An 84,292-nucleotide genomic window follows, 5' to 3' on the forward strand; every position below is an offset into this window, starting at 1 on the left:
CTTCCTTTCTGCGAAATCCAAAAGTGCTGGGATGCGTTTATCTTTTTGATTATTTCTTCTATACGTAGGCTGAAAGAATACCGGATATTGCATGATTTTCATTCAGTTTATCCATGACTTTATCAATCATTTCCTTCGTGCCGATGCATTTTCCGCTGATGCCTACATCAGGCGTGCAATAGCCTTGATTTAAAACTTCAGTGACTGCCGATTCAACAGCATGCGCCTCTTTCTCTAAATGAAAGGAGTATTTAAGCATCATAGCAGCTGACAAAATCATAGCTAACGGATTGGCCTTGTTTTCACCGGCAATATCCGGGGCCGAGCCGTGCACAGGTTCATACAAGCCTGCACTGTCGCTGCGAAGACTGGCAGATGGCAGCATCCCAAGCGATCCTGCAATCATAGACGCTTCATCACTCAAAATATCACCAAACATATTTTCTGTTACAACAACATCAAATGTCTCTGGATGATGAATCAGTTTCATAGCGGTTGAGTCAACAAGCATATGCTCAACTTCAACGTCTGGATATTTTACTGATATCTGATCTACAATCTCGCGCCACATCCGGCTTGATTCAAGTACATTGGCTTTATCAACAGAAGTTAATTTTTTTCTTCTCACTCTAGCAAGCTGAAAGGCCTTTTCTACAATTCTTTCAATCTCTTTAACATCATATTGCAGCGTATCAACGGCGATATCTTGATTTTCGCCGCGTCTTTCGCTTTTTCCAAAATATATTCCCCCGGTAAGCTCTCTGACTATCATAAGATCAACATTTTCAATGACTTCGCGTTTTAATGGCGAGGCATTCACCAGCTGTCGATAGGCGGTTACTGGACGAAGGTTGGCAAACAGCCCCATCTCTTTGCGAAGTCCAAGCAATCCCTTTTCCGGACGAATATCTGATGGAACATCTGACCACTTCGGCCCGCCGACAGCTCCTAAAAGAATCGCATCGCTTTCCTTACAGATATCTAATGTTTCAGGGGGAAGCGGATTCCCCACAGCGTCAATAGCCGCGCCGCCAATCAAACCTTCTGTGAATTCGAACTTATGATCAAAGCAGTCAGCAACAGCTTTTAGTACACGGACCGCTTCTTCCATAACTTCTTGACCGATACCGTCTCCAGGCAAAACTGCGATTCTTTTTTTCATTCGAATAGCCTCCCCATTTAATATTTAAAGGTTTACTTTTTGCTTAACCATTGATTCATTAACTATTGAACGATTAACAGCATTAAGATAAGCTTTGGCAGAAGCCTCTAAAACATCCTGAGCCGAGCCTCTTCCGCCTGATTCAACACCATCATATATGGCTTTAACATGAACTTCCGCTAAGGCGTCTCTTCCGCCGCCGATTGATTTGATTTGATAATCTACCAATTCTAACGGCTCCGCTACTATTCTCTCGATGGTGTTATAAATCGCTTCTACACTGCCGGCGCCGGTTGCAGCTTCTTCTATATAAGTCCCGTCAGGCGCAGTAACCGCAACCGTTGCTGTTTGTATGTTATTTGTTCCATACTGAAGCTGAAGGCTTTCCAATTCGTATTTTTTCATATCTTTTGTTTCTGTTTGTTTTTCAGTTAAAATATCAAAGAGATCATCTTCAGTAATTTCTTTTTTCTTGTCGGTGAGTGCTTTGAAAGCATCAAATACTTCATTTAATTTATCTTCACTGAGTTCAAATCCAAGGGCTTTTATTTTATTCTTAACAGCGTGGCGTCCGGAATGTTTTCCTAATACTAGCCTGTTAGAAGAAACACCGATCAGCTCCGGCGTTATAATTTCATAGGTTGATGCTTCCTTTAAAACACCGTCTTGGTGAATGCCGGATTCATGGGCAAACGCATTTTCACCGACTACCGCTTTATTTCCCGGAACGACCATGCCCGTTAATTTGCTGATTAATTGACTCGTTTTCTTAATCTCATTTAATTTCAATCTTGTTTCTGCCTGATAATGGTCATTTCTGATATGCAATGCTACTGCGATTTCTTCGATTGCCGAATTTCCCGCGCGTTCGCCGATACCATTAATCGTTCCTTCAACTTGTGCGGCACCATTTTCAATGGCAGCGAGGGAATTAGCAACGGCCATTCCAAGATCATCATGACAATGAGCTGATAATTTAACATTTCCAATATTCGGAACATTATTCCTTAAGAAAGCAAACAACCCGCCGTATTCTTGTGGGCTTCGGTATCCAACCGTATCAGGGACATTAATTACAGAAGCGCCTGCTTTAATGACTTCAGTGATGATTTTAACAAGGAACCATTTATCGGAACGGCAGGCATCTTCAGCCGACCATTGAACAACCGAGAATTTTTGTTTAGCATATTTCACTGCACTAACCGCAGATTCGAGCACTTCATCCGGTGTCATTTTAAGCTTATAGGTCATATGGATTGGCGAAGTAGCAAGGAAAATGTGGATACGCGGCTCCTCGGAATTCTTTAAAGCTTCCCAAGCCGCATCGATATCGCGTTTATTTGCTCTGGCTAATCCTGTCACTGAACTGTTCTTAATCGTTTCCGCAATCGTCTTTACCGCTTGGAAATCACCTTTTGAGGAAGCGGGAAATCCCGCTTCCATGATATCTACTCCCAGACGTTCCAGCTGCTTGGCAATCTCCAGCTTTTCTAATACATTCAAATTCACGCCTGCGGTCTGCTCGCCATCCCGGAGTGTTGTGTCGAAAATATCAATTTTTTGCATTTGCAACCACTTCCTCTTGTTTAGCTTTTTTTCTAATGAATGGCATTAATTTTCGCAACTCTCTGCCGACAACCGCAATTTGGTGATTATTTTCTTGTTCGTTGATCGCGTTGAATTGCGGACGATTGACCTGGTTTTCCAAGATCCAGCCTTTGGCAAATTTGCCGTCTTGAATATCTTTTAAGACACCTTTCATGTTTTCTTTAACGTGTTCATCGATTACTCGAGGACCTGACACAAAATCGCCCCATTGAGCGGTGTCAGAACAAGAATAGCGCATATTTTCAAAACCGCCTTCATAGATCAAATCAACGATAAGCTTCATTTCATGCAGACATTCAAAGTAAGCAATTTCCGGCTGATAGCCTGCTTCAACTAATGTTTCAAACCCGGCCTTAATTAATGAAGTTAAACCGCCGCATAGCACAGCTTGCTCGCCGAAAAGGTCGGTTTCAGTTTCTTCTTTGAAAGTCGTTTCCAAAACGCCTGCCCGCGTTGCACCGATACCTTTTGCATAAGCAAGCGCTGTTTCCTTCGCTTCGCCTGAAGCATCTTGATAAACTGCTATCAATGCTGGAACGCCTGCGCCTTCAGTAAATGTTCTGCGAACAAGGTGTCCAGGGCCTTTTGGCGCAACCATGAAAACATCAACATCTTTTGGAGGCGTGATTTGGCTGAAATGAATGTTAAAGCCGTGAGCAAAGGCGATTGCGTTTCCAGCTTGTAAAGCAGGTTCAATTTCTTCTTTGTAAACGTTTGTTTGATGCTCATCCGGAAGAAGAATCATGATAACATCCGCGTCTTCTGCAGCTTCTCTTACTGTTTTTACTGTAAAGCCGTCTTTTTCCGCTTGATCAGCGGACTTTCCTGGTCTAGCGCCAATCACAACATCAAAACCATTTTCCTTTAAATTCAGCGCATGAGCATGGCCTTGTGAACCATAGCCCACAACCGCAATTTTTTTCCCTCTTAATACTGCCTCTTGAACGTTATTGTCATAATACACTTTTGTCATTTTTCCATCTTTCCTTTCTGTATTTGTCTCATTGATTTGATTTATTTTAAAAGAGAGTACGAATTTAAATCAGTAATTTGTTTTTGTGACCCTCTTAAAAAAGCGGTTAAACCCGTTCTTGATAATTCTTTAATCCCATAAGGCCTGAGCAAATCGATTATTGCCTCAATTTTGTCTGTGTCCCCCGTCACTTGAATAGTGATGCTTTCACGGCTGACATCAATAATTGACGCTCTGAAAGGTTCAACAATACCGGAAATTTCACTTCTGGTTTGTGCGCTGCTCAACACTTTAATGAGAGCAAGTTCCCTCGCGACAATCGCTTGATCTGTAATGTCGGAAACTTTAATCACATCGATTTGCTTATTTAATTGTTTTGTCAGTTGTTCAATTTGCTGTTCACTGTCAACATTGACAACAAAGGTCATTTTCGAAATGCCGTCATTTTCTGTTCGGCCGACAGTGATGCTGTCTATATTAAATTGTCTTTTAGTCATAAGCCCGGTGACGCGGTTCAGAACACCGCTCCGGTTTAAGACCGTTGCTGTCACTATTCGTTTCATGGTTTCACCCCAATCATCTCGTGATGTCCTTTCCCAGGCGCAATCATTGGATAGACATTTTCACCGGCCTTTATCCTGCAGTCAATTAACACTGGTTCTTTGGCCGTTATGGTTTCATGAAAAACAGATTCAGCTTCTTGTTCATTTATCACGCGAATCCCTCTAATGCCATAACTTTCTGCCAATTTAACAAAATCCGGTTGAACAGGAATGATTGAATGGGAATATCTTTCCTCATAAAAGGTTTCCTGCCATTGCCTTACCATACCAAGCGCCTCATTATTCAAAATGACAATTTTAATAGGGAGATTTAATTCTTTAACGACTGATAGTTCTTGAAGCGTCATTTGAAATCCGCCATCTCCTATTAAAGCCACGACGTTTTCTTCAGGGAAAGCTAATTGAGCGCCAATGGCAGCCGGAAATCCAAATCCCATCGTTCCTAACCCGCCGGAAGTTACCCAGCGATGCGGCTGTTTAAATGGATAATATTGCGCTGCCCACATCTGATGCTGGCCAACGTCCGTCGTTACGATTGCATTGCCGTTTGTATATTGATGCACCATTTCTATTAATCTTTGTGGCAGAAGCCCTTGTTCACCTTTGTTATACCAAAGCGGAAAATCGTTTCTGTATTGATTTAAACACCGGCGCCAATTATCGGTATCTGTCTTCATGTCCTCTTCGAGAAGCTTAACTAATGCCTCTTTGGCATCGGCGACAACCGGAATATGTGTATTCACATTTTTGCCGATTTCGGCGGGATCAACATCAATATGAGCAACCTTTGCACGCGGTGCAAAATGTTTGAGATTTCCTGTTAATCTATCATCAAAACGCGCTCCTATATTAATTAGTAGATCTGTTTCATGCAGCGCCATGTTGGCAGCATATACACCATGCATTCCCGCCATACCGAGGAATAATGGGTGATCTGCCGGGAAACTTCCTAAGCCGAGAAGTGTACTCGTCACAGGGATCTGGTAACGTTCTGCAAATTCAGTCAAATCATACGAAGCCTTAGCATGCAGGACGCCCGCCCCTGCTAAAATGACCGGTCTATCAGCCTGAGACAGCGCTTCTGATAATTTCTTAATTTGCAAATAATTCGGGGTTAAATTCGGCTGATAACCCGGTAAATGAATATCAGGTTCAAAATGTGCAACTGCCTTTCCCTGCGAAATATTTTTGGGAATGTCGATCAGCACCGGCCCCGGCCGGCCTGTTGTTGCAATATGGAAAGCTTCTTTCACAAGCCTTGGCAATTCTTTCATATCACTGACTTGGACATTATATTTTGTTATTGGCATTGTAATGCCCATAACATCTGCTTCTTGAAATGCATCAGTTCCAATGACGTCTTGGGCAACTTGACCTGTAAAGATGACAAGCGGCAAAGAATCCATCATAGCATCGGCAATGCCCGTTACCAAATTAGTCACGCCCGGTCCGGATGTTGCAATGACTACACCAGGCTTGCCAGAGACTCGCGCGTAGCCTTCTGCGGCGTGGATGGCCCCTTGTTCGTGGCGGGTCAATACATGTTTGATCGGATTTTTATAAAGTGCATCATAGATAGGCAAAACCGCACCGCCGGGATATCCAAAAATAATCTCTGCTCCTTCGTTTATAAGAGATTGGATTAAGATATCTGCTCCGTTCATTTCGGCCGATGCCGTTTTATCAACACTTGTTTTAACAGCCACCAATTGTCCCTCCCATTATTTTTTTAGTCAATAAATTGTTTTAGTTATTAAACAAATAAAAAAGCCTTTTCTCCCCTTGCACACAACATACACTCGTATATGGTGTGTCGCATTGGGGTGAAAAGACTCTTTTCCACGGTACCACCCAATTTCACGGCGCCCTCGCGAACGCCGCCTCAGCAACAATCAAATCATTTGATTGTTGAGTGATATTAACGAATATCATAAAGATACCCGGTTCAACCTACTAGATTGCCGTTCAGCTGAACACTCTGAGGCGATGTCGTATATAAGAGACATTGCCGGTTTCCACCTGCCCGGCTCTCTGTGAATGTCTGACCTTATAACTTTTACCTCTTCATCGTTTTTAGCGGATATGTTGTTTTTAAGTTTTATATTTTCATAATGCCGCCTGTATTGGCTGATGTGACAAGCTTTGCATATCTGGCAAGATACCCCTTTTTAATTTTGGGTTCCGGCGCTTGCCAATTCTTTCGTCTTCTTTCCATTTCTTCTTCTGTCTCAAGAATATTAATCGTCCGCTTTGTCAAATCAATAAAAATCTGGTCACCATTTTCTATTAATGCAATCGGACCGCCTTCAGCCGCCTCAGGTGAGATGTGGCCTACCGCTATTCCCCTTGTAGCACCTGAAAAACGCCCGTCTGTAATCAAAGCCACTTTCGTACCGAGCCCTCTGCCCATAATGGAGGATGTCGGAGCAAGCATCTCCGGCATTCCCGGACCGCCTTTCGGACCTTCATAGCGAATGACGACGACATGCCCTGCATGTACGGTACCGTTATCAATGCCTTTTTGCGCTTCCTCTTGGGAATTGAAGACGATAGCCTCTCCCAAGAAGGTTTTTATTGATGGATCAACTGCGCCAACTTTAATCACCGCGCCGGCCGGGGCAATGTTTCCATATAAAATGGAAAGGCCGCCGACAGGGCTGTACGGATTATCTTTTTCCCTGATAACCTCTTTGTTAACAATTTCCGCATCCTTCACATTTTCATAAATTGTTTTTCCGGTTATCGTTATTCTGTCACGGTGAATCGCGCCGTCAACTTTGCAAAGTTCTTTAATAATGGCGCTGATGCCGCCCGCTTCATGAACATCCTGCATAGAATAATCCGAAGCCGGCATAATTTTCGCTAAGTATGGCACCCGCTCAGCGACTTCGTTAATGCGGTTGAGATCATAATCAATTTCTGCTTCATTAGCCAATGCCAATGTGTGCAGTACCGTATTTGTCGAACCGCCCATAGCCATATCTAAAGCAAAAGCGTCATCAATGGCTTCTTCAGTAATAATATCGCGCGGCCGGATGTCTTTTTTAATTAAATCCATTAAATAGTTAGCAGCGTCGTATATAAGTCGATGCCGCTCTTCAGAAGTTGCGACAATTGTCGCATTTCCCGGCGGTGTTACGCCAAGGATTTCCATCAATGAATTCATCGAATTGGCTGTAAACATTCCCGAACAAGAACCGCAAGTTGGACAAGCGCTGGTTTCAAGTTCTAAAAGCTCTTCAGTCGATATTCTGCCTGACTTGTGTGCGCCAACCCCTTCAAATACTGAAGTTAACGATAAATTTCGGCCTGTTTTTGAACGGCCGGCTTCCATCGGCCCTCCCGATACAAACACAGCAGGGACATTCGTTCTCGCAGATGCCAACAGCATGCCAGGCGTAATTTTATCACAATTCGGAATATAAAAAACACCGTCGAACCAGTGAGCGTTGATAACCGTTTCAGCCGCATCAGCGATAATTTCCCGGCTTGGAAGCGAATATCTCATGCCAATGTGCCCCATTGCTATTCCATCATCAACGCCGATGGTATTAAATTCAAAAGGGATTCCGCCTGCTTCCCTGATTGCATCCTTAACCACTTCAGCAAACTTATTTAAATGCTTGTGTCCTGGAATGATATCAACATATGAATTGCAAACACCGATAAACGGCTTTGACAAATCTTCTGTTTTTACACCCGCTGCATGCAATAAACTTCGATGCGGAGCGCGATCAATGCCTTTTTTTATCATGTCGCTGCGCATACAATCCACCCTCTTCTGCAATATCAATGATCTGATTTGAATTTTATTTTGAACGCAGACTTTCGATCCTTTAGTGACCCTATCACGAAAATCTATGACAATGAAATGCTTTTTAGACGCCTATGTAACTTGGGGTTTTGACGATAAAAACGGTGTCGCCCATCCTTCAGCGATACAGCCGTCATCATTCATTGTTTGCGCCTCTAACATCCGCTGTATACGGTTTAAGATTCTCTAAATCATTATTTAGATTATTTAGAGATTTCGCTTTGCAGCTCAAAACATTTGAGCGATTTCAGCGAGTCGTTGACTTGTTTTGTTTGATTAATTGTGAATCATATTACGCTTTTTTGCGGAGGCGGTCAACACCTATTTTTAATTTTTTTGACTCTTTTGATTAATGAGTATATATTGAAATCGCTTACAACCTTGTCATTGCTTTACTTATATAAAAATTGTGACTTGATTGTAAATTTTTTTGAAACGGTTTCAATCGGTTTCCACACCTTTCCAAACAAGGCATCTCAAGCTTTCTCTACTAGCTAAAATATCATTTAGCGTGGGAAAATAAATTTTAAATTTTTTATAAAATGATCTTGTATAACTGAAGGATCACCGATATAATGTCCACTAACAGAAAACATTTGTCTCTTTTACAAATACAGGAGTGATAAATAATGGATCATGTATCGGTAGGTTTATTAGGATTTGGAACTGTCGGCACCGGCGTCGTTCATTTGCTTACAGATGATCAAGAAAAGCTGAAGGAGCGCACTGGGTGTTCAATCCATATTGAAAAAATACTTGTCCGGGATAAAGACAAAATAAGAAAAATCAAACTTGATAACCGCTGTCTGACTCAAGATGCCAGAGATATTATAGATAATCCGAATATCGATATTGTCATCGAAGTCATGGGGGGCATTAACAAAGCGCGTGAATATATTTTACAGGCCTTAAGAAACAAAAAGCATGTCATTACAGCAAATAAGGATCTTATGGCTCTCCATGGGAGCGAACTGCTTCAAACTGCTGCAGATAACCATTGTGATTTATATTATGAGGCAAGCGTCGGCGGCGGCATTCCGATTATCCGCAGCTTAACAGAGGGGCTTGCAGCAGACCGTATTCAAAAGATCATCGGCATCGTTAACGGCACGACAAACTATATATTAAGCAAAATGAGCCAACAGCCAGTTTCGTATGAAGAAGTGCTCAGGGAAGCACAAGCACTAGGCTTTGCAGAAGCGGACCCGACATCTGATGTTGAAGGACTGGACGCCGCGAGAAAAATGGTGATTTTAAGCCATCTTGCCTATTCAATACCGGTAAATCTGGAAGATGTAACGATTGAAGGGATTACCCAAGTAGAGCAAGAAGATATTACTTACAGCAAAAAGCTTGGCTATACGATCAAATTAATCGGTATTGCAGAATATGAAAATCATTTGATTGATATCAGCGTTCAGCCGACATTATTGCCGATTCAGCATCCATTGGCCTCTGTTGAAAATGAATATAATGCCGTTTATGTATATGGCGAATCGTGCGGCGAAACAATGTTTTACGGACCGGGAGCAGGTGAATTGCCAACCGCTACCGCTGTCGTTTCCGATCTGATCACTGTCGTCAAAAACCTTAGCCTTGGCATTACAGGCCATCATATTTTTCTTCCAAATTTAAAAAAGCAATGTAAACCAGCGGAAGCCATTGCCAGCCGATATTTTTTAAGAATGCATGTCTTTGACAAGCCGGGAGCATTTTCTAAAGTCAGCCATTTATTCAAGGAACAGGGCATTAGTTTGGAAAAGTTAATCCAAGAGCCATTAATTAGAGGCGAAAAAGCTGAAGTGGCCATTATTACCCATGAAACGAACAAGCAGGCATTCGAAAATACTTGCCAGCTTTTGAAAGATCTTGATGTTGTTAGTGATGTCAAAAGCTATTATCGTGTTGAGGGGATGAATTAAATGTTATGGCAGGGACTTATTTCTACTTATCAAAATTTTTTACCAGTTAATGAAAAAACCCCAAGACTCACTTTAATGGAGGGAAATACGCCATTAATTCCTTTGGAGAAATTATCTCAACAATGGGGTGCGGAGATTTATGCCAAATATGAGGGCCTGAATCCAACCGGCAGCTTTAAAGACCGCGGAATGGTTCTAGCTGTTGCTAAAGCAAAAGAAGCAGGAGGACAAGGCGTGATTTGCGCTTCCACAGGAAATACGGCCGCGTCAGCCGCCGCGTACAGTGCCCGGGCTAATATGGAATGCTTAATTGTTATTCCTAAAGGTAAAATCGCCCTGGGCAAGCTTGCTCAAGCCGTTATGTACGGTGCAAAAATCTACGAAGTGGACGGCAATTTTGATGATGCTTTAGAAATCGTCAGATACACCGCTCAGCATTCTTCTTATCATTTGGTCAACTCTGTTAATCCCTACCGCCTTGAAGGCCAAAAAACAGCCGCTTTTGAAGTTTGTGAACAACTAGGCGGCGCGCCGGATATTCTTGCGATCCCTGTCGGCAATGCCGGGAATATATCTGCTTACTGGAAGGGCTTTAAAGAACTTCATGAACGAAATCAAATGTCTTTGCCGCAAATGCGCGGATTCGAAGCAGAAGGTTCAGCGGCAATTGTTAAGAATAAAGTCATTGAACAGCCTGAAACGATCGCTACAGCAATAAGAATCGGGAACCCTGCCAGCTGGCATCTGGCTGTCGAAGCTGCGAAAGACTCAAAAGGAAAAATTGACAGCGTTACGGATGAGGAAATTTTGGCTGCCTATAAAACACTGGCAAAAGAAGAAGGCCTATTTGCGGAGCCGGCATCTTGCGCATCTCTTGCCGGCATTAAGAAACAGATTGAAACAGGAGAAATCAAACAAGGCGCGAAAATCGTTGCCGTATTAACAGGAAATGGCCTTAAAGACCCTGAAACAGCCATGGATACTTTAACCGTTCAGCCCACCCTGTTAAAAGCTGAAAAAAACCAATTGCTTGATGTTATAGGAGAAGGTGTTGCAAAGTGAATCAGCTTCCATTTCAAATAAGAGTACCCGGCAGCACTTCAAACCTTGGGCCGGGGTTTGATTCAATTGGCCTTGCCGTCAACCGCTATCTTTACCTTAATGTTGAAGCTGCAGACAGCTGGCATATTGCCTTTGATCAAAATCCGGTTAACTTGCCTGAAGCAGAAGAAAATATTATATATCAAGCTGCCCAAATGGTCAGCGAAAAATATAATAAAAAACTATTGCCTTTATCCGTAACCATGCAAAGTGACATTCCTCTCGCCAGAGGACTTGGCAGCAGTGCTGCAGCCATTGTCGCTGGGGTGGAAATCGCTAATATCATACATGAACTTCAATTATCAAAACAGGAAAAGGCGCATTTAGCCAGCTGCTTTGAAGGGCATCCTGATAATGCAACGGCTTCTGTTTACGGCGGACTAACCGTGTCGCTTCATACTGAGCAAAAAACTGAAACTGTCGCATTGCCTGCGCCTGATATTGATTTAATAGCCATGATTCCATCGGCAGAACTTAAAACTAAGGATTCCCGCAATGTGCTGCCGGAATCTTTATCGTACAGCGAAGCCATTAAAGGAAGTGCAGTCGGAAACGTCCTAGTTGCGGCGATTTTGCAAAATAATTGGGAACTAGCCGGTAAAATGATGGATCAAGATGTATTTCATCAGCCTTATCGGGAGTCTCTTGTACCCGATCTCCCAACAATAGCCGCTTTAGCCCGGGATTTCGGGGTCCTTGGCACAGCTTTAAGCGGTGCAGGTCCTACAATTAATTGCTTTATCCCCAAAGGTAAAGGTGAATATATCGCATCGATATTGAAAACGGCATTTCCAGAGTACCATTGCGAAATACTTTCTCCTGTAAATCATGGGGTTTGGAGATTAGCTGAAGAAGAAAAAACTTTTTAAGTAAAATATACCTTATCAGCTCAAAAATGTTGTTAAAAAATATCATTGCATGGACCTCTTTTTTCGGGAAAAGATAAAAGAAAAAGGGGGTCCTTAATTTGAAGCAGAATGTTGAAGGAAGATATACCAAATATGTCTGGATAGTTATCGTTATTGCCGCTCTTATTTATGGGGTCGGTTATGTATGGATAAGGATGCGGTAATTAATGACATCAAATGTTCCCTGAAACCGGGAACATTTTTTATACGCAAGGTATTGAGTTGAGATTTGAAACAGTTGTACCGCGCTGACATATTTTTTATTAAAACTTAATTAATGTCTTTGATCAATCCTTCTGTAGATTTGCCTTCCGCCTATATTCCATTCCTTTGCCCTTATCTTTCAAAGCACAATACTTATAGTCCCGGTAATCATATTTAAATGCAAACGGTTTTGTTTAAAAAATATTTTGTTATAAAATATTTAACGTTGAAAGCATTTTCAAAAGGTTTAATGCCATAAAATTTTACCTTAATAATGAAGGGACTGATGATTTAACCTGCAATCATTTATTCATTAAATATATTAAGGGTAAGGGAGTTACTTTCAAATGTATAGTGTATTTGGACTAAGTCATCACACCAGCTTACTTTTATATGCACTTGTTGCCATCATTCTCCTCATTGTCCTCATTGCAAAAGTAAAATGGAACCCTTTTGTTGTTCTTATTCTTGTTTCCATTTTATTAGGTCTTGTTGCGGGAATGAAATTTCCTGATATTGTTAAATCTGTTCAAGACGGCGTCGGGAGCCAACTGGGGTCTATTGCTGTAATTATCGGACTCGGTACGATGCTTGGCAAAATGATGTCGGAATCCGGAGGGGCTGATATTATTGCCAGTACACTGATTAAGCGGTTTGGTGAAAAAAATGTTCACTGGGCAATGATGTTCGTCGCATTAATTGTCGGCATTCCGGTCTTTTTTGAAGTCGGGTTAATTCTTTTAATACCGCTTGTTTTTACAATTGCACGGAAAGCCAATATGTCCTTATTGCAAATTGGGATCCCGCTGGCAGCCGGTCTCTCTTCAGTTCATGGCCTTCTCCCGCCGCATCCTGCACCAATGATCGCCATAGATGCTTTTCATGCAAGCATTGGAAAAACTATTGGCTATGCGTTCATAGTCGCTATTCCAACAGCGATCATTGCTGGCCCGGTTTTCGGGACATTCATTGGCAAAAGAATCAAATTATCGCCGTCAACAGAACTCGCCAAGCAATTTTCTAGAAAAGACAACCATTTTAAAACGACTGGTTTCGGGATCACATTATTCACTATATTGATTCCAGTTATTTTAATGCTTTTAAGCGCGGTCGTTGATGTTGCTGCCAAAGGAAATAATACAGTTAAAACGATTTTTGACTTTATCGGAAATCCAATTGTGGCATTAATTGTTGCTGTCATTTTTTCTTTTTTTTCACTGGGTTATTCGAAAAAAATGTCCAGAGAAGATGTTTCTAAATTTACTTCGCAATGCTTGGCGCCTACGGCATCAATTATTTTAATTATTGGAGGCGGCGGCGCATTTAAGACTGTGCTTATTAACAGCGGTGTCGGCAATGCTATTGCTGATATTGCATCGCATACCAACATTTCACCGCTTTTATTTGCATGGCTGGTTGCTGCGCTCATCCGTATTGCAACAGGTTCTGCAACAGTAGCTATGACTACTGCCGCCGGAATTGTTACACCGATCATTGCTCAAGCTCCGGACGTAAATTTACCATTGCTCGTACTCGCTACCGGCTCTGGTTCACTGATTTTATCGCATGTAAACGATGCTGGTTTCTGGATGGTCAAGGAGTTCTTTAATATGTCTGTTTCGCAAACATTCAAATCATGGACCGTTATGGAAACGCTTATTTCTGTCGTTTCGATCATTATTATATTAATACTGAATGTTATTTTATAGTGCATTTTGATGAAATGAGGGGTTTTTTGTGAAAGAATCTACATATATGATAGGTGTAGACATTGGAACAACAAGTACAAAAGCCGTTCTCTTTGCAAAGGATGGCAAAATCGCTGCCCAACACGCCGTTGGTTATCCATTATACAGCCCAACGCCGTCGGTGGCTGAACAAGATCCTGATGACATTTATCAAGCCGTCATTGAGTCGATTAAACAAATCATGTTAAAAAGTGCAATAGATCCAATTAACTTAGCGCTTGTTTCCTTTAGTTCAGCGATGCATAGTGTGATAGCTGTTGATAAAAACAGCCGGCCATTGACTAAAAGCATTACATGGGCAGATAACAGAAGTTTTTCTTATGCTGAGAAACTCAAAAATGAATTTAATGGACATGACATTTACTTGCGCACCGGTACACCAATTCATCCGATGTCGCCATTATCTAAACTTTTCTGGCTGAGAAATGAGCACCGCGAAACTTTTAAGAAAACCTATAAATTCATTGGCATTAAAGAATATGTCTTTTTTAAACTGTTTGGACAATATATCGTCGATTATTCTATTGCTTCAGCTATGGGCATGTTTAATTTAAAAGCACTTGATTGGGATCAGGAAGCGTTAGATATTGCCGGCCTTTCCCCTGATCAGCTATCAAAGCTTGTCCCGACAACACATGTTATGAAACATTTAGATCCAAAAGCGGCTCATGCTATGGGAATTAGAACTGATACACCTTTTGTCGTTGGAGCAAGTGATGGCGTCTTATCAAATCTTGGACTAGATGCAATTAAACCGGGGGTTGTCGCTGTAACAATCGGAACAAGCGGTGCTGTCCGCGCTATAAGCGGCCGGCCAGTTACAGATCCAAAAGGAAGAACCTTCTGCTATGCTTTAACAGAAAATCATTGGATTGTCGGCGGCCCGGTTAACAACGGCGGATTGACGTTCCGATGGGTTCGCGACCAGCTTGGCGACGCTGAAATAGAAAAAGCTAAGCAGCAAGGGCTTGATCCTTACGATATATTAACTAAGCGAGCGGCAAAAATAGCCCCTGGTTCCGATGGCCTTTTATTCCACCCTTATATGGCTGGCGAACGCGCCCCATTATGGAACGCTGATGCACGCGGATCATTCTTCGGCCTCGCCCTTCATCATACCCGCGACCATCTCATACGCGCCGTTCTTGAAGGAGTTATATTTAATATTTATGGTGTCCTTCTCGCCCTTCAGGAACTTATTGGCATGCCGGAAAGCGTTCAGGCAGCGGGGGGATTTGCCCGCTCCGAACTGTGGCGCCAAATCATGGCCGATATTTTTGGACAAAATGTAACCATACCGGAAAGCTTTGAAAGTTCATGTCTAGGAGCGGCTGTTCTAGGTCTGTATGCAATAGGAGAGATTGATTCTCTTGATGTGGTCAGTGATATGATCGGCATCACCCACAAACACCAGCCTATTCCGGAAAACGTCGAAGTCTATAATGAACTCAAACCTATTTTTTTATCGTTTTCACGAAGAATGGCCGAAGAATATCATCGCATTGCCGATTTTCAAAGAAATCATTTAGAAAAATAACGCTCAACGTAAAATAATGATATAGAAAAGGCCGGCTCTAGCAGTCCTTTACGACTTTTTGAGCCGGCCTCTAATATTATTGAATGAACTTATAAACCATATATAAAGAAAAGAAAAAGAAATATCAAAAATAATATTAGCCCTGAAATGACTGCAAATCTGTCAAATTTAGTTTTTCTTTTAACTAGGCCAATAAATCCAAATAATAAACTTGCAAGCGAAAGAGTCAGGAGCCAATATGAGGGTTTAACGATAACTATTAAAAGGGCGGTAATTAACCATATTGGTACAACTATTTTAAGCTTTTTCATCCAATTAGGACAATCCTTTCATGATGTCATGATTGACTTAAGCAACTAGTGTGAATTGTTATACAGAATAAATTACTATTTTAGTCAACTGTTGTAATTAAAAAAAAAGTCAATTCCTTTGCGGCTTCTCCAAATTTTGTTCGGTGATCTCCGCATTTTGCTCGCTTTTCTTTTCTCCGTTCCAGCTTCTGATTGAGTGAGTTCATGTATGTGCTCTAGTGTTTCTTGGATTTTTTCCTTTAATTTTGCTTCGAATTTCTCTGCCGATTTTTTCCATAAAAAAGAATACTTATTGGCATTGGCTTCAATCTTAGTGCCATCAAAAAGTAGTTTCCATCGTAATGTATCCGTCTTTAATTAATTGCAGAATCATGGTCTCAAATAAATCATCCATTAAGACTTTCATCCGTTCGCCGCGGAATTCATTGATCGTGCGAAAGTCTGGTTGCTGCATCGCCGCCAACCACATGGCAGGGATATTTTCTCTTGTCAATTTTTCGATGCCGCGACAAGAGTAAACCTTTTGGGAATAAGCATAGAGAATGATTTTAAGCATCATTTTCGGATGATAGGAACTTCTGCCGCCGCCTTTATAATGAGAAAACAATTGGTCATCTGGCACAGCTTCAACCATTTCATCCACCACACGTGCGGCATGATGCTCTGGTATGAGTGCTTCAATATCAAAAATAGCTTGAACTTGACGGTTATTATATGGTTTGAAAGTAGGGGCTAATTGTCTTTTGGGGTTCTTTTTATCCTCTGCCTCTTGAAGAAATGTTATTTGTGTGTTATAATTTTCGATAGTAGTCGTTTGATTACTCATAAAAAAACCGTCCTTTCTTTAAATGTTGTGTGGTAACTTCATTTTACAATATTGGACGGTTTTTTTGTGTACTTTTTTAAATAAAAAACGAAAACTCGCCGAAACGGCGAGTTTTTGATGTTTTAGTAAACGTAAGCAGCACCAACGATGATCAATAAGATAAATAGGACGACGATAAGCGCGAAACCTGCGCCCATTCCATAGCCGCCATATCCGCAGCCGCAGCCACCTGCGTAACCCATAAGACTACACCCCCTTTTTTAGGTGTATACTATAAGTTATGCACTTTCGGCTTTTTGGTTATGGACAAAAGTAAAATCAAACAATAAATTTTTTGCTTTTCCGGCAGGCGCATCTATACCCCGAGCTGAAACAGCGATGTCTTAAAGCTGTAACTTTACATGAATGGGATTAAGCATAAATTGCAGCCTGTGATTTAAGAGTATTCATAAATTCATGGAATTGCGGAATGTCCATTTGTTGAGCGGCATCTGACAAGGCTGTTGCCGGATCAGGGTGCACCTCGGCCATTACAGCATCAGCGCCAATCGCTATCGCCGCCTTAGCTGCAGGCAAAAGCAAATCTCTTCTGCCGGTAGAATGGGTCACATCAACCGCAACAGGTAAATGTGTCTCTTGCTTTAGAATTGGGACTGCAGAAATATCTAAAGTGTTTCTTGTCGCTTTTTCATAAGTGCGAATGCCTCTCTCGCATAAAATAATCCGACTGTTGCCCCGAGAGATGATATATTCCGCTGCAAACATAAATTCTTCAATAGTAGCCGATAAACCGCGTTTCAATAGAACAGGTTTGTTAACTGAACCCGCTGCTTTCAATAAGTCAAAGTTCTGCATATTTCTAGCGCCTATTTGAATAATATCCAAGTACTCGACAGCAGCTTCAATATCATTTGGATGCGTAATTTCGCTGATGACCGCCAAATCTAATTCGTCTGCCACCTGCTTTAAAATTTTTAAGCCTTCGATCCCAAGTCCCTGAAAATCATATGGGGATGTTCTTGGCTTAAAGGCGCCGCCGCGCATCAGCTTTAACCCTTGTTCTTTAAGCGCCAGAGCGACTTCTTTTACTTGTTCATAGCTTTCCACCGCACAAGGCCCCATTACGAAGTGCGGACGGCCGTCTCCAATATTTTCACCTTTAACATTAACGATCGTGTCTTCAGGCTTTTTCTTTCTAGAAACTAACAATGCTTTACGATTATCAGCTTCCTGAAGTTCAAGACTTGCTTTATAAATTTGTTTAAATAAGTGCTGGACTGTTGACGTTGTAAACGGCCCATTATTTTTCTCGGCAACCGTGTCCAATAATTTGCGTTCGCGAACAGGATCATATCGTTTAATGCCTTGCTCATCTTTTACTTTGCCGATATTTTTTACAATTTCTCCTCTTTTGTTGAGCAGATCTAACAATTGCAGATCAATGTCATCAATTTGTTTGCGAAGACTTTCAAGGTTTTGTCCTGACATAAGTAACCCTCCTTAAACTCAATTGAAAGCACGATATTTTAGTACTTCAACGCTTAAAATCGCTAAAATCATTTTATACACAACGCCAATATTAAGTACCAAAAATAGGCGCTCAATGCTTTAATCGTGCTAAAAAATTGTTGTTATTGCTCCATAAGATAAACAACCTGCACCAAAAAGTCAATACTTATATTTTTCAATATTTTATTTTTAAAAATATAAATTTCTTGGATTATCAATAGTGTAAACCCTTACAAAAATTATAAAAATTTTATTTTTTGAAAAAAGATCTTTAAAAAAGTAAGGATTCCATGATAAAATACTTTTAAATAAATGATGGCAAAAGCTATGACAGGTAAAAGTAATATTCGACTCCCTGCTGCAGAGAACTGGTGGTAGGTGCAAACCAGTACAAAGTTGAACATGAAATTCGTCCTTGAGCTTCTTTTTCGAACGTCTGGTGTGTACCAGATCATTAAAAAAAGACGGATCAGCCGTTATCCTAATGAGTGGTGGAATCTGATTCCGCAAATTGGGTGGTACCGCGAAATAATTTCGTCCCTGCATGCGTAGGGGCGTTTTTTGTTTTCAATAAAAAAGGGGGATGATCCATATGTTAGTCAAAAATCAAATTTTGTCTTTACAAGCTTATCAGCCGGGAAAATCTGTAGAGGAAATCAAAAAAGACTATGGTCTAGCAAAAATAGTTAAGCTTAATTCCAATGAAAATCCATATGGCTGTTCGCCAAAGGCTGCAGAAGCATTGGCGCGCTCATCTTCGCAATGTGCCGTATATCCTGATGGACAGGCGATGAATTTGCGAACGAAAGCGGCAAGCCATTTGGGTGTTAATGAAGACCAGATTATCTTTGGAGCGGGTCTTGATGAAGTTATTCAAATAATCAGCCGCGCCTTGCTTACGCCAGAATCAAACGTTGTAATGGCTTCTCCTACCTTTTCCCAATACAAACTCCATGCGGTGATTGAAGGTGCGGAAATTAGAGAAACTGCCACTGTCAACGGCCATCATGATTTAGAATCAATGCTTTCACAAATTGACAGCCAAACAAGGATAGTCTGGATTTGCAACCCTAATAATCCTACAGGCACTTACATCAATGAAACATCGTTAAAAGATTTTATCTCCCGGGTTCCAAAAGAAACCTTGGTTGTTATTGACGAAGCTTATTATGAATATGTGACTGCCGAAGATTTTCCTCATTCAGTAAAATTATTAGAAAATAACGAGAATGTTATGGTATTACGCACTTTTTCCAAAGCTTACGGCCTTGCTGGGCTTCGTGTTGGTTACGGCATCGGCAGCAGCAGCTTTATACAAAAATTAGAAGTCACTCGCCTGCCTTTTAACACGAGCCGTACAGCGCAAATAGCAGCTGAAGCCGCTTTAGAGGATCAAAACTTTATCAAAGAATGCGTTAAAATCAACGAGAAAGGCTTAAAAGCATTAGAGGCTTTTTGTGAAGAGCATCAAATCAATTATTATCCATCACAAGCTAATTTTATATTTTTAAAGACGGATAACGGCGCTAAACTTTATGAACTATTGCTGCAAAAAGGCTATATTGCCCGCCTATTTCCAGATGGTTTGCGGATCACGATCGGAACAGAAGAAGAAAATGAACAGCTATTATCTGATTTTAAAGATATTGTGGCTCATGCTCATACAGCGAACTGAAATTTTTTCCTGAATATCGGAAACACGCTAAAAACAAGAACTTGTAAAGCTTTAAATTTATTTTGATGTTAAGCTGAATAGATATAAAAACACCTGATTATATCTTATTAAATACGGATTCATTAAAATTTTTCAATTATGAGATTGTCTCACTGCATTATTTTAGGCTTTTGCCCATGCAACAATCGCTCTTTGCAGAATAGGCTATTAACGAGTAATTAAGGGAGTGATTAATGAGCATGATTCATACTGTTCAACAAGGTGAGACCATCTATTCAATTGCATCGAAGTATGGCATTGACCCGCATTATCTCATGAGTTATAACCAACTGCATTCACCATCGCTGCAGGCTGGACAGCAAATAAGAATTCCTGAAGGTATCCACCATCCAGGCGGTGCACATTATCCAGGCATGCCGCATTATCCAGGCGGCGGCACACATCACCCGGGCGGATCGCATCACCCAGGCGAAGCACATCATCCGCATGAATCTGCAGCAATACACCGCTTAGAGCGGCGATTGTCCCAGGCAGAGCGCCGGCTGAATCAATTAGAAAGCCGAGTTAGACATCTTGAAGGGCACCATCATTAGAAGCAAAGATAAGGGCAAGCGCTGGCTTGCGGCGAATCGAATCATAGTCCTAAAAGATGCTTTCTCATCGCATTAAAGAAGCCTACCATCATGGTAAGCTTCTTTTTCATTCATCAATTGTCAATAAAGTTCCTGAAAGCTTTGCGTGACTTTGCTCCTAAATATCCTTCCAGGTTTGCTGCAGCCAGGTTTTATTTTCCGGATAATCCTTGCCCCTTAGCAAGAACAACCCAGTTTTGCCCGGCACTTTCAGTCGTATAAATAGCATTGCTTTGCGTAGAGTAGGTCATTTGCTTTGGATCCTTAGGATTTTGTGCAATGTATTTTATAGGATCCTGTTCAACCGAAGAAATATCAAGGGGAGTCACATTGTCTGATTTCAGATCAACCTTGTCTAATTCAGACTCGTTTGTGTAAGCCCCCGCATAGATATAACCATCAAAACCGAACCATAAGCTTGTTATATTTTTATTCAATGATTTTAATTTAAACGTTTTGCCATAGTCTTTGGATAGAAATAAGCCTTCATTTGTGCCAACTGCAACTATATTTTCTTTTTTAGGATGGACGGCAATGGTTTGCGGCTCCCCTTTTAATCCTTTTGCAGCGCTTTTTACCCATGACTTCCCATCATTTAATGAATAATAAAGTCCTGGACTCGGCATTTTTGAATTTTTATGTGGGTTAAATACATAAATAGCGTGGGAATAGTACCCAACAGCCATATGTTGAAAATAGGTTTCTTTGGAAAACCCTAATGTCTTTATATCTTTGCCTTTGTTTGTAACCTTAATCAATCCAAGGGGATTTGGGTGTTTTGAATCTTTGCCGGGATGGCCGCTGCCGTAAAAACCGTCATTTGACGCGGCAAAACCCAAATAATTATTTTTATCTGCATTAAGCTTTTTCCAATTGCCTTTATTATAGACTTCAACCCCATCTTGTACTGGTATATAAAGGTCTTGTCCATTATTTGTGTATCCTAAGCCATAAATTTTATTAAATGTCATCGTTTTCGTTTGTGAGCCATTATAAAGATAGAGAAACAAGGCAACGATTATAGCTATAAAAACAATAACGATGACGAACAGCCCGCCAAAACCTTTCTTTGAGCCATTCGCTGTTGGATTATTTGTCATTAGACGATGCTCCTTTTAGGTAAACTTGTTGGATTCTCGCTACTCATCATCCAATTCATTTTAATGATAAAGATTATCGCAGCATTAAACAAGTCATAAGCTGGCAAATGATCAGTTTTTTCTAAGAAAAAATGCATTTAGTCACAGTATTGAAAAATTAATGCGTCAATAATAACTGGAAAGAAATAAAGCGAGTTCCGCGCCGCTTGACACTAGGAACTCGCTTTTATTATCAGGAATGATGCGCTGCCTTTTCTTTCATCGTTTGAATCAGCGCTTCACGCTCTTCTTTTGAAACGCTTGAACAGCCTGATTGGCATGATTTTTTCATCGAACAAGAGGCACATTGACCTTGACGGCTCTTTTTAACAAACCGGATTAATGTCAAAGCCGCATACCCAAAGATTAGTACGCCTATGATAATACTTATCATCATCTTCTTTCTACCCCCTCGTTAATGGAAACCCAGCAATTTTCCGCCTTGGTAGATGATTAGAGAAAGAATATAAGCAATGGCTAAGGCATAAAAAATAGAAAATGCCGTCCATTTTTTTGAACCTGCTTCCTTTTGTATCACAGCGACAGTAGACAAACATGGTACATACAATAAAATAAAAACCATGAAACTATAGGCTTGAAGCGGTGTAAAGAAGCCTGTAATGATATGTGTCAGCGATTGGCCATCTGGGACAAAGTAAAGGACATTCATTGTTGAAACAACAACTTCCTTAGCCAGAAAACCAGTAATCAGCGCGCCTGCCGCCTGCCAAGTGCCGAAGCCAAGCGGCGCTAACAACGGTGCAATATAACTGCAAATAATAGCCATAAAACTCTTGTCGATAGGAACGTTAAATCCGCCAGGCCCCGCATAAGACAAGAACCAGATGGCTACCGTTCCGCCAAAGATGAATGTGCCCGCTTTTCTTACAAACCCTTTTCCTTTCTCCCAAGTACTTCTTAATAAGGTTCTAGCTTGAGGGACGCGGTACGGCGGAAGTTCAATAACAAAAACTGAACCTTCCCCCTTAATAAACAGCGAAAAGACTTTTGCTAATATCAATGCAACGATAATGCCGAGAACATACAAAGAAAGAACAATCAGCGCTTGGTGCTTGTGAAAAAAGGCAGCAACAAATAAACTGTATACAGATAACCGCGCCGAACAAGACATTAATGGCGTAAGCAGCGTCGTCAGCAGCCTTTCCTTTGGCTGTTCAATCGTCCTTGTCGCCATAATGCCCGGAACGTTACAGCCGAAACCAATGATTAAAGGAATAAATGCTTTGCCATTTAAACCGACAGATTCCATAATCCGATCCATAACCATGGCAACCCTTGCCATATACCCTGAATCCTCTATTAATGATATAAAGAAGAACAGAATGAAAATTTGCGGAACAAAGACCAATACCCCGCCGACACCTGCTACAATGCCGTTGAGAACGACATCCCTTATGAAATGTGTGGCGCCGATGGCTGTCAGCCCCTTGCCTATCCAATCAGTCAACGGACCGGAAAAGAAAGCATCGAGAGCATCTGACAACGGTGTACCAAGGTAATTAAAGGTCAAATTAAATACGATAAACATTAACATTAGGAATATAGGGATTCCCAAAAACTTATTAGTGACGATGGCGTCAATTTTTTCAGTTAATGTTGTTCCTTTAACACCTGTCTTTGTGACGGTATTTTCAAGAATGGATGAAATAAATTGCTGTCTTACGGCATGCAAATGATGCTTAATAGATTTCTTTTGATGCTGCTTCTTCAATTCATCACTTAATGTTTCATAGAGATGATTTAACTGTTCCGGATGGATGCATGATTCCAGATGTGACCTTACGACTTGATTTCCCTCCAGAAACTGAAGCGCCAGCCATCTTTTATTTAAATCTTTAGCATCAGGCATAATAGAGATAAGCTTCTCTACAGCCGACTCGACCGGTTCGCCATAATCAATATGTAACGGTGTTATACCTGTATCAGCCGTTGTAAGTTCTTGAGCAAGCTGTTTACACCCTTTGCCTGTTCTTGCAATAATTGAAACAACAGGCACACCCAGCTGTTCAGAAAGTGCCTGCTCATCTATTTGTATGCCTCGCGCCCGCGCAACATCTACCATATTCAAACCAATAACAGCTGGTTTCCCAAATTCCAGCAGCTGAATCGTTAAATGCAAGTTTCTCTCTAATTGTGACGCATCAACAATGTTCAATACCGAAGAAAATGATTCATTTAATAAAAATTCACTGGCGATGCCTTCATCTCTTAATAATGGATTTAACGTATATATACCTGGAAGGTCAATGAGAAAAGCTTTTTGGCCTTTGAGTGTACCGACCTTTTTCTCAACGGTTACGCCGTTCCAGTTGCCAACGTATTCATATGAGCCTGTTAAAATATTAAAAAGCGATGTCTTGCCTGTATTCGGGTTCCCAAATAATGCAATCTCCATTAGCATTTCTCCACCCTGATACACTTAGCTTCTTTTCTTCGAATACCAATACATTGTCCACACGCTTCAAGCATGCAGGGGCCGCCAAACGGCAAAGCGTATTTATAGCAAATCCTTTCCCCTTCTTTAATGCCCAGATCAAGCAAACGGTTTTGGATAAGAGGATTGATTTTTGATATATCAGTAATTAACCCTTTTTCACCGGGTTTCATTTGTGTTAATTCCATCCCCATTCCCCCATGATAATAATGAGAATCATTATCATTATCATAAATAAAATCAACGCTTTTGTAAAGTGGTTTTTACTTGAAATTTTCAAAATATAATCAGGCTGTTTCATCATGGCCCCCACTTTATCGCATTGTCATACTAGCTGTTGTCCGGAACCGTTTATGACCATCCAGTTTCAAGGCAAATCATTCAATGTTGAATCGTATTGTCAACAGCAAATCTTCCATTAATTAATAGGGTGCTTTACTCTGTGAAAGCATCTTGCTTTATGATATCATCGAAGTATGCCCTTTCGTAACTCTCCCATTCGTAAAGGAAAAACTTGCATCAGGAGTTGGAGAGCTATGAACAACGATCAACAATTACGGAGAAACATTGGATTAAGCACAGCCCTTTCAATTGTCATTGGAACGGTTATTGGCTCAGGGATTTTCATGAAACCGGGACAAGTCATCGATCTGGCCGGCAGTGCTCAAGGCGCTTTATGGGCTTGGGCTCTAGGCGGCATCATCACCATCTGCGGCGGGTTAACCGTGAGTGAACTCAGCACACAGATCCCAAAAACGGGCGGTCTTTATGTGTATATGGAGGAAATCTACGGCAAGATTATCGGCTATTTAAGCGGATGGGTGCAAACCATTATATACGGCCCGACAATTATCGGGGCTCTTGGGTTATACTTTGGCTCATTGCTTGCTAATTTATTTGGATTAAGCCATATTTGGATAACAATCTTCGGTATCTCAGCTGTACTATTTCTTGCGATTATGAATAGTATCGGCACCAAATTCGGCGGTGTTATTCAAACAGCGGCAACAATTGGAAAGATGGTTCCTGTTATTCTTATTGTCGTGTTTGGGTTATGGAAGGGGCAAAGTTCTATAACTGGAATCGCTGTTTCAAGTTCCCACGGCGGCATCGGCGGCATGGGCGCAGCTATCCTTGCAACATTATTTGCTTATGATGGCTGGATGCTGATCAGCTTGGTAGCCGGCGAAATGAAAAATCCGCAAAAAGTCCTTCCAAAAGCTATTACAATCGGACTTTCTGTCGTGACTTTCGCCTACTTAGCCGTTAACTTCGCACTTCTTCATATATTATCGCCAAATACTATTGTTCATTTAAACGAAAACGCGGCTGGAAAGGCGGCTTCCATAGTTCTTGGCGGAGTTGGAGGCAAAATCATCAACATCGGGATTCTCATATCAATCTTTGGCTGCCTGAACGGAAAGATTTTAACTTTTCCGCGCATCCCGTATGCCATGGCTGTTAGAGGGGAATTGCCTTTTTCCGGATTGATCTCAAGAATTCATAAAAGGTTTGCGACACCTGCCTATGCCATATTTTTAGAAGTTTTGATTTCGCTATTATTTATTTGTTTCAGCGATCCTGATCAATTATCACAAATTGCCGTTTTCGTTATTTATATTTTTTATATCCTATCATTTATTGCTGTCTTTATCCTCAGAAAGAGAAACAAAGGGATAAAAAGGCCCTACAGCGTGCCTTTATACCCGATTATACCTATAATAGCTATTGCCGGCTCTTCTTATATTGTTTTAAGCACAATATTTACGAGCCCTAAGGACAGCCTTTACTCAATCGGTTTAATGCTGACTGGATTGCCCGTCTATTGGCTGTTAAGAAAACAAATGAAAAGATATCAGTCAAAACAAGAATCAGAAGAAGCAGCCGGTTAAAGAAAACTCGCCAATTGGCGAGTTCTTTCTTTCATAAAGTATAACGCAAGTCCAATCAGCTCATTTTATAAAAAAGAGCTTTTTCGGAGGAAATCATGCGTCCCGTTATTGGAATCACATCTGATATAGAACCGCAGAAATTTTACGTTAAACAACCCTATGTCACCTCTATTATAGAATCGGGAGGCCTGCCGTATATCTTACCGCAAACACAAGATCTAACAATCATTCAGGATCTTCTTGGACATATCAATGGCCTGCTTCTGACAGGCGGTTCCGATATTGATCCATCCTTATACGGTGAAGAACCTCAGCCTGGTCTCGGACAAATTAAGCCGGACCGAGATCAATTTGAAAAGCTGCTGATCCAAGAAGCCCTCAAGAGAAACATGCCGATATTCGCCATCTGCCGGGGCTCTCATATGCTGAATGCCGCTTCAGGAGGCAGCCTTCTTCAAGACATCCAAAGCCGCAATAACGCTGCGCTTCAGCATTATCAAATGGCGCCAAGGGACTATTGTTCCCACTTTGTAACTATAAATAAAGGCACTTTATTGCATCAAATTATTCAAGCCAATCAAATCAAAGTAAACACTTTCCATCATCAAGCCATCAACAAACCTGCCCCGGGATTTCAAATATCCGCTGCATCGAGCGACGGTATTATTGAGGGGATCGAGAGCACCTTGTATCGGTTTGTCCTTGGCGTCCAATGGCATCCAGGAGATTTAATTCATAAAGAAAGCCATGCCAAACGGTTATTTCAGTCTTTTATCGATGCTTGTCTAAATAAGTAGCTTATATCCCTTGGCGATCAGATAAAACCGGTGCAAGCTTTTGTTAGGCATCAGCTTGGAAGTTCCGAAGGGTTATGACCTTGAAAAATAGTCACAGGCGTATTTCTCGGCGTCACAAGTACAGGCCACCAGAATGGCGATCCGCGCCATCCATTCTTCTCTTCCCCATTTTGCCGTAATAAAATAAGCGCAGGTACCTCATCCGCAACTTTTCTTGCAAGCTTCAATTCACTGTTTTTCCCGCGCGGCGTATCAGGCGAATCCATATACCGGCCGTCTTCTCTCGTACGGGAACTGTCCCGTCCGGTTTTAACAATAACCCAAACTTGGCCTGCTTCCTTTCCTTCTGCATAAAGCGATAGGTATTCCATACACGATATAAACGCTTTAACATCCCAAGGTTTGCCGGCCTTTTCATCAAAGGCGGAATTGATTTTTTCAATAATCTGTACAGCTTTTTTCACATCAATCAGAAATGGTTTTTGTATATTGCCGCAGCCCATAATTAATTGGTCGAGTTCATCTACCGTTTTTTTAATATAAGACTTATAGCCCGTTTGAAAACCGACGGGCAGAAGCCGTTTAAAAGGTTTTAAAGTAATGGTTGATGAGAGGATCAGCTTGTTTGGATGGCATGGAATAATTTTGTTCCTGCTGTCCTTTTGAATAAAAACAACACCATTGTTATGTCCGCCCTTCTCAAAGGCCTTTCTTAGCGCTGAATCGAACTCGTGGATACTTTTCATCACATCATAGATCTCTGCTGTTGTATAAAATCGGGTGACAGCCAGATCTTCAAGGGGACGGTAGCCGAACATTCTAGAGTGCTGCAGAACCGTATCCTGCTGGAAGCGCCTTGGTCTTCTCCCGTAATAAAAGCCGATGAGATTGCCAATTGTGATGCCGCGGTCCAGAATCTGACCGCCGACAAAAACGTTTAAAGGCGTTCTTAATTTTAATTGCCCAGTGTCATCAAGGAGCTGATGAATGTCATTCTCCGAGTTCACCTTAGTGACCATTAAATACTCCCGCTCAATCGCCAGCAAAACGTGATACTTGACTTCTTCGTATTTTGGAGCGTTGCCGTCTAATAAAGCCATAGATTTAATTAAGTTGTTATAGGCATTTTTTATTAACTGTTCAAGAACAAGCGGATCGTGAGTTAATGCTTCTCTGAGCTGTTCTTTAATAGCGATAACAATCGATTCCTGCCACTCATGCGTTCCTTTCCTTTGCTCAGTATGAATAATGAAGCTATATTTCTTAGGGTAGACTCCCTTTTCTTGGTTTTGCAGACGGCGGATGATCCCGCCAACCATAAATGTGACGATTGCATTTCTCAGTGACTTCACTTTATGGCTCGTTAAGGCTTGCTCAATTTTAAAACGGCGCCGGTCTTCCTTCTTTAAGACGAGCAATTCATCATTGGTGATGGGTTCATATATACAGGAAGCGATAGAAGTGCTTTCTTCACTTTCTTCAAAATAATATTCACCGCCGATATATTCTTTTGGCACCGGAACTAATTCGGTAAAAGCCGGCCTTATCGGCTTAAAGGTTTTCGTTGATTCTTTAACTTTTAACTCGTCCGGCTGTAAATAAAGCGAATAAGGCGTAGCGGTCACTTGCAAAAAATCCGAATGCTTTAATTTCTTTCTAAGTTCATCGATTTGTCCAGCAATTCTATTAATCTCAATGATTTCCTTATCAGTTTTCTTAAAGCCAATGCTCGCAAAATCCGCTTCGTCATCTATAATCAATACTCTTTTTTCTGAAAGACATGGGTAAGTGTCAAAGATCGCTTTAAACAGCTTGTTAAAATTGTGCATTTCTTTCTTCACGACAAGCAGCAGTTTTTGGTCCAATTCATAAGTTATAAGATTTTCAGGCATCGTCATAATGTCAAAAATTTGGACAACATCCTCATCCCTGAAGGAAGCAAACTCTTTTTTCAGCCGTTCAAAAGTTTGCTGGGCAAGCGCCCTTGTGCCTTTAGTCAAAATGACGGCGATGTCATAGTCATTATCAAAAGCTAATGATGTAACACCTATGAACGTTCTTGTCTTGCCGCTTTGGATCTTCCCAAGCAGCATCCCCGGCCGCTGAAAGTTGGTATCATCGGCCATTAATTTTCTTACTGTATTTTCAATACATCGCTTTGTTTCAATAGAATATTGATTTACTTTGCAAAGCCTTTGATAAAAGAGGCCGTTGGTTCTTATGTCTGTCGTAATCATGATGTCTCCTTACTTGCTTAAAAGTCAAGCGCCTGGCTATTTTCTATATCGATTGCCGGTTAAATCTTGGAAAGAACGCTTTCTTCTTTCCGACGAATGATAATATGAAATAAGCCCCTCTATTAAAGGGTCGGTTAATATATGCGAGAATAAGCCTCCGACATTTTGATAGACCGCTTCTTTGGCATGATAGACGCAAAAATGATCAATATGCCACATATCATGATGAAAACTTAACGAAATCCGATAATAAGCGATATATGCCGGCTCATTAATATTTTTATAGTAAAAATCTATTTTTCCGGGACCTTTCTCCATCACCCCTAAATTTTTCAATGTCATTTTACCTTCTTTGCCAATTTGTATTTGCAGCACTTTATCCCTCTCCTTTTAGACATATTTTTTCCAAAAAGAGAGAGCTTAAAAGTGTCATTGATCAAATAAAATCAGAAAATACATAATATAACAAAGAAAAGTGATATAATGATCACAAAACGGCTGTCGATAGTGCGGCTTTTAAATGACAAATCTTAATATGCTTTAACCCGGCAAACCGTTTGTCCGCAAAAGGGGGAAATGAACATGGTAAAGCAAAATTCAATCAAAGCGGCTTCCGTTCAACTTGAAATTCCAGATGAGGAATCTAAGGAACAAAGAATTGAACGCGTGGATAAAATGCTGGATAACTTGAAGGATCAAGACCTTATTCTTCTTCCGGAAATTTGGGCTACCGGCTATTTTTCATTTGAAAATTATCAAAAAGAAGCAGAAACGATTAACGGGCCGTTTGTCCAACGTTTTTCAGCAAAAGCAAAACAACTAAACGCATGGTTATTCGCCGGCAGTTTTGTAGAAAAAGACGGCGATCATTACTATAATACCAGCGTTTTATTTAATCGCGAAGGAAAAATAGCTGGGACGAACAGAAAAATTCACCTGTTTCGCTATGGTTCATTGGAAGGTGAGATTTTGACAGCTGGCGATACTCCGGCTGTTGTTGATACTGAATTCGGGAAGGTCGGATTATCCACTTGCTATGATCTTCGGTTCCCGGAACTTTATCGCGCCCAAGTTGACCAAGGGGCAAAAATTTTACTGATTACATCGGCTTGGCCCCACCAGCGTCTCGAACATTGGAAACTGTTTAATGCTGTACGCGCCCTGGAAAATCAGTGCTATCTCATATCTTGTAATTGCGCCGGAACAACAAAAGGCATTCTTATGTCCGGTCATAGCCAAATTGTCGATCCTTGGGGAGTGGCCATGGCATCGGCGGGAGAATATGAAACGATAATCAAAAGTGAAATTAACCTTGATCAGATTGATCAAATTCGGGAAACTTTCCCGCAGCTGAAACATCGTGTACTGAAATCATAACGTCAAAATTAATACAGCTCATAGAAATAGGAATATAGCATCCTTTTCTATGAGCTCCTACAAGTTAAAAAATAATAGACACTCCTTTCTATCGAAAAGAGCGCCTATTATCAGCTGAATTACTTCACTAAATCGCGGAGCTGTTGGTTTACGTTATTTGTGCATAAGCCGCCATGATAACAAATAACAGATTGAATATCATATGCTGCAAATTTCTTTATGGATTGAAGGGCAAGAGCCATATCAGGCGTGAATTGAGGGTTTGGGCCAATCAGACGGCCATTTTCGCTGACTATAGCATCACCGGTAATCAATGTTTTGCTATTCTCCAAGTACAGACTGATGTGCCCTGGTGTATGTCCGGGGGTATAAATAACTCTAATTCCCCCGCAATAAGGCAATTCTTCTTGATCAGCAACCGTTTTATCAACTTTCGCCTTAGGAGGAGCCATTTTCTCTGCACGGTCACGATCCATTTTCATGAGAAGCTTTTCTCCTTCAATATACGGCTTATCCGCTTCATGAGCGATAACCTCAATGCTATTATTTGATTGCTGAATAATGTCCGGAAGGCCTCCAATATGGTCGAAATCTTGATGCGTCAGAACAACAGTTGTCAGCTTATCAAAGGGCACGCCTGCCTTTTCCATTTCCGTACGTATTTGTTCTGCCATGCCAGGCATCCCTGTATCGACTAATATAACATGATCCTCATCCCAAACAAGAGTCGGATGTATAGTCATTTGATGTCCCGTAAAGTCTGATGTTAATGTCATCATATTTACACCATTTGCAATTTTCATCCCATTCCAAAACTTGAAGTTTTGGGGCACCTCCTTATATAGGGTGATTGATTGTTCTTAAAAATTGCGTTACCAGTATTATTTTATCATGCTCCTGTCTTTAGGAACAATAAATGCATCTGGACACTCATCGCTGCGTAAAAGAAGATATCATATAAAAAAATGAGCGAAAGCATGCCCTATACTTTATTGATATTAATGTGCCGCATCAGAATTATTGGAAATATCTTGCCCTTTTTTTACCTTTAAAATGATATAACAGCAAACAATAATGGCAAAAATGCCCCTACCCCTTCTGAAACACCTTCTGTAAATCAGGTTAAAGAAGAACCACAAGAAGAATCAACACTTGATCTAGATGAAATAGTTCTTCCTATGTTTTAACTAGCGGGGTTCTATCCCCTGCTCTATCCAGTTATAATAAAACTAAATGAGACTTGGAGGTTAAACATGAATTTCGATTATATCGATCAACTCAAACAAAAGTTAGATGATAAACGTCCTCTTCCTCCCAGTATTGTCAATAATCTTAGAGATGTTTATCGTATTGAATGGACATACAATTCAAATGCGATTGAAGGAAATACATTAACACTTCTTGAAACAAAGATTGTTGTTGAAGAAGGTTTGACAATCGGCGGTAAAAAACTCAAAGAGCACTTTGAGGCTATAAACCATGCAGAAGCTATTGGTTATGTAGAAGAAATAGTTACAAATGAAGAAGATCTAACCCAGTTTATCATCAAAAACATACATCGCTTAATTCTTAAAAATATCGATGATGATAATGCAGGCAGATATAGAGAAACTAACGTAGGTATATCTGGTAGTCATCATCGGCCGCCAGAACATCCTTTTATTCAAGAAAAAATGGACGAGTTGATGAGTTGTTATCACACCAATAAGACAATCTTACATCCTGTAGAATTAGCATCCCTGTTTCATTTTAAGTTCGTCTATATTCATCCCTTCTCAGACGGCAACGGTCGCACTGCTCGATTATTAATGAATTTAATCTTAATGCAATACGGTTATCCGCCAGCTATAATAAAGGCCAAAGACGAAAATCGTCTGCGTTATTATGAAGCATTAGAAAAAGCTAGTATTAAAGGTGAAACTGACGACTTTATTCAACTTGTCAGTGATTGTGTAATTGACAGCTTAAATCATTATTTAAGTATGTTTTAGAGTAGGATAATATGGTACCTGTAGTTAGGGCACTTGAAAAAAAGAGTGTTTTATGCTCTTTCCTGCATGCCTTTTCCGATAACGAAAATAAAAAAGAAACTGGGCAATGATAATCAGTTAATAACTAAACCCCCACACTCATCCACTCAGGCCGATCCTCAGATCAATCGCTGAAAAATACATGCCATTTGCCGTACCGCGCCGATTCTAGCGGTATACAAATATAACGTTTTTTACATAACTTACTTGATATGAGGAAAAATACGGATGATAGAAAGGGGAATTTATATGGGAGCTATTGAAAAGAACGGATATACTTTTGACATTGAATACAGCGTCATGCTGCAAAAAGGTGCTGTTCACGTATACAAGGACGGACAATTTATACGAGAAATGCCTTTTCAATTTACCGGACAGGATCCCGACCCTGAAAAAATTGAACAAGTCGTCGATTCATTCTTTAATGATGAACATGAGTAAGATTGTATGTAAAAATCGGCTTTGTTGTTTGGCAAAATTGATTTGAGCCATTTCAAGGTCAATATAGCCTTCCTTATCAAAGCTGCCGGCGGCTATATCTTCCTCTGCCGGTTTTTCATAACATACATAAGATCTGACATTATCACGATTTGCGGCTAACTGTTCAACACGTTCTTTCATAACATGGGTTGAGCTGTTCGCCGTCGCATGAATAAAGGTCACCGAACGCTCAGGCAGTTTCTCCACAAGCATTTCTAACATACTTATGACAGGAGTCAGCCCAATTCCTCCGCTGATCAGTACGATTGGAAGGTCATTATTGACAATCGTAAAGTCGCCGGCAGGAGCGGCAAACTCCAATATATCCCCCTCCTTAACCTTTTTATGAAGATACTGAGAGACAATGCCTGCGGGCGCCTCTCCATGAGCGTCCTCACGCTTGACGGTAATCCGATAATAATCCTTTCCCGGAGCATCTGATAAGCTGTAATGCCGCATGTGCGTATACTTTTCACCCTTAATAGCGGCTTTAAGCGTTAAATATTGCCCGGCTTTAAATGAAGCAATGGGCTTGCCGTCTTTAGGCTTTAAATAAAAAGATGCGACGGCGTCCGTCTCCGGAACTTTTTTATCAACAATAAACTCGCGAAAGCCTAACCAGCCGCCGGGAGCATGCTCAGTTTTATCATAAAGCTCTTTTTCAATATTTATAAAAACATCCGCTATGTACTTGTAAGCGGCTCTCCAAGCATCGGTCACTTCATCATCAGCAGCATCCCCAAGGACATCTTTCACTGCCTGAAGCAGCGTTTCACCTACAACCTGGTATTGATCAGGCTTAACACCTAAGGCTCTATGCTTTTCAGAAATCCGCATCACAAGAGGTCTGATCGCATCTAAATGATTAATGTTTTCGCCGGCAGCATAGACAGCATAAGCTAATGCTTCCTGTTGCCCCCCTCTCTTTTGATTGGTTTGATTAAACATATGATAAAGTTCTGGAGCCTTTGAAAATAACAGCTTATAAAAACGCATGCCAATTTCGTGACTGTGTTCTTTTAAGACAGGTGCCGTTTCTTTAACTATGTCAAGTGCTTTTTCATCAAGCATCGTTTGCTCACCTACTGTTTAAAAAATATTTACATTTCAAGTAAAAAGGTCTATTTGCCATAAAAATTTAACCTTTTCTATTTCCATTTTTGACATATTTTTTATAAATATAAGCATTGTTGTTCTTTCTTATTTTTCAATGCGACTTAATAAATAATTTCATAAAAACTAAGTTGACTTATCGGAATAATTGGGGTTATGATTAAAAATAATAAAAAATGAAAGAAAACTCAGATGGTGCCAATTCTTAAAACGCTGGCGGCTGCCCGGCTGAATTTAGCCTCTATTTATCCAATGCAAATATCCAGAAAATACAAAAATGACTGGTCGGACAACCGAAGGTCCTAACTTTAAAAGCTAACTATTCCTTTGTGAGGTGAATAACTTTGAAGTTCGAGGTAACGAATAGTCCTTTTAGTCAAGAGCAGGCCGAACTCCTTAACCGCCTGCTGCCAACATTAACAGAAAAACAAAAAATTTGGCTGAGCGGATTTTTTGCCCATTTTGAAGACGCTGATGTTTCAACGGGCGATTCCGCCGGTCAAAAACAGCTAGCTGCGGCACCGCCTGTTGACAGTGCCAGACAGGACGCTTCCCGGGAAGTCACGATACTTTTTGGCTCAGAGACAGGCAATGCCCAGTCGCTTGCTGAAGACGTACACCAAAAGTTAAAGGACCGAGGTTTTCAAACAACCCTTTCCTCAATGGATGATTTTAAACCAAAAAATATAAAAAAGGTTCAGGATTTGCTGATCATAACGGCTACACATGGCGAAGGAGACCCTCCGGATAATGCCCGGTCGTTCTATGAATTCCTTAACAGCAGAAAAGCGCCTAAATTAGAAGGTCTGCGCTTCTCAGTACTCTCTCTTGGAGATCAGTCTTATGAATTTTTCTGTCAAACGGGCAAAGATTTTGACAAACGGCTGGAGGAATTAGGCGGTGAAAGGTTCTATGCACGGGTGGATTGTGATGTTGATTTTGACGAACCCGCAGCCGCTTGGATAGACGGGATCTTAAGCAAATTAGAAGAAGACAAAGCGGTTAATCCTGCAAATGAACAAAAAATCTTATCCATACAGCCGCAAACAAAATCACAGCCAAAACTGGCGGACTATTCAAGAACAAATCCATTTAAAGCGGAAGTCATTGAAAATTTGAAACTTAACGGACGAGGATCAAACAAAGAAACCCGCCATCTCGAATTATCTTTGGAAGGCTCTAATCTTGCTTTTGAACCAGGGGACAGTCTAGGCATATTCCCTAAAAATGCCCCCGGTCTTGCCGATTCAATTATCAATCAGATGAACTGGAAACCTGAAGACATCGTTACCATCAATAAACAAGGCGAAACGCTTCCGCTGCGCGAAGCTCTAATCTCCCATTACGAGATTACTAGATTGACGAAGCCAATGCTGACGCAAGCAGCACAGCTTTTTTCTAATGAAAGACTGAATGAACTCCTTAAGCCGGGCCATGAGGAAGAATTAAGAGCTTATCTTGATGGTCGAGACCTGCTTGATTTTGTGCGGGATTTTTCACCTAAAGAAGTACCGTCAAGCGAATTCGTACACATTCTTCGAAAAATGCCTCCCCGGCTTTACTCAATCTCGAGCAGCCTTAAGGCGAATCCTGATGAAGTGCATCTGACTATGGGAACCGTGAGATATAAGGCGTTCGGACGCAATCGGATCGGTGTCTGCTCTGGACAGTGTGCGGAACGGGTAGAACCCGGCGACTTCTTGCCCGTCTATATTCACCGAAACCCGAACTTTAAATTCCCATCGGACCCTGATACACCGATCATTATGGTAGGACCTGGCACCGGTGTTGCTCCTTTTAGATCCTTCCTGCAAGAACGTGAGGAAACAGGTGTGAAAGGAAAAACATGGCTGTTCTTTGGCGATCAGCATTTTAAAACAGATTTTCTTTATCAAGTTGAATGGCAAAAGTGGCTGAAAGATGGTGTGCTGTCAAAAATGGATGTCGCATTCTCCCGGGATAGCGCTAAGAAGGTGTATGTGCAGCACCGCATGCTTGAGAAAAGCCGCGATATTTATCAGTGGTTAGAAGAAGGCGCCAGTTTATATATTTGCGGCGACGAAAAAAATATGGCAAAAGATGTGCACCAAACACTGACAAAAATTCTTGAAAAGGAAGGCGGCCTGAACCGGGAAGAAGCCGAAAATTATCTAACAGACATGCGGCATCAAAAACGATATCAACGTGATGTCTACTAGGATAAATTGAAAGGAGTTTAATGATGGCTAAACATGATATAACGCCAAAAAATAAGCAGCTGAGCGACCTTGAGCGGATAAAACGCGAAAGCAACTACCTTCGGGGCACGATTGCAGAAGGGCTTGAAGAACAGTTAACCGGCGCGTTGTCTGAAGATGATAATAAGCTGTTAAAGTTTCATGGAAGCTACCAGCAAGATAATCGGGATTTGCGCGATGAGCGAAGGCGCCAGAAGCTTGAACCAGACTATCAGTTTATGGTGCGCGTCCGGACGCCAGGCGGTGTCACCACACCTAAGCAATGGTTAATTTTAGATCATCTCTCACAAAAATATGCTAACGGCACTATCAAATTAACCACCAGGCAATGCTTCCAAATGCACGGCATTTTAAAATGGCATCTTAAGAAGACTTTTCAAGAAATTAACGGCGCACTTCTAAGCACCTTGGCCGCTTGCGGAGATGTTAACCGAAATGTCATGTGCAGTCCAAATCCTTACCAATCGGAGGTTCATTCAGAAGTCTATGAATGGGCGGAGAAACTCGATAAATCTCTTGCCCCAAGGACAAGAGCGTATCATGAGATCTGGCTGGATGAAGAGAAGGTGGTAGATACCCGGGAATCGGATGAAGACGTTGAACCTATGTACGGCCCTGTCTATTTGCCAAGGAAATTTAAAATCGGCATTGCGGTTCCTCCTTCCAATGATGTAGATATTTTCTCGCATGATTTAGGTTTTATCGCCATTTTAGAAGACGGGCAATTGCAAGGATTTAATGTTGTTGTTGGCGGCGGCATGGGGATGACCCATGGAAATATCGACACGTATCCTCAAATAGGCCGTGTTGCCGGCTTTATTCCGGCCCACAAAATGGTTGAGGTTGCTGAAAAGGTCATCACCATCCAAAGGGATTACGGCAACCGCTCGGATAGAAAGAATGCGCGTTTTAAATATACGATTGATGCCCGGGGTCTTGATTGGTTTAAAGATGAATTAAATGAACGATTAGGCTGGCAGCTTGAAGAGGCACGTCCGTATCACTTTGACCATAACGGCGATCGCTACGGCTGGTTGGAAGGCAGCAACGGCATGTGGCATTTGAATCTGTTTATTCAAAACGGCCGGGTCAAAGATTTCAAAGACTATCCGCTCATGACCGGTCTCCGGGAAATTGCCAAAGTTCATACGGGCGAATTCCGTCTTACTCCTAACCAAAACATTATTATCGCTAATGTGACTAGCGAGAAAAAACCGGAAATTGAAGCATTGGTTAAAAAGTACGGACTGACGGAAGGGAAGCAATATTCGGCATTGCGGAGAAATTCGATGGCGTGCGTTGCTCTTCCGACTTGCGGTCTTGCTATGGCCGAATCGGAACGGTACCTCCCTTCTTTATTAGATAAAATCGAGGTCATTTTAGATGAAGCCGGCCTGCGGGATGAAGAAATTGTCATTCGCATGTCAGGATGCCCCAACGGCTGTTCCCGGCCGGCACTAGCCGAAATTGCCTTTATCGGCAAAGCCCCCGGCAAATATAATTTGTATCTGGGCGGCGGTTTCAGCGGCGAACGTTTGAATAAACTTTACCGTGAAAATCTTGGAGAAGAAGAAATACTTAATGAGCTCCGTCCAATTCTTCTTCATTATGCGAAAGAACGGCAAGAAGGTGAACACTTTGGAGATTTTGTTATTCGGGCCGGCTATGTTGAAGAAGTTCATTCGGGGCTTGATTTTCATAAAAAAAAATCGGAAGTATTGATCTAGCCTTTGAAAGCACATAGCCAGATGAATAATCATACCGAAGACATGTTTAACTTTATCTGCTATATATGATTTTTTTTAACCCGAAGAATAGTCTGTCAATATATACCTGTTGATTTTTACTGATATATGCACAAAAGAGAGCCCAAAAGGACTCTCTTTTTTTACTGGAATTTATTCACAGGGTCAGGCCACCTTGGACTTGGAACAAATCGAAGTAGCTGCCCCTTTTTTCCATAAGTTCATAGTGATTGCCGATTTCGGTGATTTGGCCGTTTTCTATAACAACGATACGATCGGCGTGAGTTATCGTCGATAATCTATGAGCAACGATGAATGTTGTCCGGTCTTTGGCCAGATCTTCAAGAGCTTCTTGAATAAGATGCTCGCTTTCAAGGTCTAGAGCTGATGTGGCTTCGTCCAAGACTAATAATGGCGGATTTTTCAAGAAAACCCGCGCTATTGAAATGCGTTGTTTTTGACCTCCCGACAGCTTAACGCCGCGTTCGCCGACCTTAGTATCATATCCTTCCGGAAGCCTCATAATGAAATCGTGGGCATTGGCTGCTTTAGCTGCTTGGATAACTTCTTCATCAGTCGCATAGGGATTCCCCATTTTAATATTGCTTTTTACTGATTCACTAAATAAAATGGTATCCTGAAGCACCATGCCAATTTTGTCTCTAAGCGATCTTACTTTAAAATCGCGGATATCGCGTCCATCAAGTTCTATGGCACCGCTTGTGACATCGTAAAACCTCGGTATGAGACTGACGAGCGTTGACTTGCCGCCCCCGCTCATTCCTACAAGCGCAATCGTTTCTCCCGGCTTGACGTCAAGATTAATATGGGATAAGGCTGGGGATTCACCTTTGTTGTAATAAAAAGAGACATCGCGGAAGCTGACATGGCCGTCGACAATATCAAGTGTTTTCGCATCGGGTTTATCTTGAATATCGTATTTTTCGTCTAAAAATTCAAAAACCCTATCCATGGAAGCAATTGACTGAGTTAATGTCGTTGATGAGTTCACGAGTCTTTTCAGCGGATCATATAATTGATTCAAATAAGAAAAGAACGCGACTAAGGTGCCGATCTGCTTAAGGTCTCCGGAAATAACAAGATAGGAACCGACGCCAATGACAAGAAGCGGGGAAATATCCGTAACAGTATTTACTACTGCAAAGGTTTTGGCATTCCAGCTTGTATGATCTAAGGCTTTTTGCCAAAAGTTCTTATTTTTTTCGGCAAACTGTTCCTGTTCGTAATCTTCTAATGCAAAACTCTTAATGACACTAATCCCCTGAACACGTTCATGGAGATGGCCTTGTACTTCAGCAAGCGCTTGAGAGCGGCTCCTTGTCAATTGCCTTAATTTAGAATAGAAAACCTTAACGATAATAGCGTATACCGGGAACATAATAATAGAGATTAAAGCAAGAATCCAGTTTAGCCAGAACATAATGATTAAAGCGATAAGAACAGTTGACATATCCAGCCAAATGTTCATTAAGCCTGTAATGACAAATGTTTTCGTTTGTTCCACATCATTAATGACTCTGGAGATAATTTCACCGATTTTACTATTGGAGTAATAGCGCAGACTTAATTTTTGAATATGGGCAAATAGTGTATCACGAATGTCATACAGCACTTTGTTTCCTGTCCATTGAGCAAAGTATTGACGATAATATTCGATCGGCGGACGTACGACAACAAAAATAAAAAAAGCGCCTCCCAGCAAATAGAGAAGCTTTTTCAGCTTTTCGGCATCTGATAATGATGTAGTATTAAGAATATCATCAATGACATACTTGAAAATTAAAGGAAGCAATAAAGGAATCCCAAACTTTACGAGTCCGACAATAACCGTAACAATGATTTGTTTTGTATACGGTTTGACAAATTTCATATATCGTTTAATGCTGCCCAGAATGCATCACCTAATTCCTTACTAACTTTTTATATAAGCTGTACCACTTGTCCACAAAACTTGGATTAAAAGGTCCTTTCTTGTTTTTTATCCAGTCAATCAATTCTTGCACATGACTTTTTAAGATATTATCGAGTTTCTTTGGATAATTCATTTTCCGCTTATGCAAAGAGTATTCATCTTCGTCAAGCAATTTATATGAACCATTTGGATATACTTTAATATCGAGATCATAATCGATGTACTTAAGAGCTTCCTCGTCCCAAGTAATCGGCGATCCTAAATTACAGTAGTAATAAATACCGTCTTGGCGGATCATGCAAATAATATTGAACCATTCTTTGGTGCTGAAATACGTGATAGCAGGTTCTTTTGTCCGCCAATGTCTTCCGTCGGATTCAATAACCAATGTTTGGTCATTGGCGCCAATGACTGTATCTTGAGTTCCTTTTAAAACCATTGTTTCTTCCCATACACGATGCAGCGTACCGTCGTGCTTATAACTCTGTATTTGAATGATCTGGCCCATACGAGGAAAACGCATCGTTGTTCCCCTTTCATATAAAAAGTGACATTGATATATCAATAATTATAACTTGTCTCCAAAAAATTTTAAAATAATATAACAATATGTTTTACATTTTTTCTAACATTGATACAAACTACTCTGCAACCGCGCGGATTTGAAAATGATTAAATTAATTTGTATAATCAAAAATTACTTAGAAAAAGAAAACAAAAGCAGGTGTATTTTTTGAAAATTAAAAGTGTAAATTCCAGAAGCATATTAACTAAAACGAGTGGTTATTTAGATGGATTTACACATAGCTTAAATCCCTATATAGGATGCGCGTTTGGTTGTAGTTACTGTTATGTCAGAAAAATGCCTGTTTCTATATTTCACAATGGAGAATGGGGGGATTGGGTAGATTACAAAGAAAATGCTATTGAGCTTTTAAAAAAAGAACTAAAAAAGAATATGTTAATTTTTATGTCTTCGAGTACAGACCCATATCAACCTTTAGAAAGCAAGTTAAAATTAACACAAAGGATATTAGAAACAATGGTATTAAATCCTCCAGATTATGTATTTATACAAACACGCAGCCCCATGATTAAAAGGGATGTATCTATTATAAAGCAGTTGCCACCTGAACATTATAGGGTTGGAATAACAATTGAAACGGATAGGAAAGACATACTAAAAGAATTTACACCTAATACGCCATCTTTTTTGAGCAGGTTACGAACTTTAGAGCTTCTTCAAAGAAATAATATTCCTACACAAGCAACAATCTCACCCATTCTTCCTTATAGTAACAACTTTTTTTTACACGCTTAAAAAAGTTACTAAAAAAGTAGTTATAGATGACTTTTACACTGGTGACGGCGCTAATGGAAAAAGATCGTTATCTTTAGGTGTTGAAAATAAGTTAAAGTTGCTTAATGAGAGCCCTTGGCTGTCTCCTCGAAAATTAATTGAAGCAATTGAAAGTGCGAAAAGAATTTTTGGAGAAGAAAACGTCTTTTTTGGTAAAAAAGGTTTTATGAAGTAAGTATTAACATTTTTATTTCTGTTTTTTCATTTTTAAACATTCATTTGGTTTTATGTAACTTTAAGGCAGCTACTAAAAAACAATACTTTAATAAACATTGTTCGAATATTATTATGCCCCTATCATCCTTTAGTCATTTACCCACAGGCACATAGAACACCGCCGATTGTCCAAGATAAAGGACAAGGAGGTGTTAATGAAAATGGTTGATGAAAAGCAAACGCCTGACTTTGATGCATTAAATGACCGATTAATTGCAGAACAGCCAAAAGGGCCGACGTTTGGCATTAAAACAAATTTAGATCCTAAAACACCGTTTGAAGAGAACCCTTATGCGGAAAATGTCAAAAGCAAAAAAGAACGGGAACAGCTGGAAGATTTTTTCGAGTAAAATGGCGTAAAAATAAATGAAGCTATCCAGGTCGGATAGCTTCATTTATATTCAAGCTCCCTGTTAGGAAGCTATTCATGTGTAAGGTGATGTTACTTTTGGTTTTGGCTTTTCTTAGCTTGAGATTGTTGGTTTTTCTGACGTACTGATTGAACGTCAGTTTCGCTAGCAAATTCTGTGCCAAATTGGCCGGCTTGACCAGCTTGACCAGCTTGCATTTTACCTGCAGCTTGACGGTTTTGTTGTTTAACGTGTTCAGCGTTAGTTCCAGCAGGTGTCATATTGCGCTTTGCCATTGGTATCACCTCCACAATAATAATGTAACCATTGTATTTTTCTTTTATGTAAAAGAGGAGCGTTTTTTTATCTCGCTTTCTGCCTTAAAGGGAAAAATCATCCTGTTCAGCAGTCTCAATAACCATCAGTTAATGAGTGCATTCAAAAATGGATATAACTAAACATATATGAAGAAAGGGTGATCATTTTATGTATAACGGAAGGGATTTTACGGCATTATCTATGATTCCAAAAGCCGAATGGAAGGACGATGAACTCGCTTACTTTCACCATTGTTTACAACAATTAACACCTTATTTAAACAGTGAAGGTGTTGAAATAAGAACTGAAGTCGTTAAAGAGATTGAATCAAGAGGCGGTTTATAAGAAATTCGCTGCATTGCTTTTTATAAATAATAAATAAAGTCTGATCCGCTAAGAGATCAGACCTTGCTTGATTTTATCAACTATTTTTTGATGAGAAACAGGGAATGGGAATTTCTCTAATTGCCCCAATGATGCCCATTGTTCATCCTTTTCGGCTGAAATCCTTTGTTCTATGGACCCAGCAAATAAACTTAAATGCCACTTTAAATGAGTAAATGTATGTTGTATATTAATGTTTACATCATTTATTTTAACTGGAGCAGAATAATTTTTTTCTATATAGTCACGAACGCTTTCTTCGATACTTGTCTCAGGTGATTCTAAAGGAATCATCGGAAATTCCCATAATTTAGCGAGCAGTCCTTTTTCGGGCCGTTTTCTAATTAAGTATTCACCTGATTGGTTTTTCAGAACAAGAACGGCAAAATGCAGGGGTTTAGGCGGCGTCTTTTTTTTCTTGACGGGGTATTCTGTTTGAACGCCTTCCTCATATGCCCCGCAATGAGCTGCAAGCGGGCATTGTTCACATTTCGCCTGTTTGGGTTTGCAAATCAAGGCTCCGATTTCCATTAACCCTTGATTAAATGCTGAAGGATCACTTTCAGGAATGATTCGGTAGATAATCTCTTCAAATAACCGCCTTGTTTTCTGTTTGGCTATATCATCGTCGATTAAAAAGACGCGGCTTAACACGCGCATTACATTGCCGTCAACTGCCGGCTCCGGCCGGTCATAAGCGATGCTGAGCACAGCCCCTGCTGTATATGGCCCGATGCCTTTAATAGATAAAATATCATTTTTGTTATCGGGCACACGACCCTGATAATTCTCAACAACTTCACGAACACCTTGTTGTAAATTGCGGGCGCGCGAATAGTACCCTAATCCTTCCCATATTTTAAGAACTGCTTCTTCATCTGCTGAAGCCAGATCTTGGGGTGTAGGGAACTTGGTAATAAAACGTTGGTAATAGGGAATAACTGTATCTACCTGTGTTTGCTGAAGCATCACTTCAGATACCCATATATAATAGGGATTTTTCGTTTGCCTCCATGGCAGATCGCGTTTGTATTTATAAAACCAGCGGATAAGATCTTGGTTAAATTGACTGATGTTAAAGTTTTCCCAGTCTCGTTGCATTGTCATTCTAAGCCTCCGGGGTTAAAAGTTCTGGATAATTAGCCTTTATCATGTAAAAAGGGTTCCCAAGTTGTATACTAATAACATAGGATATATATGTCTACATATCGTATCTATAAAAATATTCATTGACAGTTATTCTGCTGTTGATAGGAGGGCAGAACGCATTATGGATTCGGCTACACATATTGTAATGGGAATAGGGCTGGCGGGGCTCGCAACTATTGATCCTGTCGTTGCGCACAGCACTGCCAACATGCATGCTGTCCTAGCAGGAACCCTTGCTGGATCGATTATTCCTGATGTAGATACTGTACTAAAACTAAGAAATAATGCCGTGTATATTAGAAATCATCGGGGAATGACCCACTCCATTCCTGCGACTTTGCTGTGGCCGATTCTTTTAACTGCCCTGATCGCAATCTTTTTTCCGACAGTTAATAAGATTCATTTATGGTTATGGACGTTTATCAGTGTATTTCTCCATGTTTTCGCAGATATTTTTAACGCTTACGGCACGCAAGCCGTGAGACCTTTATCTTATCGCTGGATCGCCTTGGGCATGATAAACATATTCGATCCGTTTATTTTCGGCATTCATTTAGCCGGCTTTATCCTTTGGTATTTCGTTGGCCAGCCATGGATGATTTTCTTAGCCATTTACGCTGTTTTGATCATTTATTATTTGTGGCGGGCAAGTGTCCACCATAAGATCGTTAACAGGGTAAAAGCCGAGCTGCCTGACGCTGTTGAAGTTTTTTTGTCGCCAACCCTGCGCTGGTCGCAATATCATTTGGCCGTTAAAGGCGAAAAGCATTACTATGTTGGTGAAATAACCGCTGATGGCATTAGCATTATCGATACATTTACAAGAAAGCCGGTACCAAACAACGATGTGATAAAGGCCGCCAAAGAAGATAAAAATCTCCATGCTTTTCTTTCCTTTTCCCCTATCCACAGATGGGAAATCAATTCTTTCGAAAAGGGGTACGAAGTAAAGTTTATTGATTTAAGATATCTTTCAAAAGGCCATTATCCATTTGTCGCGGCAGTCTGGCTTGATAATAACTTAAATATTATCAGCTCATATACCGGCTGGGTATACAGCGACAAAAAGCTTAGAAAAAAACTTTTGCCTGCACGAAGAGAAAGAAGGGCTTAATCCGCCCTTCTTTTCTTATAGGCTGGAGGTGGATGTTTTTTTAATATTGCTGATATTTCAGTGCGTACTGCCGCTTTATTCAGGCTGTTTCTTAACCAGCATTGATATTGGAAAAGCGGCAAGCTCATCAGAATTTCCCCGATATCCCCAGGCAAAGGTCCCATTCATATAAGAAATTTTAAAAGAAGCACCCGGGTCTCCGGCAATTTGATAGATTTCCCCAGGCTTAAATTGCGACGGATCCATTAAGTAAGCTTTTGCCATCTGTGCTTTTCTTTCATAGACAGCAAATTCATTAACAATCCCCATTTGTTCCGCTTTCTTGGCCTTTTCATTCAATCTGGCAATCTCCTGGCGCAATTCATATTCTGTCATTTGACTATATCTTTTTTCCATAACGGCTTTCCCCCTGATAGGAATGAACTAGTACTATTATACATAAATGAATAAAAAAGCAAAAAGCTTCACATCTCATCATCGCATTCAGATTCCTGAATAAACCGTTCAATAAGAGAAGCAGAAAATCCTTTCCGGAACAGGTACTGCTTTATTTTCTGATCCCGCTCCCAGCCGGTATATTTTCTGTATTTCTTGAGAGCTTTCTCTCCTTGATAGCAAATAGCTTTCCATTCTTCTTCATCCGACTTGGAAAAAGCATCTTCTAAAACGGCGCTGATCGTATCTAAATAGAAGCCTCTTTGCAGAAGCAGCCGGGAGAGGCGCTGCTTTTCCTCAACGGCCGAACGCTTTGAACCGGATCCCATTTTCTTTTTTATAAACCTAAGAGCATTCTCATATTGTTCTTGGGGTGCGTATTGATCAAGCGCTGCCTTAGCCGTTTTCTCACTCACTCCAGATTGGATCAGCTCGCGAAAAATATAGTTCGGACCTTTGGTTGTTAAGCGTTTCCTTGATCTTACAAATGCTTCAGCAAACACTTTATCATTTAATAGATTCTCACGAGACAGCCTATGAATGATTTGCTCTATTTTCGGTCTTTCACAGCCTTTTTTTAATAAATAGTCTGCCAATTCCCGCTTTGATCGCATACGATATGATAAGTAGTTTAACGCAAGATGATAGATTTTCACCAAGCTTTCTTCGGATCGTATAGCGTTTAACTTTTCTTGCGAAAGCTCTAACCCTTTTCTTAATTCATTCGCAACAAGAACATCTTCATGAACATTAAGAGTCATCACACTGCCGTTTTCCTGCTTAATATCAACGTAAAAATAACCTTTATTTTTTTCATCTACCCGCAATTTACTTATTTGATACACGATCAATCACCGCCGCATCTATTATAGTTTCCAGTCATTAAATCATTTTAAGGGATTCCCTGTTAAAGGAGTGAGGTTGTTTTGAATCTCTTAATTACGGGAGGGACTGGTTTTATTGGACGAGCGTTGTCCAAGCATTTCAGCAGCTTGGAGCATCATGTATATATTCTTACAAGACGTGCCGTCATTAGTCATCAATCCCAATATATTCATTATGTCCAATGGCTGACTGACAGACGCTCTCCTCTTCATCAACTGCCGCCCATTGATGTTGTTATTAACCTTGCCGGAGCGCCAATTTACGATGAGCGCTGGACTGAATCTAAGAAAAAAGAAATTTTAAAAAGCCGTCTGCATGCAACTAAAGCACTTATTCACTTATTAGAAAACATGCCGAAGAAACCATTCTTATTGATCAGCGCTTCCTCCGTCGGCTACTACGGTGCATCTAGGACGCAAATGTTCACAGAAGAATCCAGCTTCGACGGCAGCGAATTTTTAGCTGATGTCAGTTATCGCTGGGAGAAAGAGGCGATGCGGGCGGAACAGCTTGGCATCAGAACCGTACTGGCAAGGTTCGGACTTGTACTTGACGCAAATGATGGCGTACTGCCTAAGCTGCTCCTGCCTTATAGATACTTTATCGGAGGCACAATCGGTTCTGGAAAGCAATGGGTATCATGGATTCATATCGATGATCTTGTCCGCCTCATAGATTTCATTATTAAGCATCCCTATTTAGAGGGCCCCATAAATGTCACTGCTCCTTCTCCTGTAAAGATGAAAGAATTTGGACAAACAATTGGGAAGGTTATGAAGCGCCCGCATTGGTTAATATTCCCGGCTTTTATCTTAAAACTTATCTTTGGAGAAATAAGTGAACTTTTCATTAAAGGACAAAAAGTCATGCCTAAAAAAGCCCTTACAGCCTCATTTGTTTATCAATATCCGAGCCTTGAAGAAGCATTAAAAAGTCTTTTAAATTGATGATAAATTCTATTCCCATTTTATCAAAAACAGGATATAATAATCTAAATTTCATATACCAATACTTGTTTCAAACAGAATATTTTCTCTCGTTTTTAATAACCTTAACGGGAAGGCAATTGGTGCGCCGCCAAAGTTTCTTTGGTCCTAGTGGGTTCGATTCCCATCCCGGCAGGCATATGGAAACTCCCTCGTCCGCTTAGAGACGAATGTTCCTGTTAATAGTGTTTTATATTATTTTGGGGCGGGTCCCCACTGGGAGGTATGCATTATATTAAAGAAACGTAACCTTTCGGAGTGTGGCGTATTGTTTCAGCTCATGCAGCATCCTGAAGTGTTCCCTTTTGTCCGGCACAAAGCCCAGACATTAGAAGAATATCAGTTAATTGTTCAAGAAATGATTAGAAAAGAAGCAAATAATGAAATCATTTCCCGTACGGTTATAGATGAACATCGACAACCTATCGGCACAATCACTTTATATGACATTGTTGATAATAAAGGGTTTTTGGGAACATGGATTGGCAGGCCTTATTTTGGCAAAGGCTATAACCAAAGCGCCAAAGAAGCCTTTTTTTCTGAACTTTTTCTTGAGAAAGCGATCCAAACAATTTATTTGAAAATTCGAAAATATAATGTCCGTTCTCAAAAAGCCGCTGAAAAAATACCTTATGCCCAGGTTGTCGAACACCCTGTTTTACAATTCGCTGACCACGATCCTAACCTGTTTCATTTATACGAAATTACAAGAGAGCGTTACATCCTTCATAAGCAATATATTCAATCTTTCTCATTAAATATAGATACCTTGAAAGAGGAAGCATAGCGCCGTTTGACTCCCCCTTGGATGAACATCATCCGCTAGGGGGAGTTGCTTTTTGTTTAAACACTCACTTTTTGGAAAAAATAATATTAAAGTTTTGTGGAGGAAAATAAATCCTCCTCACACTTATCCTTAACAAAGGAGTGATCATATGGGATCAAAGCGGGACAAGCATACGATTAATCGGTTCGATCATTTAAACAAAACACAATCCGTGCTTTATCAAAAAGAATTCAAAAGAGCCGACAGTGTCTATCAAAAAGGCAGAAAATCATAGGGAGGTTTTCTAACATGGAACGCAAATTTGATGATCATAAAGAAGGCATCGCTAAAAATGAAGATGTCCAATATACTCAAGCCCTCGATTCCGATGATCAAGAAGCCTTAGAACGTGCAAAGCAAGCCGACAAACGCGCCGAAAATGGTGCAGAAGGCTAAATAAATAAAAGCCCTGTATGGCCGTATGATCCATACAGGGCTTTTGCAATTATTCATCTTGATCGACAGATATCGGCTTCCAAAAAGATACGGCAAGAAACGCTAAGCCAAAGACGAGAATAACAATGCCCCACCAAAGATTCAGATTAATATGTTCGTGCGCTTTGTCCGGTGCGGCAAACAATCCGTATCCGCCTATAAGCAATCCATAAAATGTAAAGAGGACACCAATGATTTTCCGAAGATCAAAATATCCCTGTTTCTGAGACCCCATTATTTTCCCTCCTTACCATAACCAAATATTAAGAATAACCAGGATAACTAGAGAAATGGCTGACAGAATGCCCGGCCGTTTATACCAAGCAAGATGTTTATAATTCGGCTTATCTGAATAGCAGTAAACCAAACCAGATAACTCTTCTTTCTTCTTAGGTTCAGTAAAGCAGCTGACCACGATCGTCACAACCATTGTGATCACCCATGCGATTAACGCGCGCCAGAAGTTACTGGCTTGTGCCGATCCGTAGAACTCGGCTGGAATGGCAAAATAGGCAACAAAGGCGCCGACAACGCCGCAAAGCAATCCCCAAAAGCCGCCCCAAGCTGTCGTTCGCTTCCAAAACATACCGAGTAAAAAAGTGCCGAACAGCGGCGCGTTAAAGAATGAGAATAATGTTTGCATATAGTCCATAACACTTGAATATCTGCCAGCGATGTATGCGGTTCCAATACTAACGATAATGCCGATGACAATGGACCAGCGGCCGACATTGATGTAATGCTTATCCGATGCATTCTTGTTAATATAAGCTTGATAAATATCGTAAGTAAAAATAGATGTAAATGCTGTAATGTTGCCTGCCATACCGCTCATAAAACTCGCCAGCATAGCTGTTAACCCCAAACCGAGAAGCCCCGGAGGATAATACCGCTGAATCAAGAGCGGCAAGGCTAAGTTATAGCTCGGACCGCCCGGCTTTCCAAGATTATGGAATAAAACAGCCGCAATAAGACCGGGAACAATAACCAAAAGCGGAACCACCATTTTAAAGAACGTTGCAAAGATTGGCGTATTTTGTGCCGACCGCAAGTTCTTTGCCGCAAATCCCCGCTGTACAACGAGAAAATCCGTTGTCCAATAACCAAAACCTAGAACAAAACCCAAGCCGAGAATAATCCCTAACCAGCTGATGCCCATGGCATTTTGAGAGGCTTGCATGGTATCTCCCCATAGGTGGCCAAAGCTGTCCGGCAATTGCGCCAACATTTGATGCCAACCGCCCAACTCATGCAAACCCAGGAAAGGAATTGGCAAAAGACCTATCCAGATTAAGAAGAATTGTACGACTTCATTGTAGATTGAAGACGTCAAACCGCCTAATCCAACATATATTAAAACAACAACAGCCGAAAATAAAATGCTTGTTGTCAGTGACCAGCCGATTAATACTTTAAAGATGAGACCCATTGAGTACAGGCTGATGCCTGAAACAAGAATAGTCATCACTGCAAATGTCACCGCATTCAAGGCACGGGTTGCTTCATTATAGCGAAGCTTCAAGTACTCAGGAACAGACCGGATTTTTGTTGCATAGTAGAATGGCATCATATACAACCCTAGGAACAGCATAGCCGGAATAGCGCCAACAAAATAGAAATGGGTTGTCATAATACCGTATTCGGCACCGTTTGCCGCCATACCCAGCAGCTCCAATGCGCCTAAGTTGGCTGACAAAAAAGCAAGACCCGTGATCCAAGTCGGTATGGAGCGGCCGGAAAGGAAGAAATCCTCGCCAGACTTCATATATTTTTTTAATAAAAAACCAATGCCAATGACGAAAATAAAATAAACGATAATGACAATATAATCAACAGCACCGGCATCAAACAACGTTTTGTTCATAGGCTTCACCCTCTCTTCGTTATATAAAAACGCTTACAATAACACCTTTATTATTTAAATTTATTAATTAATTTAAAAATAATGCATATAGAAAGCGCTGTCAATACTTTTGAAACTCAGCCTATAAGACGAAAGATTGAGTGATAGAAAAGTGAGCGTACATGGCTTGCACCTTCCCTCACTCCCCAAATCACCCATACATGAATGTCTGTGAAACATTTACTCTTTATCGTTATAACCATTAGGATGGTTTTGATGCCATTGCCAAGCGTGCTCGACAATTGTATCTAAGGATGTATATTGAGGCTTCCATCCCAGTTCCTCTTCCGCCTTTTGCGATGATGCAATTAATACAGCCGGGTCTCCTGCGCGTCTTGGCGAGGCGATGGCTTTAATGTCTTTGTCTGTTACCCGCCGGCATGCCTCAATGACTTGCTTCACTGAAAATCCTTGACCGTTGCCCAAATTATAAATACCGCTTTCATTTGTTTGATCCAGCTTTTTCAAAGCCAAATAATGTGCTTGAGCGAGATCAATGACGTGAATATAGTCGCGTACACAGCTGCCGTCTTCTGTTGGGTAGTCTTCACCATATATGGCAACATGATCCCTTTGACCAAGTGCGGCTTGTAAAACAATTGGAATTAAGTGGGTCTCAGGTTGATGATCCTCGCCGATCCGGCCTTTGGGATCAGCACCGGCAGCATTAAAATACCTTAAGCAAACGGATTTTAAACCGTACGCTTGATCGGCCCACTTTAACATTTTTTCAATGGCCAGCTTTGTCTCTCCGTAAGGATTTGCAGGAAAAGTTGGATCTGACTCCCGTATTGGAATGGATTTGGGTTCGCCGTAAACAGCAGCGGTCGATGAAAATACAATCTTTTTAACGCTATGTTCTAACATCTTTTTAAATAATTGCAGTGTGCCATTGACGTTGTTTTCATAGTATCTTAATGGATCTTCAACACTTTCTCCAACAAGCGAATCTGCAGCAAAGTGAATCACTGAGTCGATGTCGTGCTTCTGAAAGATTTCATCTAATGTAGAGCCGTCTGCTAAATCGCCGGTATACATCGGCACATCAAGAACGGCAGGACGATGCCCCTTTTTCATATTATCAATAACAACAACATCTATTCCTCTTTCTTTAAGATAAAGCACTGTATGGCTGCCAATATAACCGGCGCCTCCAGTAACTAAAACAGTCATATTACCCCTTCTTTCGTCAATTCTTTGACTCCGTCACCTACTTCGCAAATATAGAAGTCAGGCTCTAAGCCTGTTTTCTTTTCGTAAATATCCTTAACAGTTCTTTTAAATGACAGAATTTCATTTTTATGGACAATACTAATCGTACAGCCGCCAAATCCCGCTCCAGTCATTCTTGTGCCAACACATCCAGGACATGCTTTTTGGGCTGCAAATAATACATCTAGATGTTCGCCCGTCACTTCGTAATCATCCCTTAACGACTCGTGGGAAGCAGCCATTAGCTGGCCAAAACCAATAAGATTGCCTGATTTCAGCTGACGAACAGCATCAATGACACGCTGGTTTTCCGTGACAACATGGCGAATGCGCTTTCTTATTATTGGATCAAATGTGTCTCCCGCATTTTCCAGCATATTGAGTGAAACATCTGTCAGTGTTTGACACATTGGGTATATTTTTTGAATGACAGAAAGGCCTTTTTCACATTCCTTGCGCCGCTCATTATACTTGGAATCAGCTAACCCTCTTCTTTTATTTGAGTTTGTAATAACAAGCTTGTAATCTCCTAATTGGAGCGGTACCAATTCATGGGTCATTGAACCGCAATCTATAAAAATAGCATAGTCTTGTTTCCCGAAACCTACCGCATATTGATCCATAATTCCTGTTTTAACGCCAATGAAATGATTTTCCATGCGCTGACAAAGCAAAGCCATTTCTTTAATGCTTATAGGGAAACGGTGCATTTGACTTAATCCAAATCCTGTTGCCATCCCAATTGAAGCTGATGACGATAACCCAGCCCCATTAGGAATATCTCCATAATAATATATATCAGCTCCCGTAAGAGATACCCCGGCATCCAGCAGCTCACGGATAACTCCTTTAGGATAATTCCCCCAGTCATCGTCTCTTTTGTACATTAATTCGTCAATTGAAAAATTAATGTCTACATGGGGAAAATTAGCGCTCCTTAGACAAAATTGCCGATCAGATCTCAGGCGCACAACCATATACGTCCCTTTTGACAGCGCAGCCGGCAGAACATATCCGCTATTATAATCAGTGTGTTCGCCAATTAAATTAACCCTTCCCGGTGCAAAGAAAATGCGAATATCATCATTTCCCGGAAAATAATGTTGAAATTCGTCAACTAATTTTTTTATTAAATTCATTTTCAGATCAACCCTTTTACTTAAACTTATTGATCGCTTCCCGCAAAATTTTTGCATTATCTTCCACTCTAGTCGGGTTTGCGGCAGCCCAGCCCCCTGTCTCAGAAGATGCATTATATTTAATTTTATGGCGATCACGAAGCGGAGGGTAAAATTCGATGTGAAAACGATAAAATGGGCTGACATCTTCACCGTTGGAAGGGCGCTGATGCATCACCATCATATATGGAAAAAGCCGGTCATAAATCTTATCCATACCGCCGACAATGGTTTGCAGCATGTCGCCTAACTGATGTTTCTCCTGTTCTGTAAAATCAGTAATGGCCGTCTTGTTTTCTTTGCTGACGACAAAAACACCAAATGGATAGTCTGTAAAAAAAGGGATAAAGGCAATAAAAGCTTCATTTTCTAGGATAACCCGCTCTTTGAACCGTTTTTCTTCCGCGATCATATCATCAAACATATTTCTGCTGTTTTTTGCAAAATATTTCTTGCAATTATCCAATTCTGTTCTTACTTTTAGCGGAATAAACGGATAGGCATATATTTGCCCATGAGGATGAGGCATTGTAACGCCTACTTCTTCGCCGCGGTTTTCAAATATCATGACATATTCATGATCCGGATGATGATCTAGTTCAGCAAATGTATCGGTCCAAAGATCAACCAGTTTGTACATATGATCCCGGGTCAGATCTGGAATCGTTGCATGGTGATCTGGAGAATACAAGACCACTTCGCATTTTCCTTTGGCCTGCTTCGTTTGGTAAAGTGATCCGCCAACGTTATCAGGCTCAGGCGGATTTGGCGAAAGTACAGGAAAGTCATTATGATAAATACGAACATCATAATTGTCGGGCACTTTCCCTGAACCCGGACAGAACGGGCAAAAGTCTTTTGGCATTTGCGGCCGGTTTTGCCGTTTGGCGGATACCATTGTCCAGTCATCAAGCAATGGGTTATATCTTAATTCAGCCATGATTAGTCCCCCTTATTTAGATAGCGCTTTCTTTTTCAAGAACTTTATTAATTAATTTTATTTACTTTCATTATAGATTTTCAAAACAGCAGAATCAACAAAGATGTTTCATTTTATCAGTTAATTTCCATTTTACTCAATATACTGCTAGGGTTATAATAAAGAATACTTCCGATATCATTTATTTTTTAATTTATTTTTCGTTTCGTTCATAGGAGTGGTATCAATGACACAAAAACTATTAGCTGGAAGCTTTCAATTAATGAAATCGCTTAACCGCTCATTAATTTTAAATACAATCAGAACAGAAGGACCCATTTCCCGTGCAGAAATTGCAAAATTGACAAAGTTAACGCCGCCTACTGTCAGCAACATCGTCAAAGAACTCATAGATTCTGATATTGTCATTGAAAGCAATCAAGGGGAATCAAGGGGCGGCAGAAAACCGACGATGCTTGTCATTAATGGCAAAAATTTCTTCGTTATTGGTATTGAAGTCAGCCCTGCCTCCATCTATTCGGTTATAACTAATTTAAATGCCAAAATCATTGACTCCGTTTCGATTGATATTCATCATCCGATAACAAATGAGAGTCTATTATCATTTCTGTCAAAATCGGTAAAGCAATTGCTTGATAAAAACAACTGGATTAACCGCGAACATATCCTCGGGATTGGCGTTGCTATGCATGGCATTGTTGATATAGAAAACGGTATATCCATTTACGCTCCCGGGTTGAAACTCCGCAATATTCCAATTAAGGAGCATCTTGAATCTGAATTTAACTTGACTGTTAAAGTAGATAACGATGCAAATTCAATGGCGCTGGGCGAAGCTTGGTTTGGACATGGTTATGACATTGGCGACTTTGTCTGCGTTAATGTCGGGCAAGGAATAGGGGCAGGCATCATTATTAATGGGAAATTACTGCATGGCAATGAATTCTTAAGCGGGGAAATTGGACATATGACGATTGATATTGACGGGCCTAAATGCAGCTGCGGAAATTACGGCTGCCTTGAAGCACTGGCCGCTGGTCCTTATCTGGCAGAACGTGCAAAGAAACAGCTTGCGATGGGCGAGAAAAGCATGCTTATTCATATGACCGGCCATAATCTCGACAAACTCACCGGCGAGCTGATTTACGAAGCGGCCTCGCAAGGCGACCCATTCAGCATCAATGTACTTAAGGAAACCGGCAAATACCTTGGCATCGGATTAAGCAACCTTATCCATACGATTAATCCAAGCTGCATCATTATGGGCGGCGGTGTTACAAAGTCGGGGCATATTCTATTAGACAGCTTAAAGGAAACGATCAAACAAAGGGGACTGACAGAACAAGCCAAATCAACTCAAGTTATGCTTACTAAACTTGGTGATCAAGCCGCCGTTATCGGTGCTGTCTGCCTTGTGTTAGTTGAACTTTTCTTTACTCAATCCCCTCAGACCAGTATCATATAAGGATCTTAATCTAAAACGCCACTCTTGTATATATCCGTGATTATGAATGTTAATTTTTATATCAGCCTATGTATCTCAGTTTATTATTTTTTAAACTTATACTATACTTGGCAGATAAATTCAGGTATCGAAGATTTCCCGTTGAAGCCAAAACGGTGAAATTCCTGATTCATAGATTAAAGCCCTGAACGGCAAATTGCCGTCCAGGGTTTTTTTAGCTTTTTTATTTATAAGGGCCAAGAACTTTAACAGCTTCCTTAGCCAGACTAGTATCCACAGCCTTATTGATATCCACGTTCCCGTCAATGCCTCCCCGCGCTTTATACCATTTATATTGGTCTTTAATATTATTGACAAACATTCTGCCATTTGGATCAAGTCCGATGACTGCGACTTTATCCCAAATTTTCGGATCTTTAAGTGATGTGTTCTTCATCATAATGTTAATGATTTCTTGTTTGTTGCCTTTTCCTTTTACAAAGGCGTCATTATAATCTCGGATGCCTTTTAAGTAAGCAACCATAAACCTTAGTGCAACAGCATGTTCATTATTGACAAAGTTCGGTGAGCCGAGTACCATAGCAATTTGCGCTTTTGGCGCATAATCTGTTGTATCGCCGAAACGATAATGAATGCCTTTCATTTCGCCTTGTGTAATCATTGGTTCAATTTGCAATGCGGCATCTACAGTGCCGTTAGCGACCGCCGACATCATGTTGCCAAAGTCAGGCATTAAAACAAAATGAACATCTTTTCTGGATAGTCCCGCATGCTTCAGCATTTGTGAAAAAATATAATCATCAACACCGTTTTTTGTAGAGACAGCAATTTTTTTGCCTTTAAAATCTTTGTAGGACTTTATTTTATTTTTCATTCTTTTACTGACTACAAATGAAAAATAAGATTGACCTTTAAGATTGTGCCCTTTATCAGCAATCATTTTAACATCAATACCCTGGGCGATCGAATTAAAGAATGACGCGGAAGAAATGCCGCCGGCAACATCAACTTTACCTGAAGCCAATGCAGGCAGCATATCATCGCTATTAGAGAACTTCGCAAATTTAATATTAATATTGTAATCTTTGAAATAGCCTTTTGCATCAGCTATATAAAAACCAGCCGCAGATGCGGAATCATCCTCAGCAATAACGACAGTCGCCGGCTTCTTTAACGGTTTCAGATTGCCGTCAACAGGTTTAGCCTTTGCATCAACAACATCGGATTCCTTTTCTTTTGACGCCCCTCCCCCCTGACAGCCACTAAGCATACATACACACAGCGGAATAGCTAATAAAGCGGCAAGGAATTTCCTCCACACCGTACATGCCTCCTTTTTGTGCCTCGACTGATACAGTTAAGATTGTCGGGCCTTTTCCACAGCCGTCTGCAAATGTTCCCATATATCAACGAATTCTTTCTCCATTTCAGGATTAGAGCGAATCGCTTCCACTTTTCTCGGTCTGGGTACATCAATCATTTTTTCACGGACAATTTGGCCGGGCTGCGTACTCATCAATACAATACGATCGCTTAACAGCAAAGCTTCATCAATGCTATGTGTAATAAACAGCACCGTTTTCTTTGTTTCCGACCAAATAGTCAGCAATTCTTCCTGCAAAATAAATTTGTTTTGTTCATCAAGAGCCGCAAACGGTTCATCCATTAATAAGATTTCCGGGTCATTGGCAAAGGCGCGGGCAATGCTGACTCTTTGTTTCATACCCCCGGATATTTCTGATGGATAGAGCTTTCGAAACTCTTTAAGCCCGACTTTTTCGAGATAGTAATCTGTTTGCTGCTTAATCGTGGTTTTTGGCATATGGCGCATTTTTAATCCAAAAGCAACATTTTCTTCAACTGTCAGCCACGGTATAACACCTTTTTCCTGAAAAATCATTGATTGCAGCGGCCGATCTTTACTTGTGCGCCTAATATGAAATTCACCTGCACTTGGTTTCTCAAGTCCGGCCAGAATTCTTAATAAAGTTGTTTTTCCGCACCCGCTTGGACCAAGCAGACAAACAAATTCCCCATCGTTAATGCTTAAGTTAATGTCTTTTAAAGCAGTCACAGCTTTATGCTTTTTGAAGTATATTTTTGTTAAATGATTGATTTGAATTTTCGGTGCTTCGGACATGCTCTCCCCCTCCTTTACAAAAGCTCACTTTTTCCATGGAATAAGAACCTTTTGCAGCATTCGCAATAAGAGTGAAAAGAAATAGCCAAAGAAGGAAATCAGAATTAACCCGACATACATTTGCTGCAGCAAAAATGCTTTATACGAAGTCCAGATAAGGTAGCCAATCCCTGAATGCGCTCCCATCATTTCTGCGGCTACAATGGTAAGCAAAGCGATCGCCTGCCCCATTTGAATACCTTCTAACATCACAGGAAGGGCGCCGGGCAAGGCAATTTTAAAGAAAAAGTCTTTCGATTTAGCACCATAGTTTTTAGCAACATCTAAGTATATTCCATCAATATTGGCAACGCCTGCAGCCGTGTTAATGACAACGGGAAAAAATACACTTCCTGCAATCGTAATCATTTTTGAAAAATCGCTGATGCCAAAAATAATGAGAATGATTGGCATCAAGGCCAATGTAGGAATAGGCATCAACGCCATAACAAGCGGTTGAAAAAAGTATCTGACTGGCCGGTACATCCCCATAATCAGACCAAGCAATATAGCTGGAATCACGCCTAGCAAAAAACCGCCGATAATCCTATATAAGCTGATGCCTAAGTGATTAAACAAATCACCGCTGGCTGCCATTTTAAAGAAAGTCCCAATGATCTCAGTCGGCGGCGGAAAAAAGCGTGCATCAATGATATTTGTCCGTGATAACACTTCCCACAAAACAAGCAGACACACTGGAGATGCAACCGTGAGCATATGCTTCAGCTGCTGCCTGCGCCGCCCTTTTCTCCACATTTGTTCTTCCACAGCAATTGAATTTTCCATATAAATCTCTTCCACTTTAGTTGCCACTGTCGTTCACCACCTCTAGTAATCACATCATATGCACATATGCCCAGAGCGTGACAAAAGCCTATAAAATTATTTTCACGCCATAACAAAGCCTAGTATAAGATATACAAGACTGCATTTTGTCAAGATTTTTGTGGATAAGTGGATAACCGCTAAAATAACAGACGAATAGCGCCATTAATTTGTGAATAATCATTGGGGATAAAATATCAAAAACTTGTGGATATTGTGGGCAAATATGTGGAATATCCTTGAGAAAGGCGATTTGCTTGTGGATAATCCTGTGGAAACTGTGCATAATCTGAAAATAAAAACTTCAATTCCGAAAAATTTAAGGGAGCGTCACTATACAACTAAAATAAATCTTTTTGGAATTGTATGTGCTGCTGTTATTGTCCGAGTTCATAGGGATGAGTTTTATCTTATACACAAAAACAGATTTTCCTTTCAACAGGAAAATCTGTTTCGCAAATGCAAACTGAGGCTTAAAAAATCGTTAAGATAAACAGATAAGCTTTGAGCATCGGTCTTCTTAAGAAAGTCCTTTCCGCGTTCCCTGCGAAGAACTTTTCACAATGTGATTGCCGAGGAACTCCCATAAATAAATAGCCGCATAACTGTTAAATGGCGACCAGCTTTTAGCCTTGCTTTCGATAAAGTCTAAAGGTGGTTTTTGCTCTAATTGATACAATTTTTTTATCGCGTTTTGTATCCCTATGTCTCCCGCAGGCATGAGGTTTTCCCTTCCTAATCCGAATAATAGGACATTTTGTGCCGTCCAAGGGCCGACTCCTCTTATTTTGACTAATTTCTTAATCACTTCGTCATCGGTCATTCGTTTAAGTTCATCTAAGGACAGCGATTTATCTGCGATGATACGTGACGTATCAACAAGATATTCAGCTTTCCTCCGGCTGAATTGCAGCTGCTGCAGCGATTCGTAAGGAATTTCTGCAACTGTTTCCGGACGCGGGTAAAACCATACATCATCAATGGAAAAACCGAATTGCTTTACGAATCGTTCTGTTAATTGATAAGAAAAAACCAGATTCAGCTGTTGATGAATGATGCATTTAACGAGTGACTGGTAGATACCGAAGTCTTTAACCAGCGGCATGCCTTTAAATGCGTTAAATACAGGCGCTAAGTCTGTTTTTGCAAAATGGCGGCAGACCTCATATAAAGACCTATCCCATTTGAAGATATCGGTGACTTGTTCTGCAACTTCCATTTCGCGATTCTGAGCTGAAATGATAAAAGACGGACGATCTGTTGTTCCTAATGCTTGTACAGATGCGACAATCGGCTCATTGTCAATCCATAACGGCATTTTAATTAAACGTTTGTTTAGATCAATATGAATGAGCGGGTCAAAAGCCAAACGTCTCAGTGCCCTGTCAAAATCATACGGTCCCTCAATATTCATCATCCTTTGCCACATGCAAACGCCTCCTTCCCCATTTCCCTATCCTTTATTTAATCTTGAAAATGCCGCACATGCCTGCACCCAGCGTTTCGCAATATTTGGGTTTGAAGCAAAGTGAAGATGTGTATAACCTGAAACGAGGTTTGGCAAATAATACCCCTCTTTTTTTGCTCCTCCTAACCCCTTAACTTCATAGACATATGGGATGTCGTCATCTGGGAAAAATGCTGAATAGTGAAATTCATGACCGCGCGCCTTCTCTCCTGAATCTAAAAGAATCGTCGGCTTTAATGCCATAACATCCCGGTAGCCTAGGGCCGATAAATGCTTTTGCATCCTTACCTTACCGGGAATAACGCCTGCCATCGGGTAAGTTTCCCCAGACGTTGTTGTTATGGATTTTGATAAAAACATAAAACCGCCGCACTCACAGAGCGCAGGTAAACCGCCTTCAATCTTTTTCCTCAGTTCCGCCCGCAAATGAATATGTTCGGAAAGTTCTGCGGCAAATTCTTCAGGAAAACCGCCGCCAAGATATAGACCATCTGCTGCTTCCGGCAATGTCTCCCCGGAAAGCGGACTGAAAAAGATAATTTCTGCACCTTCCTGTTCAAGCAACTCCAAATTTTCTTGATAATAAAAGTTAAAGGCTGCATCTTTCGCAACGGCGATCCGCACTTTTTTTGGAGGCTTGATTTTTTTATCCGAAAACAGTTTTTCTTCCGACTGAACAGGCGATGTGTTATGGGCGAGTGCAATCAATTTTTCTAAATTTATTTTTTCCTCAATGATTTGGCCTAATTGATCGAAAAAACGGTCCAGTTCGCCTCTTCCAATTGCAGGAATTAACCCTAAATGGCGTTCAGGAATCTCAGGACAGTCATGTTTAAGCAAGTATCCGAAAACCGGTATGCCGCATGCTTGTTCAATGGCTGTCTTTGCTAATTTGGCATGGCCCGGGCTGCCTGCATAATTTAAAATAACGCCGGCAATGTTAACATTCGTGTCCAAGGCCTGAAATCCTTTAACGATGGCGGCAACACTTCTTGCCACGGCTGAAATATCAACAATTAAAATAACAGGCGCTTTTAGCAAAGCGCTGATTTCAGCAGTGCTTCCATCATTGTTCTCCGGACTTCTTCCGTCATATAATCCCATTACACCTTCAATAACGGAAAGATCAGCGCCAATACTTCCATGTACAAAGATTTCTTTAACCAGCTCTTTTTCGACCATCCAGCTGTCAAGGTTACGGGAATCTCTGTCCGTTACAGCCGTATGATAACTGGGATCAATATAATCAGGACCGCATTTGAACCCCTGAATGCGCATCCCTCGTTTTTTTAAGGCTGCCATGATACCGATGGTAATGGTCGTCTTTCCCACGCCGCTTCCGGTTCCCGCAATAACCAGCCTTGGCTGCATAGCACCACTCCTCGCATAATGGTTACAATAATTTCAGTTGAGCCATTTCGGACAGCCCAAATGATGTCATGTTAAATATGTTAGGTCCGAGCGCTTCATGATGTCCCTAGATAATTATCTTAAATCACACCTTTATCATCAAGAATAACAAAAAAGCCTTATCGATCATATGATAAGGCTTACCAAAAAAATGACGGCATTGTTTTATGGGCCATAAGGTCATCAAGGCTTTGAAATTGATAACCTTGTTTCTTTAAATCATCTATTACGCGGCCTAGTGCTTCTGCGTTATCCTTTGATACAGTATGAAGTAATAATATCGCTCCCGGATGCACACGCTTCATGATATTTTTATAAGCGTAATCCGCACCTTTCTGCTCATCTCTTATCCAATCTTTATAAGCAAATGACCAGAAAACACTCGTGTATCCCATTTCATCCGCAAGCTTTAGTGATCGTTCGCTGAAAGTTCCGCGCGGCGGACGCAAATAGGTCATGCCTGTATCACCGGTCAGTTTTACATAAGCTTTCTCTAACTTATCAAGCTCTTTTTTATATTTTTTGTCGCTTATTTTTGATAGGTCCGGATGGCTCCATGAATGGTTGCCGACGATATGTCCCTCTTTATACATTCTTTTGACAATCTCAGGCTGGTCCTCTATATAATGACCGGTGATGAAAAAAGCGGCCGGCACATGTTTTGCTTTCAGCGTATCAAGAATTTTATTTGTATACCCTGCTTCATAACCGTTATCAAATGTTAAATAAATAATCTTTTTGCTTGTGTCGCCAATATATACGCCGTTATATTTCTTTAAAAGGGCTTCGTACTCAGGTTCGGTTGTTGCCGGCTGATTATTTTTGCTCGGCTTAAAATACCAATCTTCAGCCTTAGCAAAAGTTGGATGAACCATTAAAAGGAGCACTAAAGCCGCGGCTAATAATAATCTTTCTTTCATAAGCATCGGCCTCCTTAACTTTTAGGATGGCCGCGCGCCAATTATTTATGTAAAAACTTTCAATTTAACACAAGGACTCATCCCAATCGTCATGAAACCTTTGTACTTTTATTTTGAGGTCGTTAAGCATTTTCAAAACATTTTCGAGATCGCTTTGTCGGGCAGTTTCAGCATCGATGGCTTCAACAACTTGAGCCAATAATTTGGTCCGCTGCCTTAAATAAATGAGTTGCTGCTCTTTCGTTTGAACGGCTTTCCCCAATGTTTTCACCCCTTAACCTTAACTTTATCACAACTGGTTTTCAAAGCCTAAAGGACTGGGCAGAAAGCCGTCAGCTTCTCTGAAAATCATTTTCCGGCTTAAAATGAAAAACCAGCGCAAAAGCACTGGTTACAGCTTTGTACCAAAAAATCTAAGGGAAATATGATCTTGAATTGGAATCCATGCCCCAATGCCTTGTTGGACAATATTTTTAACCTCTATGGTCTTCTTGCCGCCGTCTAACACAAGATAGACTTCGCCATAAGTAATCTTTCCTTTTTCATTAACCGCAGGAACATAGCCGTATACATGGCCGACCGCTTTCGGTTCAACATGATAAATGCGGTCAATTTTTGTCCCCTTGCCGACAACCGTTTTGAAAGAGATAGGCATATTGGTCTTTTCAGCCGCTTTCATAAGCATCATTTTTTTAACTTCTTTTTGGTTTGGGACTTTTGCCGTTAATCCGCCGGTAACTTTCATTTCATTATTCTGACTGTAAAAAAACTTTTTTGTTTCATTTCCGCCAATATTATTCATTTTTTCTTCATTGATTTTTTTATATTCCCAGTTTACTGTTGTTTTATTCGATTCATAGTTTAGCGGCCACTGACCTAAATAAATACGGGCATGATAACCGATAGACAACTTGGAAGGATGGATGTTAGATTCATTTAAAAGTCTGATTAACGTTGGATTTTCAATTTTTAATTTTGCCGTTTTAAGCAATGATTGGGTTAACGGACTTGGTTGAAGCTGCGGTACATCATAAGACGGGTTGGGATACGTATTTTGTTTCGAAATGTCTACCACTGACTTGGGCATTTCAATGAGATTTCCTTGGTTGATATGTCCCTTTGGCGGTTCTTTGCCATAGGCAGGAACACAGATTAATAATCCAAGAATAACAGCAAGTAAGGTCTTTTTCATCATAGTCCTCCTTTCCTCTCTATTTTTTCGCTTAAAACAAAAATTATCCATAAATCAGAAAGGAGAAGCGAAGAAAGTTCTCATCACTCAGGCCGCATATGCCAAGGTTCTACTCGCCCAATAATAGAGGTTCTGTTTCTGCTTTTAATGGCATGAATAATGCCGTCGGAAATCTCATCATGGGTTAACCATCGCGATTCACCGTTGTCCAGGATTTTAAAGCCCAAAATAATCTCATGATAATCAACATTTACAGGACAGACTGGTTTTCGATTAGAAACCCGTCGGCTGGCAGCGCTCCCGAGCACATGAAATAACGACCATTTATTTTTTGTTGTTGAAGACAGAATATCGACAAGCTTTTGCAGTGATTCCTGTGCGGTTGAATGCATCCAAACAACAGCTCTGTCAAAGGGACCGTATTGTTGGATGGTCTTAATTAAATGATCGGTCAATTGATTAGTATCATGATAGTCAACTTCCAGAAAAAGAAGATTATCATCATCAACAGCTAATCTTTGGATGTCTTCAAATTTCCTTTTATCCCTTCCGACGATCACGACCTTTTCACTCTGTGAAGCTATCCAAACAGATGCTTGCTTTAGCATGCCGGTACCGCCGACAATAAGATCATGTCCCATCATATTCCCCCTATATTAATAAAAATTGGCTGATCGCCAAGCTTAACAGCGGAATTTTTTACTGTTTAAAAGAAACACCTTTTACAAAAAAGGTGCTTCTTATCTTTAGATCAATTCATATGTTTCTGTCACTTCAATCTGGTCTGAAACAGATTGAACCATGGAACAATTTTTCTTTGTTAATTCCATAATCTTGTCCATTTTTCCTTCTAGTCCCTTGCCTTTAATTTTAAAATGAAGGTTTACTTTTTCAATTCGGCCAGCCTTATCCGGATTGCGGAAGTCTTCTGCCGTCACTTGGATATCTTCAACCTCCAAGCGTTTTTTCTTTAAAATTTTCCTCATAACTGATACACTGCATCCAGCCAGTGATGCAATCATTAATTGAAAAGGTCGAAAACCATGTTCTTCATCCGCCGAAATATCAAGGACTCCAAAATACGTCTTAGTTTGAATACCGTGCTCAGTTATTTTAAATTCCATAAATGTCATCCTTTCAAATGATTTGATTTTATCATAACGAATTCGCGAAATATTGTCAGTTATCATCATTCACCCGGCTATTCTTCGGACTGGGCGATGACGATTTTAATCATATTTCGGCGTAAAAGCACTGTGCTGACATCATGGTTTCGACAAGCATTTTTTTAACATCCTTTATTTCTATGATGTTTTAAATAAATCTTCTTTAGTATAATGGGCTTATTAAAAATTGTTAGGGGGTGGTTTTCATGAGTTATGTAAGATTTCGTTTTTATCTTTTAGTCGCAACTGTATTTATATCAGGTGTTACACAAGGGATGTTAATGCCTCTTATTTCTATATTATTAGAAGACAGCGGAACTTCATCCACCCTTAACGGATTAAATGCCGCTGCCTTGTATATAGGCGTTTTAGTTGCTTCACCTTTTATGGAAAAACCAACTTTCCGCTTTGGTTTTAAACCGATGCTCATGATTGGATTATTGACAGATATGATCGCCATATTCTTGTTTCCTTTTTGGGAAAACTTCTGGTTCTGGTTTTTATTAAGATTTATTATTGGCATCGGCGACAATATGCTCCACTTTTCTGCGCAAGTGTGGATAATGGAAACAAGCAGCCCTAAGAAAAAAGGCCGTGATATTGCCATTTACGGCTTTTCATTTGGTTTAGGCTTTGCGGTTGGCCCGTTAATGCCCCGCTTATTAACGTACAGCATTTTTTATCCTTTTTTCATTGTCGCTTTAGTCAGCCTTGTCATTCTCATTTTCATGCTGTTTTTGAAAAATGATTTTCCTGACGCCCATTTTCATGATCAACCGCAAGAATTTGGCATTATGAAACGTTATAAAAAGGTTATTCTATTAGGATGGGCCGGATTTATCACAACCTTTGGGTTTGGATTTTTAGAGTCTTCATTACATGGCAACTTTCCGGTCTTTGCACTAAGGCATGGCTTAAATATTGACGATATATCAACATTGCTGCCGGCATTTGTTGTCGGCGGGTTATTGACACAAATGCCGCTGGGAAGTTTGGGTGACAGGATTGGCAGAGCCCGGCTGATCCTTATTACTACTTTTTTCGGAACATTATCTTTTGCGGCAGCTGCATTTATATATCAGTCCTTTATTGGATTAGTGATTATTTTTGTTATTGCAGGGATGTTTATTGGCTCACTGTATTCATTAGGGATGACTTTTATCAGCGATCTGCTGCCAAAGTCTTTGATTCCTTTAGGCAATATTTTAGCCAGCGTGGCCTATGGATTGGGAAGTATGTTTGGACCGTTAATCGGAGGCACTTTAATTAGGACACCGGGCGGCGGTTTCTTTTTCGGAATTACAGGAGTGATATTCATCGTGTTCTTCTCTTGCTTAATTCATTACTTTAAACATTGTCGAAATAGGCAGCATTCCAGTAAATTGTAACTTGTTGACTTCATACGGCCATGCCCATTATAATATTAATTAGATAATAATTATTATAATTTGAGGAGTGACATTCATGCGTTTACGTGATGAAATGCCAGAACTAGAAGGTGCTACTGCTTGGCTTAATGGAGAAGTCGCCAAAAGCGACCTTATTGGAGATAAACCGACACTTATTCATTTTTGGTCTGTCAGCTGCCACCTGTGCAAAGAAGCCATGCCAAAGGTTAATGAATTTCGTGATGAATATAAGGATGAGCTTAACGTCATTGCCGTCCATATGCCAAGATCCGAAAAAGACTTAGATATTGACCAAGTAAAAGAAGTAGCCGCTGAACACGGCATTACCCAGCCGATTTTTGTTGATAACGAACATAAATTGACTGATGCCTTTGAAAATGAATACGTGCCGGCTTATTACGTTTTTGATGAAGAAGGCAAACTCCGCCACTTCCAAGCCGGCGGCGGCGGTATGAAAATGCTGACCAAACGTGTTGACCGTGTCCTTGGAAAAAACAAATAAACCGATATTTTAAAAACTCCGTACCCTACAACCAAAGGATGCGGAGTTTTTTATTTGCAGCCTTTTTTATATACATATATAACGATACCATATAAACACTTAAATAATAGCCAACCGGCCGCAGCTCCAATGATATTCAGCAAAATATCATCAACATCAAAAATCCGTTTTGCAAATAGAAATTGGCATGATTCAATGATCAGACTTATAGAAAACGAAAGAAACAGATTTGTTTTAAAGGCTCTTAACTTCCGGTAATTTAAAGGAACTAAGAAGCCGAATGGCAAAAACAGCCCGACGTTTCCCAATACATTTTTTGCGAACAGCCACGGATTTCCGCTGTTAAACATTAATTTAATGCTGTCGAAGAGCTCCAAATTAAAAGATTTCCCATAAGCATAATGATTAAATGTAAACAGCGTGACGTAAAAAAGAATGGTCAAGTAAGTCATAAAAATAAGTAAGCAAAATCTTTTTACCTGATTTTGAATCATTCCGAACATCATATATAACACCTTCGTTTAATAATGATGAAAAAAGCCGCTTTCATTACTCTCGGTTTTATTTTTATCTTTACAAAACAGCTGCACATGATATAATAAAAACAATATAATAATTATTATAATTCTAATCTGTTTCAAGCTTGCTGTCGCTTATAAAGCGGCAGCATTCGCTGTTTTTAAGGGTAATGATGTTGAATGTCATTCTCATTTAAAAAGGAGTGTCATGATTAATGAGTGAAATGAGCTTATCTTCTCAATCGTCTTCGCCGCTTCGCAAATCACACTTTCAAAAGATAAAAAAACACTGGGAATTGATCGCTGCCCTTTTTTCAGGGCTTCTGATTCTGATTGGCTGGATTGTCAGCGTGTCTTTTCATACAACCCCATGGTATTTATTTCTATCTGCCTATATCATCGGCGGCTATGCCAAAGCAAAGGAAGGCTATGAAGACACAATAAAAAATCGCGAGCTAAATGTTGAACTGCTGATGATTTTGGCTGCCGTCGGCGCTAGCTTCATTGGCCATTGGTTTGAGGGTGCTGTATTAATTTTCATCTTTTCTTTAAGCGGCGCGCTTGAAACTTATGCGACAGACAAAAGCTCTAAAGCCTTATTATCACTGATGGCATTGCAGCCTGAGACGGCAAGATTAATATCCGATGGCAAAGAACAAATTATTCCGGTAGAGCGTCTTAACCCCGGAGATATTATCAGAATTAAACCAGGTGAACGCGTTCCTGCCGACGGATGTATTAAAACCGGCAGCACTTCACTTGACGAATCTGCCATGACCGGTGAATCTGTACCTCTCTACAAGTCCGAGAACGATGAAGTGATGGCCGGAACTGTGAATATCAGCGGCACGATTACTGTCACAGTAACAAAGAAAAACGATGAAACATTATTTCATAAAATTTTATCGCTTGTTCAAAATGCACAAAGTGAAAAAGCTCCTTCTCAAGTATTTATAGAACAATTTGAGCGGCATTATGTCAAAATTGTTCTGGCTTGTGTTGCTTTAATGATTATTCTCCCTCCTTTCCTATTTAACTGGTCTTGGAGCAATACAATATACCGTGCCATGGTGCTGCTTGTTGTCGCTTCACCTTGTGCACTCGTTGCTTCTACAACGCCGGCGGTTCTGTCAGCCATTGCATTTGGAGCCAGAAAAGGGATTTTAATTAAAGGCGGCGTTCATTTGGAACAATTAAGCCATATCAAAGCCATTGCCTTTGATAAAACTGGAACTCTGACAAATGGGCATCCAGAAGTCATTCAATTGGTCCAAAACCGTTCCTTAGAGGACACTGAATGGCTGCTGGCGGTCGCAGCCATCGAAAACGAATCGACACATCCGTTAAGCGAAGCCATTGTTCAATTTGTTAAAGAACAGACTCATTGTCCATTGCCGGAAGCCAGTCATGTAGAAACAAAGCCGGGATTAGGCGTTGAAGGGGTTGTCAACAACAAAAGATATATCATTGGCAAGCCTGGATACGTTAACGAGGAAGCAGTCAAACAATTTATTAAAGAACAGCGGATTGAACAACTGGACGGCAAAACTCATGTATTTGTGGAATGTCATGGGCATATCGCAGGGATGTTTTCCTTAAAAGACAAAATACGCAGCACAAGCCAGTCAGCCATTCATCAGCTTCAACAACTTGGCATTGAAACGATTATGTTAACTGGCGATAATCAAGAAACAGCCAAAGCGATCGCGAAAGAAGCCGGTGTCTCTCAATTTATCGCTGATTGTTTACCCGAAAATAAAGTCAATGAATTAAAAAAATTACAACGCCGTTTTAAAAGCGTTGCAATGGTAGGCGATGGGATTAATGATACACCGGCAATGGCAGCGTCTACAGTCAGCATTGCTATGGGCGGCGGTACTGACGCAGCTCTGGAAACTTCAGATATTGTATTAGTAAAAAATGACTTGCTTCGGATCGCTGAAATCGTTCGCCTCTCTAAAAAGATGGATCGGATTATTAAACAAAATATGATTTTTGCCATTGCCATGATTCTCGTTTTAATTGCCGGCAACTTTTTTCAAATCTTATCATTGCCGATTGGCGTGATCGGGCATGAAGGCAGTACCATTCTCGTTATCTTAAATGGCTTAAGATTATTAAAAGGCTGATGATGAGAAAAAAATCAAGCTTCCGCAAGTCCAAGTGCCTGGTTCCCTTTTCTAATAACTTGTGCTTAAAACAATGCGGAGAAACCTAAGGGTATCTCCGCATTTCTTTCATCAGGTCCGCTGACCTTCAGTTAAGATATTTGTTGGATATGCGCTTTGTTTAATTCTTCTAAACTGTATATTCTTGCTTTATCATCTTTAAATGCAATATGTTTTTCTTCAAATTCAACAGGCGATTTAAGTCCCGCCGCTGCAGCCAAGTTAAAAAGTTCTTCACGCATTGACAGGACAAAATTAACCACTCGGTACTTCTTTTCATTAATGACTAACGCCTTCTGCAATTTCGGGTCAGTTGTCGCCACACCGACAGGGCATGTGTTTGTATGGCACCTTTGCGCCATAATGCAGCCGGCTGTCATCATGAATGCCCTGGCTATATTAACAAGATCGGCCCCCATTCCCAGAAGAACCGCGGCCCTGTCCGGCGTAAACAGTTTGCCTGAAGCGATAACCTTCACTCTGTCACGAACGCCGTAATCCTTTAAAGTTTGATTGACAATCATGATAGCCGGCCGAATCGGCAAGCCCACGCTGTCAGCCAGCGGTTGGAAAGTTGCACCTGTACCGCCTTCGCCGCCGTCAACGGTTAGAAAATCAGGCCCTTTTCCCTTTTCCTTCATATACTCCGCTAAATTTTTAACATCCTCAGTTGAACCAACAACGATTTTAATGCCAACGGGAAGTCCAGTATGTTTTCGGATTTTCTCTATAAAATCCATCAACGAAGGCAAATCATGAAATTCTTTAAAGCGATTCGGACTATCTACGGTTTTGTATGGCTCAATTCTTCTTATTTCGGCGATTTCCGGCGTGACTTTGCTGCCTTCCAAATGCCCTCCTCTGGCTTTCGCACCTTGAGCGAGTTTCAATTCAATAGCCTTCACTTGTTCTATCTCGGATTTCTTTTTCAATTCATCCCAGTCAAAGCTGCCGTCCTTTTTTCTTACGCCAAACAGGCCCGGGCCTATTTGCAGGATAAGATCAGCGCCGCCTTTTAGGTGATACGGCGATAATCCGCCTTCGCCTGTGTTCATCCATGTGCCTTTAGCCATTTTCAATCCGGTCGATAATGTTTCAATCGCATGATTGCCCAGCGCACCGTAACTCATTGCCGACATGCCGACAAGTCCTTTTACTTTGAAAGGATGTCTGCAATTTTCTCCAATGACAACCGCATCCTCATCAGCCAACAACCATGGTTTTGCTTTTTCCTCATGTATTTTTTCTTTTCTTGAGAACAGATTTTCTTCTTTTATCTTATACACTTTGGTTTCAATAAGATCGCTGTTATCAACACGGATATCTTCCCTTTGCATCGGGAACATGGCATTTCTAATGTAGTAGCCTTGCGCATCAAAATCCCTTTTTGACCCAAAGCTCATCGTGCTGCTCTTATATTTCGCGGGTAATATGACATGCTTATAATCTTCCCTTGAAAAGGGTTTCCCGCTGTTATCCTGATCAAACAAGTACTGCCTCATCTCCGGACCAATCATTTCTAAAAAGTAACGGACCTTTCCCAAGATAGGGAAATTTCTCAAGATCGCATGCTGGTCTTGTTTTTCATCGAAAATATAAAGATACAGACAAACAGCAAGCGGTATCACAATCAGCAATACAACAATCACTAACAATGCAACTAACAGCCAAGATGACGTGCTCATGCCGATTTCTCCCCTCATATAGATATGCGTTCTTAAAATGTCTATTCTTTAACGGTCATTTTTCTGCAAAACCCCTGCAAAAACCGCAAAAGATATTTCCCCGTATGATCACTCAAGCTAATCACACTTTAATTGATTTAATCTCTCTGTTAACTTTACATTTTCGCTGTAATCAACCGGACAGTCGATGACGACCGGTACGTTCTGTTTAAAAGCTTCTTTAATTGTATTTTCCAGTTCTTCTGCTTTATTGACGCGCATGCCTTTGGCTCCAAAGGATTCAGCCAGCTGAACAAAGTCCGGGTTGCCGAACTTAATATGCGACGGACGATTAAATTGGTTTCTCTGTTTCCATTCAATCAGTCCATACCCGTTGTCTCTCCAGATCAAGATAACAATCGGCAGCTTTAACCGAACTGCGGTTTCAAGTTCTGCACAGCCTTGCATGAGAAATGCCCCGTCGCCTATTACGGCAACAACATTTCTCTTTGGATAGACAAGCTTGGCTGCAATGGCTCCCGGCACTGAAATCCCCATGGAGGCGAGCCCGTTAGAAATTAAGCATGTATTAGGCTTATAAGTCGGGTACATTCTGGCAATCCACATTTTATGCGCACCGACATCAGAAATGACGATATCTTCTTCACCCATGACTTTGCGAAGATCATAAATAATCTTTTGCGGTTTTAATGGAAAATGATGATCCGATTCAAATTGATTAAATTCATCTAAAATTTTGCTGCGGACATCTTCGGTAAAGTCAACTGGTTCATTTCTTTTATCAACTTTCTCCATCAATGCTTTAAGATTTTCAGCAATATCGCCAACAATATTGCAGACGACCGGATAATGCCCATCCACTTCGGCATTCAACGTGTCTATATGAAGAACCGGAATTTTTCCTTCAGGATTAAATCTGGTCGGCGGTATTTCTGTCATATCATAACCGACTGCAATGATAAGGTCAGTCTTCTCTAAGGCGCAATTAATATAATCTTTTCCGGATATGCCAACAGAATCGATGCTTAGGGGATGAGACGCAGGAAAAGCGCCTTTACCCATAAATGTGGCTGTTGCAGGGGTTTGGATTTTTTCCGCAAATGCTATCAATTCTTCTGAAGCATTCGTCCTGGTGACGCCATTTCCCACTAACAATAATGGACGTTTGGCTTTATTAACGATTCTGGCCCCTTCGCTAATCGCTGTTTCCGATGCTACGCCGTTTTTTAGTTCTGTCACTTCCAGCGGTTTAAGCCCTTCCACTTCTGTTCCGGCAATGTCCTCGGGCAAATCAATGTGCGTCGCGCCCGGTTTTGCGGTTGAGGAAATTTTAAAAGCCTTGCGCACAATTTCCGGAATGGCATTTGGTGTTGATACTGTGGCATTCCATTTTGTTACAGGCCGGTACATGCTGATGAGATCATAAGCCTGATGAGACTCTTTATGTAAGCGATCTAAGCCGGCCTGCCCGGTTATGGCCACAATCGGCGTACGGTCCATATTTCCGTCGGCAACGCCTGTCAGCATATTCGTTGCCCCAGGACCTAAAGTTGACAAACAAACACCGGGTTTCCCGGTTAACCGCCCCATTATCCCGGCCATGAAAGCGGCGCCTGTTTCATGCCTTGTCGTAATAAATTCAATATTTGATGATAACAAGGCGTCCATGACATCAAGATTTTCTTCCCCGGGGACGCCAAACATGTACTGAACCCCTTCATTTTCCAAACATCTAATCAACAAATCAGCGGCTCGCATTGCATCTTGCTCCTTTCTTCTAGAGGCTGATACTGATATAAAAGCATGTTATGTTTTGCTACGATATATCATTAGCTATACCCTGCAAAATATAAAAACAAACAAAAAACTCATTTATTGTCGAAATTTGAAGGGGCATCATTTTGCAACAAAAAAAGTGTGAAAGAAACTTTCTTTCACACCGAATTTTTTCTTATGTATTCATAAGAAGCATTAATTTCTCCGCCTAAAACAATAATGAGTGCTGTAATATAAAACCATAGCATAAGAACAATAATGCCCCCAAGTGTTCCGTAGGTTGCCGAATATTGTCCGAAACGATCGACATAATATGAAAATCCATATGATACAACTTGCCAGCCGACCGCTGCGATAACCGCTCCGAGAATCACATCATTAACCTTTTGACGCTTGTTTGGCCCAAAATAATATAAGCATGCAAAAACCACGATGATAATAAGAAAACTAATGAGATAACTCACAAGGCTCCAAATTCTAAGGAAAGCATCAGATAACCCAAAGTAATGAAAAATATATTTAATAACAGTCGGGCCAAATACATTAACAGCCAAAGCCGTTACAATAACAATAATCATCGCCAATGTTAACATAATCGCTAATCCCCTGATAATGACAAAGGACCTGTTTTCCTCAACCTCATAAGCTTTGTTCATTGCCCGGATAATGGCGTTAACCGCATTGGATGCTGACCACAGCGTTGCAATAATACTAAATGACAACAATCCGCTGTTCTTGTCAAAAACATGAGTGATAGAGGTTTTAATAATTTTCATTGCATCATCCGGCACATAATGCGCCAGAAAAGGCAGCACTTGTTCTTCACTTAACCCCAAATAAGGAATTATTGTAAAGAAAAAGATGAGGAGAGGAAATAGCGACAACAAAAAGAAGTAAGCTAAGGTTGCCGCTATATCTATCGCTCCATCATCATTGAATCGCTTGATCACTTGCTTGGTAAAAATCTTAAAGATTTTCCACCGGCTTCGTTTCCCCATTCTTATCCCCCCGGTTATCTTTATTTGTTCTTATTCATTTTTGATGTCTGAGATGTCTGATTGGCTCCAGATTTGTTCTGATGATTTGCGTCGTTTAGATACATATTTGTTTGTTGTGATCCTGTTGTTTGTGTACTTGCAGGCAAAACAGATGCCGGCGAAGAATCAATCATCATCACATTCTCTCTTGTATTTCGAATTTTATGGGCGATTTGCGAAATTTCATCACCGGCCTCGACAGCATAATGATAAGCTTGGGTAGAGCTGTCTTTGGCATTTTTAACTTTATTGGCAAATTCCTCAATATCTTGCGAGACTTCTTGAGCTGTCATTCTAAGGTTGCTGGCTGTCCGCTCGAAGTAGTCTGTGATTTGCTGAGGATTCTGCCTTGCCGTTTTAAACAACTTAATGCTGTTGTCTCTGGCCGTTCTCATATTGTCTCTCAGGCATTGTCTTGTTCCGCGGTCAAACAGCGAAATTACGGCGCCGAGAATGCTTCCGATTAGAACAAACCTGCCCAGCTTGCTGTTTCGATAAGAACCCATGTGGTTGCCCCTCCTTTAATCAGTCTGTAATCACATGGATTACAATCATAGTTTGTTCAGAAAACACACGAATATGTTAAGACTGACCATACACCCTTTTACTAAATAGTGTTAAAATGCTATTAGAGATTATTCAAGATTTTTGCGAAAAGTTTAAAATGGAAAGGATGTGAGGCAATGGCATACTTGAATGTTAACCAAGTCACTAAGCGTGTCAAAAGTCACTTGATTCTTGATTCTGTTTCATTCTCCATCGACAAGGGAACAATTAATGGATTAACCGGCCCCTCAGGCTCTGGAAAGACAACGTTAATAAAAGCTATTGCCGGCATCGAAACTTATACAAAGGGCACCATAGAAATCGATGACATCACGGCGCCTGACAGAAAACTGCTAAGAAGATTAGGGTATATGCCGCAAACTAACGCTCTTTTTCCAGATCTTAGCGCTGATCAACATCTTAAGTATTATGCCGGTCTATATAAATTACCACGAAATAAATATCTTAAACGTACCAATGAGTTATTGCAAATGGTCAAGTTATCAGACATGGTTCATAAGCCGGTAAATACATACTCGGAAGACATGAAAAGGCGGCTCTCCCTTATTCTTGCTTTATTTCATACTCCATCGTTAGTTATTTTAGACAACCCTACATCAGGACTTGATATGGCATTAAAAGAAGTTATTTGGCAGGAGTTTACGAAATTAGCAAACATAGGAGCCGTATTCATTATTGTAACAAATTTAACTAAAGAGTTGGCTTATTGCGATCAATTATTATATTTAAAAAACGGGAAATTGCTGATTCAGGGTACTGAGTCCGATTTTAATCAAACGACAGGCAAGCCTTCACTTGAAGAATCACTTATTTTTCTGGGGAGCAATGAAGATGGCGCAAACATTAGCAATTGTGAGGAGACAACTCATTCAAATCACTAAAGATATTTGGACTTTGATTTTGCTTATTGCAACACCGCTTTTAGTCTTATTATTTTCGAATTTCCTTTACTTAAATCATGCTGAACCGCATAGTGAACAATGGCTTTATCAAAGCTGCGCGCTTTTATGCATCACAGCGTTCATTTTCCCGTGTTTAACAGGGGCTGTCAGCATCCTTCGAGACAAGAAATTGGGCACTTTGGAACAATCGCTTGCAAGCCCCGTGTCGAGAGGGAAATTTGTTCTTGGCTATTTATTTGGCATCGGCACGATCATAGCTGTTCAAACCATTATACTTTTACTTTTTGCCATTTTTATTTTTCAATGGCCATTGTCTTGGACACTCATATTGCTGTATATTTTGCTCATCATTGAGGCGCTGGCCGCCATTGAAATTGGTTTTTTTATTGCTGTGATTATAAAGAACGCTTTATGTATTTTCCTGTCTATTGCCTTTGCTTCCGTATTGCAAATGATTCACTGGAGCGGGATGCCGGGCTGGCGGCAGGCGGTTTCAATTATTACACCGGTTTATTACAGCGTTGAAGGTGGAGCATACATGATTCTTCACAGATATTTGCTGCTTGGATTTTTCATCAATGCTGCAGCTCTTATCGTATTTATCTTTTTGTTCTTTATCCTTAACATTTGGGCTTTGCAAAAAATACGCCGAGTATAGCATCCGCATATTCGGTAAATGTCTTTTCACTAACACTTTTTTAACCCGTTTCAAATCATGAAGCGGGTTAATGGCTTTATCCTGTAAAAGAACTCGCAATCACCCTTTCCTTGAAACTTGGCGCCAGTTTAACTTTCTTTACTAAAAATATCATTGGTTATACTATGGAATTGAGGTGATGACATTGGCAAAGATATTCGCAGCAGGAAAAGTTCCAGATAAGGCAATCACATTGCTGAACAAATACGATGTTGAGGTCTTTGATGACAGCGAAGCATTAATGACCGAAGAAAAACTGAAAAACAAAGTTCAAGACATAGACGCATTGTTAAGCCCATTATCGACTCCCGTCACCAAAGAGGTTATTAATCACGCAAAGAAACTGAAAATTATTGCAAACTTGGGCGCAGGCTTTGACAACATCGCCATTGATTGCGCAAAAGAAAGAAATATCTATGTGACGAATACACCCGGAGTTTCCACAAGTGCTACAGCCGACTTAACTTTGGGACTTATTCTTTCAGCGGCGCGCCGCATTCCTGAAGGGGACAAATTATGCCGAACGAAAGGGTTCAATGGCTGGGCGCCTCTGTTTTTCTTAGGTACAGACTTAGCCGGCAAAACGTTAGGCATCATTGGTTTGGGAAGCATTGGACAAGCTGTCGCCAAACGAGCCAAAGCCTTTGATATGAATGTTATCTATACAGGTCCCAAACAAAAGCCTAAAGCATTGGAAGAAGCGCTTAATGCTCATTATGTATCACAACATGAACTGCTTGAACAAGCAGATTTTATTTCGATACATGCGCCGTACAGCCCAGCCTTGCATCATTTGTTTGACAAAGAAGCCTTTAAAAGAATGAAGCCAACAGCTTACCTGATTAATGCTGCCCGTGGTCCTATCGTTAATGAAAAAGATCTTGCACACGCTTTAGAAGTTGGTGAAATCAAGGGAGCGGCCTTAGATGTCTTTGAATTTGAACCTGAAATAACCCATGAATTAAAAACACTAAATAATGTTGTCCTAACACCTCATATTGGCAATGCCACGATTGAAACACGCGATGCCATGGCAGAGATTGCCGCAAAGAACATTATAGCCGTTTTAAATGGTGATGAACCGCTTACTCCAGTTTTTAATATATCTGACCAACAGCCTCTCATGATTTAATGAGAGGCTGTTCCCCTTCATTATTTCATTCCCCCATTTATCAGCCTGCTTCAACATTCAATAGAATTCTAAAATATGGAATAAGCGTTTCTTTTTTCCTCATATTAACAATGTTTCAATTGAGTTACCATTTGATAACCCCCTGTTTGACGGGTATTTCGCTTGAAAAAACATCGGACTTTAGAACTAAAATGACGCATTATGTAAACTTTGTAACAAAAGTTTAATGAAAAAAGTCCTAGATTCTATGATATTCTTTTCGCAGTGAAATAAAAGATTAATAACATTCACAGGGAGGTTTTATTATCAAGTATTTCACTTTACTCACTGCATTTATTGTTGGTCTTATTTTTACTTCTCATACAGCATCTGCGAAAAGTGCTTATACTGTAAAAAAAGGGGATTGCCTTTCAACAATTGCCCGTTCTCATAATGTAAGTCTGGATAATCTGCTTAAAGCAAATCCTGATATTAACGATAAAGATTTCATCGCAGCCGGACAAACTATTAATCTTCCTGGAGAAGATCATCAATCAGAAGATCAGTCCGCTAAGCCTGCTGAAAAGCAATCAGAACCAGCTATTAAGAATCTATCAGCAAAACCTGAACCGAAAGGAAAAAGCGAGACATTTACGGTCACCGCATATACTTCCGGGAATGAATCAACCGGCAAAAACCCTGGGGATTCAGGTTATGGCGTAACAGCTTCCGGAGCACATGTACAAGAAGGAACAACCATTGCTTGTCCAAAATCTATACCATTTGGAACAAAAGTATATATTCCTGCTTTAGATCATACGTACATTTGCCAAGATCGAGGAGGCGCAATTAAAGAGGGCAGACTTGATATTTATATGAATGATTTAAAAGCAGCCCAAGCATTCGGCAAGAAGAAACTAGATGTCGTTATTGAAAAATAATAATCAAAGACCCTGAGCACAATGGCTTAGGGTCTTTTGTCATGGTTATTTTTTTGAAAAGGTTTGGGTCATTTGCTGCCATACGGAGCCTTTTGCCTCTTCACCGCCTTCAATTCGGCTGATCGCCATTTTAATTTGCATATCGACTTCAAATTCCGGATCGCCTTCCGCTTCTTTTAGCGCCGGCAGTGCCGATTCATCCCCTACTTCATATAGAAACATCGCCGCTCTCCATCTAACAATCCTGCTGGGGTCTTTAAGAGCTTTGGCCATTTCAGGAATAGCCCTCGGGTCGCCTATATCGGATAAGCAGTCCCCAGCTGTCCGCCGAACAGTTACTGCTTTATCATGAAGAGCTTCATATAGGTAAGGAAGCACTTTAGGATCATCAAGCATGCCAAGATAAACAACCGCTAATCGGCGAATCGAAACTTTTTCGTCATGCAAGGCTTTTTCTAATACAGGCAAGTCTTCAATTGACGGATCCATTCTGTCAAGAGCCGCATAGCGCTTATGCCAATCGGGATTATCAAGCATTTCTAAAGTTACTTTTTTGAACGGTTTGTTCTTTGCATCCTTATGATTTGAATAGGCGCGTTTTACGAGTTCGCTGAGCCGTTCTTCATCATAAGCTGCGGACAACTCTTCGACAATATCTTTCTCAATTTCATCAGGATCTCCGTATCTAGGCGATTGCTCGACCCACTGTCTCTCCATAATCATATTATCCGAAGAGCCTTGCGCTTCCATTATGGCATTCATAAATCGTTTGGGCAGTCCTATCCGCTTTTCTTCTCCGTCAACTTCCAATTTCACTTGCATGGGAATTTGCCTGAACATTTGATAGAAAACACGGATTTCACCAAAACTTTCTTTAGGTTGAGCGGAATCCTTTTCAACCGATTGTTGGGACAAATCTTCATCTTCGCCAAGAACAGCTCTTACCTTCGACAATACTGTTTCCCAGTCAGCTTTTGGAAAACGTTCCAAAGCCATAAAGTCAGCAACGTGATAAACACCCTTAACACCCTCAATATCAAGCAGCTTCTGAATGATCTGGGGCGCGTCCTCTTTGTTGTCCTGCCTGTAATTATGACTTTTTCCGCTTGGCAGTGTTTCATCTAAGATGAGTTTCATTGTATGCGGGCTTGGCGTTGGCTCGATACCTTGAAGTTTCACCCTTATCACTCCCTATCAAAATTCGATATGATTATCCTTGCAAATTTCCTCAAGCAGCTGATCGGTTCCTTTATCAATCATTTCATACACTTCGTCAAAGTTCCCCGTGAAATAAGGATCTGGAACATCTTTCCCCGGATCGTCATTAATATAACTCATCAGCCTTCTTATTTTTGCTTTAGGGGCTTGCTTGGCCAGTTTGTTGATATTTGCTATATTACTTTCGTCCATGCCGATAATATAGTCGAATTGCTCCAAGTCTTCGTGAGTGATCTGACGGCCTTTCATGCCCTGAAATGAAAGACCGAGCTCTTGAAGTTTATTCCTTGTGCCTTCGTGCGGCGGCTCGCCGATATGCCAGGCGCCTGTTCCGGCAGAGTCTACCTCAATTTGATTGGCCAAACCCGCTTTTTCTACTTTATTTCTAAAAACAGCTTCCGCCATCGGAGAACGGCATATATTTCCTAAGCATACAAATAAAACTTTAATCATCTGTTTTAATCCTTCCTTCTTTTTTCTCTATGAAAGTCTCGTTTGCAAGCTGGGACGAATGAATCAACTTTAAAAATATCTCTTTTATTTTTTTGAAAGACCAGCTAAACTTTGACATAAAAATATCCTTAATGAAATCATTCTTTAAATAAATGGTTATTCTATAAATAATTAACCGTTATTTATAATTGCAGCACTATACATGCGGCTTCTTGGTCCGTCAAATTCGCAAAAATAGACACCCTGCCAAGTGCCAAGAACCAGCTCCCCATTATGAATAAGAATAGCTTGCGTTGCACCTACTGTACTTGTTTTTAAATGTGAAGCAGAATTGCCTTCACCGTGGCGGTATTTAGGATGCTCCCAAGGATACACTTCATCCAGCCGCATCAGCATATCGTGTTTGACATCAGGATCGGCATTTTCATTGATCGTTATGCCGGCCGTTGTATGCATAGACTGTACAAACATCACACCTTCTTTAACGCCTTGATCACGTAAATAAGACGCCAGCTGATCGGTAATATCAATCATTTCGTCCCTTTGATGAGTTTCTAAATGAAAAGTTTTAAACATATGGCCACCTCGCTCATTTAACTCAATTTGAAAGGAGTTTGATTATGAAAAAGTTTATCTTTTTATTGTTATTATGTCTCTTATCTATCTTAACAGTCGGATGCCAAAACGCCAAACAACATGAAGAAAGGGAGAAACCGGTAAATGGAAACACTTCTGACGGCCGTATTGAAACACGGCTGGCCTATGAACAAAAAGATCACAAGGTCAGTTTTAAATTCCAAGTGAAAAACCAAACTGGACATGCTGTGACTTATCACTTTCCGACTACACAAAGGTATGATTTCAAAATTAAAGACACAAGCGGCAAAGTCGTCAAACATTTTTCAGAAGGGCGCTTTTTCGGGCAAATGACTGGAACGCTTACCTTAGAACACGGAGAAACAAAGGCTTTTGAGACCGAAGTATCAGACTTGAAGCCTGGTCAATATACAATTACTTTTTGGCTGACAGCCGCCGAAAGCCAGCCTAGTACCACGATCAATTTTAAAGTAAAATAAGGGACCTTTTTCCGTTCTAAAATCCCAAATGAATGATATGATTAAAGAGATTTGATTTTCATATTTTTTTAAAAAAGGGGATTTGTTATGGAAAAAACTTTAAGCCAAACCTGGGACTTGGACACTATTTTTGAAGGCGGCAGCCACTCTGAATATTTAAATCAATTTATGGATGAGCTGGAAAACGATTTAAAAGCATTAAAAACACAGTTAAGCAAAACATCCGCCCCGAAGACAATTGAAGAGCCCAAAAATTGGAAATCCTATCTTCATCTTCTTCAAAGCACTTCGGAACGCATCATTGAAGCGCGCGCCTTCATTGAATGCTTAATTGCACAAAATGTAAAAGATCAGCAAGCCAAAGTCTTAAATAGCGCTGTTACATCTCTTCTTGCTCAATTCGAAACATGCAATACTTTGATTGACAGCCAAATGAACAATATCTCGGATGACATCTGGACAGCCTTATTAGCGGACAGCGATTTAAGAGATATCGCCTTTTCTTTAAATGAACGGCGCAGAAATGCCCAGGATAAACTTTCAACCAGGGAAGAACAGCTTGTAAACGCTTTGTCCATCGACGGCTATCACGGATGGAGCGACATGTATGATACGATTGTCGGAAGCATGACAATTCCTTTCGACCATCCTGAAAAGGGTTCTTTGAAACTTTCTGTTGGTCAAGCCAATAATTTGCTTTCCGATCCAAACAGAGACATTCGCAAAAATGCCTTTAAATCTCTGGAGAAGGCATGGGATGAGCAAGCTGAACTCAGCGCTTCTGTGCTTAATCATTTAGCTGGGTTCAGGCTTAACTTATATGAACAGCGCGGATGGAGCGATGTATTAAAAGAACCTCTTAACGATAATCGTATGTCTAAAGAAACCCTTTCGGTCATGTGGGAAACAATCAACCGCTTCAAACCTGTATTTGTCAAGTTTCTTCAGCGCAAGGCTGAATATCTCGGGCTGGAAAAACTCTCTTGGTTTGATCTAGAGGCGCCGCTTTCAACATCCGATAAAAAAATTCCGTATGAAGAGGCAGCAGCGTTTATTATTCAACATTTTAATAAATTTAACCCTAAAATGGCTGAATTTGCGAAATCTGCAATCGAAAACCGCTGGATCGAAGCCGAAGATCGCCCAGGCAAGGCACCAGGCGGGTTCTGCACAAGCTTTCCTATCACAAAGGAATCCCGTATCTTTCTTACATACAGCGGTTCAGCTGACAATGTATCAACCATTGCTCATGAGCTCGGCCATGCTTATCATCAGCATGTCATGAACGGCCTGCCGCACTTTGCACAGCAATATGCGATGAATGTCGCGGAAACAGCCTCTACTTTTGCGGAAATGATCGTATCAGACGCCGCCAAGCAATCGGCTCAAACTGAAGAAGAACGGCTGTCCTTTTTAGATGAAAAGGCGTCTCGCAGCGTTGCCTTGCTCATGAATATCCATGCCCGCTTTTTATTCGAAACAAAATTTTACGAGGAGAGAAAAAAAGGGCTCGTCAGCGCGGAAAGACTGAACAAACTGATGCTTAATGCGCAAAAAGAAGCCTACTGCGATGCGCTTGATGTCTATCATCCTGCCTTTTGGCAATCCAAACTGCACTTTTATATCACTGATGTCCCATTTTATAACTTTCCTTATACTTTCGGCTATCTCTTCAGCACGGGTATATATGTTAAGGCTCGCGAAGAAGGTTCGGCTTTTGCCCAAAAATACGATGATCTGTTAAGGGATACCGGACGAATGACAGTCGAAGACCTTGCCAAAAAACATTTAAACATTGATTTAACACAGCCGGATTTTTGGCGTTCAGCTCTGGATTATTGCGCAAAAGATGTTGAAGAATTTTTAGCGGCAACTGAAAAATAATCTAAAAGAAACTTGGCTTGCAGAAATCTTAAAGCAATCTAACCGGCACAAGTTTGCCTTGGCTCAAAAGGTTATGAGCCAAGGCTTATTTTTTGAAATAAATGTTAAATTTTCTTTTCCAAACTGATATTTTCATTTTGCTTTGTTTCATTTAATCGGCTGTGTCTATAGCCATACGTAAAGTAAATCACTAGTCCAATGACCAGCCATACAAAAAATCCTTTCCAGGTAAACGCCCTCAATTGCAGCATTAAGTATACGCTGATGATGACTGCTAAAATAGGGATCACCGGTACCAACGGCGTTCTAAACCCGCGCTCTAAATCCGGACGTGTTTTGCGGAGTATGGCTACCCCAAGGGAAACTGCCGAGAAAGCAAATAATGTGCCAATGTTCGTCAATTCGGCTAATTTATCAAGAGGGATGAATCCTGTAAATAGGGAAACCAACAGACCTGTCACCCAAGTACTGGTTACAGGAACTTTTCTTTTCGAATGCACTCTGGACAATGCCTTTGGAAGCAGACCATCTCTGGAAATGGAATAGAATAGACGTGTTTGTCCATACATCATGACGATAAGAACCGTTGTAATCCCTACAATCGCTCCAAGCGAAATGAAGCCGGCCGCCCAGTCTTGATTGATGAACCGCAGGGCAAATGCTACGGGGTCCTTCACCCCTAACTTTTGAAACGGAACAATCCCAGTAAGAATCGAGGAAACAACAATATATAAAATGGTGCAAATTGTTAATGACGAAATAATGCCAATAGGCAAATTGCGCTGAGGATTCTTTACCTCTTCAGCGGCTGTAGAAACAGCGTCAAAACCAAAGTATGCAAAAACAACGACCGCGGCGCCCGTCGTTATTCCGGAAAATCCAAACGGTGTAAATGGTGTCCAGTTCGCAGGCTTAACGTACCACACACCTACAATAATAAAAAGAAAAACCACTGCAATTTTTATAAATACCATGACCGTATTAAATCTTGCCGATTCTTTAACGCCTCTCGAAAGAAGGAATGCAATTAATAAAACAATCATAACGGCAGGCAAATCAATCACTGTGCCTTTTGCAGGATCAAAAGCGCTTGATAGAAAATTCGGCAAATGGATGCCAAACCCCGATAATAATCCTTGAAAATAGCCAGACCATCCGCTTGCTACCGCAGAAGAAGCAAGACCGTACTCCAGCAATAAATCCCAGCCCAAAATCCAGGCAATGAGTTCTCCAAAAGCAATGTAGCTGTAAGTGTAAGCGCTTCCAGATTCAGGCAGCATTGACGCTAATTCAGAATAAGACAGCGCCGCAAACGCACAAGCTATACCAGCAATAATAAATGATAAAATAAGAGCAGGACCGGCATATTTTGCTGCAGCAACCCCCGTCAGAACGAATATTCCAGTTCCGATGATCGCGCCGACGCCCAGCATGGTTAAATCAAAAGCACCTAATACCTTCTTGAGTGAACTTTCCGCATTTCCGTCACTTATGGATTTTTTACGAAATAGATTCATACGCCCTCCTAAATCCACTTTATCAGTCGTTTTTTAATACTTTGCTATTGCTGCAAAACATTCCCTTTCTAACAGCAGATTTAAGCATTGATGTATAAAGCGGGATATCATTTCTGATAAATGATAATCTTCATATGACATATACCGCCTCCCACGTAAGTCTTAGTGCTTTTTAAATAATTCGCATTTTACAGTCTACTTTCCTGCTGTATATGATTAAATATTTTAAATTTTAATTCATTTATATTTGCAATAAGTCAGATATAGAAGCAAAAAAAAACAGCACACAATCCTCTTATGATGTAATATGTATGATTCTGGCCAGACACAAAAAAACCCGGCATGGTGGTGACCCCCAAAAGTTAGAGTTTTAATTATGTAGCTGTTTGGCTGGTTTGAGCTCGGTATTGTACTGGGCTTAAACCAGCCAATTTTACTTTAATTCGTTCGTTATTGTAATAGTAAATATATTTCTCAATCTTACATTTCAGCTCATTATAGGATAGCAGTGATTCACCATAATACATTTCTTGTTTCATAATCCCAAAAAAATTCTCCATTGCGGCATTATCTGCACAAGTAGCCTT

At 40.6% G+C, this 84,292-nt stretch carries 80 protein-coding genes and 1 other annotated feature; of the genes, 32 read left to right on the plus strand and 48 right to left on the minus strand.

The window, feature by feature from the left end; genetic code table 11:
* Window positions 1–58: 58 nt before the first annotated feature.
* The 6 genes from leuB to ilvD form a co-directional block, all read right to left on the minus strand.
* Window positions 59–1,162, minus strand: a complete 1,104-nt coding sequence (gene leuB / locus JOD45_RS06455; RefSeq protein WP_205003055.1) for a 3-isopropylmalate dehydrogenase — start codon at window positions 1,160–1,162, stop codon at window positions 59–61.
* A gap of 24 nt (window positions 1,163–1,186) precedes the next feature.
* A complete protein-coding gene (locus JOD45_RS06460; RefSeq protein WP_205003056.1) occupies window positions 1,187–2,728 on the minus strand; it encodes a 2-isopropylmalate synthase in 1,542 nt (513 codons plus the stop codon).
* Window positions 2,715–3,779 carry a ketol-acid reductoisomerase gene (ilvC, locus tag JOD45_RS06465; protein ID WP_338056035.1) on the minus strand — a complete coding sequence of 355 codons (1,065 nt, stop codon included), beginning with the start codon at window positions 3,777–3,779 and terminating at the stop codon, window positions 2,715–2,717. Before ilvC ends, JOD45_RS06460 begins: the two co-directional genes overlap by 14 nt.
* A 5-nt stretch (window positions 3,780–3,784) precedes the next feature.
* A complete protein-coding gene (gene ilvN, locus JOD45_RS06470) occupies window positions 3,785–4,306 on the minus strand; it encodes an acetolactate synthase small subunit (RefSeq protein ID WP_205003058.1) in 522 nt (173 codons plus the stop codon).
* A complete protein-coding gene (gene ilvB, locus JOD45_RS06475) occupies window positions 4,303–5,970 on the minus strand; it encodes an acetolactate synthase large subunit (RefSeq protein WP_205003134.1) in 1,668 nt (555 codons plus the stop codon). The genes ilvN and ilvB overlap by 4 nt, the downstream gene beginning before the upstream one ends.
* A gap of 434 nt (window positions 5,971–6,404) precedes the next feature.
* Window positions 6,405–8,072, minus strand: a complete 1,668-nt coding sequence (gene ilvD / locus JOD45_RS06480) for a dihydroxy-acid dehydratase (protein WP_205003059.1) — start codon at window positions 8,070–8,072, stop codon at window positions 6,405–6,407.
* Window positions 8,073–8,749: 677 nt separating this feature from the next.
* Between ilvD and JOD45_RS06485 the strand changes: the two genes are divergently transcribed.
* From JOD45_RS06485 to gntK, 5 genes are all read left to right on the plus strand, one after another.
* On the plus strand, window positions 8,750–10,042 hold the full coding sequence (locus JOD45_RS06485; protein ID WP_205003060.1) for a homoserine dehydrogenase: 1,293 nt from the start codon (window positions 8,750–8,752) through the stop codon (window positions 10,040–10,042).
* The gene (gene thrC, locus JOD45_RS06490) at window positions 10,043–11,104 is read left to right on the plus strand and encodes a threonine synthase (protein WP_205003061.1); all 1,062 of its coding nucleotides are present in this window, start codon (window positions 10,043–10,045) and stop codon (window positions 11,102–11,104) included.
* Window positions 11,101–12,012, plus strand: coding sequence for a homoserine kinase (gene thrB, locus JOD45_RS06495; RefSeq protein WP_205003062.1), 912 nt, complete (start codon window positions 11,101–11,103; stop codon window positions 12,010–12,012). The genes thrC and thrB overlap by 4 nt, the downstream gene beginning before the upstream one ends.
* A 590-nt stretch (window positions 12,013–12,602) precedes the next feature.
* The gene (locus JOD45_RS06500) at window positions 12,603–13,964 is read left to right on the plus strand and encodes a GntP family permease (RefSeq protein WP_205003063.1); all 1,362 of its coding nucleotides are present in this window, start codon (window positions 12,603–12,605) and stop codon (window positions 13,962–13,964) included.
* Between the two features lie 28 nt (window positions 13,965–13,992).
* Window positions 13,993–15,540, plus strand: coding sequence for a gluconokinase (gene gntK, locus JOD45_RS06505; protein WP_205003064.1), 1,548 nt, complete (start codon window positions 13,993–13,995; stop codon window positions 15,538–15,540).
* A gap of 630 nt (window positions 15,541–16,170) precedes the next feature.
* Here the strand turns inward: gntK and JOD45_RS06510 are convergent.
* The 3 genes from JOD45_RS06510 to JOD45_RS06520 all read right to left on the minus strand — a co-directional run bounded on the left by JOD45_RS06510 (window position 16,171) and on the right by JOD45_RS06520 (window position 18,165).
* A complete protein-coding gene (locus JOD45_RS06510; RefSeq protein WP_205003065.1) occupies window positions 16,171–16,677 on the minus strand; it encodes a transposase in 507 nt (168 codons plus the stop codon).
* A 122-nt stretch (window positions 16,678–16,799) separates the two neighbouring features.
* Window positions 16,800–16,919 carry a YjcZ family sporulation protein gene (locus tag JOD45_RS06515; RefSeq protein WP_205003066.1) on the minus strand — a complete coding sequence of 40 codons (120 nt, stop codon included), beginning with the start codon at window positions 16,917–16,919 and terminating at the stop codon, window positions 16,800–16,802.
* A 169-nt stretch (window positions 16,920–17,088) separates the two neighbouring features.
* Window positions 17,089–18,165 (minus strand): bifunctional 3-deoxy-7-phosphoheptulonate synthase/chorismate mutase, encoded by a 1,077-nt coding sequence (locus tag JOD45_RS06520; RefSeq protein ID WP_205003067.1) that lies wholly within the window; start codon window positions 18,163–18,165, stop codon window positions 17,089–17,091.
* A gap of 339 nt (window positions 18,166–18,504) precedes the next feature.
* Window positions 18,505–18,731, plus strand: a binding site (T-box leader).
* A gap of 47 nt (window positions 18,732–18,778) precedes the next feature.
* Here JOD45_RS06520 and hisC point away from each other — a divergent pair.
* Both hisC and JOD45_RS06530 read left to right on the plus strand, forming a co-directional pair.
* On the plus strand, window positions 18,779–19,861 hold the full coding sequence (hisC, locus tag JOD45_RS06525; RefSeq protein ID WP_205003068.1) for a histidinol-phosphate transaminase: 1,083 nt from the start codon (window positions 18,779–18,781) through the stop codon (window positions 19,859–19,861).
* 233 nt (window positions 19,862–20,094) lie between these two features.
* A complete protein-coding gene (locus JOD45_RS06530) occupies window positions 20,095–20,454 on the plus strand; it encodes a LysM peptidoglycan-binding domain-containing protein (RefSeq protein ID WP_205003069.1) in 360 nt (119 codons plus the stop codon).
* 191 nt (window positions 20,455–20,645) lie between these two features.
* Here JOD45_RS06530 and JOD45_RS06535 read toward each other — a convergent pair whose 3' ends face one another.
* The 4 genes from JOD45_RS06535 to JOD45_RS06550 all read right to left on the minus strand — a co-directional run bounded on the left by JOD45_RS06535 (window position 20,646) and on the right by JOD45_RS06550 (window position 24,275).
* A complete protein-coding gene (locus JOD45_RS06535) occupies window positions 20,646–21,593 on the minus strand; it encodes a F510_1955 family glycosylhydrolase (protein WP_205003070.1) in 948 nt (315 codons plus the stop codon).
* Between the two features lie 232 nt (window positions 21,594–21,825).
* Window positions 21,826–22,029 carry a FeoB-associated Cys-rich membrane protein gene (locus JOD45_RS06540; RefSeq protein ID WP_205003071.1) on the minus strand — a complete coding sequence of 68 codons (204 nt, stop codon included), beginning with the start codon at window positions 22,027–22,029 and terminating at the stop codon, window positions 21,826–21,828.
* Window positions 22,030–22,047: 18 nt separating this feature from the next.
* The gene (gene feoB, locus JOD45_RS06545) at window positions 22,048–24,048 is read right to left on the minus strand and encodes a ferrous iron transport protein B (protein WP_205003072.1); all 2,001 of its coding nucleotides are present in this window, start codon (window positions 24,046–24,048) and stop codon (window positions 22,048–22,050) included.
* Window positions 24,048–24,275, minus strand: a complete 228-nt coding sequence (locus tag JOD45_RS06550) for a FeoA family protein (RefSeq protein WP_205003073.1) — start codon at window positions 24,273–24,275, stop codon at window positions 24,048–24,050. Before JOD45_RS06550 ends, feoB begins: the two co-directional genes overlap by 1 nt.
* 348 nt (window positions 24,276–24,623) lie before the next feature.
* Here JOD45_RS06550 and JOD45_RS06555 point away from each other — a divergent pair, with 348 nt between their 5' ends.
* The gene (locus JOD45_RS06555; RefSeq protein WP_205003074.1) at window positions 24,624–25,979 is read left to right on the plus strand and encodes an APC family permease; all 1,356 of its coding nucleotides are present in this window, start codon (window positions 24,624–24,626) and stop codon (window positions 25,977–25,979) included.
* A gap of 95 nt (window positions 25,980–26,074) precedes the next feature.
* Window positions 26,075–26,776: a gamma-glutamyl-gamma-aminobutyrate hydrolase family protein gene (locus JOD45_RS06560; protein WP_205003075.1), complete on the plus strand. Its 702-nt coding sequence runs from the start codon at window positions 26,075–26,077 to the stop codon at window positions 26,774–26,776.
* A gap of 50 nt (window positions 26,777–26,826) precedes the next feature.
* On the opposite strand, the gene JOD45_RS06565 is transcribed toward JOD45_RS06560, so the two are convergent.
* Together JOD45_RS06565 and JOD45_RS06570 are read right to left on the minus strand one after the other, a co-directional pair.
* Entirely contained in the window at window positions 26,827–29,013 is a 2,187-nt protein-coding gene (locus JOD45_RS06565; protein ID WP_205003076.1) for a Z1 domain-containing protein, read from the minus strand.
* 36 nt (window positions 29,014–29,049) lie between these two features.
* Window positions 29,050–29,388, minus strand: a complete 339-nt coding sequence (locus JOD45_RS06570) for a hypothetical protein (RefSeq protein WP_205003077.1) — start codon at window positions 29,386–29,388, stop codon at window positions 29,050–29,052.
* 207 nt (window positions 29,389–29,595) lie between these two features.
* Between JOD45_RS06570 and JOD45_RS06575 the strand changes: the two genes are divergently transcribed.
* The gene (locus tag JOD45_RS06575; protein WP_239549119.1) at window positions 29,596–30,390 is read left to right on the plus strand and encodes a carbon-nitrogen family hydrolase; all 795 of its coding nucleotides are present in this window, start codon (window positions 29,596–29,598) and stop codon (window positions 30,388–30,390) included.
* A gap of 119 nt (window positions 30,391–30,509) precedes the next feature.
* Here JOD45_RS06575 and JOD45_RS06580 read toward each other — a convergent pair whose 3' ends face one another.
* Window positions 30,510–31,193 carry an MBL fold metallo-hydrolase gene (locus JOD45_RS06580; protein WP_205003078.1) on the minus strand — a complete coding sequence of 228 codons (684 nt, stop codon included), beginning with the start codon at window positions 31,191–31,193 and terminating at the stop codon, window positions 30,510–30,512.
* A 450-nt stretch (window positions 31,194–31,643) separates the two neighbouring features.
* On the opposite strand from JOD45_RS06580, the gene JOD45_RS06585 reads away from it, so the two are divergent.
* Both JOD45_RS06585 and JOD45_RS06590 read left to right on the plus strand, forming a co-directional pair.
* On the plus strand, window positions 31,644–32,381 hold the full coding sequence (locus JOD45_RS06585; protein WP_205003079.1) for a Fic family protein: 738 nt from the start codon (window positions 31,644–31,646) through the stop codon (window positions 32,379–32,381).
* Between the two features lie 288 nt (window positions 32,382–32,669).
* A complete protein-coding gene (locus JOD45_RS06590) occupies window positions 32,670–32,861 on the plus strand; it encodes a DUF5370 family protein (protein WP_205003080.1) in 192 nt (63 codons plus the stop codon).
* Here JOD45_RS06590 and hmpA read toward each other — a convergent pair.
* On the minus strand, window positions 32,835–33,971 hold the full coding sequence (gene hmpA / locus JOD45_RS06595; RefSeq protein ID WP_205003081.1) for an NO-inducible flavohemoprotein: 1,137 nt from the start codon (window positions 33,969–33,971) through the stop codon (window positions 32,835–32,837). The two genes, JOD45_RS06590 and hmpA, sit on opposite strands and share 27 nt — an antisense overlap.
* 386 nt (window positions 33,972–34,357) lie before the next feature.
* On the opposite strand from hmpA, the gene JOD45_RS06600 reads away from it, so the two are divergent.
* Window positions 34,358–36,211: an assimilatory sulfite reductase (NADPH) flavoprotein subunit gene (locus JOD45_RS06600; protein WP_205003082.1), complete on the plus strand. Its 1,854-nt coding sequence runs from the start codon at window positions 34,358–34,360 to the stop codon at window positions 36,209–36,211.
* Window positions 36,212–36,234: 23 nt separating this feature from the next.
* Complete coding sequence (cysI, locus tag JOD45_RS06605) at window positions 36,235–37,977, plus strand: assimilatory sulfite reductase (NADPH) hemoprotein subunit (protein WP_205003083.1); 1,743 nt, start codon at window positions 36,235–36,237, stop codon at window positions 37,975–37,977.
* Between the two features lie 175 nt (window positions 37,978–38,152).
* Here the strand turns inward: cysI and JOD45_RS06610 are convergent, their stop codons facing one another.
* Both JOD45_RS06610 and ntdP read right to left on the minus strand, forming a co-directional pair.
* Entirely contained in the window at window positions 38,153–39,886 is a 1,734-nt protein-coding gene (locus JOD45_RS06610; RefSeq protein WP_205003084.1) for an ABC transporter ATP-binding protein, read from the minus strand.
* Between the two features lie 31 nt (window positions 39,887–39,917).
* The gene (ntdP, locus tag JOD45_RS06615; protein ID WP_205003085.1) at window positions 39,918–40,451 is read right to left on the minus strand and encodes a nucleoside tri-diphosphate phosphatase; all 534 of its coding nucleotides are present in this window, start codon (window positions 40,449–40,451) and stop codon (window positions 39,918–39,920) included.
* Between the two features lie 159 nt (window positions 40,452–40,610).
* Between ntdP and JOD45_RS06620 the strand changes: the two genes are divergently transcribed.
* On the plus strand, window positions 40,611–41,249 hold the full coding sequence (locus JOD45_RS06620) for an SPL family radical SAM protein (RefSeq protein WP_205003086.1): 639 nt from the start codon (window positions 40,611–40,613) through the stop codon (window positions 41,247–41,249).
* Between the two features lie 410 nt (window positions 41,250–41,659).
* On the plus strand, window positions 41,660–41,854 hold the full coding sequence (locus JOD45_RS06625; RefSeq protein ID WP_205003087.1) for a hypothetical protein: 195 nt from the start codon (window positions 41,660–41,662) through the stop codon (window positions 41,852–41,854).
* 92 nt (window positions 41,855–41,946) lie between these two features.
* On the opposite strand, the gene JOD45_RS06630 is transcribed toward JOD45_RS06625, so the two are convergent.
* Window positions 41,947–42,150, minus strand: a complete 204-nt coding sequence (locus tag JOD45_RS06630; protein WP_205003088.1) for a gamma-type small acid-soluble spore protein — start codon at window positions 42,148–42,150, stop codon at window positions 41,947–41,949.
* Window positions 42,151–42,340: 190 nt separating this feature from the next.
* Here JOD45_RS06630 and JOD45_RS06635 point away from each other — a divergent pair, with 190 nt between their 5' ends.
* A complete protein-coding gene (locus JOD45_RS06635; RefSeq protein ID WP_205003089.1) occupies window positions 42,341–42,517 on the plus strand; it encodes a hypothetical protein in 177 nt (58 codons plus the stop codon).
* A gap of 48 nt (window positions 42,518–42,565) precedes the next feature.
* Here JOD45_RS06635 and mutY read toward each other — a convergent pair whose 3' ends face one another.
* Window positions 42,566–43,663: an A/G-specific adenine glycosylase gene (mutY, locus tag JOD45_RS06640; protein ID WP_205003090.1), complete on the minus strand. Its 1,098-nt coding sequence runs from the start codon at window positions 43,661–43,663 to the stop codon at window positions 42,566–42,568.
* 163 nt (window positions 43,664–43,826) lie between these two features.
* Between mutY and JOD45_RS06645 the strand changes: the two genes are divergently transcribed.
* On the plus strand, window positions 43,827–44,819 hold the full coding sequence (locus JOD45_RS06645; protein WP_205003091.1) for a metal-dependent hydrolase: 993 nt from the start codon (window positions 43,827–43,829) through the stop codon (window positions 44,817–44,819).
* A gap of 75 nt (window positions 44,820–44,894) precedes the next feature.
* Here the strand turns inward: JOD45_RS06645 and JOD45_RS06650 are convergent, their stop codons facing one another.
* A complete protein-coding gene (locus JOD45_RS06650) occupies window positions 44,895–45,215 on the minus strand; it encodes a YfhH family protein (protein WP_205003092.1) in 321 nt (106 codons plus the stop codon).
* A gap of 68 nt (window positions 45,216–45,283) precedes the next feature.
* Window positions 45,284–46,099, minus strand: a complete 816-nt coding sequence (locus JOD45_RS06655) for a RecX family transcriptional regulator (RefSeq protein ID WP_205003093.1) — start codon at window positions 46,097–46,099, stop codon at window positions 45,284–45,286.
* 81 nt (window positions 46,100–46,180) lie between these two features.
* On the opposite strand from JOD45_RS06655, the gene JOD45_RS06660 reads away from it, so the two are divergent.
* From JOD45_RS06660 to JOD45_RS06675, 4 genes are all read left to right on the plus strand, one after another.
* Window positions 46,181–47,086: a TIGR01777 family oxidoreductase gene (locus JOD45_RS06660; protein ID WP_205003094.1), complete on the plus strand. Its 906-nt coding sequence runs from the start codon at window positions 46,181–46,183 to the stop codon at window positions 47,084–47,086.
* A gap of 271 nt (window positions 47,087–47,357) precedes the next feature.
* Window positions 47,358–47,912, plus strand: coding sequence for a GNAT family N-acetyltransferase (locus JOD45_RS06665; protein WP_205003136.1), 555 nt, complete (start codon window positions 47,358–47,360; stop codon window positions 47,910–47,912).
* Between the two features lie 148 nt (window positions 47,913–48,060).
* Window positions 48,061–48,186: a YfhE family protein gene (locus JOD45_RS06670; protein WP_205003095.1), complete on the plus strand. Its 126-nt coding sequence runs from the start codon at window positions 48,061–48,063 to the stop codon at window positions 48,184–48,186.
* A 14-nt stretch (window positions 48,187–48,200) separates the two neighbouring features.
* Window positions 48,201–48,347 carry a hypothetical protein gene (locus JOD45_RS06675; protein ID WP_205003096.1) on the plus strand — a complete coding sequence of 49 codons (147 nt, stop codon included), beginning with the start codon at window positions 48,201–48,203 and terminating at the stop codon, window positions 48,345–48,347.
* Window positions 48,348–48,396: 49 nt separating this feature from the next.
* On the opposite strand, the gene JOD45_RS06680 is transcribed toward JOD45_RS06675, so the two are convergent.
* From JOD45_RS06680 to galT, 5 genes are all read right to left on the minus strand, one after another.
* Window positions 48,397–48,621 carry a hypothetical protein gene (locus JOD45_RS06680; RefSeq protein ID WP_205003097.1) on the minus strand — a complete coding sequence of 75 codons (225 nt, stop codon included), beginning with the start codon at window positions 48,619–48,621 and terminating at the stop codon, window positions 48,397–48,399.
* A 12-nt stretch (window positions 48,622–48,633) separates the two neighbouring features.
* Window positions 48,634–50,250 carry a sodium:solute symporter family protein gene (locus tag JOD45_RS06685; RefSeq protein WP_205003098.1) on the minus strand — a complete coding sequence of 539 codons (1,617 nt, stop codon included), beginning with the start codon at window positions 50,248–50,250 and terminating at the stop codon, window positions 48,634–48,636.
* Between the two features lie 219 nt (window positions 50,251–50,469).
* The gene (gene galE / locus JOD45_RS06690; protein ID WP_205003099.1) at window positions 50,470–51,462 is read right to left on the minus strand and encodes a UDP-glucose 4-epimerase GalE; all 993 of its coding nucleotides are present in this window, start codon (window positions 51,460–51,462) and stop codon (window positions 50,470–50,472) included.
* Complete coding sequence (locus JOD45_RS06695; RefSeq protein ID WP_205003100.1) at window positions 51,459–52,640, minus strand: galactokinase; 1,182 nt, start codon at window positions 52,638–52,640, stop codon at window positions 51,459–51,461. The genes galE and JOD45_RS06695 overlap by 4 nt, the downstream gene beginning before the upstream one ends.
* A gap of 16 nt (window positions 52,641–52,656) precedes the next feature.
* The gene (gene galT, locus JOD45_RS06700) at window positions 52,657–53,619 is read right to left on the minus strand and encodes a galactose-1-phosphate uridylyltransferase (protein WP_205003101.1); all 963 of its coding nucleotides are present in this window, start codon (window positions 53,617–53,619) and stop codon (window positions 52,657–52,659) included.
* 226 nt (window positions 53,620–53,845) lie between these two features.
* Here galT and JOD45_RS06705 point away from each other — a divergent pair, with 226 nt between their 5' ends.
* Window positions 53,846–55,084 (plus strand): ROK family transcriptional regulator, encoded by a 1,239-nt coding sequence (locus tag JOD45_RS06705; protein WP_205003102.1) that lies wholly within the window; start codon window positions 53,846–53,848, stop codon window positions 55,082–55,084.
* 223 nt (window positions 55,085–55,307) lie between these two features.
* Here the strand turns inward: JOD45_RS06705 and JOD45_RS06710 are convergent, their stop codons facing one another.
* The 10 genes from JOD45_RS06710 to JOD45_RS06755 form a co-directional block, all read right to left on the minus strand.
* Window positions 55,308–56,354 (minus strand): ABC transporter substrate-binding protein, encoded by a 1,047-nt coding sequence (locus JOD45_RS06710; protein ID WP_205003137.1) that lies wholly within the window; start codon window positions 56,352–56,354, stop codon window positions 55,308–55,310.
* An 87-nt stretch (window positions 56,355–56,441) separates the two neighbouring features.
* Window positions 56,442–57,224 carry an ABC transporter ATP-binding protein gene (locus tag JOD45_RS06715; protein WP_205003103.1) on the minus strand — a complete coding sequence of 261 codons (783 nt, stop codon included), beginning with the start codon at window positions 57,222–57,224 and terminating at the stop codon, window positions 56,442–56,444.
* Between the two features lie 24 nt (window positions 57,225–57,248).
* On the minus strand, window positions 57,249–58,049 hold the full coding sequence (locus tag JOD45_RS06720; RefSeq protein ID WP_205003138.1) for an ABC transporter permease: 801 nt from the start codon (window positions 58,047–58,049) through the stop codon (window positions 57,249–57,251).
* Window positions 58,050–58,608: 559 nt separating this feature from the next.
* Entirely contained in the window at window positions 58,609–59,517 is a 909-nt protein-coding gene (locus JOD45_RS06725) for a DNA-3-methyladenine glycosylase family protein (protein ID WP_205003104.1), read from the minus strand.
* Window positions 59,518–59,541: 24 nt separating this feature from the next.
* Window positions 59,542–60,927 carry a cobyrinic acid a,c-diamide synthase CobB gene (locus JOD45_RS06730; protein WP_205003105.1) on the minus strand — a complete coding sequence of 462 codons (1,386 nt, stop codon included), beginning with the start codon at window positions 60,925–60,927 and terminating at the stop codon, window positions 59,542–59,544.
* A 179-nt stretch (window positions 60,928–61,106) separates the two neighbouring features.
* Window positions 61,107–61,886 (minus strand): delta-lactam-biosynthetic de-N-acetylase, encoded by a 780-nt coding sequence (gene pdaA / locus JOD45_RS06735; protein WP_380896691.1) that lies wholly within the window; start codon window positions 61,884–61,886, stop codon window positions 61,107–61,109.
* 64 nt (window positions 61,887–61,950) lie between these two features.
* On the minus strand, window positions 61,951–62,148 hold the full coding sequence (locus JOD45_RS06740) for an SE1561 family protein (protein WP_205003107.1): 198 nt from the start codon (window positions 62,146–62,148) through the stop codon (window positions 61,951–61,953).
* 129 nt (window positions 62,149–62,277) lie between these two features.
* A complete protein-coding gene (locus JOD45_RS06745; protein WP_205003108.1) occupies window positions 62,278–63,081 on the minus strand; it encodes a YfkD family protein in 804 nt (267 codons plus the stop codon).
* 80 nt (window positions 63,082–63,161) lie between these two features.
* The gene (locus JOD45_RS06750) at window positions 63,162–63,719 is read right to left on the minus strand and encodes a Rossmann-fold NAD(P)-binding domain-containing protein (protein ID WP_205003109.1); all 558 of its coding nucleotides are present in this window, start codon (window positions 63,717–63,719) and stop codon (window positions 63,162–63,164) included.
* Window positions 63,720–63,824: 105 nt separating this feature from the next.
* Window positions 63,825–64,202: an OsmC family protein gene (locus tag JOD45_RS06755; protein WP_205003110.1), complete on the minus strand. Its 378-nt coding sequence runs from the start codon at window positions 64,200–64,202 to the stop codon at window positions 63,825–63,827.
* A gap of 248 nt (window positions 64,203–64,450) precedes the next feature.
* On the opposite strand from JOD45_RS06755, the gene JOD45_RS06760 reads away from it, so the two are divergent.
* The gene (locus JOD45_RS06760; RefSeq protein ID WP_205003111.1) at window positions 64,451–65,632 is read left to right on the plus strand and encodes an MFS transporter; all 1,182 of its coding nucleotides are present in this window, start codon (window positions 64,451–64,453) and stop codon (window positions 65,630–65,632) included.
* A gap of 76 nt (window positions 65,633–65,708) precedes the next feature.
* Window positions 65,709–66,155, plus strand: a complete 447-nt coding sequence (locus JOD45_RS06765; protein WP_205003112.1) for a TlpA family protein disulfide reductase — start codon at window positions 65,709–65,711, stop codon at window positions 66,153–66,155.
* Window positions 66,156–66,205: 50 nt separating this feature from the next.
* On the opposite strand, the gene JOD45_RS06770 is transcribed toward JOD45_RS06765, so the two are convergent.
* Window positions 66,206–66,607: a VanZ family protein gene (locus JOD45_RS06770; protein WP_239549121.1), complete on the minus strand. Its 402-nt coding sequence runs from the start codon at window positions 66,605–66,607 to the stop codon at window positions 66,206–66,208.
* A gap of 281 nt (window positions 66,608–66,888) precedes the next feature.
* On the opposite strand from JOD45_RS06770, the gene JOD45_RS06775 reads away from it, so the two are divergent.
* Window positions 66,889–68,802 carry a heavy metal translocating P-type ATPase gene (locus JOD45_RS06775; RefSeq protein ID WP_205003113.1) on the plus strand — a complete coding sequence of 638 codons (1,914 nt, stop codon included), beginning with the start codon at window positions 66,889–66,891 and terminating at the stop codon, window positions 68,800–68,802.
* A gap of 131 nt (window positions 68,803–68,933) precedes the next feature.
* On the opposite strand, the gene JOD45_RS06780 is transcribed toward JOD45_RS06775, so the two are convergent.
* From JOD45_RS06780 to JOD45_RS06795, 4 genes are all read right to left on the minus strand, one after another.
* Window positions 68,934–70,526 carry an FMN-binding glutamate synthase family protein gene (locus JOD45_RS06780; RefSeq protein ID WP_205003114.1) on the minus strand — a complete coding sequence of 531 codons (1,593 nt, stop codon included), beginning with the start codon at window positions 70,524–70,526 and terminating at the stop codon, window positions 68,934–68,936.
* Between the two features lie 117 nt (window positions 70,527–70,643).
* A complete protein-coding gene (locus JOD45_RS06785; RefSeq protein ID WP_338056037.1) occupies window positions 70,644–72,323 on the minus strand; it encodes an acetolactate synthase large subunit in 1,680 nt (559 codons plus the stop codon).
* Window positions 72,324–72,460: 137 nt separating this feature from the next.
* Complete coding sequence (locus JOD45_RS06790; RefSeq protein WP_205003116.1) at window positions 72,461–73,300, minus strand: YihY/virulence factor BrkB family protein; 840 nt, start codon at window positions 73,298–73,300, stop codon at window positions 72,461–72,463.
* A gap of 20 nt (window positions 73,301–73,320) precedes the next feature.
* Window positions 73,321–73,845, minus strand: coding sequence for a YtxH domain-containing protein (locus JOD45_RS06795; RefSeq protein ID WP_205003117.1), 525 nt, complete (start codon window positions 73,843–73,845; stop codon window positions 73,321–73,323).
* Between the two features lie 177 nt (window positions 73,846–74,022).
* Here JOD45_RS06795 and JOD45_RS06800 point away from each other — a divergent pair, with 177 nt between their 5' ends.
* The 4 genes from JOD45_RS06800 to JOD45_RS16935 all read left to right on the plus strand — a co-directional run bounded on the left by JOD45_RS06800 (window position 74,023) and on the right by JOD45_RS16935 (window position 77,557).
* Complete coding sequence (locus JOD45_RS06800; protein WP_205003118.1) at window positions 74,023–74,787, plus strand: ABC transporter ATP-binding protein; 765 nt, start codon at window positions 74,023–74,025, stop codon at window positions 74,785–74,787.
* Entirely contained in the window at window positions 74,738–75,466 is a 729-nt protein-coding gene (locus tag JOD45_RS06805; protein WP_205003119.1) for an ABC transporter permease, read from the plus strand. Before JOD45_RS06800 ends, JOD45_RS06805 begins: the two co-directional genes overlap by 50 nt.
* Before the next feature lie 184 nt (window positions 75,467–75,650).
* Window positions 75,651–76,637 carry a 2-hydroxyacid dehydrogenase family protein gene (locus JOD45_RS06810; RefSeq protein ID WP_239549122.1) on the plus strand — a complete coding sequence of 329 codons (987 nt, stop codon included), beginning with the start codon at window positions 75,651–75,653 and terminating at the stop codon, window positions 76,635–76,637.
* Window positions 76,638–77,374: 737 nt separating this feature from the next.
* On the plus strand, window positions 77,375–77,557 hold the full coding sequence (locus JOD45_RS16935; protein WP_420825886.1) for a 3D domain-containing protein: 183 nt from the start codon (window positions 77,375–77,377) through the stop codon (window positions 77,555–77,557).
* Window positions 77,558–77,602: 45 nt separating this feature from the next.
* Here JOD45_RS16935 and JOD45_RS06820 read toward each other — a convergent pair whose 3' ends face one another.
* The 3 genes from JOD45_RS06820 to JOD45_RS06830 form a co-directional block, all read right to left on the minus strand.
* On the minus strand, window positions 77,603–78,736 hold the full coding sequence (locus JOD45_RS06820; protein WP_205003121.1) for a virulence factor: 1,134 nt from the start codon (window positions 78,734–78,736) through the stop codon (window positions 77,603–77,605).
* 15 nt (window positions 78,737–78,751) lie between these two features.
* Window positions 78,752–79,228, minus strand: a complete 477-nt coding sequence (locus JOD45_RS06825; protein WP_205003122.1) for a low molecular weight protein-tyrosine-phosphatase — start codon at window positions 79,226–79,228, stop codon at window positions 78,752–78,754.
* Window positions 79,229–79,399: 171 nt separating this feature from the next.
* Window positions 79,400–79,804, minus strand: a complete 405-nt coding sequence (locus tag JOD45_RS06830; protein WP_205003123.1) for a secondary thiamine-phosphate synthase enzyme YjbQ — start codon at window positions 79,802–79,804, stop codon at window positions 79,400–79,402.
* Window positions 79,805–79,848: 44 nt separating this feature from the next.
* On the opposite strand from JOD45_RS06830, the gene JOD45_RS06835 reads away from it, so the two are divergent.
* The gene (locus JOD45_RS06835) at window positions 79,849–80,304 is read left to right on the plus strand and encodes a BsuPI-related putative proteinase inhibitor (RefSeq protein ID WP_205003124.1); all 456 of its coding nucleotides are present in this window, start codon (window positions 79,849–79,851) and stop codon (window positions 80,302–80,304) included.
* An 87-nt stretch (window positions 80,305–80,391) separates the two neighbouring features.
* The gene (locus JOD45_RS06840; RefSeq protein WP_205003125.1) at window positions 80,392–82,188 is read left to right on the plus strand and encodes a M3 family oligoendopeptidase; all 1,797 of its coding nucleotides are present in this window, start codon (window positions 80,392–80,394) and stop codon (window positions 82,186–82,188) included.
* 104 nt (window positions 82,189–82,292) lie between these two features.
* Here JOD45_RS06840 and JOD45_RS06845 read toward each other — a convergent pair whose 3' ends face one another.
* Together JOD45_RS06845 and JOD45_RS06850 are read right to left on the minus strand one after the other, a co-directional pair.
* The gene (locus tag JOD45_RS06845; protein WP_205003126.1) at window positions 82,293–83,705 is read right to left on the minus strand and encodes a branched-chain amino acid transporter BcaP; all 1,413 of its coding nucleotides are present in this window, start codon (window positions 83,703–83,705) and stop codon (window positions 82,293–82,295) included.
* A gap of 374 nt (window positions 83,706–84,079) precedes the next feature.
* Window positions 84,080–84,292, minus strand: a 213-nt coding sequence (locus JOD45_RS06850; RefSeq protein WP_205003127.1) for an IS3 family transposase, incomplete at its 5' end; no start/stop codon positions are given.

The organism is Scopulibacillus daqui (assembly GCF_016908855.1).
GTDB lineage: Bacteria > Bacillota > Bacilli > Bacillales > Sporolactobacillaceae > Scopulibacillus_A > Scopulibacillus_A daqui.

What these genes read in the sequence shown, in the direction of transcription:
- leuB (WP_205003055.1), bottom strand. Translation starts at nt 1,162, where the DNA reads ATGAAAAAAAGAATCGCAGTTTTGCCTGGAGACGGTATCGGTCAAGAA.
- JOD45_RS06460 (WP_205003056.1), bottom strand. Translation starts at nt 2,728, where the DNA reads ATGCAAAAAATTGATATTTTCGACACAACACTCCGGGATGGCGAGCAG.
- ilvN (WP_205003058.1), bottom strand. Translation starts at nt 4,306, where the DNA reads ATGAAACGAATAGTGACAGCAACGGTCTTAAACCGGAGCGGTGTTCTG.
- ilvB (WP_205003134.1), bottom strand. Translation starts at nt 5,970, where the DNA reads ATGAACGGAGCAGATATCTTAATCCAATCTCTTATAAACGAAGGAGCA.
- ilvD (WP_205003059.1), bottom strand. Translation starts at nt 8,072, where the DNA reads ATGCGCAGCGACATGATAAAAAAAGGCATTGATCGCGCTCCGCATCGA.
- JOD45_RS06485 (WP_205003060.1), top strand. Translation starts at nt 8,750, where the DNA reads ATGGATCATGTATCGGTAGGTTTATTAGGATTTGGAACTGTCGGCACC.
- thrC (WP_205003061.1), top strand. Translation starts at nt 10,043, where the DNA reads ATGTTATGGCAGGGACTTATTTCTACTTATCAAAATTTTTTACCAGTT.
- JOD45_RS06500 (WP_205003063.1), top strand. Translation starts at nt 12,603, where the DNA reads ATGTATAGTGTATTTGGACTAAGTCATCACACCAGCTTACTTTTATAT.
- JOD45_RS06510 (WP_205003065.1), bottom strand. Translation starts at nt 16,677, where the DNA reads ATGAGTAATCAAACGACTACTATCGAAAATTATAACACACAAATAACA.
- JOD45_RS06515 (WP_205003066.1), bottom strand. Translation starts at nt 16,919, where the DNA reads ATGGGTTACGCAGGTGGCTGCGGCTGCGGATATGGCGGCTATGGAATG.
- JOD45_RS06520 (WP_205003067.1), bottom strand. Translation starts at nt 18,165, where the DNA reads ATGTCAGGACAAAACCTTGAAAGTCTTCGCAAACAAATTGATGACATT.
- hisC (WP_205003068.1), top strand. Translation starts at nt 18,779, where the DNA reads ATGTTAGTCAAAAATCAAATTTTGTCTTTACAAGCTTATCAGCCGGGA.
- JOD45_RS06530 (WP_205003069.1), top strand. Translation starts at nt 20,095, where the DNA reads ATGAGCATGATTCATACTGTTCAACAAGGTGAGACCATCTATTCAATT.
- JOD45_RS06535 (WP_205003070.1), bottom strand. Translation starts at nt 21,593, where the DNA reads ATGACAAATAATCCAACAGCGAATGGCTCAAAGAAAGGTTTTGGCGGG.
- JOD45_RS06540 (WP_205003071.1), bottom strand. Translation starts at nt 22,029, where the DNA reads ATGATGATAAGTATTATCATAGGCGTACTAATCTTTGGGTATGCGGCT.
- feoB (WP_205003072.1), bottom strand. Translation starts at nt 24,048, where the DNA reads ATGGAGATTGCATTATTTGGGAACCCGAATACAGGCAAGACATCGCTT.
- JOD45_RS06550 (WP_205003073.1), bottom strand. Translation starts at nt 24,275, where the DNA reads ATGGAATTAACACAAATGAAACCCGGTGAAAAAGGGTTAATTACTGAT.
- JOD45_RS06555 (WP_205003074.1), top strand. Translation starts at nt 24,624, where the DNA reads ATGAACAACGATCAACAATTACGGAGAAACATTGGATTAAGCACAGCC.
- JOD45_RS06560 (WP_205003075.1), top strand. Translation starts at nt 26,075, where the DNA reads ATGCGTCCCGTTATTGGAATCACATCTGATATAGAACCGCAGAAATTT.
- JOD45_RS06565 (WP_205003076.1), bottom strand. Translation starts at nt 29,013, where the DNA reads ATGATTACGACAGACATAAGAACCAACGGCCTCTTTTATCAAAGGCTT.
- JOD45_RS06575 (WP_239549119.1), top strand. Translation starts at nt 29,596, where the DNA reads ATGGTAAAGCAAAATTCAATCAAAGCGGCTTCCGTTCAACTTGAAATT.
- JOD45_RS06580 (WP_205003078.1), bottom strand. Translation starts at nt 31,193, where the DNA reads ATGAAAATTGCAAATGGTGTAAATATGATGACATTAACATCAGACTTT.
- JOD45_RS06585 (WP_205003079.1), top strand. Translation starts at nt 31,644, where the DNA reads ATGAATTTCGATTATATCGATCAACTCAAACAAAAGTTAGATGATAAA.
- JOD45_RS06590 (WP_205003080.1), top strand. Translation starts at nt 32,670, where the DNA reads ATGGGAGCTATTGAAAAGAACGGATATACTTTTGACATTGAATACAGC.
- hmpA (WP_205003081.1), bottom strand. Translation starts at nt 33,971, where the DNA reads ATGCTTGATGAAAAAGCACTTGACATAGTTAAAGAAACGGCACCTGTC.
- cysI (WP_205003083.1), top strand. Translation starts at nt 36,235, where the DNA reads ATGGCTAAACATGATATAACGCCAAAAAATAAGCAGCTGAGCGACCTT.
- JOD45_RS06610 (WP_205003084.1), bottom strand. Translation starts at nt 39,886, where the DNA reads ATGAAATTTGTCAAACCGTATACAAAACAAATCATTGTTACGGTTATT.
- ntdP (WP_205003085.1), bottom strand. Translation starts at nt 40,451, where the DNA reads ATGCGTTTTCCTCGTATGGGCCAGATCATTCAAATACAGAGTTATAAG.
- JOD45_RS06625 (WP_205003087.1), top strand. Translation starts at nt 41,660, where the DNA reads ATGAAAATGGTTGATGAAAAGCAAACGCCTGACTTTGATGCATTAAAT.
- JOD45_RS06630 (WP_205003088.1), bottom strand. Translation starts at nt 42,150, where the DNA reads ATGGCAAAGCGCAATATGACACCTGCTGGAACTAACGCTGAACACGTT.
- JOD45_RS06635 (WP_205003089.1), top strand. Translation starts at nt 42,341, where the DNA reads ATGTATAACGGAAGGGATTTTACGGCATTATCTATGATTCCAAAAGCC.
- mutY (WP_205003090.1), bottom strand. Translation starts at nt 43,663, where the DNA reads ATGACAATGCAACGAGACTGGGAAAACTTTAACATCAGTCAATTTAAC.
- JOD45_RS06645 (WP_205003091.1), top strand. Translation starts at nt 43,827, where the DNA reads ATGGATTCGGCTACACATATTGTAATGGGAATAGGGCTGGCGGGGCTC.
- JOD45_RS06650 (WP_205003092.1), bottom strand. Translation starts at nt 45,215, where the DNA reads ATGGAAAAAAGATATAGTCAAATGACAGAATATGAATTGCGCCAGGAG.
- JOD45_RS06670 (WP_205003095.1), top strand. Translation starts at nt 48,061, where the DNA reads ATGGGATCAAAGCGGGACAAGCATACGATTAATCGGTTCGATCATTTA.
- JOD45_RS06675 (WP_205003096.1), top strand. Translation starts at nt 48,201, where the DNA reads ATGGAACGCAAATTTGATGATCATAAAGAAGGCATCGCTAAAAATGAA.
- JOD45_RS06680 (WP_205003097.1), bottom strand. Translation starts at nt 48,621, where the DNA reads ATGGGGTCTCAGAAACAGGGATATTTTGATCTTCGGAAAATCATTGGT.
- JOD45_RS06685 (WP_205003098.1), bottom strand. Translation starts at nt 50,250, where the DNA reads ATGAACAAAACGTTGTTTGATGCCGGTGCTGTTGATTATATTGTCATT.
- galE (WP_205003099.1), bottom strand. Translation starts at nt 51,462, where the DNA reads ATGACTGTTTTAGTTACTGGAGGCGCCGGTTATATTGGCAGCCATACA.
- JOD45_RS06695 (WP_205003100.1), bottom strand. Translation starts at nt 52,640, where the DNA reads ATGAATTTAATAAAAAAATTAGTTGACGAATTTCAACATTATTTTCCG.
- galT (WP_205003101.1), bottom strand. Translation starts at nt 53,619, where the DNA reads ATGGCTGAATTAAGATATAACCCATTGCTTGATGACTGGACAATGGTA.
- JOD45_RS06705 (WP_205003102.1), top strand. Translation starts at nt 53,846, where the DNA reads ATGACACAAAAACTATTAGCTGGAAGCTTTCAATTAATGAAATCGCTT.
- JOD45_RS06710 (WP_205003137.1), bottom strand. Translation starts at nt 56,354, where the DNA reads ATGCTTAGTGGCTGTCAGGGGGGAGGGGCGTCAAAAGAAAAGGAATCC.
- JOD45_RS06715 (WP_205003103.1), bottom strand. Translation starts at nt 57,224, where the DNA reads ATGTCCGAAGCACCGAAAATTCAAATCAATCATTTAACAAAAATATAC.
- JOD45_RS06720 (WP_205003138.1), bottom strand. Translation starts at nt 58,049, where the DNA reads ATGGAAAATTCAATTGCTGTGGAAGAACAAATGTGGAGAAAAGGGCGG.
- JOD45_RS06725 (WP_205003104.1), bottom strand. Translation starts at nt 59,517, where the DNA reads ATGTGGCAAAGGATGATGAATATTGAGGGACCGTATGATTTTGACAGG.
- JOD45_RS06730 (WP_205003105.1), bottom strand. Translation starts at nt 60,927, where the DNA reads ATGCAGCCAAGGCTGGTTATTGCGGGAACCGGAAGCGGCGTGGGAAAG.
- pdaA (WP_380896691.1), bottom strand. Translation starts at nt 61,886, where the DNA reads ATGAAAGAAAGATTATTATTAGCCGCGGCTTTAGTGCTCCTTTTAATG.
- JOD45_RS06745 (WP_205003108.1), bottom strand. Translation starts at nt 63,081, where the DNA reads ATGATGAAAAAGACCTTACTTGCTGTTATTCTTGGATTATTAATCTGT.
- JOD45_RS06750 (WP_205003109.1), bottom strand. Translation starts at nt 63,719, where the DNA reads ATGGGACATGATCTTATTGTCGGCGGTACCGGCATGCTAAAGCAAGCA.
- JOD45_RS06755 (WP_205003110.1), bottom strand. Translation starts at nt 64,202, where the DNA reads ATGGAATTTAAAATAACTGAGCACGGTATTCAAACTAAGACGTATTTT.
- JOD45_RS06760 (WP_205003111.1), top strand. Translation starts at nt 64,451, where the DNA reads ATGAGTTATGTAAGATTTCGTTTTTATCTTTTAGTCGCAACTGTATTT.
- JOD45_RS06765 (WP_205003112.1), top strand. Translation starts at nt 65,709, where the DNA reads ATGCGTTTACGTGATGAAATGCCAGAACTAGAAGGTGCTACTGCTTGG.
- JOD45_RS06770 (WP_239549121.1), bottom strand. Translation starts at nt 66,607, where the DNA reads ATGACTTACTTGACCATTCTTTTTTACGTCACGCTGTTTACATTTAAT.
- JOD45_RS06775 (WP_205003113.1), top strand. Translation starts at nt 66,889, where the DNA reads ATGAGTGAAATGAGCTTATCTTCTCAATCGTCTTCGCCGCTTCGCAAA.
- JOD45_RS06780 (WP_205003114.1), bottom strand. Translation starts at nt 70,526, where the DNA reads ATGAGCACGTCATCTTGGCTGTTAGTTGCATTGTTAGTGATTGTTGTA.
- JOD45_RS06790 (WP_205003116.1), bottom strand. Translation starts at nt 73,300, where the DNA reads ATGGGGAAACGAAGCCGGTGGAAAATCTTTAAGATTTTTACCAAGCAA.
- JOD45_RS06795 (WP_205003117.1), bottom strand. Translation starts at nt 73,845, where the DNA reads ATGGGTTCTTATCGAAACAGCAAGCTGGGCAGGTTTGTTCTAATCGGA.
- JOD45_RS06800 (WP_205003118.1), top strand. Translation starts at nt 74,023, where the DNA reads ATGGCATACTTGAATGTTAACCAAGTCACTAAGCGTGTCAAAAGTCAC.
- JOD45_RS06805 (WP_205003119.1), top strand. Translation starts at nt 74,738, where the DNA reads ATGGCGCAAACATTAGCAATTGTGAGGAGACAACTCATTCAAATCACT.
- JOD45_RS06825 (WP_205003122.1), bottom strand. Translation starts at nt 79,228, where the DNA reads ATGATTAAAGTTTTATTTGTATGCTTAGGAAATATATGCCGTTCTCCG.
- JOD45_RS06830 (WP_205003123.1), bottom strand. Translation starts at nt 79,804, where the DNA reads ATGTTTAAAACTTTTCATTTAGAAACTCATCAAAGGGACGAAATGATT.
- JOD45_RS06835 (WP_205003124.1), top strand. Translation starts at nt 79,849, where the DNA reads ATGAAAAAGTTTATCTTTTTATTGTTATTATGTCTCTTATCTATCTTA.
- JOD45_RS06840 (WP_205003125.1), top strand. Translation starts at nt 80,392, where the DNA reads ATGGAAAAAACTTTAAGCCAAACCTGGGACTTGGACACTATTTTTGAA.
- JOD45_RS06845 (WP_205003126.1), bottom strand. Translation starts at nt 83,705, where the DNA reads ATGAATCTATTTCGTAAAAAATCCATAAGTGACGGAAATGCGGAAAGT.